Here is a 110,629-nt window from a genome sequence, read left to right as displayed (position 1 = left end):
CCACGCCTATGTTGATCGCAACAGCTACCTGGGCGATCCGGATTTCGTCAAAAACCCGATCGAGCATCTGCTGGACAAGAACTACGCGACCAAACTGCGCGACGCCATCCAGCCGCAAAAGGCCGGCGTGTCGGCTGAACTCAAACCCGGCGTAGCCCCCCATGAAGGCAGCAACACCACTCACTACTCGATCGTCGACAAGTGGGGCAATGCGGTGTCGGTCACTTACACCCTCAATGACTGGTTCGGCGCGGGCGTGATGGCGAGCAAGACCGGGGTGATCCTCAACGATGAAATGGACGACTTCACCTCCAAGGTCGGCGTGCCGAACATGTACGGTCTGGTGCAGGGCGAAGCCAATGCGATTGCTCCGGGCAAGGCACCGCTGTCGTCGATGAGCCCGACCATTGTCACCAAGGATGGCAAAGTGGTGATGGTGGTCGGTACACCGGGCGGCAGCCGTATTATCACGGCGACTTTGCTGACCATGCTCAACGTCATCGACTACGGCATGGGCCTGCAGGAGGCGGTCGATGCGCCACGTTTCCACCAGCAGTGGATGCCGGAGGAAACCAACCTCGAAGACTTCGCCGCCAGCCCCGACACGAAGAAGCTCCTCGAGAGCTGGGGTCACAAGTTCGCCGGACCGCAGGACGCCAACCACATCGCCGCGATTCTGGTGGGTGCACCTTCGCTGGGCGGTAAGCCGGTCGGCAAAAACCGTTTCTACGGCGCCAACGATCCACGCCGCAACACGGGCTTGTCACTGGGTTACTGAGGCGCGTAAAAAGGGGGCGGGCTTACGTCCGCCCCTGTCTCAAGGACTGATCAAGGAAGGCTCATCATGACCACCGCATTACTGATCATCGACGTCCAGCGCGCCCTCTGCTCGGGTGAATATCAGTGCTACGACATTCAGCGTGTGCTCGACACCATCAACGGTCTCAGTGCTCGCGCACGCCAGGCTGGCGTGCGCGTGGTGCTGATCCAGCATGAAGAAGAGGACAGCCCGTTGGCCCATGGTGCCGAAGGCTGGCAACTGGCCGAAGGGCTTGAGACATCGCCTAAGGACCTGCGCGTACGCAAGACCACCCGGGACTCGTTTTACCAGACTGACCTGGGTAAATTTTTGCCAGGTGAAGACTTCGAACGACTGGTTATTTGCGGTCTGCAGACCGATTACTGTGTCAATGCGACCGTACGCCGGGCCCATGAGCTGGGTTATGACGTAGTGCTTGCCGCCGACGCGCATTCCACCGTCGACAACGGCAATATGAGCGCCGAAGACATCATCGCCGAGCACAACAAGGATCTGGCGCATCTGACTGGCTCGGTGGCGCGTATCGACGTCAAACCCGCAGCCGACATTACGTTCTGACTATCCACACAAAACCTGTAGGAGTGAGCCTGCTCGCGATAGCGGTGTGGCATTTGATGCAACATCGTCTGACCGAACGCTATCGCGAGCAGGCTCACTCCTACAGTGATTGCGAAATCCTGATTGCTATGTACATCAGGGATTTCCGCCGGCAGCACTGGCATACTGCGCGCCGTCCGAAGAATGGAATCTCTCGATGTTCGCTATCTCCCGGCGTCATGCCTTGGCGCTGATGTGCCTTGCGTTTGCCTCTATCACCCACGCCAGCAGTTTCGATTGCGCCAGCGCTGCCAGCAAAACTGAAAAAGCCATTTGTGGCGACCCGCAGATCTCGCAACTCGATGAGAAGCTGGGCAAGCTCTGGCACTCGACATCGGCTGATGTCCCCGATGCCAAAGGCCTCAAGGCAGACCAGCGGCAGTGGCTGAAAAACCGCAACGCCTGTGGCGATCAGACAGCCTGTTTGCGTCGGCAGTATTTAATGCGCCTGACCGAACTTGAACACGCCACCCAGCCCTTCAGTTGGGACGCGACCTGGCAGCTCATTCCGCCAGGGACCTCAACCTCGGCGACAGTCATAACCCAGCGCCGCGACCCCACGCACATCAGCATCGACATCACGGCGGCTGAGGGCGCCAACTCCGGTGATCTGGATGGCGTTGCCACACTCAAGGACGGTAAAGCCGTTTACTCGGAAGACCAGTGCACCCTGTTGTTCACCCCCATCAATGGTGTGCTGGATATTTCTCTCGTCGGTGCAGGCGGATATTGCAGTGCCGGGTTGGGCGTCTACTACACCGGTCGTTTTGTCGCTTCGAAGCAACCGCTGACGCTGGATTACGACATGCTCAGCCTGGGCCTGGCGCAAACACCGGGAGAAAACCAGGCACTGCACACGTTGCTCAAGACTGATTATCAGACGCTGGTGGAAAAGTCCGGCTCGTTGATGACCGCTGAACCTTCCGCTGATGTACCGGGTAGTCAGGTCTGGGAGATGTGGATGCGCGGCCTGGGTGGCACCGGCATCGTGATGCGGTCAGCCGATGGCCATTTCTGGGTCTTGTTGGTTACTGATGACAACACCGGTCACTCGCGCCTGCGCTATTACACCGACGTTGCGAAATGGAAAAAACGCCTACCCGGCGCCTTGCACGACTGGAACGAGCGCATGAAAGATCATCTGGAACTCCCCGTAGACTTCATGCCCTGATCTGCGCAGCATTGCGCCATCACGTCGCAAACAACACCCCACGAATCTCGCCCACCCGCGGCGCTACGACCACGCCCTCCAGCACCATGCGCGTGATCGTCTGTGCCGCCGTTTGATAATCCTCATCCTGCGGCACTTCGCGCCCCATGATCCGGCCCATCTGCCAGCCGATATTGGTGTACGTGCGCGTCGCCGACCAGATGAACAGCATCAAATGCTCCGGATCCACCGGCGCGAGCAAACCGCGCTCGATCCAGCTGCGCAGACATTCAACGTTGCGCCGCGCTTCGGCCTGCAACAGATCGCGGCACTCATCCGGCAACTGGCGACCGCCCAATAACAATTCGCCACTGAACACCTTGGCAATCGCCGGATGTTCGCGGGCGATGCGAATGCGTGCGGCCACGTAGGCGCGCAGTCCCGTCAGCGGATCATCACTTTCACGCAGCACCGCCGAGGCTTCCAGCAGCGGCTCGACAAACCCCAGCAGCACTTTGCTGTAGAGGTTTTCCTTGCTCTGGAAGTAGTAATACAAATTGGCTTTGGGCACCCCGGCACGCGCCGCGATATCGCGGGTCTGGGTGGCGTTGAAGCCGTTGGCGGCGAATTCCTCGCTGGCAGCGGCGAGGATCAACTGCTCGTTGCGTACGCGGATGGCACTCATGGCAATACAGGTTGGCTGGACGGCATGGAAAGATTCTGGCGATTTCGGTTTCGCAATATACAAAACTATATAGCGATGAAGCCAGCACACTCGAAGGGCGACGCTATGCTGGTTCGATCATTGACTGGAAACGGAGCAGGCACATGACCCTTCAGACACTGCGGGCCGACGCGACACACCTGGATGCGGTGGCGCAGTTGTTCGACGCTTACCGAGTCTTTTACCAGCAGCTGTCGAACCTTGAGCAATCACGAACCTTCATCGCCGCGCGCATGGCCAGCGATGAATCCGCGATTTTTCTGGTTCAGGATGAAAAGGGCGAGGCGCTGGGGTTCGTGCAGTTGTATCCGACGTTCTCGTCCATCGATGCCCACCGCACCTGGCTGCTCAGCGACCTGTTCACCACGCCCGCCGCCCGTGGGCGTGGGGTTGGCCGATTGTTGATGAACACTGCACGCGACTTTGCCTTGGCGACCGGTGCCAAAGGGCTGGTACTGGAAACCGCAACCGACAACTTCACTGCGCAGGGGCTGTATGAATCATTGGGTTATGTCCGCGATACGGGTTACTACACCTATTTGCTCGACTTGCGTCAGGGCTGAACGGCCGCCATCAGCATTAGCTCGATCTGCGCCAATTCCCAGGTACTGAGCAAACTCACCGGATCGGTGCCGTAACGCTGCCAGCTCTCCAGCGCACCTTCTTGCCCATCGTCGCTGCGGGCAAATTCACAGTGGTGTAACCGCCCACCTTCAACATCCAGCAGCAGGCGCCAGCCCTCGATATCGACCGCAACCAGTCCGGCTGCGGTGGGCACATCGCAGATGTTGAAAGCGAGCACACCCAGCGCCGCTTCACGCAGACGCTGACACACCTCGCGGGCGCTCAGAAATGCAGACATGTCGAACTCAATGACCAGAGGAGCGGGCCAGCATAAAGGTCGGGCCGACAAGTGTCAGCGTTCACTGGCCCGATCCGCGACAATTCCGTAACATCCGCAACCCTCTTTTTCCCGAACACCTGCAGCCGCACTCGGCGGCCGCTCAATCAGGTAAGCCATGAAACCGATACGTCTGCGCGCCGATGTCCTGGCCGGACTCACCACCTCGTTTGCCCTGTTGCCCGAATGCATTGCGTTCGCACTGGTGGCGCACCTCAATCCGCTGATGGGCCTGTATGGCGCGTTCATCATTTGCACGCTGACGGCGTTGTTCGGCGGCCGGCCGGGCATGGTCTCCGGCGCGGCCGGTTCGATGGCCGTGGTCATCGTTGCGCTGGTGGTGCAGCACGGTGTGCAGTATTTGCTGGCGACGGTGTTGCTTGGCGGTTTGATCATGATGGCGTTCGGTTTGCTGCGCCTGGGCAAACTGGTGCGCATGGTGCCGCACCCGGTGATGCTCGGCTTCGTCAACGGCCTGGCGATCATCATTGCGCTGGCGCAACTGGAACATTTCAAGAACGGTGAGGACTGGCTCAGCGGTACGCCGTTGTATCTGATGGCCGGGCTGGTGGCGCTGACCATGGCCATCGTCTATATCCTGCCGCGTCTGACGAAAGCGGTGCCGCCGGCACTGGTGGCGATCCTCGGCGTCGGTCTGCTGGTCTATCTGTTCGGTCTGCCGACCCGCACCCTCGGCGACATGGCGCACATTGCCGGCGGCTTGCCGACGTTCGCTTTGCCGGACATCCCGTGGAATCTTGAAACCCTGCGCATCATCGCGCCTTACGCGATTCTGATGGCGCTGGTCGGTCTGCTGGAAACCCTGCTGACGTTGAACCTGACCGACGAAATCACCGAAACCCGTGGCTACCCGGATCGCGAGTGCGTGGCGCTCGGTGCGGCCAATATGGTCTCGGGCGCATTCGGTGGCATGGGCGGTTGCGCGATGATCGGCCAGACCGTGATCAATCTCAGCTCCGGTGGGCGCGGGCGCTTGTCTGGCGTGGTCGCTGGGGTGTTGATTCTGTTGTTCATTCTGTTTCTGTCGCCGCTGATCGAGCGTATTCCGCTGGCGGCGCTGGTGGGTGTGATGTTTGTGGTGTCGCAGCAGACTTTTGCCTGGGCGTCGTTGCGGGTGGTGAACAAAGTGCCGCTCAATGATGTGCTGGTGATCATTGCTGTGACTACCATCACTGTGTTCACTGATCTGGCCACTGCGGTGCTGTGCGGCATCATCATCGCTGCGCTCAACTTTGCCTGGCAGCAGGCGCGTGAGTTGTATGCCGATGAGCATCTGGAGGCTGACGGCAGCAAGCTTTATCGTTTGCATGGCACGTTGTTTTTTGCTTCGACTACGCCGTTTCTCAATCAGTTTGATCCGGCTAATGATCCGGCCCGGGTGACTTTGGATTGTCGGCATTTGAGTTTTGTCGATTATTCGGCGATTGCGGCTTTGAGGACTCTGCGCGAGCGCTATGCCAAGGCGGGTAAGCATTTGCAGGTGTTTCATTTGTCTGAGCGGTGCAAGAAATTGTTGAAGCGGGCGGGTGAGGTGCATCACTGATTGTCTGGTTGACCGGGTATATATCCGTTGCTGCGGGTGTTGCTGATTTGGGTTCCGCCCTTACGGCGGGTCACTTTTTCCAGACGCCGAAAAAGTAACCAAAAAGGCTTGCTCCTACGTGCGGCCCGCTCGCTGGGGCTCGGGGTTCCTTCGCTCCGGGCTCCATCCGGGCGCATCGCCTACGGTTTGCTTCGCTGCACCTCCTCTCGATGCATTTGGCTGCGCCAAACGGTCGCTGCGCTCCCACGCCCGGATGAATCCCTCCACTCAGCCTTCCGACGTCGCCCGTGGATCAAGATCAAGAGCTGCAGCCGAGCTAACGCTCATCCTGTTGAGTGGGGCGGCTTTGCCGCTGGGGTTTTACGCACGTTAAAACTGTGGGAGTGAGCCTGCTCGCGATGGCGTCGGGTCGGTCAAAGATGCTTTGAATGACACGCCGCTAGCGCTTGCAGATTCGCTCCCACTGGTGTTGTTGTGTGGCCAGACTTCAGATGGCCGGGAAGTCGATATCGGTCAGTGCTGCGTTATTCAGGTAGTTGGTCAGGCTCTGTACGGCCACCAGTGCGATCACTTCGATGATCTTCACGTCGTCGATGCCGGCGGCGCGGGCGGCGGCGATTTGTTCATCAGTCAAATGGCCGCGGCTTTCGGTCAGCTGACGGGCGAGGGTGGCGTAGGCGTTGAGCTCGCCCTGGCGTGCGGCGACGATGTCCTGCGCCGAGAGCCCGGCTTTGCCGGCAAACAAGGTGTGCGCCGCCAGGCAGTAATCGCAACCGTTGACCTGTGAGGTGGCGAGGTACACGGCTTCTTTTTCCTGGGCGTTCAGCGAGGTCTTGCCGAGGATGGCCGAGGCTTGTACGTAGGTTTCGAGGGCCACCGGTGCTTTGGCCAGGGTGGTGAAGACGTTGGGCAGGAAACCGATTTTCTTTTTCACGCCTTCCAGCACAGGGCGGCTGGCGTCGGCGGCGGTTTCGAGGCTGATAGCGTGGATGCGGCTCATGGTGATTCTCCGAAAGTCCGGTGCGAAGTGCGCCGGGGATGGAGGTCATGTTATTGAGCCGGGCTGGTGGATTGGCGGCAAATCGTCGAGGATATGCGGCAGATCGTCCAGATATGCCCTCGGAGTCGTCCATGGATCGCCTTTCAACATTGCTCAGCCATTTCGGCGTGAATGCCGGTACGTTCCACAGCGGCGCGTTTTGCGGCGTCAGCGTTCATGACAACGAGCCGGTGGGGCATGTGCATCTTTTGCAGGCCGGTGAATTGCTGCTCAAACCGGGCAACGAGCGTGAGATTCGCCTGAGCGAACCGTCGCTGATCTTCTTCCCCCGACCCTTTACCCATCGCATGTTTGCCGATGAAGCCATGGACACCCGATTGGTCTGCGCCACGCTGACGTTTGATGGCGGCTCCGGCAATGCCCTGGCGGCGGCGCTGCCGGATTATCTGGTGCTGAAACTGACGGACATCCCGGAACTGGGCAACACCGTGGAATGGCTGTTCAAGGAAGCGTTTGAAGGTCATTGCGGGCGGGTGGCGGTGATGGATCGCCTGTTCGAACTGCTGGTGATTCTGTTGCTGCGGCACTTGATCAGCAGTCGGGAGCAACAACCGGGGATGATCGCCGGTCTGGCCGATCCACGCCTGTCCCGTGCCTTGAACCTGATGCACGAGCAACCGCAAAAACCTTGGAGCGTGGCGGATCTGGCCGCTGTCGCCAACCTGTCCCGCGCCGGGTTTGCCGAGCAGTTTCGCCGGGTTGTCGGGCAAACGCCGGCCGATTACCTGCTGAGCTGGCGCGTCAGTCTGGCGCAGAAACGCCTGCGCGAAGGCAGACCGATTGCGCTGATTGCCGAAGAGGTCGGTTACGAAAGTCCTTCGGCGCTGGCCCGGGCGTTTCGGCGCAAGACCGGGCTCAGCCCACGCGAGTGGAAGGCGGGTGCCTGAGGATCATTTGGCGAATTTCTTCGCCCCGGCGACACACAGGATCACGCCAAACGTCACGGCGAGCATGCCGAGGCTGACCTGTTCATGCAGCAGCGTCGCCGCCAGCGCCAGACCGAAAAATGGCTGCAGTAATTGCAGCTGACCGACCGCGGCAATCCCACCCTGAGCCAGACCGCGATACCAGAACACAAAACCGATCAGCATGCTGAACAGCGACACATAGCCCAGGCATAGCCACGCCGACAGACTGACCGTGCTGAACGATGCGGGCGCCAGCCACACACTCAACACCGCCATGAGTGGCAGCGAAAGCACCAGCGCCCAGCAAATCACCTGCCAGCCGCCGAGAGTGCGCGACAACTTCGCGCCTTCGGCATAACCGAGACCACAGGCCAGAATCGCCGCGAGCATCAGCAGATCGCCAGTGGGCGAGGCAGTCAGACCTTGTGCCAGCGCGAAGCCGACCACCAGCGCGCTGCCGAGCATCGAGAAAATCCAGAACACCGGTCGCGGCCGCTCACCGCCGCGCAGCACAGCAAAAATCGCTGTGGCCAGTGGCAGCAAGCCGACAAACACAATCGAATGCGCCGACGTCACGTGTTGCAACGCCAGTGCGGTCAACAGTGGAAAGCCAAGCACCACGCCCAGCGCGACAATCAACAGCGACACCCACTGATTGCGCGCCGGGCGCCGCTCGCGAAACAGCCACAACAGCGCCACCGCCAACACCCCGGCGATGGCGGCGCGAACCACCGTGAGAAACACCGGATCGAACTCCAGCACCGCCAGACGCGTGGCCGGCAGCGAACCGCTGAAGATCACCACGCCGATAAAACCGTTGATCCAGCCACTGGTTTTTTCCAGTGCCGGGGTCGTCAGATTCGAAGTCCTTTCCATCACCGTTCACGCTCGGAAGTGGGTTGCATTGCGGTCATGCTAGAGCCGAGAATCAGCACAATCAAAGAATTGTCATGGATACATCCGGCATGCCACGTTCGCGCTACAAGACACTGGTTGACGCCTACGCGGCGGACATTCGCTCGGGGATGTTGCCGCCAGGTACACGGTTGCCGACCCATCGGCAACTGGCGGCTCAGGAAGGGTTGGCGCTGGTCACGGCCTCGCGGGTATATGCAGAGCTGGAGGCCATGGGCCTGATCAGCGGCGAGACCGGGCGCGGTACGTTTGTCCGCGAAACGTCGTTGTCGCCGGGGCAGGGCATCGATCAGAAAGACGTGGCGGTCGGCATGATCGACCTCAATTTCAATTATCCGTCGTTGCCCGGTCAGGCGGATTTGTTGCGCACAGCGCTGCGCCAATTGGCGTTGTCAGGCGATCTGGAGGCGTTGCTGCGTTATCAACCGCACGCCGGGCGCGGCCACGAGCGTGCATCGGTCGCGCGGCACCTGCTGACGCGCGGGGTGAGGGTCGAGGCCGAGCAAGTGCTGATCGTCAACGGCGCCCAGCAAGGCCTCGCAGTGACGCTGATGGCGCTGCTCAAACCCGGCGATGTGATCGCCGCCGACGCGCTGACCTATTCCGGGTTCAAGGTGCTGGCCGAAGCGCTGCATCTGGAAGTCGTAGCCATTGCGCTCGGTGATCAAGGGCCGGATCTCGCCGCGCTGGACAAACTCTGTCGCAGCCGCTCGGTGCGCGCCGTGTACAGCATGCCGACGTTGCACAACCCGTTGGGTTGGGTGATGCCGCTGGCGCAGCGCGAGCAGTTGGTGGCGATTGCCCGGCGATATGATCTGACAATAATCGAAGACGCGGCCTACGCCTTTTTGGTTGAAAACCCACCGCGTACGCTGATCGATCTGGCGCCGGAGCGCACGGTGTACGTGTCGGGCCTGTCGAAAAACATCGCCACAGGCCTGCGTGTCGGTTTCATCGCCGCCCCGACCGACGTGGTGCCAGCACTGGAACGCATCATCCGCGCCACGACCTGGAACACCCCAGGCGTCATGACTGCCATCGCCTGTGGCTGGCTCGACGACGGCACGGTAACGGTGCTGGAAGAACAGAAGCGCAACGACGCCAAGGTGCGGCAGGCACTGGCGACCGAAGTGTTGAAAGGCCTGCCGAGCATTGGTCATCCGGCGTCGTATTTCCTGTGGCTACCGCTGCCGGAAGACGTGCGCGCCGATCAGATTGTCGTCGAGCTGATGCACGAGCAGATTTCCGTCACCACGGCCGAACCGTTTTCGGTGGCGGGTCATGTGCCGCATGCGATTCGCCTGGCGTTGGGCTCGGTAGAGATGGACGTGTTGCGTCAGGCGTTGAGCAAAGTCAGAAAGATCATTGGCGCTTACCTGTAAAAACAAAATGCTACCCTTGCGCGGCCCGATGCAGACCGATCCGGAACCCTCGATGAAAAACACCGCTGCACTGTCACTCGCCCTGATGCTCGCCACTGGCCTGTCCAGTACGTTCACCCTCGCCGCAGGCGACCCCGAAGCCGGCGCGAAAATTTTTCCGCGTCTGTGCGGCGGCTGCCATCAGGTCGGCGAATCGGCCCGCCCCGGATTCGGTCCGCAACTCAATGGCATCATCGGTCGGCCCGCCGGTACGTCAGCGAATTACGTGTATTCAGAGGCGATGAAGAACTCGGGAGTGACCTGGGATCGCGAAACGCTGATCGCCTATCTGAAGGATCCGAAAGGCGTGGTGCCGGGTACGCGGATGATTTTCTGGGGCTTGAGCGACGAAGAAAAACTCGACAATTTGCTGGCGTACCTCCAGACCTTCACGCAATAACGGCAGCTCACAGGGCATGCGTGTTTTTGAGGTGCAGCGATGTCGGTTGATACTCTCTGTGGCACCCCCTCCATCACGCTCGATTGATTCCGCCGCCAGGGTCATGACCGTCACCACCACGTCTTCTTCGCGACTCAAGTATTGCGGTGTTCGGGCGATATGCCGGACACCCAAGTCCCTGATTGAAAAATGACATGAAAAAGCTATTCGTCGTTGTTGCTGGCCTCGTTTTGCTGACGGGTTGCGTGACCAAAGATCTCAGCGTTGAAGACCGCCAGCAGATCAAAACCGTGAAAGTGCTGCCGGTGTTTGTTGCCGTCGATAACTTTCAATACACCAGCATGACGCAGGCCTGGGGCGCCGGCCTGGGTGCTGGAGCCGGCGCAGCGGCAGGTATGGCCTCAGGTGCTTCGACTTCTGGCGCCGGTGCGTTAACGGGGGCAGGCTCTGTGGCAGGGAGGAAAGCGGCGGACGTGGCCACCGGCGATATCACTCTGGCGATTCGCAACAACATGAAGGCCAATGGCATCGACCTGAGCCAGTTGATCCGGCAAAGCTTCGAAAAACGCGTACAGCAGGAACATCTGTTTACCGTGGCGGGCGAGGGTGAGCGAGCCGATGCCGAGGTCGAAATTCTGGTCTCGCAATGGGGCCTCTGCCTGAAGAACTTCAGCACCGTGTTGTATCCCGTCATCGGTGCCACGGCGCAAATCAAGCGCAACGGCTCAGCGGTATGGCGTAATTTCGACACGATCTCTGTATCCAACGATGCCAACACCATCGCTTATACACCGGAGCAGTACGCCACGGATCCCGAGGCGTTGCGCAAAGCGTTCAGCCATGTGTCCGATCTGGTGGTCAACAAGCTGGTCGATCACTTGAAACAGTAATCGGCACAAGGCGATCGTGTTCGCGGAACGCTGCAGTCGGTCACGGGTCGATAGGGTACTTGTGCGGTATTTCCCTATCGTCCGGCACACCGTTGCACTCAAGGAGCTCACCATGAAATCTCTGCTACTGGCAGCCCCGCTGTTGCTTGTCAGCGCAATCGCCCATGCCGGCATCCCTATGCTCAACGCGACGTGCCCGGGCAAGATCGAAGTGCACGCCGATGAAGGCGGGCCGATCTACATCAATGGCAAGGAAGGCCAGTTAAAGAAATTCAATGAGAACTACTTCGAAACCAAAGGCGCGGGCGTGACCATTTCCCTGAGCATCAATCCCGACGGTTCGCCTGCGGTGTCGTACACCGGGAAGAACCGGGCCAACGGGATTTGCGAAGTGAAGAAGGGCTGATCACGCCACCTGATTACGACCTGCCGCCTTGGCCTGATACAACTGCTGATCGGCGCGTTTGATCAGTGCGTTGTGGTTGTTATCGGCCGGGTCCGCCAGGCCGATGCCGATGCTGACCGTCACCTGCCCGATCACCGGGAAGTGAGCTTCGGCGACCGCCACGCGGATCTTCTCGGCGACAACTTCCGGGGTGTCGGGTTTGGCGATTTCCGGCAACAGCACAGCGAACTCTTCGCCGCCGTAACGGGCGACGAAGTCCGTGGTGCGCAAACTGCTCTGAATCAACTGCGCCAATTGTTGCAGCACATCATCACCCACTGCGTGGCCGTGGGAATCATTGATGCGCTTGAAGTGATCGGCATCGATCAGCAGCAGGGAGAACGGACGTCCGGTGCGGCGGAACAGCAGTGTGTATTCGGTGAGTTTCTCGTCGAAACGGCGACGGTTGTAAACGCCGGTCAAACTGTCGTGGGTCGCCAGGCTGAGCAATTCGGCATTGGCCTGCGTCAGCGCAGCGGTGCGTTGCGCGACGGTTGCCTCCAGCGAGGCATTGGCCTCTTGCAGCTCGCGCTCTTTGCCGAGCAGCGATTGCGTCATGGCATCAATGGACTGGCCGAGCTGGGCAATTTCCAGCACCGGGTGCTGCAGCGGGAATTGCGCACCGGGCTGTTGGTTTTGCACCTGCCGCGCCGAGCGCGCGAGCTGTTCGATCGGTCGGCTCAGGTACAGCGCCAGGTAGTAAGCCACCAAGCCGAACAGCACCGCCGCGACCACACCCAGAATCAGCAATTTGTACATCAGCAGGCGCGCCGGTTGCAGTGCGGTTTCCAATGGCTGGCGCACGGCAATCGACCATGACAGCACCGTACTCGATGGCGTCGGTACGGTGACCACGCTGGTGAGGAATCCGTTGCCCGCCGTCCAGCCTTGCCTTTTGGTGTCAATTGCCAGTTGCTGACCCATCAGCGCTTCCGGGTAGAGCACTTTGCCATCGTGATCGATGATCAACGCTTCGATATCCGGCGTTGAGTTTTTATGCGAAAGCGCCGCCGACTCAACAATGCGGGTCACCCAGCTCCAGTGTGCGTGGGCGCCAAGAACACCAATCACCTGGCCGTCTGCGTTGCGGATCGGTGCGGCGAAATCGATGAAACGCAGCGGTTCACCGTTCGGCAGGGCCGGCAGCATTTTCGCCAGCAACACCGCCTCATGAGGATCGCCGGTGTACTCGCCGCGCAACCCGGCCTGGAACCAGGGCCGTTGCTGCACCGATTGGCCGACCAGCAAGTCGTTCACCGCCTGATGCACCTTGCCCTCGGCATCGGTGACGCCCATCCACGCATACTCGGTGCGGGCCTGGGTGCGCAGTTGCATCGATTTCAGAATCGCCGGGTTATCCAGATCACCACGCTCCAGATGCGGCGCACGGCTGAGCAGATACACCTCCAACTGGCGTTCGCGCAGTCGTTCACCCAACAACGATGCAGCCGAGCGCGCGGTGTTGAGCAACGCATTGCCGCTGGCCTGCTTCATTTGTTCCGTGGCGATATGGCCGACATAGAAGCCCACGCTCAGCAGCGTCAGCAGGGATAAACCGGCAAACCAAAGGGTGAGGTGGCTACGCAGACTGGCTTTGAGCATGGGCAGTCGAGGTCTGTTTTGGAGTTGTGGCCGCATGGTATGCGCAATGGGCGGTGGGTGGCCAGTCGGGGAATGGATGGCGCCGGACGTGAAAAAGCCCGGCTGATCAGGCCGGGCTTTCATTGTGATTGCGATGAAGCCGCAGAGTTATGCGACGCGGCGTTCGATCAGACGATCAGCGCCACCTTCAGCAACGCGGCGTTCGATCAGGCGATCAGCGCCACCTTCAGCAACACGACGTTCGATCAGGCGATCAGCACCACCTTCAGCAACACGACGTTCGATCAGGCGATCCGAGCCACCTTCAGCAACACGACGTTCGATCAGGCGATCCGAGCCACCTTCAGCAACACGGCGTTCGATCAGACGATCGGAGCCACCTTCGGCAACGCGGCGTTCGAGCAGACGATCGGAGCCACCTTCGGCAACGCGGCGTTCGAGCAGACGATCAGAACCGCCCTCAGCAACACGACTTTCAATCAACTTGTCCGAGCCGCCTTCTGCGACTTGGGTGTGTGCCGGGGTGGCGGCAAAAGCGTTAATGGCGAAAACCGAGAAAGCGATGCTGAGAAGGGTCTGGCGTTTCATGATCGTGTGCTCCGGGGTGTTGTTGGTTGGTATGGAGCTGATGTTACGCCGTGGAATTTTTATGAGAACTTCATTGCCGTGATGGTGAACATCGACCGCAATGATGGTTCACCAATCCGCCTTGTAGGAGCTGCCGCAGGCTGCGATCTTTTGATCTGGCCGTTTCTCAGCGCGAGTTCGCCGCCCGCACACACAACTCACCGGTCGCCCGTGTCAGGGCCAGCTCATGCAGCGCGTCGTGGGTCAGGCCGCTGCGCGCCTTGGCCAGCCACACCGGGCAATTCGCATCATGGCGATACGGCGTGAAATCGGCGTATTGCTGCAGCAGGCGGGTTTGCAGTTCATCCAGACGCGGGCGAATCTGTTTAGCCAGGTCGGGGCGCGGGGTGTCCGGCGCGGCGCCGGACGCTTGCCATTGTGCGAGCAAGCCGTACTGCACCAGTTTATTCGCTTCCATTTGCGCGGCGATCAGTTGCGCCACGTCTTCCGCGTCGAGCTGGCGCTCGGTGGCCAAGTTGCGGGCATTGGCGATAACCTGCGCTTCACGCGGGCTGTCCTGAATCGGCTTGCCGCTGTCCCATTTGGTCAGCGCGACGAGGTCGCCGATGTTCAGGCGTTCGTTGAGTGTTTCCAGCAACGGCTTCAACGTTTCGCCAGGCGCGGCGGCGTGAGCGCTGGTGGTGAGCACGGCGAGGAGGGTGGCGGTCAGCAGATGGGCAAAGCGCGGCATGAACAGAGCCTCAATGAGAGAAGTGAAAGTGGGCATTTGTTTACCACAGCTCTGAACTTGCACCTACAGAAGCGTGTCCGTTACACAGGCGCGGCCACCGGTCATAAACACCGATTTGAAATGTTAATTGCGCCCCGCGTGCAACTCACCGAAGCTATCCTCCATCAGCCCTCCCGCCGTCGAGATGGACCTCTATTCAATGCAAGCCGTCGCCCAACGCCCACTCTGGCACACCTACCTGCTGTTCCTTGCGCCGATGGTGCTGTCGAACTTTCTGCAATCGATGTCGGGCACGGTAAACAGCATCTACATCGGCCAGATGCTCGGCACCCAGGCGTTGGCGGCGGTGTCGGGGATGTTTCCCATCGTGTTCTTCTTTATCGCACTGGTGATCGGCCTCGGCGCGGGCGCCGGTGTGTTGATCGGTCAGGCGTGGGGCGCGCGTGAGCCGCACATGGTCAAGGCGATTGCCGGGGCAACGCTGTTGCTCGGGGTGTTGATCGGTCTGGTGGCGGCGGTATTGGGCAGCGTGTTCGCGCGGCAGGCGCTGACGGGGCTGGGGACGCCGGCGGATGTGCTTGACGATGCCGTCGCGTATGCCCATGTGATGATGTGGATCTTGCCGTCGCTGCTGGTGTTCGTGTTGTTCACGCAACTGTTGCGCGGGGTCAGCGATACGCTGTCGCCATTGCTGGCGCTGATGGTCTCGACCTGTGTCGGGCTGGCCCTGACCCCGGCGCTGATTCGCGGCTGGTTCGGCTTGCCGCAATTGGGTATTCAGAGTGCGGCGTACGCCGGGCTTGCCGGTAACCTCGCGGCGATGGCGTGGCTGGCGTGGCGCCTGATTCGCAAGGGGCACCCGTTGGCGCCGGATCGGGAGTTCTTCGCCGCGCTGCGCCTTGACGGGGCGATTCTCGGCAAGGTCTTGCGCATCGGTCTGCCGACCGGCGTGCAGATGATTGTGCTGTCGCTGTCGGAGCTGGTGATCCTGGCGCTGGTCAACCAGCACGGCTCGCAAGCGACCGCCGCGTATGGCGCGGTGACGCAGATCGTCAACTATGTGCAGTTTCCGGCGTTGTCGATTGCGATCACCGCGTCGATCCTCGGTGCGCAGGCCATCGGCGCCGGGCGGCTGGAGCGCATGGGGCCGATTCTGCGCACCGGACTGTTGATCAACGTGTGCCTGACCGGCGGTTTGATTGTGCTCGGCTACCTGTTGTCGCACTGGTTGCTGGGGCTGTTCCTGACCGAGGACTCGACCCGGGCGATGGCTGAGCATCTGCTGCACATCATGTTGTGGAGCCTGTTGGTGTTCGGCTTCCAGGCAATCATCGGCGGGATCATGCGCGCGAGCGGCACGGTGTTGGTGCCGGTGGCGATTGCGATCATTTGCGTGGTTGGCGTGCAACTGCCAGCGGCGTACTGGCTGGACGGGCAGTACGGTCTGCAGGGTGTGTGGATGGCGTTTCCGGTGGCCTATCTGGGCATGCTGGTGTTGCAGACCTTGTATTACAAACTGGTCTGGCAGCATCAGAAGATCGAGCGTCTGGTGTAGGCGCTGGCGTAACAGTCGGACGTTTGCTTAATTCAATCGAGGCCCTCGACGGCTAGCCCCGCCCGGAGAATCCCATGTCGATCCGATTGCTGCTGGTTGCCGCGTGTTCGCTGTGCGTCATCTGTACCGCGCGGGCTGTCGAATACACGCGGGTCAACACCACCGCAAGCCAGATCAGTTTTACCTACAACCAGATGGGCTCGCCGATGTACGGCACCTTTGGAAAGTTTGAGGCGACGCTGGACTTCGATACCAACAACCTCGCCAACGCCCGTACCACCTTGCACATCGACCTCAACAGCATCGATGCCGGCAGCGAAGACGCCAACACCGAGCTGGTGAAACCGGCGTGGTTCGACACTGAAAAATTCCCTGTCGCGGTTTTCGAATCCAGCCACTTCACCCAAGTGGCCGAGCACCACTACCTGATTGCTGGCCAGCTCACCCTAAAAGGCATTACCCGTGAAGTGCAGGTGCCGGTGGAATTGAAACCGGACAGTGCCATCGGCATTTTCGACGGTGAACTGGTGCTCAAGCGTGACGAGTTCGGCCTCGGCGCGGGCGAGTGGGCGGACACCGTGGTGTCCAAGGACATCGCCATCAAATTCAAAGTGGTGGCGCCACAGCAGTGACGCCCGCCTTTGCAATCAATAGGCCCGCCAGTGCCCCGGCACCCAGCGCCATTGGTTGCCGCCCCAGCGATAGTGCCCCGCAACCCAGTGATAACCCGGCGCCGGCATCACCGGAACGACCTCGACCAGCGGCGGAGGCCGATGCGGACGGGCCGGTTCGACGACGCAACCGGACAACGTGACGGCCACCAGCGTGGCGGCCAGCAGTGCTTTAACGGTCTTCGACATGGTGGTGTTCTCGCAAGAAGTGATGGTCAGGCTGTCGCGCATTCATCGCACCCAATGCCCCTCGACCCAGAACCAGTTTGGTCCGCGTGCCTGCCAGTGCCCGGGTTTCCAGCGCGCGCCGTACCTCACCGGTTGCCAGTGGCCGGGTATCCATACGTAACCGCGTCCTTGCCAGCGCCAATGACCTTGATCCCAGACATAACCGGGACGTGCGCCGGGCATCACTTCCATGCGCATCGGCGGTGGGGCTTGCTGGACGATCACCACCGGTTGCGCAAACACCGGGGCGCTGCTCAGCGCCGCCAGCGTCAACGGCACCAGCAGCAGGGTTTTTCGCCATTTGGACAGGGAACGCAAAACGCTCATGACAACTCCTCAAGGCCTGCGTCGAAAATTGAACGCAGCTGCAGAATTGGATGCCTGATTTGCGAAAGATCCCGTCTGAGGTGGATGAAATTTTTTTCAGGGAGGGCGGTGCGAGAACGTCAGGATGGCGCCGCAGCAAGACGCCCGGCGCGCGTGAAGGTTGTTGCCTGTGAGGCTGGACTCAATAAAACCGGTCTTGTTCTTTCATTACCTGAATCTGCCAGAACGTCCTGCCCGAGATCAGCAGAAACAGCAGTGCGAGCAACACACCGCCGGTCATGATGTAGAAGCTCGTACGGTAACTCTGCAACTGGCTGGCGATACAGCTTTTATCCGGCATCCACGGCGACACCAGCAGGGTGATGGGGCCGTCGACTTCATATTGGGTATGCTCGACGTAGCGTTCGTCGGCGTGTTGCCCTTCATGGGTCTGGCCTTGGGCATCGGTGTATTGATAGTGAATGACCTTGCCGTTGGCGTTCATTGGAATCTTTTCCAGTGCCGTGACGCTGCCGCGGGTTTCCACACCGTTGAAACTCAGCGCCCCATAAAGCATGCCCGACTTGTGCGCCATTGCAGCGAGCAGCAAAACCACGCAGCAAGCAACGGTCAGCATGACGATACGGTTGTAAAGGTGATCCTTGGCAGCTTCGCGCGGGTAGTACATGGCCGATCCCTGGTGGTGACATTTGTAGGAGACCGTTACATCGGCGCTCGGAACAGGAACTTTAGACGTCGAGCGCGTGCGTCACGGTATGATGTCGCGGTTCGTCGACCGCTGCGGCGGTCGGCAACGCTTTTTACCGTCGGAGTTCGTCATGCCACGCATCACCCACTACAAATCCCCATGCCCCGAGGCCGTCAACAGCCAGATCCTGCAGATGGTCGTCGACTACCTGACCGACATCAGTGCGGTCGGCCTCGGCCCGAGCAACCTGCTGTACAACGTCTATCAGTACGCGGTCGGTTATGAGGTGCATCTGTATCTGGAAGCGTTGAATGGCGAGAAGGGTATCGACGTGGAGTTGCTGGTGGCCACCGACGAGGATGATCCGGAGCAAGTGATCGGTTTTCTGTTGTACCTGCCGGTGCAGGGCGACTGGGAAGCCTGCAGCGTGGCCTACATGGCGGTGCGCGAAGGGCATCGGCGCCGGGGCGTGGCGCGGGCGATGATCGGTGAGATGGTCGGGCGTTATCCCCATGCGGAGCTGGCCTGCACGATCGGCAAAGTCCCGTACTTCGAAGCGCTGAGCTTTGAGGTGATTGGCCAGCGTGAAACCCAGGTGTTGATGAGCACCCGGCATTACCGCAGCAATGGCGTGCGCGGATTTATCGACACCACGCCGATTTACCGCTCGCTGGAAGTGCAGCAGATCCACACGTACCTGCTGCAGAAAAATGGCAAACGGGCGATGCTCGATGCCGAGAAACAGCGCGACCGGCACCTCGATCAGACCACTCGCCATGTCGAGGAGTTTGTCCGCCAGCGCCTGACCGTGCACTGACCTCGCTTCGGCGAAAAAGCCCTTGCTGTGAATCGCGCAGCAAGGGCTTTTTTGTGGGCGCCATTCAGCCGGGTTTGACGTTCAAGGTGATCCGCGCCGTGAACACCTATTTGCCCTCGGTATCGTGAACAGGTTGGCGGGGCGCGCGAAGGGCAGCATGGCGTTCGATTCGCGCCGATCAGGCACCGGGCGACTGATTTGCGCAGACAAAAAAAGAGCCTCAAAGCTCTTTGATGGGGAGGAAGTAGAGCCCTCGAGGCTCAAGATGCGCATGAAGCAAGGCACGGGCTTGATTGGGGTTCAGAGCACCCGTGCCTACGCAGCGCCCGAAGAGCGGAGCCCCTGCGTGATTCCATCGTAGGAGTGTGCAAGTGACGGCTCAAGTACCGCCAGTCGCCCGAACTGCGGCGCGGGAGCCTTCCCCAAATATTGATGTAACCCTTTGTGGGAGTGAGCCTGCTCGCGATCGCGGTTTGTCAGTCAAATCTACTTCGACTGACAAACCGCGATCGCGAGCAGGCTCACTCCTACAGGGGAAAAGCGCTGTCAACGGGCGCCAGGCCAGCCTGATTTTTCGAGGGCAGCGAGCAGGGTTTCGGCATCCAGTCCCGGCACCGAGTGACCGTTGCCTTCGGTGCTGTCACTGGCCAGCAAGGCATTGATGATCGCTTCCTCAACCGCCTCGGTCGCGGCCAGGAACAACTCGCTGATATGGTCATTGTTGACCATGCGCAAGCCGTCACAGGTCGGCGCGCCTTTGCCTTCGTAGGCCGCCGGTGGCACATGAGCGTTGCCGGTGGCGAAGGCGATGAAGATGTCGCCGCTGTGATCCTCGTTGCCGCCGCCGGTGCGCGCCAGGCCGAGGCTCGCGCGCTGTGCCAGGCGTGTGCACTGGTGGGGCAACAGCGGCGCATCGGTGGCCAGGCAGACGACGATCGAGCCCATGCCCGGATGCGGCAATGAGGCGCGCAAGAACGGCGAATCTTTCTGTTCCATGTAACGCCCGACCGGGTAGCCATCGACCCGCAGTTCGCTGCGAATGCCGTGGTTGGCCTGCACGATCGCGCCGACGGTCCAGCCGCCCTGGGCACTGCTCAAACGCCGCGACGACGTACCGATGCCACCCTTGAATTCATGGCAGATCATGCCGCTGCCACCGCCGACGGCGCCTTCCACCACTGGGCCGTTGACCGCGTTTTTCAGGGCTTCAGCCACATGCGCGGGCTGCACGTGAAAACCGTTGATATCGTTGAGCAAGCCGTCAAAGGTTTCCAGCACCACTGGCATGTTCCAGTAGAGACGGCCGTCGTCGGCTTGCTGCTGGCGATCCAGGACAACCAAGGCATCGCGCACCACACCGAGGCTGTGGGTGTTGGTGAAGGCAATCGGGCTGGTCAGCAGACCCGCCTCGCGAATCCATTCAAGCCCGGTGGCGTCACCATTGCCGTTGAGCACATGCACGCCGGCGAAACACGGTTGCTGATTGGTCGAACCTGCGCGCGGTTCGATCAGCGTCACGCCGGTGCAGATGTCCCGTCCGGCGCTGCTGCGGCCGCGCACATTGCTGTGGCCGACGCGTACGCCGGGTACATCAGTGATGGCGTTGAGCGGGCCGGGATGCAGTTGGCCGATGCGGATGTTGAGGTCACGGGCACGAGGTTTCATTGATTTCTGTCTCTCTAAAAAATGCAGGGTTGTTCACCGCCCCTGTGGGAGCGAGCCTGCTCGCGAAGGCGTCGGCACTTTCAACGCATCAGTGCCTGACCCACCGCTTTCGCGAGCAGGCTCGCTCCCACAGGGTTTGGTGAAATGTTCAAAAGGGGTTACTGGCCGTTCTTGACCTTGCTCCACACCCGCGTGCGCACGCGTTCGGTGGCTTTGGGCAGGGGTTCAAGGGTGTACAGCGTGGCCATCGCCGTGGCCGATGGATAAACCGCCGGGTTGTCCCGCGTGGCGGCGGCCACCAGCGCTGTCGCGGCGCGATTGCCATTGGGGTACGACAGATGATCACTGACCGGCGCGATCACTTCGGGGCGCAGCAGATAGTCGATAAACGCCAGCCCTTGGGGCCGATTCGGCGCGTCCTTGAGCAGCACCAACGTGTCGAACCACACCGGCGCGCCTTCCTTGGGCAGGCTGTAGGCGATCTTCACGCCGTTGTTGGCCTGCTCGGCATTGGTCTTGGCTTCCAGCATCGCGCCCGACCAACCGACTGCCACGCAGATGTTGCCGTTGGACAGGTCGCTGATGAATTTCGACGAGTTGAAATAGGCGATGTGCGGGCGCAGTTTCAGCAGTAGCGCTTCGGCTTTTTTATAGTCTTCGGGATCGGTGCTGTTGGGTGGCAAGCCGAGATAGTGCAGGGCGACCGGCAGCATCTCCGACGGCGAATCGAGCATCGCCACGCCGCACTGGCCGAGTTTGGCGAGGTTGGCTTCGTTGAACACCAGATCCCACGAATCCACCGGCGCCTTGTCGCCTAGCGCTGCGCGTACTTTGTCGACGTTGTAGCCGATGCCGTTGGTGCCCCACAGATACGGCACGGCGTATTGATTGCCGGGATCGTTGTTGGCCAGTTTTGCCAACAAATCGGCATCAAGATTCTTCCAGCCCGCCAGTTGCTCGCGTGGCAGCGGGGCCAGGGCGCCGGCCTTGATCAGCGTCGGCAGGCTGAAGTTGCTTGCCACCACCACGTCGTAGCCGCTGCGACTGGTCATCAATTTGCCTTCGAGGACTTCGGCACTGTCGAAGGTGTCGTAGACCGGCTGGATACCGCTGTCGCGCTGGAAGTCGTGGAGGGTGTTCGGGCCGATGTAGTCGTACCAGTTGTAGACGTGCACGCTCGGCGCGTCAGCGGCCAGGGCGATCGAGCTGGCGCCAATACCGGCCAGCAGGCCCAGTTGAATGCTGAGGTTGATACAGCCACGGTGACCACGCATGATGCGGCACTCCTGGCCTGTGCAGGCCGGTGATGAACAGGAGTGGTCAGCCTATCGGGCTGGTCACGCCTGACCCATTCCCATCATGGGTTACTCAAAAGGGGTAGTGCGTGGACGCGTTGCTGCAGGAACTGCCAGTGCATCAGAGCCTGGCGCGGGTATTTGCCGGTGTCGGTCAGGACGGTTTCTGGCGTGCGCTGGTGGACACGTTGCGGCTGCTGGTGCCGCTGGACAACGCGCTGGTGGCGTTGATGAAAGCCGGGCAGGCGCCGCAATTGCTGATCGACTTCGACAGCAAGGGCCGCCCCGACGAGCAGGAAGAACTGGCCGGTTACAGCGCCGGAATGTACCTGCTCGATCCGTTTTACCAGAGCGCCTCGACCGGCATTGCTGATGGTTTGCACAGCCTCGCCTCGGTGGCGCCGGACCAGTTTCTGCACAGCGAGTACTACCAGAGTTACTTTCGTTCGGTGGTGGGCGAGGACGAGTTGCAGTTCATGATCAACGTCGAGGGCAGCGTGCTCGGTTTGTCATTGGGCCGTTCGACGCCGTTCGACATGGCCGAGCAGGGCCGGTTGTTGTGCGTGCGCGATTGGGTGTTGGCGGCAATGCGTCGGCATGTGCAGTTGCTGCCGCCGCAGGGCGCGGTGGCGGAAATGGTGGTTGGGGATCTGGCGACGTTGCTCGACCGCTTCGACGCGCGGCTGACGGTGCGCGAGGTCGATACGGCGCGGCTGATTTTGCAGGGTTTCTCCAGCAAGGCAATGGCCCAGCAGATGGGCATCTCGCCGGAGACGGTCAAGGTGCATCGACGCAATCTGTATCACAAGCTCAATGTCACCGGGCATGGAGAGTTGTTTGCGCTGGTGCTGCGCTCTCACTAAAGATCATCGGTCGTACACATAAACCTGTGGGAGCGAGCTTGCTCGCGAATGCGGTAGATCAGTCAACCTCACTGGCGACTGACAAAACGCTTTCGCGAGCAAGCTCGCTCCCACAGGGGATGTGTGTTGTTCAGGGGATCTTCGGGGTGTCAGGTGGTGCGTTGGAAAACCAGGGCTTTGAGGCCGCTTTGCGGATCTATGTCCGGAAACTCCGGCGGATTCTCCAGTCGTTCTACAAAACGCAGACTCGGCGCTTCCTGCGTCACGCCATTAATCAAAAAGTCCGAACCAAACGCCGGGTCGTTCATGCACGCCAGCACTGTGCCTTGCGCCGTGAGCAATTCCGGCAAGCGGCGCAGCACGCGCTGGTAATCCTTGGTCAGCAGGAAACTGCCTTTCTGGAACGACGGCGGGTCGATGATCACCAGATCATACGGGCCGTTGTTGATCACCTTGCCCCACGACTTGAACAGGTCGTGGCCGAGGAAACTGACTTTGCTCAGGTCATGGCCGTTCAAGCGATGATTGTCGCGGCCACGGCTCAGGGCCGCGCGGGACATGTCCAGGTTGACCACATGACTGGCGCCGCCCTCGATGGCCGCCACGGAAAAACCGCAGGTGTAGGCAAACAGATTGAGCACACGTTTACCGTTGGCCTGTTCGCGCACCCAATTGCGCCCGTAACGCATGTCGAGAAACAGCCCGGCGTTCTGCTTGCGGCCCAGATCGACGCGGTACTGCAAGCCGCCCTCGACGATGCTCATTTCGTCGATCTCTTCACCCAGCAGCCATTCGGCGGTGCTCTGCGGCAAATAGCGATGCTGGATCAGCAACGTGTGGGCGCCGGACTGTTTCCATTCGGCGGAACCGGTGAGTTTCATCAGCAACGCCTTGAGATCGTCCAGTTGCTCAGGCGCCGGCTCCTTGAACAGCGACACCAGCACCACGCCTTGCAGCCAGTCCACCGTCAACTGCTCCAGCCCGGCCCAGCAGCGTCCGCGCCCGTGGAACAGGCGACGGCTTTCGCTCGGTGCAGCCGCGAGGGCCGGCAGCAGATGGGCATGGAGGGTAGCGAGGGCTTCAGGGTTCATCGGTCAGGATCGGCAAGCAAAAGGGCCGGCATTTTAACCACAAATACGCCGTCACGAACGATTGCCGGCGACGGGCAAAAACGGCGTTTCGCAAAAGACCTGTATCAAAAATGAATTTCTGCAGAGCCCGCTGCTCATACCAGTTAAGCAGCGGATTCAAGCCGCTAAATCGTTAATGCAATTCAGGGAGTGCAGTTCCATGTGCCCAACACCTACGGCGAGCGCGCACCTTCCTGACGGATTGATTCTGGTGGTTGAGGATGATCCGTTGATTCTGGAGTTTCTCTGCGAAATTCTTCAGGAGGAAGGTTTCAAAGTCGAGCCACGTACCAGCGCGGACGACGCCAAGCTGTATCTGGAAGAGCACGCGCCGGAAGTGGCCTTGCTGCTGACCGACATCACCATGCCCGGCGAAATCAATGGCGCCGGGTTGGCCAATCTGGTCGGCGAACGCTGGCCGGACAAGCCGGTCATGGTCATGTCCGGCTATGAAACCCCGGAGACATCGGGGGTCAAGCACCCGGTGGCGTTCATCAAAAAGCCGTGGGCCATCGGCCAGTTACTCGACTGCGTGGATAGCGCGTTCAAGTCCAAGGCTCCGCGCCTGCACTGAGATGCCGGGACGAATCGCCGGGCAAAAATGCTACATTGCCCGGCCAATCCGCCCAGTCTTGTCAAAGGATGCGATCTTTTGTCTGCTCACGATAACGTCTTCGATCGCGTGTTCGGCGCGTTTCTGTTCGACATGGACGGCACCGTCCTCAACTCCATTGCCGCCGCCGAGCGGATCTGGGCAGCCTGGGCCGTGCGCCATGGCGTCGATGTGGAAACGTTTTTGCCGACCATTCATGGTGTGCGCGCGATCGACACCATCACCCGGCTCAACCTGCCGGGGGTGGATGCCGAGGCGCAAGCGGCGTTCATCACCGAGGCGGAAATCGAAGACGTTGAAGGCATTGTCGAGATACCTGGCGCGGCGAAATTTCTCAATAGCCTGCCCAAAGATCGCTGGGCGATGGTGACGTCGGCACCACGGGATCTGGCGTTGCGGCGGATGGCGGCGGCGGGGATACCAGAACCTGCGGTGATGATCACCGCGGAAGATGTGCAGGCGGGTAAACCTGATCCGGCCGGCTATTTACTGGCGGCCAAGCGACTGGGTCTGGAGCCTCGTGATTGTCTTATCTTCGAAGACGCCACCGTTGGTATTCAGGCTGCCGAAGCGGCTGGCGCGGCGTTGATGATCATCACTACCACGCATCAGCATCCGCTGGAAACGGCGCATGCGACGTTGGCCAGTTACGCTGCGGTCAGCGTCAAGATCGATAGCGACGGTCAACTCCACCTGCAAAAAAACTGACACCCCGAAATCCCTGTGGGAGCGAGCTTGCTCGCGAAAGCGATGGGTCAGCCACCATCAATAGTGACTGTGCCGCCGTCTTCGCGAGCAAGCTCGCTCCCACAGGATCCTGAGTGAGTTCGAAAATCAATAAACCCCCGGCACCAACCGCCAACTCCGCGCACAGTAATCGTCATACTCCGCCCCAAACTGCGCCCGCAGCAGGGCTTCTTCCGAATGAATCCGGGCAATCAACGGGATCAACGTCAGCGCCGCCAGCATCAACCCGACCACCGAACGAAACGCCAATGCCCAGCCCACGGCATTGATCACCAACCCCAGATAACTCGGATTGCGCAGCCGTTGGTAAATGCCATCGGTGACCAATCGGTGCCCCGGTTGAATCGCCACCAGTCCGCTGAAACGCCGTCCCAGCACAAACACCGGCCACAACCGCAGTGTGCCGCCGACGATAAACAACAGAGCACCGAGCCAACGCACGCCTTCACCGCCCAGCGTCCAGAAATTCACCCGGTCGCAATAGGCCGGCAGAAAACCACTGAGCAGCCCGATCACCCCAAACGCCGGAATCACCCAGCGATTGGCGCGGTCTTCGCGCTCGCCGGAACTGAGGTTGACCTCGCTGAACAGCGAAGCGATCACCATGGCCACCGTCGCCAGTGCGACGATCACCAGCGAACCGTGGGAAAAGAACATCGCCACGCCGCCAATGCCCCACACCGCCAGGCCGAGGTAGGCGAGGGTGGCGAGTACCGCGACGACGGTCATTTGTGCGGACATTCTCATGGTCAACTCACGGCTGGATGCTGATCTGATGAGTGTAGATCCACCGCAAAACCTGTGGGAGCGAGCCTGCTCGCGAAAGCGTTGGGTCAGTCAATTTTGATCTTGGATGTGCCGGCCTCTTCGCGAGCAGGCTCGCTCCCACAGGTTATGGGGTAGATTTCAATTCTGTGAACGACACGAATTCCTGTGGGAGCGAGCTTGCTCGCGAAGCGGCCCTGTCAGTCAGCGGCTATCTCACCGTCAGTCAGGACTTTGCGGAAGGTCTCGACCAATGGCCGCAAGTTGATCCGGTGCCACGCCGCCCACAATGGCGTGGTCAAGGTCAGCCACGGCAGCTCCCGCAGCACTACGCCCGGCGGTGCGTTATGGCTCAGGCCTTTCTGGATCATCGCAATCCCCAACCCCGACGCCACCAGACCCAGCGCAGTAAACGGTTCGGTCGCCTGCATGCGCACATCCGGGGTGAATCCCGCGCGGATGCAGGCGCTGACGAACTCATCGTTGGCGTCCTGACGCGGCTGCACGCCGATCCATTCCTGATTGGCCAGATCCTCCGGGTTCAACGCAGCTCGCTGCGCCAGCGGATGCTGTTCCGGTAACGCCAGCAGCATCGGGTCATCGAGCACCTGAAAACCCAGCAGATCCGGATCGTCATCGGTCGGCGGCTCGCTCACCAACGCGATATCGAGACTACGCTGTCGCAAGCCCTCCAATTGCTCGGCGGAGCTGAGGTTGTACAACGCGACATGCACATTCGGCCGGTCCACGCGTAACACGCGCAAGGCATTGGGCAAGACGCCGGCGTGCATGGCATTTTCGATATAGCCGATGCACAAACCGCCTTCTTCGCCACGACCCAAGCGTTTGCCGAGAGATTCCAGGCGATTGGCGTGGGTGAGCAGGGCGCGGGTTTCGGCGAGGAAAGTCTGGCCATCACGGGTCAGGCGAATGCGTTGCTGACTGCGCTCGAACAACGTCAGGCCCAGGCGTTCTTCGAGCTGGGCGATTTGCCGGCTCAGTGGCGACTGGGAAATATGCAGCCGTTCGGCGGCGCGGCCGACGTGTTCTTCCTCGGCGACTACAACGAAGTAGCGCAATTGGCGGATGTCGATCATGTCAGACCTATAGGGACTCAAGTGCTGCGGATTATGTCTTGGACGGTCTCGGTGTCGCAATCTAGGATCTGCTCAACGGTCACACAGACCCACAACCTGTTGAGGAAAAATTCATGAGCTTGAAAGACAAACTGCCCGGGCAACTGGGCTTCGGCACCGCGCCGCTGGGCAACATGTTTCGCGCCATCCCCGAAGAAGAAGCGCAGGCCACCGTGCACGCCGCGTGGGATGCCGGCGTGCGCTACTTCGACACCGCGCCGTTTTACGGTTCGGGTCTGTCGGAAATCCGCCTTGGTGAGGCACTCAAGCAATACAAACGCGACGATTACGTGCTGAGCAGCAAGGTCGGCCGGGTGATTCTCGATGAAATCGAAGACGCCGCCGCCCGCGATCTCGGCGAGAAGAGCGGGGTGTTCGAACACGGTCGGCCGAACAAGATCGTCAACGACTACAGCGCCGACGCGACTATGCGTTCGATCGAAGACAGCCTCAAGCGTCTGCAAACCGATCGCCTCGACATCGTCTGGGTGCACGACATCGCTCAAGACTTCTACGGTGATCAATGGCTGGAGTACTTCAACCAGGCCCGCACCGGCGCGTTCAGAGTCCTCACCCGCTTGCGCGAAGAAGGCGTGATCAAGGCCTGGGGCCTGGGCGTGAACAAAGTCGAGCCATGTGAACTGACCCTCGACCTCAGCGAAGCGCAGCCGGACGGTTTTCTGTTGGCCGGTCGCTACACGCTGCTCGACCACGAACGCCCGTTGCAACGCCTGATGGATGCAGCGCTGGCGCAAAACGTTGAAATCGTCGTCGGTGGCCCTTATAGCTCGGGCATCCTGGCCGGTGGCTCGCACTTCGAATACCAGCAGGCCAGCCCTGAAGTCATCGCCAAGGTCGAGCAGATCAAACGCATCGCCGCTGCTTACAACGTCGATATCAAAGCCGCTGCGCTACAGTTCTCGCTGGCCAATCCCGCTGTTGCGGCGGTGATTCCCGGCGCAAGCAAACCGCAACGCATCGCCGAAGATGTCGCGGCATTGTCGGCCAGTATTCCTGCCGGTTTCTGGCAGGCGATGCGCGACGCCCAACTGGTTTCTGAACGTGCACCATTGCCAATCGATGAGGTGAAAGCATGAAGATTGATCTGAGTGGAAAACTGGCCATTGTCAGCGGCAGCACTGCTGGTATCGGCTTGGGCATCAGCCAGTCGCTGGCCGAAGCTGGCGCCACGGTGGTGGTGATCGGCCGCGACACGGGCAAAGTTGAACAGGCGTTGGCGAGTATTCGCGAGAAAGTCCCGGGTGCGCAGTTGCGTGGTCTGGCTGCCGATCTGGGTACCGCGGAGGGCGCGCAGAAGCTGTTCGCCGCTGAGCCGCGTGCGGACATTCTGGTGAACAATCTCGGCATCTTCGACGCCGTGGATTTCTTCGAAACGCCGGACAGCGAGTGGACGCGTTTCTATGAGGTCAACGTGATTTCCGGCGTGCGCCTGGCGCGGCACTACGTGCCGGCGATGGTCGAGCAGGGCTGGGGCCGGGTGATCTTCCTGTCCTCGGAATCCGGCGTAGCCACGCCAGCGGACATGATCAACTACGGCGTGACCAAAAGCGCCAATCTGGCGGTGTCCCACGGTCTGGCCAAACGTCTGGCTGGCACCGGGGTGACGGTCAATGCGATCCTGCCGGGGCCGACCTTCACCGATGGCCTGCAAGACATGCTCAAGGATGCTGCCGCCGAATCCGGGCGCAACCTGCGCGATGAGGCCGATGCCTTTGTGCTCAAGGCCCGCCCGACCTCGATTATCCAGCGCGTGGCGGATGTCGAAGAAGTCGCGCACCTGGTGACCTACATTGCTTCGCCGCTGTCCTCGGCCACCACCGGCGCCGCGTTGCGCGTCGATGGCGGCGTGGTCGACAGCCTGACGATCTGAATTCTGGAGAGACGTTTATTTATGCCAACAGCATCCGCAACCATCGACATTCCGGCCTCGGCCGATCAGGTCTGGCAATTGATCGGCGGCTTCAACACGCTGCCCGATTGGCTGCCCTTTATTCCCAAGAGTGGGCTGAGCGACGGTGGCCGTGTGCGCACCCTGCAAACCGCTGACGGCGCTGTGGTGGTCGAGCGCCTGCAAGCGTTCGATAACGCCGCGAAGACTTACAGCTATTCGATCGAACAGGCACCGTTCCCGGCGACTGATTACCTGGCGACGATCAAGGTTGAGGCCCAAGGGCAGGGCGCCCGCGTGACGTGGTCGGGGCGTTTCAACGCCAAAGGCGTGAGTGATGAGGAAGTGGTGGCGCTGTTCAGTGGCATCTATCAGGGTGGCCTCGAGGCACTGCGAGCCAATTACCCAACCTGAGTTGATGATCGTTCCCACGCTCTGCGTGGGAATGCAGCCCGGGACGCTCCGCGTCCCTTTCGCAAGCTGGAACGCGGAGCGTCCCTTGAGGCATTCCCACGCAGAGCGTGGGAACGATCATGTCAGTAGTCAGGAGTTTTCGATCAGGCTCTGCCGGCAATCGAGCACCAGTTTCGCCCCGCCCAGATCACTGCTGCCGACTTCAAGACTGAAGCCATGCAAGCTGACAATCGCCGCGACAATCGACAATCCGAGGCCAAAGCCACCCTGCGGCTGCCCACCCTCGGCGCGATAGAAGCGCTGGAACACCGCCTCGCGCTCAGCCTCGGGAATCCCCGGCCCTGAGTCGTGCACCTCAATCCGCGTCTGCCCACCCGCGTTCACCCCACGCAGCATCACCGTGCCGCCCGGTGGTGTGAACTTGATCGAGTTACTCAGCAGATTGGCCAAGGCCTCGAACAGCAATGCCCGATCACCATTGAGCGGCGGCAGCGTCTCCGGCATGTTCAGCTCGAAACGCAACTCGCCTTCCTCGGCCAGCGGCAGGTAAAACTCGTGCAGTTCTTCCAGCAATTGCACTGGATCGAGCTCGACAAAACCTGAACGGCGCTGGCGATCCTCAAGCTCGGAAATCCGCAACAACCCGCGAAACCGCGCCATCAGCGTGTCCGCTTCGGCGAGCACCAGATCCAGTTGCGCCGCTTCCTGCGAACCTTCGCCAGCCTGCTGCTGCATGCGATACAACTGCGCGCGCAGGCGCGTCAGTGGCGTGCGCAGATCATGGGCGATGTTGTCGCAGACGCCTTTGACTTCATTCATCAAGCGCTCGATGCGCTCCAGCATCGCGTTGACGATGGCGGCGAGCATGTCCAGTTCATCGCGGCGATTGGACAGCGGCAGGCGCCGGGTCAGGTCGCCGGCAACAATCGCCTGAGCGCTGGCCTGAATCGCCCGGATGCGCCGCAACGGCCGACGCCGCAGTAAATGCCAACCGGCAATGCCCGGCAGAATCGTCAGCGACACGCCCCAGAACAACGCATGCAAAATGATCCGCGTGACGGCGAACAGCGAGCCGTTATCGCGCAGCAATACCAGCCAGCGCCCATCGCGGGTTTGCGTGGCCACCGCGTCGCAGCTGTCATTGGGCAGGGTCGGGTCATCGGAATCGGCGCAGTCGGCGAGCATGTGGATCTTGCCGTCCAGCGGCAGACCTTCGGGGATCTGCTGCAACGCGCCACTGAGGTAAACGCCGTTGGCGTCGAACAGGCCATAGGCGTCGATGCCGCGAATGTCGAAGGTCATGCTGGCGGTGAGGGCGTCTTCGAGTTGTTCGCCGCGAAAGTGCGAAAACAGGTGCTGACGTTGCATCAACGAGTGTTTGGCGAGGTTGTCGAGGTAGCCGGAGACCTCGTAATACATGACCCCCATGAGGATCGCGCTCCAGGCCACGAACAGCGAACTGTACAGCGCCAGCAAGCGGCTGCTGGAGGAGCGCCAGCCGTCAGACGGGTTCGGCAATGACATAACCCGAGCCCCGTACCGTGCGGATCAGCGGCACATGGCCGGCGGCGTCGATCTTCTTGCGCAGACGGCCAATGTGCACGTCGATCAGGTTGGTGCCGGGGTCGAAGTGATAGCCCCAGACCTCTTCGAAAATCATCATCCGCGAAAGGATCTGGCCACTGTTGCGCATGAGGAATTCGAGCAGCTTGTATTCGGTCGGCAGCAGCGTCAGCACTTGTTCGGCGCGGCGCGCTTCATGGCTGATCAAATCGAGTTCGAGGTCGGCCACCTGCAACGTCGTTGCCTGAGTGGCGCCGCTGTTCTGCCGACGCAGCAACACCTCCACCCGCGCGGCCATTTCATCGGTGGCGAACGGTTTGGTCAGGTAATCATCGCCGCCGGCGCGCAAGCCGCGTACGCGTTCGTCGACATCGGAGAGGGCGCTGATCATCAGGATCGGCGTGGCCACGCCCATGGTGCGCAGCGTGGTGACGATGGCCAGGCCATCGAGTTCGGGCAGCATGCGGTCGAGGGTGATCAGGTCGTAGTTGCCGCTCACGGCGCGGTCGAGGCCTTCACGGCCATTGTCGACCCAGTCGACTTCCAGCCCGTGGCTGCTCAGTTCGGCGACGATTTCCCGAGCGGTCACGGCGTCGTCTTCGATGGTCAAGATACGAGTCATAGGCAGGCCTGCTGATCGGTTCAAACGGAATGGCAGCATTTTGCCAAGAAATTGCGCTGGCGCTTTAAATTAACTTTCATGTTGACCTGTCACAAACGCAGATTTGGAGCGCTATTGATACTTGAGGCCAATGCATAAAACCCGCTGTTATCCGGCAATTATTGCAATTTGCAAGGTTTGCGTAAGTTCACTCTTTCTAACTGATTGAAATTAATAGATTTATCTAATTTCCGCGACTGGCACGGTCACTGCAATTCCTCTGCTGACGAGTTGTAACACCATTTTTCATGCCTGGAGCAGAACAACAATGAATAGATCCTCTGATGGGTTTTATCCTGCCGTTGAAGAGTCGAGCAGCGTTTCGGGCGTGTCCTGGGGCGCGATCTTCGCCGGTGCCGCGGCTGCCGCTGCACTGTCGATGATTTTGGTGTTGCTCGGTTTCGGTTTGGGTTTCTCTGCCGTTTCACCGTGGGCCGGAGAGGGCGTCAGCGCCAAGGGCCTGGGCATTTCCACGATAGTCTGGCTGGCGGCGACGCAAATCATCGCTTCCGGCATGGGTGGCTACATCGCCGGTCGCCTGCGGGTGAAGTGGGCGAACATGCACGGTGACGAAGTGTATTTCCGCGACACCGCGCACGGCTTCCTGGCCTGGTGCGTGGCTACATTGGTCACTGCAGTGCTGGTGGTCGGTTCGGTCAGCAGCGTGATCAGTGGTGGTGTGCAGGCCGGTGCCAGTGTGGCTGGCGGTGCTGCCAGCGCCATGACTCAAGCAGCCGGTTCTGCGGCGGCCAACACCGACAGCAACCAGTACGGCTACTACATCGACAGCCTGTTCCGCGATGACCGTCCGGCCTCTGTCAGCGATGACGCCGCTCATGGCGCTGTGGCCCGCATCTTTGCGCAAAGCCTGGCCAACGGTCAGCTGAGTGCTGAAGACCGTACTTACCTCGCACAACTGGTCGCACAACGGACCAACCTGACTCAGGCCGATGCCGAACGTCGCGTTGACGAGATTTATGCGCGCACTCAGAAAGCCCTCGCCGACGCCAAAGTCAAAGCTCAACAAGCCGCCGACACCGCTGCGAAAGTCGCTGCCTGGACCTCGCTGTGGATGTTCATTTCGCTGTTGGCCGGTGCGTTCTTCGCCAGCCTCGCGGCTACTTACGGCGGTCGTCGTCGTGATGCCGTCGAGTACATAGAAGTTGACACCTACACCACTCCAGTCCGTTAAACAAGGAGCATCACCATGCGCTCATTACTGCTGTTTTTCCTCGGCGTGCCAATCCCGATCATCATCCTGATCGCCCTGTTCGTGCACTGATTGCTTGATTGAGGCGTATGCCTCGGCCGCTTCCACCTTCGGGTGGAAGCGGCTTTTTGCTTTCTGACGGGGAACAAGGGGAGAATCCGCATCGGCAACGGGGCGGCCGTTGCGCGCACGTTTAAGGATGAATACGTTGAACAAGCAAGCAATCAAACGAAAAGTCGTCGAAATGCTCGATAGCGGGCATTCCAGGGCCGCAACCTTCAAGGCGCTTTCGGGTGGCAAGGTCAAGGATCGAGTGCTGGCGGGCTGGATCGGGGCGCATCCGGATCCCGCCCTGAGAAAACGACACGCCGTTAAAGTCAACATTCTGGTCGCACTGATGGGTATCTGGGGACTTCTCGGGGCGATAGCCGGGCTGCTTCAAATCAATGACGGTGGCACCGCTATGGCATTGACCATGGTCTTGATTATTGGCGTGATTCCGCTCTTGTTTGCGTGGGGCTTTTACAAGGGCATCGCGGTGGTTTACACAATCTATGTCACCTTCACGATCAGCCAGATTCCTCGTGAATTCTACGGCTTCAGTGAAGAACCCGTGTCGACTCTGCTCGGCGTGGCGTTCATTCTGGCCATGGTGTTCTACGCCGCCTGGGTCAAATCGCTGCTGTTTCCGGACCTCGCTTTGGTCGGTACAAGGAAGATCAAAGGGCAGTACGTCTTCTCCAACTGATCGTTGGACAATCCAGCCGCTTTCACTGGCCTGGATCAATATTTCGCCGGGCGATATCGCCTAACGTAAATGATCCAGGCCTTTGCTGAGGCATGAACTACAGTGCTTCACGCGCACCTTGTTGCGCTGACGAAGTAGCTGCGTCGACGCCCCTCACAGCCACAATAAACGCGTCGACCCGGTGTAGTGCAGCAAGGAGCTGACACCACCTCAACCGAACTCTCACGGATGAACATAGCAATGCACTGCCAAGAAAGAACCTTCGATATTCAGCCGTTGGCGCAGGCGGATATGACCGTCCACATCAACGGTCAAGCGGTCACCGCCGCCATCGGCGAAACCGTCCTCAGCGTTATTCAATCACTCGGCGTTCGCCAGATCGCGCGCAACGATCACGACCAGATCACCGGCGCCTATTGCGGCATGGGCGTGTGCCAGTGCTGCCTGGTGAAAATCAATGGCCGGCACAAACGCCGTGCCTGTCAGACCGTGGTGCGCGACGGCATGGAGATTGAAACCCAGGTCAACCGCATCACCACGCAAGAGGTGATCGTATGAGCCAGCAACCGGTCATCGTCGGCGGCGGCCCGGCGGGGATGGCGGCGGCCATCGAACTGGCGCGCCACGGCGTGCGCTGCACCTTGCTCGAAGAAGCTTCGCGCCTCGGCGGTGTGGTCTATCGCGGGCCGTTGCGTGATGGCGTGCAACTGGATTATCTCGGCCCGCGTTACTCCGAAGCACTGGGCAAACTGCACGGTGATTTTCAGGAGCAGGCCGGGCTGATCGACGTGCGCCTCAACCATCGCGTGGTCGGCGCCGAAGGCACCCGCGCGCTGGTGGTGCTCGATGGCGACGAGCAGTTACACGAGATCGAGTATCCGCAATTGCTCCTGGCTGCCGGTTGTCATGAACGCAGCGTGCCGTTTCCCGGCTGGACCTTGCCGGGGGTGATCATGCTCGGCGGTCTGCAACTGCAAATCAAAAGCGGCGTGGTCAAGCCGCAAGGGCCGGTGATCATCGCCGGCACCGGGCCGTTGCTGCCGCTGGTGGCGACGCAGTTGCATGCGTCGGGCGTCAGCGTCGCGGGCGTGTATGAGGCGTGTGCGTTCGGCAAGATTGCCCGCGAAAGTCTGGCGCTGCTGAACAAGCCGCAATTGTTCCTCGACGGTTTGAGCATGCTCGCCTACCTGAAACTGCACGGTATCTCGATGAACTACGGTTGGGGCGTGGTCGAGGCGCATGGCGAGGGCGAGCTGAAAAGCGTCAGCGTCGCGCCTTACTCGGCCACGTGGGAACCGGACATGAGCCGCGTCGAGCGCTTCGAAGCCAAGACCCTCGCGGTCGGTTACGGTTTCATTCCGCGCACCCAACTGAGCCAGCAGATGGGCCTGGATCACGGCTTCAGCGACGACGGTTACCTGCGCGCCAACGCCAACGTCTGGCAGCAAAGCAACGAACCGCACGTGCACCTGGCCGGTGACATGGGCGGGATTCGCGGTGGAGAAGCGGCGATGCTCGCTGGCAAGATCGCGGCGACCTCGATTCTGCTGCAACGCGGCGTGCTCGAAGAGGAATTGGCGCGTGTGCGCCGCGACCGTTACTTGAGCAAACTCAAAGCCATCGTGCGCTTTCGCGCTGCCGTCGATCGTTACACCGAACGCGGCGTCGGCCAGACCGCATTGCCCGCCGCTGACACGGTGATCTGTCGCTGTGAACACGCGACCCGCGCCGACATCGACCTGGCGCTGGAGCAAGGCGTGCAAGACATCGCCAGCCTGAAAATGCGCACCCGCGTGAGCATGGGCGATTGTCAGGGCCGGATGTGCGTCGGCTACTGCAGCGATCGCTTGCGTCAGGCGACCGGGCGCAAGGACGTCGGTTGGCTGCGCCCGCGATTCCCGATCGATCCGATTCCTTTTTCCGCGTTCCAGTCTGTCGGCACGGAGGCCGCTGCCCATGAGTAAGTTCTACGACGTGATCATTGCCGGCGGCGGCGTGATCGGGGCGTCCTGCGCCTATCAATTGTCCAAGCGCAAAAACCTCAAAGTGGCGCTGATCGATGCCAAGCGCCCTGGCAACGCTACCCGTGCTTCGGCCGGCGGTTTGTGGGCGATCGGTGAGTCGGTCGGCCTCGGCTGCGGGGTGATTTTCTTCCGCATGATGTCGGCCAACCGCAAGCGCGAAACCCAAGGCGCGGCGGTGGCGGTGGACGCGAGCACGCCGCACATTCTGCCGGAGTCTTTCTTCGATTTTGCCCTGCAGTCCAACGCGCTGTACCCGGCATTGCACCGAGAGCTGAAAGACAACCACGGGATGGATTTCAAGTTCGAAAAGACCGGGTTGAAATTCGTCATTTACGACGATGAAGACCGGCTCTACGCCGAGCACATCGTCGGCTGCATTCCGCACCTGGCCGATCAGGTGCGCTGGCTCGACCAAGCGGCGCTACGCGAGTCTGAACCGAGCGTCAGCCACGAAGCACGCGGGGCGCTGGAGTTTCTCTGCGACCATCAGGTCAGCCCGTTCCGCCTCGCCGATGCCTACATGGAAGGTGCACGGCAGAACGGCGTCGACATCTTCGTCAACACCAACGTCACCGGTGTGTTGCATCACGGCAGTCGCGTCACCGGTGTGCAGACGGCCGAGGAGGGCGTGTTCCACTGCAAGACGCTGATCAACGCTGGCGGTGCCTGGGCGGCAGATCTGAGTGAATGGGCGACGGGTATTCGCATCCCGGTGAAACCGGTGAAGGGCCAGATTCTGCTCACCGAGCGCATGCCGAAGATTCTCAACGGCTGCCTGACCACCAGCGACTGCTACGTGGCGCAGAAGGACAACGGCGAGATCCTGATTGGCAGCACCACCGAAGACAAAGGCTTCGACGTCACCACCACCTACCCGGAAATCGCCGGGCTGGTGCAGGGGGCGGTGCGCTGCCTGCCGGAACTCAAGGACGTCAATCTGAAACGCACCTGGGCGGGTTTGCGTCCGGGTTCGCCGGATGAGTTGCCGATTCTCGGGCCGATGCGCGGGGTGGAAGGGTATTTGAATGCCTGCGGCCACTTCCGTACCGGGATTCTGACCTCGGCGATTACCGGTGTGCTGCTGGACAAACTGGTCAACGATGAACCGCTGCCGTTGGATATCACGCCGTTTCTGGCGGACCGGTTTGAGGTGGCGCCGGTCAAGCAAGTGCTGGAACTGGAACTGGTCTGACCTTGGCAAGATGATCGTTCCCACGCTCCGCGTGGGAATGCCTCAAGGGACGCTCCGCGTTCCAGCTCGCGAATTGGAACGCAGAGCGTCCCGGGCTGTATTCCCACGCGGAGCGTGGGAACAATCGGGTGTGGCTCAGGTGTTGCGGGATTCTTCTTCCAGCTGGTCCGATTCGAACAACCGCGCCAGTTCCGCCCGGGCTTCCTGGGCGGTTTGCAGGACTTTGGCGGCGTCGTCGTAGACCGCGTGTTGCGCCTCCAGCACCTGTTCGTCGTGATGCTTGAAGCGCTTGATCCGCGCATCGGCCTGGGCCTGGGTCAAACCAAGTCCCACCAAGGTACGCCGGCTCATTTCCAGGCTCGAATAATAAGTCTCACGAATCGCCTCCGCGCCAACATCGACCAAGCGGTGCACGTGCTGACGGTTACGTGCCCGAGCGATGATCTTCATGTGCGGATACAGCTTGCGCACCACCTCGGCGGTCTTGATGTTGGTCTCCGGATCGTCCGTGGCAATCACGAAATATTCCGCCTCGCCGACCTTGGCTGCATTGAGGATTTCCGGGCGCATCGGGTCGCCGTAGAACACCGGCACACCGCCAAAACTGCGCGACAGTTCAATGGTTTCCACCGACGTATCCAGCGCAACGAACTTGATGTTCTGCGCACGCAGAATCCGCGCCACGATCTGGCCCATCCGGCCCATGCCGGCGATCACCACACGCGGAGTGTCAGTGTCGATCTCACGGTATTTTTCCGGCACTTCCACCGGTTGCACTTTCGGGCTGACCAGCCGCGCGCAGATCAACAGCAACAATGGCGTCACCGCCATCGACAGGGTGATGGTCAGCACCAGCAGGTCGTACAGACGCGGCTCAAACAGGCCCTGATCGCGACCGATCTTGAACACCACAAAAGCGAACTCACCACCGGCCGCCAGCACGATGCCAAGGCGAATCGCACTGACCTTGTTCAAGCCCCCGGCCAGGCGTCCGACGACGAACAGCAGCGGCAATTTCAGCCCGATCAACAGCAGCGTCAGCCCCAACACGGTGATTGGCGCGCTGAGCAGCAAGCTGAGGTTGGCGCCCATGCCGACGCTGATGAAAAACAGCCCGAGCAGCAGACCTTTGAACGGCTCGATCTGCGCTTCCAGTTCATGGCGATATTCCGAATCCGCCAACAGCAAACCGGCAAGAAACGCGCCCAGCGCCATCGACACACCGACCAGATCCATCAACCACGCCGTGCCGATCACCACCAGCAACGCCGTAGCCGTCGACACTTCCGGCAAACCGGTTTTCGCCACTACGCGGAACACCGGACGCAACAGATAACGCCCACCGACCACGACCACCGCGATGCCGCCGAGCACTTGCAACGCGTGATTCAGACTCTCGGCGTTGCTGGTGTCGTGAGCACCACCCGCCAGCATCGGCACCAGCGCAATCAACGGGATCGCGGCGATGTCCTCGGAACAACAGAATCGCGAACGCCAGTCGCCCATGGGGGCTGGTCAGCTCCTTGCGCTCGGCCAGACTTTGCAGACCGAATGCCGTCGAGGACAGCGCCAGACCAAGGCCGAGGACGATCGCACTGTTCAGCGGTTGGCCAAACACCGACAGCGCCAGCACGCCGATCACCGAAGCGGTCAGCAACACCTGCGCCAGACCAACACCGAACACCGATTTGCGCATCACCCACAAACGTCGCGGCGACAGCTCAAGGCCGATGATGAACAACAGCAACACCACGCCCAGTTCGGAAATGTGCGCGACGCTTTGCGGGTTGCCGATCAGACCTAAAACCGACGGGCCGATGATCACCCCGGCAAACAGATAACCGAGCACGGCGCCCAGTTGCAGGCGTTTGGCCAAAGGCACGGTGAGCACGGCCGCGAACAGAAAGACGACAGCGGCTTGCAACAGATTGCCTTCATGGGGCATGGGGGGTTACTCCTGACAACGGTACGGCGGGGGTGACAAGGATAAGGGCTACCAAGACCTATAGGCCACTGGAGATCCAATGTGGGAGCGAGCTTGCTCGCGAAAGCGAAGTGTCAGTCAACAGGTTTGTCACTGGTAGATCGCATTCGCGAGCAAGCTCGCTCCCACAGGGGATTTTCATCGTTTCTATAATAATTGGCATCAATTGGTTACATTCATAACCTCTACGAATCAATCCCCCGAGTCCCGCCATGGCCATCAACTTCGACCTCAACGATCTGCAAGCCTTTCGCGCCGTGGTCGAGCAGGGCAGTTTTCGCAAGGCCGCCGACACCGTGCGCCTGTCGCAACCGGCGCTAAGCCGGCGCATCGAAAAGCTCGAAGACGCCCTCGGCGTGAAACTCTTCGAACGCACCACACGCAAGGTCAGCCTGACCCAGTGCTGGACGCGGCTTCATGCCCAGCGTCGAGCGTTTGCTCGATGATCTCGACGTCGCGTTATTGGGCATCAGCGAAGTCGCATCGACCCGTTTGGGCCATGTCACCGTCGCCTGCGTGCCTTCGGCGGCGTACTACTTCATGCCCCGCGTGGTTGCGCGCTATCACCAGCAATTCCCACGGATCAAAGTCAAAGTGCTCGACTCCAGTGCGCACGATGTCTTGAGTGCGGTGGTCAACGGCGAGGCGGATTTCGGCTTGAGTTTCCTTGGCACGCAGGATGCCAAAGTCGAGTTAGAACCGCTTGTGCAGGAGTGCTACGTCGTCGCTTGTCGCCGCGATCACCCGCTGGCCGGGCGCAGCAGCGTGACCTGGGACGAGTTCTATCAGCAGGATTACATCTCGCTCGACAAGACCTCCGGCAACCGCTTTCTGCTCGATCAGGCGTTGAGCAGCGTAGTGCCGCAGCGTTCGAGCATCTGCGAAACCCGTCATGTGACAACGATGATCGGTCTGGTGGAGGCGGGGTTGGGGGTGGCGGCGGTGCCGCTCATGGCGATGCCGGGACCGGATCATCCGATCCTGACGCGGGTGCCGTTGACCGACCCGCAAGTGATGCGCAGTGTCGGCATCATCAAGCGCCGGGGTCGTACGTTGACCCCGGCGGCACTGGAACTGGAGCGGCTGGTGGTGGAAATGAAAGTCCAGCCGCCAATTGTCAGCGCTTGACCGAATCCAGTCCGGTGGCTTGCACGTCAGCTTGTGCGGCCGGCGCGGCGAGGTAGGCGAGCAGGGCTTTGGCTTCTTCAGGATGCTGTGCGCCGACCGGAATCCCGGCGGCAAAACGCGTCACCGACTGTACCGATTCCGGAATCTTCGCAACGAAACTCACCCCCGGCACCGGCAGCAATTCGCTGACCTGCTGGAAGCCCAGTTGATAGTCGCCAGTGGCAACCACCGAGCCGACCGGGATTTTCGCAATCATCTTGGCCTTCGGTTTCAGTTGATCTTCGATCCCCAGTTTCTTGAACAACTGCTGCTCGATGTACACGCCGCTGGCGCTGTCGGAGTAGGCCACTGACTGCGCGTCGAGCAGGGTTTTCTTCAGGCCGGCGACACTGCTGATGTCCGGTTTCGGCGCGCCTTCGCGCACCACCAGGCCGATCCGCGAATCGGCCAGCTCAACGCGCGAGGCCGGGTCGACTTTGCCTTGCTTGATCAGGTCATCGAGGGCATAGCCGACCATGATCACCACGTCGGCGTGTTCACCGCGCGCGAGGCGATTGGGGATCGCTTCGGGGGCTTTGCCCATCGACGGGCCGAGGCTGGTGGTCAGGGTGTTGCCGCTGGCGGCAGCGAATTTCGGCCCGAGAATCTTGTAGGCGGCGGTGAAGCCGCCGGAGGTCATCACGCTCAATTCTTCGGCCTGCGCCGCGAGGTTGAACGCGAGACCGGCGAGCAGGGCGGTGACAGTAAAGAGTTTTTTCATGGCGAGTTTTCCTCAGGCCGCGACAGGTTGCAGACGACCACCGGCACGGCGGTACAGATAAAGAGTGGCGCACAAGGCACATAGCGCACCGATGCTCATCCAGTAACCCGGCGCGGCTTTGTCGCCGGTGTACTGAATCAGGAAGGTCGACATCGCCGGGGTGAAACCGCCGAAAATGGCGGTGGCCAGGCTGTAGGCGAGAGAGAAACCGGCAACGCGCACCTCAACTGGCATGATCTCGGTCAGCGCCGGAATCATTGCGCCGTTGTACAAGCCGTAGATAAACGACAGCCACAACAGCGACAGCAACATGTGGCTGAAGCTCGGCGCCTGCACCAGGTACGACAGCGCCGGATAGGTCGTGGCCAGGGCCAGCAGCGACATGGCGATCAGCACCGGACGACGGCCGATACGGTCGGACAACAGGCCGCCAATCGGCAACCAGAAGAAGTTCGACACACCGACCAGCAGCGTCACCAACAGTGCATCGGAGGTGCTCAGGTGCAGCACGGTTTTGCCGAAGGTCGGCGCGTACACGGTGATCAGGTAAAACGCGGTGGTGGTCAGCGCGACCATCAACATGCCGCCGAGTACCACACCCCAGTTCTGACCGAGGGTGCGGAACACTTCGCCCATGCTCGGGCGGTGTTTGCGTGCGGCGAACTCTTCGGTTTCCGCCAGGTTACGGCGCAGGAAAAAGATAAACGGCACGATCATGCAACCGACGAAAAACGGAATCCGCCAGCCCCAATCGGCAATCACATCCGGCGCCATCCACGCGTTCAGCGCATAGCCCAAAGCGGCGGCGACGATGATCGCCACTTGCTGACTGGCCGACTGCCAAGCGGTGAAGAAACCTTTGCGGCCCGGCGTGGCGATTTCGGCGAGATACACCGACACACCGCCCAATTCCGCCCCAGCCGAGAAGCCCTGCAGCAAGCGCCCGATCAACACCAGTGCCGGCGCAAATAGGCCGATGCTTTCGTAACCGGGCACCAGCACAATCAGGATCGTGCCGCTGGCCATGATCGACAGCGTGACGATCAAACCTTTACGCCGACCGACATCATCGATGTACGCACCGAGCACGACGGCGCCCAGTGGACGCATCAAAAAGCCTGCGCCGAACACCGCAAAGGTCATCATCAGAGAGGCGAACTCACTGCTCGCCGGGAAGAACACCGCCGCGATCTGCGTGGCATAGAAACCGAACAGAAAGAAATCGAACTGTTCGAGGAAGTTGCCCGAGGTCACCCGGAAAATGGCGCCGGCCCGCGAGCCGTTGTGAGGGATTGAGGCTGTCATAGAAAAGTACTCCACCGCTTTTATGACGTGCGCGACGGGAGGGCGGCGCACGGTTTTTATTGAGGTGGATGGTGGCGCAGGTGTAACAGGATGTTAATTGCATTATTGGCATGGATTGATGTTCAGGACGGATCAATGGTTTTTTGGGTACAAATCCATTGCAGCGGTAACGGCTGCTTATGGCCGTCGCCTGACGGCGACTCACTTTTTTACAAACGCCTAAAAATAGTAAGCAAAAAATTGCGTGCTCCTACGTACGGCCCTAACAGGCTCGACGTCGCCGGTGAGAAAAGATCAAGAGCACTCGAGCTGGCGCTCATTGAGTGGTTAAAAGCGGGCGCATGGCTTTGGTTTGGTGGTGTGGCTACCCCTCACCCCAGCCCTCTCCCGAGGGAGAGGGAGCCGATTTCGGTTAGTTTTGAAACTTGCATTCGACTCGGTATCGCACGTCGGCACACTTCTGCCAAACACCTCGGTCAGTTCCCTCTCCCGAGGGAGAGGGAGCCGATTTCGGTTGGTTTTGAAACGTGCATTCGACTCGGTATCGCACATCGGCGCACTTCTGCCAAACACCTCGGTCAGTCCCCTCTCCCGAGGGAGAGGGAGCCGATTTCGGTTGGTTTTGAAACGTGCATTCGACTCGGTATCGCATATCGGCGCAGTTCTGCCAAACACCTCGGTCAGTCCCCTCTCCCTCCGGGAGAGGGCTAGGGTGAGGGGCTCTTGATTTTGCTTTTGTTTACAGGACACCCAAATTCCAATGACCTCTAGCGCCCATCCCGGCAAAAAAAGGAATGATTCCCGAACCCGGCAGTCCGAGTTCAGGTAGCACACATCTCTGGAGGTTCACCGATGAACAGCAAAACCCTAATCGCCAGCCTGGCCCTCGTCGCCGGCATTGCCGGGATCAGCCCACTTGTTCAAGCGGCGCAAACCTCAAATGAACAAGCCGTGCAATCGCCGACCAGCGACCGCGAATTGAAGGTCAACGACCGCGCTCCGGATATTTATCAGCGCAGTGAAAAAGCCATCGACTGGAAAACCAAGGGCCTGAAAAAACCTGTTGAGCAGGCGCAGTGGGTACAGATCAATGACCAGTACGTCATGGTGATGATCACCAACGGGACGATTGTCGAGATGAAACCGGTCCCGCGTTAAACCTCCGGCAACAATCAGCCATGGACGGTTGATTGCAATCGAGCGCCGTTCGGGTAAAACCCTTGGGGCGTTTCGAGTGAAGGGAAGTCAGGAGCAACAGGTTGGAAAAGAAACCGCTGTATCGCAAAGAAAACACCACCGCCCACAATGTCTGGCGCAACAACCCCGGCGGGCACTACCGTGATCAACGAAACACCAAAGCGCAAAGCCGCAGCGAGGCCACGCGCGTCTCGATGCATGGCATCAAACACCACGGCTACGACTACACGCCGTTGTTTCGTTTTCTGTTATCCCGCGTCGGCGGTCATTGGGATGAGATTTTCAGCGAAGCGGTATCTCGCCTTGATCGGCCAGAACCGGTGTTCTGGATGGTTGCCATCCACGAAGACGATCGCAAGGACATTGTGCGACTGGGCGAGTCGGCCTACTTCAACGGCCTGTTCGTCGATGAGCAAAAGCAGCTGCAAATCGTCAATCCGCAACTGAGTGTCGAAGAGATGAAGCCTCATTGCCGTTGCTGCACGCATACCTTCAATGGCGTTCCGTTTGGCCTGCCTGCGGACTGATCGAGCTACTCGACCCGAACGTGATTCATCACCTGCCCACCCCCCAACCGATACTGATTATTGCCACTGCGCTTGGCTTCATACATCGCCAGATCGGCAATGTGCAGCAAGCGATCCATGGCCGTCGCATGATCCGGAAACACCGCCACGCCAAGGCTGGTGCCGATGTGGCGCTGGTCATTGCCGATGCTGATCGGGGGCGACAGTTCGATGAAGATTTTCTGGCAGATGCTGCGGGCTTCGTCCTGCAAACTCAGGTTCGGCGCCAGGCCTTGCAGGATCACCACAAACTCATCACCGCCAATGCGCGCGACGGTGTCGGTGGCGCGCAAGATGCGTTTCAACCGCGTTGCCGTGGTGATCAGCACGCGGTCGCCGGCGGCATGGCCGTAGCGATCGTTGATGGTTTTGAAACCGTTGAGGTCGATGAATACCAGTGCGACGCGGGTCTCGGTCTGCCGCGCGTGATCCAGCGCTTCCGACAAGCGTTGCTCCAGCACCAGGCGATTGGGCAGGCCGGTCAGCGGATCGAAGTGGGCGAGGTGCTGCAGGTAGCTGGCCGAGGCTTTTTCTTCGGTGATGTCGCGCACCACGCCCATCATTTTCACCACCGCATCGTGGTCGTTGTGCACCACGTTGCCGGTTTCCCGCAGCCAGCGAATCGTGCCGTCAGGCCACACCACGCGGTATTCCTCATCGTGATTTTCGCCGGTCTCCAGGCAACGCAGTTCGCCCTCGCGCACCTTGGTGCGGTCGTCCGGATGGACGCAGGAGCAGAACAGCGCATAGGACGGCGTAATCTCGCCGATCTTGAACCCGAACATGCCGTAAATCGCGTCCGACCAGTACAGCCGATCCGTGTCGACTTCCCAATCCCAAGTGCCGATGCGCGCAAAGTACTGGCTGCGTTTGAAACGCTCGACGTCGCCGTCCTGCTGAATGTTCTGGCCATCAGCAGCACGCATCAGCAAATCCCGGTACTGCGCAAGCTGCCTGCGCAAACCGCGTTCGCGCCACAGCAGTAGGGCGATGATGGCCAGCATGATCACGCCGACGGCAAGGCTGATCCAGAACAGAGTCATTCGGGCGCTGCCAGCATGGCGGGTCGATCCGTGGAGTAATGGCGGTTGGCTATGTTAATGCTTCAATACTCGGTTCGGATACCATGTTGATCTGCGCTGGCAGGTTGCCAATCCCCGGCATTTCTGGGAAAACGGCGGCCGGCTGAACAATAGAGTGAATGTTATGAATGATGAACTGCAGGTAATCGATCTTCAGATCGGCGAAGGCAAAACCGCCGTCAAAGGTGCGCTGATCACCACCCAATACACCGGATGGCTGGAAGACGGCAGCGAGTTCGATTCTTCCTACAGCCGTGGCAAACCTTTTCAGTGCGTGATTGGCACCGGGCGCGTGATCAAGGGGTGGGATCAGGGTTTGATGGGGATGCAGGTGGGGGGCAAGCGCAAATTGCTGGTGCCGGCGCATTTGGGGTACGGCGAACGGACGATGGGCAAGATCCCGCCGGGTTCGAATCTGGTGTTTGAGATTGAGTTGTTGGAAGTGCTGACGCGGGAGGATTGAGGTGGGGGGCGTCGATTTGGATGAAGTCCGTTACTTCATCCAAATGCCGTCAGGGTGGATCAGGTGAATACGTCTATATCGTCAAGCGTGTCTTCGATGATTCCTTGCAGTGAAGGGTGCGTTTGCTTGGCTGATTCGAGTGCCGCAAAAACTGTTTCAGTATCCAGTTCGCCATGTCGGCGAGCGATGTGCCCGAGTGCAGTAGCCGCAGCGGCCACAATTGCTTCGGTTTTGCTGGCGAGCTGTTTCAGGCAGATGTCCTGAGCCCAGTTTCTATCGGTTTCATTCAGGCCAATGGATACGAGTGCGGTGATTACGTTTGCATCCGTGTCGCTGGAAAGTAGGCGAATGGCCTCGTCATGGCTAATAGATGGATCTTGATAGATGAGGCTCACTTTGCATCTCCCAGGATTCTGCCTTTGTTGTCTACTTTTTTAGCCTTGATCAGCGCATTTTTCATATCTTGGTGAAGTTTATCCCATGGCCTTACGTGGCCGTGATAGACATCTCCACCCGTGCGATCGAAGACGACTAGCTCATTTGTTTCTGGATCAATTCCGATTCTACGTGGTGATGTAGGTTTGACCTGAACCGAGTTTTCTAGCGCTTCCTGACCATTGGTTGGTCCTTTACTTTTTATGGGTGTATCTGTTTTTCCGTGGTAACTGGCTGCATCGAACTCAAGCGCCAAAACAATATAAAGGGGTTTAATTCCCGAGTTTGGAGGAAAAACAAGGATGAAATCTCGGTACTCAGGCGGGTAAACCGGATTAACGATGAGCTTGTCCGCTTGCTCAGTCGGCGGATAAATCCAGATCTGGGGAATTTGCGGTGCGCCTTCCAGCGGTGGAATTTCCGATGTACTGCTTGTGTCTACGGCGGGAGTCCAAATCAGTGTTGCCCCATTACCGAAATCTGCGACTTGCTGGGTGCCTTGCTTCACGAACCGTACGACAGGAATCATCTCCCAATCGCTGCGCGTCTGGGTGTTGTACCCATATCCTTTCAAGGTGCCGTCGGCTTGTTGTTTTAAACGCAATCGGACACGAGTGCGACCTTTCTCAAGCGATTTAAGTTGTTCTTCTGTGTATAGCGAGCTGTCGCCCAAACTCGAAGGCCAAAGCAGAGCAACCATGCCGAGCAATGCACCAGCGACAACACCTCCCGTCACTGCACTTGCACCACTCACTGCACTTGCGCCTGGGCTTGCAGTGGTAGTCGTAGCTAATAAAAGCGTTCCTGCCGCAGCGGGAAAATTACGGCCTCCTACTTTTTTCAGCGGGATGTTGCCAGCAGTGTCTCGTTCGCGGCCGCCCAACAAAGACAACTCTCCAAAATCAGCCAACTTCTCGACCGGAATAAATCCGGTACTACTGACATGGTTGATTACACCATCCGGAAGTTGGCAGCTTTTAGCGAACACGCAACCTTTTGCATCGGGCATGGGCTGTTGTGGCTGTTTGATTAGGCTATTTTCGTAGGCTTGCTGTCTGGCAAGCATGTCGTCATAGGCGGTTTGTCTAGCTTCCCGCTCTGCCAACTCGCTGTCGGTCATGTAGCGGCTAGTGATGTGGTGTCCGTCACCGGCCGGTGGATTTTGAACCCGAGGTCTGTCTGTCTTTCGCGCCATGAGCGTCCTTGTTCTTTCGTCAGAAAACGATGCGGACGCTAAATGAATGGGCGTTTGATGGATGTAGGACGGGTCTGAAATTGCGACAGTTGTTACAAGTGTAAAAAATCAGGATGGGTACATCGGCAGGTACCCCAACTCGCTCGGGCCTTCCTATGGTCTGGTTTTCAGATATTTGTTAGCAGAAAGAAAGCCATCGCGAGCAGGCTCACTCCTACAATTGATCGCGGATGCTCATGGGATTTGAGTGCACCGCAGATCTAGTGTAGGAGCGAGCCTGCTCGCGAAGAACGATCACGCGGTCAATCAGGCTGCATGCGCCATTTCGGCCAGTGTGTCGGCCACGGTTTTTTGCAGTGAGGGGAACCGGCGGGTTACGCGGCGCAGTGCGGGTAGCACGGCGTCGATTTCCAGTTCATCGAGTTGGGGAAGGACGGTGACGGCGGAGGCGACGATGGTTTCGCGTTCGCTTTCGAACAGCACCAGGCAGGCGTTCTGCGCCCAGCGTCCGTCCCGCTCGTTGAAACCCATCGCCACCAGTGCCGCGACGACTTGTGCATCGGTTTTGTTGGACATGTTTATTGCCTCAGGGCGGGTTCGATTTTGTCGAGGGCGCGGTTGACCGCGAGTTCGCCGAGCATGACCACTTGCTGGATGCCGAGCACGGTGTTGCGGTAGGGCGAGTCGAGCAGGGCGGCGAAGTCGCTGAGCATGATGCTGGCCGAGGCCATGGATTCGCAGGCGTGGGCCATGAGGTCTTCGGCGCCGGTGTTGGGGTCGACGAGGAACATGGTGCTGGGTCTGCGCGGTGGCGAAGGCGGCGTGGGTTTCAGGTAATGATCGAGGGCGCGTTCGGCGGCTTCGTGGAGTTTTCTGGAGCCCGGCGTGGAATAGGGGGACGTTGGATTTTGATCGATTTCCGCGTCTGTTTCGGGCGGATTCGGCGTTATTTTGAACATTTCTTAGAACCTTTTAATGAGGCCGACACGTTCATTGCGACTAAACAAATGGGTGGCAGCTATGCGCAGGTTAGTCGACCGGTGGTTCTAAGCAGTCCCGGCGCACCCGAAGGCGCCCTGCGCACAGCTACCATTAAGCTCAGGCGCGAGAATGCCTGACTGAACGGACTGTATGCTGCCAAAAAACCACCGAGCGACTAAACCCGATCACTGAACATTCAGTGACGCGAACCAAGTTACCGGCAGCCTCCAAGCCGCACAAGCCGGCGGATTCTGGCGTAGTTGTAGGCAAAGGCGCAAGGCGCTGTAGCCTTGTGGCTGATGTCTAAATGATGCTGCGTTTGACTGGGCGCCTTCGCGAGCAGGCTCGCTCCCACCTTTGAAATACGTACCCCCTGTGGGAGCGAGCCTGCTCGCGAAGGCGCCGTCAAAATCACCTCAGGATTCAACCCTCACGCCCCGCCCAAACCGCTCCCGATAAACCGACGGCGGCACCCCCACCACCCCACGAAACGCCACACGAAAACTCTCCACCGACCGATAACCGCAACGCTCGGCAATCTGCTCGGTGTTATGCGGCGTACTCTCCAACAACTCCCGCGCCCGCGCCAAGCGTTCATGTTGCAACCACGCCTTCGGCGACTGCCCACTGGCCTCGGTAAAACGCCGCAGAAACGTGCGCTCACTCATCGCCGCTTCACTGGCCAGATCACGCACCTCCAGCGGTTCATGCAAGCGCTCGCGCGCCCATTGCATCACCCGCGACAGATCATTGCGCGGTGTAGGGCTGACCGGGGTCGGAATGAACTGCGCCTGGCCGCCAGTACGCTGTGGCGACATCACCAGTCGCCGCGCCACCGAGTTGGCGACTTGCGTGCCGAAGTCCCGCGCCACCAGATGCAGGCAGGCATCGATCCCGGCCGCGCTGCCCGCCGAGGTGATCAACTGCCCGGAGTCGACGTAAAGCACATTGGCATCGACAGCAATCGCCGGGAAGCGCTGCGCCAGTTCCGCCGTGTAACGCCAATGGGTGGTGGCGCCGTGGCCGTCGAGCAAACCGGTGGCCGCCAGCACAAATACACCGGAGCAGATCGATAGCAACCGCGCGCCCCGGGCATGGGCCTGACGCAACGCGTCGATCAATGCTGGAGGCACCGCCGCGTTACGGTCGCGCCAGCCGGGAATGATGATGGTGCGCGCCTCGGCCAACAATTCCAGACCGCCATCGGCTAGCACCTGAATGCCGCCCAAGGCGCGCATCGGGCCTTGATCGACCGCCGCAATGGCGTGGGTGTACCACGGGAAATCGAACTCCGGCCGGGTCAGGCCGAAGACCTCCACGGCGATGCCGAACTCGAATGTGCAGAGGCCGTCGTAGGCCAGAATCGCAACCAGACCTGGTGATGTCGGCATTTGGCGGAAAATTCCCGGTGAGTGTCTTGTGCGCCACTGTAGCCGCAAGCGACCGCTCGATAAAGTCTGTTCACACCCGTCCAGATAAAGGAGCAACACCCATGGTCAGCCTGGTTCGCGACATTCCTGCGGCGCCGTCGGCGATCGCCCTGATGCACTTCAGCAATCGTCTGACTTTCGAAACCGATTGTTCCGACGTCTTCAGTAGCCAGGAGGCTGGCGAGATCGATTTTGTCCTGGTCGATGTCCGTAGTCCGCTGGCCTTTGAGCGCGGGCATGTGCCGGGCGCGATCAATATCCCGAACCGGTTACTGACGGCGGCGGAGCTGGCGATCTACCCGAAAACCACTCTGTTTGTGGTCTATTGCGCCGGCCCGCACTGCAATGGCGCGAACAAGGCAGCGGTGAAACTGGCAGCGCTGGGGTATCCGGTCAAGGAGATGATCGGCGGGGTTAGCGGATGGCTGGATGAAGGCTTTCAACTCAGCGTTGAGCAAGTCGGCAAAACCGCCATCGGCTGCGAATGCTGACGTTCTTTTAAGAGAAATCCTGAGCAAAAAAAGCGCTTGTCCTACAGCCTTTGCACCACGACGGCGCACCCGTTGACCCCGGTCAATCGGTGCGCCGATCTTTCATAAGTATTTGTCGCTTAAACACAATTTACCCTGTGCGCGCCGCCATAGACTGCCGGCCACTTCGGTTTTTGTAGCCAATTGGCCATGACCGAACGCTGAATCGAAAGCTGCCAATAAAAGCCTCCGCACACAGGAGTTATAAATGAAGAAGCTAGTGATGTTCGGTGCCCTGGCACTGTCGATGTTGTCCCTGACCGCCGTGGCCGAAGACGCCAAGCCGATCCGCATCGGTATCGAAGCCGGTTACCCGCCATTCTCGATGAAAACCCCTGACGGCAAACTCGCCGGTTTCGACGTCGATATCGGCGATGCGTTGTGCGCGCAGATGAAAGTCAAATGCACCTGGGTCGAGCAGGAATTCGATGGCCTGATCCCGGCGCTGAAAGTGAAGAAGATCGACGCGATTCTGTCGTCGATGACCATCACCGATGACCGCAAGAAAAACGTCGATTTCACCATCAAGTACTACCACACCCCGGCGCGCTTCGTGATGAAGGAAGGCTCCGGTGTCAAAGACCCGCTGACCGAGCTCAAGGGCAAGAAAGTCGGCGTGCTGCGTGCCAGTACCCACGACCGTTACGCCACCGAAGTGCTGGTGCCGGCCGGGATCGACCTGGTGCGTTACGGCTCGCAGCAGGAAGCCAACCTCGACATGGTTTCCGGGCGTATCGACGCGATGCTGGCTGACTCGGTCAACCTGAGCGACGGTTTCCTGAAAACCGACGCCGGCAAAGGTTTTGAATTCGTTGGCCCGACCTACGAAGACGCCAAGTACTTCGGCGGCGGTGCCGGCATTGCAGTGCGCAAGGGCGATACCGCGCTGGCCGAGCAATTCAACAAAGCCATCACCGAAATCCGCGCCAATGGCGAGTACAAGAAAGTCCAGGACAAGTACTTCGACTTTGACGTGTACGGCCATTAATAAGCCGTAGAAAAAAGTGGCCCCGTTTGCGCGGTGGCCACTTTTTTTATGCTTTCTTTCTACAGATGGAGATCCCTGTGGGAGCGAGCTTGCTCGCGAATACGGTTTAACATTCAACATCTTTATTGACTGTCAAATTGCATTCGCGAGCAAGCTCGCTCCCACAGGGATCTCATTGATCCAGATCTACCAGACTGCAGGAGTCTTCCCATGCAACGCATCGACCATGTTCTGCCCTGGAGCCACTTGGGCAGCGAGCGCTCGCTCAGTGTGTTCCGCTATGGCGCCGGCCCACGCAAGGTCTACATCCAGGCCAGCCTGCACGCCGATGAACTGCCGGGCATGCGCACCGCGTGGGAACTCAAGCAACGCCTCAACCAACTCGAGCAGCAAGGCCGTTTGCAGGGCGTGATCGAATTGGTGCCAGTGGCCAACCCGATCGGCCTCGATCAACATGTGCAAGGCGCGCACATGGGCCGCTTCGAACTGGGCAGCGGCAAGAATTTCAACCGCGCCTTCGTCGAACTCAGCGCGCCGGTCGGGGCGTTGATCGGTGAGCGTCTGGGCGCGGATGCCGAGGCCAACGTTGCACTGATCCGCCAAACCATGGGCCAGGTATTCGATGAACTGCCGGCGCCGGCCTCGCAACTGGAAGCCTTGCATCGCCTGTTGCTGCGCCATGCCTGCGATGCCGACATCACCCTCGATTTGCATTGTGATTTCGACGCGGCGATTCACTTGTACGCGCTGCCGCAGCACTGGCCACAGTGGCAATCGCTGGCGGCGCGCTTGAAGGCCGGCGTGGCGCTGCTGTGTGAAGATTCCGGCGGCAGCTCGTTCGATGAATCCTGCTCGACGCCATGGTTGCGTCTGGCGCGGGCATTTCCCAATGCTGCAATTCCGGCGGCGAACCTGGCGACCACGCTGGAACTGGGCAGCATGGGCGACACCCGGGTCGATCAGGCGCAGGCCAATTGTGAGGCGATCCTCGGATTCCTCGCGGAGCAGGGTTTCATCAGCGGCGAGTGGCCGGCGGCACCGAGCGAGTGCTGCGAAGGCCTGCCGTTCGAGGGCACCGAATACCTGTTTGCGCCGCACCATGGCGTGGTGAGTTTCCTGCGCAATGCCGGCGAGTGGGTGGAGCAGGGCGATGCGCTATTCGAGGTGGTCGATCCGTTGCAGGATCGCGTGACCACCGTGCGCGCCGGCACCAGCGGGGTGCTGTTTGCGCTGGATCGTGGGCGTTATACCGAGCCGGGGATCTGGCAGGCGAAAGTGGCGGGGCGGGTGGCGTTTCGTACCGGGAAACTGACTAACGACTGAAGGATCTTCGTTGGGGCTAATGGCCTCATCGCGAGCAGGCTCACTCCTACAGGGGAATGTATTTCCAATGTGGGAGCGAGCTTGCTCGCGAAGGGGCCATCAGCAGCACCCAACATGTTGATCCTCGCCGCAGGATGTTAGGCTCCCCCCGAACCCGACACTCTGTGAAAGGAAGGCTCTATGTTGAAGGTCTTTGCTCTCTTGACCCTGCTGGCGTCCAGCGCCGTGCAGGCGCAGACCACGCTGCAATCCGATCTGCCGCTCAAGTACATCGAGCAGGTGCACGCCGACGCCGAGGCGCGTCCGTTGGTGATTTTCCTGCACGGCTACGGCAGTAACGAAGCCGATCTGATTGGCATGAAATTCCAGCTCCCGGCGCAATACAACTACCTGTCGGTGCAGGCGCCGTTGTCGTTGGGCGAAGGACGTTTCCAGTGGTTTCGCAAGAAAGGCGAAGGTGCCTACAACGGAGAGACCGATGATCTGAAGGTCAGTGGGCAGAAGCTGCGCGACTTTGTCGCGCAAGCGGCGCAGAAATATCACACCACCCCGAGCAAGGTGTACCTGATCGGCTTCAGCCAGGGCGCGATGATGACCTACGAGGTGGGGCTGCGGCCGCCAGTCGCTGTCGGCGGGATCGCTGCGTTGAGCGGGCGTTTATTGCCAGTGTTGAAAGCTGAACTCAAAGGCGAGCAGCAGCCGTTGCCGCTGAGTATCTTTATCGGCCACGGCACCGCCGATGATCGGGTGCCCTACCACGACGGCACCGAGGCCAATGCGCAGCTACAGAAGCTGGGCTACAAACCGCAGTTTCATGCCTATCCCGGCGTCGGCCACAGTATCAGTGCGGCCGAGCTGCGCGACTTGAATGGCTGGCTGCAGCAGCTCAATCCTTGAGGATGGTTTTCACCAAAGCATCGTGACCTTTCTTGTCGCTGGCGCGGGAGATCACCTGCACCAGCGCCATTTTCGTCCCGGAGCCGGCCATCAGCGTGGTGTTGAGGGTTTGGCCACCGCCCTGGGTCGCGGTGCTGTCGACCTGACGCAGGCCAAGGCCGGTGCCTTTCTGGGTCAGGCTTTTTTCGCTGAGTTTGTTGAAGTCCGGCAGGGCCTTGCGCTGGTCGTCGATGAAACTCGAGACGGTGCTGTCGAGGAACTGCCCGTCGTTATCCTTGATGTGCTGGCCTTCGGGAATCTGGTTTTCAGCGGTAATGACCACGGTCTTCGTCGCTTCATTGGTGTACATCGTGCCTTTGGTTCCGCTCGGGCTGGTCGGCAGCGGGTCGGCGACGAAACCTTTAGGCAACACAAAGGTGAACTTGCCCTCGAGCATCGAGACTTTCTCGGTGCCGGCATTTTTCTTGGCCGCTTGCGCGTGGAGGGCGCCGAAACCGGCGAGGGCCGCCACCAGCAGGACGACGGCTTTTTTGCTCAACAATGACATGTGAATCTCCGGTGGATGATCGCGCGAGGCGGGCGATCATCCCACGGAGGGGGGCGGGCGTTCCAGCGCGAATCGTCTGACCGGTTACTGCGCCTGCGCTTTCGCCAGCGGACGGGCCAACAGGCGTTTGGTCACGCCGAGCATCGCCACCGACACCGCGACACCGACGGCGAATCCACTCAGTCCCATGCTCGGCAAGGTCAGTGCCGAGACCAGACAAAACGCCGAAAACGAATACATGCCGGTGGCCGTCGCCCTTAACAATGCGGCGGTAAATGCCGGGCCGCGCGTCTGTTGCGAGAACACCGCCATTACACTGCCGAGCACCGGGAACACCGCGAGCAAACCGCTCCAGCGCTCGCCGACGGTGCTGGCCAGCATCGTCACCACCAGGGTCAACGCGGCACCGGCGATCATTCGCCAGATCAGTTTGTCCGACTTCGGCGCCGGACCGTTGAGCACCGGTTGCACCGTAGGAAACAGATACGGCGATGCCAACAATGCAACCGCCGCCACTGCCACGGAAAACGGCAGCGACGCCGGGATCAGTGACAACCCCCCCCGCGATGACGGCCCACACCGATAGCGACGCCGTCAGTGCCACTGGCCAGTTCGCCCGTTGCGCGACCTGCGCATAGGTGATGCAGAACGCAATCATCGCGAACATCGCCGATAACGCCGCCACCGCTGACTGTGCGGCAAACGCCGGACCCTGCTCGATGGCGAGGAAAAACAGAATCGGCCCGACCACCACCGGCAATCCCGACAGCCACCCGGCCACGCTCGGCCCCCAGCGTTTGCCCGCCAGGGATATCAGCAGCAGAAAACCGGGAATCAGCAGCAGTTTGAGGATCAGCACGCAGGTGTCTCCGTCCGTTGAGGGTAGGCCACGGTAGCATTGTCGATCGGCGATTGCTGCCTATGTGCGCAGTTTTTGTATACAAAGTAACGGGGGCGATACCCGGCTATGCTGTGTGTATCAGGGTTTACCGGAGTCGATGCCGCGATGAGAAGAACACCGAAGCTGGTGCGAGGATGCTGCGGCATCGGCTTGTGGGCGTTGTTGCTGACGCCGACCTGGGCCAACTGGCAGGACGCCGTGCCCGGCGCGCAGATCATTGGCACCGGCGATTACAGCGTGTTCGGTTTCGATGTCTACAACGCGCGATTGTGGAGTGCCGCGCGGCCCTTGGTCGACGGTCAGCCATTTGCGCTGGAGTTGATCTACCGCCGCAACATCTCCCGCGATGATCTGGTCAAGGCCAGCGTCGACGAAATCAAACGGCTGGCCGGTGCCCGCGTCAGCCCGGCGCAATTGGCCGGGTGGCAGGTACAGATGCAGCAATCGTTTGTCGATGTGCAGGCCGGCACGCGGATTACCGGGGTGTATCTGCCGGGGCAGGGCGCGCGGTTTTTTGTCGGTCAGCAGTTGCAGCATGAGATCGATGATCCGCTGTTTGCCCGCGCATTTTTTGATATCTGGCTGGATCCGCGCACGCGCAGTCCGGAGCTGCGCGAACAGTTGTTGGGGGTGAGTCGATAGATTTTTTTGCGCTTCAAGGCTCAGGCGGAAACCTCTAAGCTGCGTCTTTCCGACTTGTTTCTGGATGTGTGCGTGAAATTCAGTTTGCCCAAAATCGCCACCGCGCCGTTTTGCCCGCCGGAAGTGGCCGGCAGTGTTGCGGTTGATCCCAGCGCCTCGTTCTTTAAACGCGTGCTGCGTTTCGCCGGCCCCGGCTTGCTGGTGTCGATTGGCTACATGGACCCGGGCAACTGGGCCACGGCGATCGAGGCCGGTTCACGCTTTGGCTACAGTCTGTTGTTTGTGGTGTTGCTGGCGAGTCTGGCCGGCATGGTCGTGCAGTGCCTGTGCTCGCGGTTGGGCATCGCCACCGGGCGCGATCTGGCGCAATTGTCCCGCGAGCGCTACAGCACACCGACCGCACGGCTGCAGTGGGTGTTGGCGGAAATCTCGATCATCGCCACCGATCTGGCTGAAGTGCTGGGTTGTGCGCTGGCGTTTCATTTGTTGCTCGGCTGTTCGCTGACCTTCGGCATCGCCCTGACCGCGTTCGACACCTTGCTGGTGCTGGCCCTGCAAAATCGCGGTTTCCGCCGTCTGGAAGCAATCATGCTGGTATTGGTCGCGACCATCGGCGTGTGTTTCTTCGTTGAACTGCTGCTGATCAAACCCTACTGGCCGGACGTCGCCCAAGGTTTCAAACCGTCGCTGGCGGCGATTGGCGAAGCGGCGCCGCTGTACCTGGCCATCGGTATTCTCGGTGCGACAGTGATGCCGCATAACCTCTACCTGCACACCTCGATCGTGCAGACGCGGATGATCGGCAAGGACCTCGCCAGCAAGCAGGACGCGGTGAAACTGGCGCGCATCGACACCATCGGTTCGCTGGCCCTGGCGTTGCTGGTCAACGCGGCGATTCTGATTCTCGCGGCGGCGGCTTTTCACCAGTCCGGGCACACCGACGTGGTGGACATTCAGGACGCTTACCACTTGCTCGATCCGCTGGTCGGTGGGGCGCTGGCCAGCGTGTTGTTCGGCGTCGCGTTGCTGGCGTCGGGGCAGAGTTCGACCTTCACCGGCACCATCGCCGGCCAGGTGATCATGGAGGGTTATCTGAACCTGCGGATCCCGTGCTGGCAGCGGCGCTTGATTACTCGCGGACTGGCGTTGATTCCAGCATTCGTCGGCGTGTGGCTGATGGGCGATAACGCGATCGGCAAATTGCTGGTGTTGAGTCAGGTGGTGTTGAGTCTGCAGTTGCCGTTTGCCTTGTATCCACTCATTCGAATGACTAACGACAAACAACTGATGGGGCCGTTTGTGAACCGCTGGCCAACTCGGGTATTGGCCTGGGGTTGTTTGTGGTGATCAGCGGCGCTAACAGCTGGCTGATTTTGCAGTGGGCGGCTTGAGCCAGCATTTTCAGTGACTGGGCTGGCCTCTTCGCGAGCAAGCTCGCTCCCACAGGGTTATCGGGTGTGCACACTATTGCGATCACCCGATAACTCATGTGGGAGCGAGCTTGCTCGCGAAGACGGACTGTCAGGCGCCCACATCGCTGAACACTGGAATGCGCCCGTTGAGCGAAGGCTTGTAGTGCCAGTTCAGACGATTCAGGTCGATGTCATGCCTGATTATTTCCCTCACCGTCGCCCCGGCAATACTCATCGCCAGCGCTTGCCCCGGACACTCGTGCCGACCACTGCCAAAACTGAAACTGCGGCGGTTGGCGCGCTGTGGCAGAAACTGCTCCGGCTGTTCGTTGAGCGCCGGATCTCGATTGGCCGAGGCCAGCAGCACCAGAATCACATCGCCCGCTTCGACACGTACTCCAGCAATCTCACAGGACGCGGCGACAAAGCGCCGGGTGTTCTGCACGGGCGGGTCGAAGCGCTGGACTTCGTTGAGCAGTGCTTCGATGGATTCGCCGCGCAACGCTGGCTGCCGACGTAGCGCCAGCAGCGTATTGCCGATCAGGCCGGCGCAGGCTTCGAACGTCTGTGAACAGAGGCCGATCAGGTTGGCGATCAAGGTTTCCTCATCGCCAGTGAAGCGCTGTTGGATTGCACTGAGCAACGGGCTGGCCGGCTCGGCGAGCAATTCGATGAAGTCACCGCGCAGTTGTTCAGCCGCCGCCTCTGCTGCGGCCAGTTGCAGGTCATTGCTCAACGGCGACAGGCAGGCAACGAAATCCGCCGTCAATTCACTGATCGCCCGCGCTTGCGCCGGGGTGAACCCCAGCAGCGCCGCGACCACGCACACCGGGCCACGAAGCATTGCCTTGTACACCCCGTCGGCGTCCGCTGTGATCAGCCGCGCGGCGACCAATCTGTCGACGGCCTCAAGGTCGAGCGAGGCCAACTCAGGCTCAATGGCAGCGCGCGGGCAGCGCTGGCGTTCACCGTCATTCATCCGCATCAGTTGGCCGAAGATTTTGCCGGCCATGCCTTTTGTAATCGCTTTGGGCACTGGCTCCTGCGCCGGACGCACCCGGCAATCCGCGTGGGCCAACACCGCACACACCGCCCGGGCACTGCTGGCGACCCACAGTTTCAGCTCTGGATGAAACGTCAGTCCACCTGCTGCGCGCAGTTCGGCGTAGTAGGGATAAGGATCGGCGTGCGTTGCGGCGCTGATCGGGTTCATGGTTTGCATCCTTGTCGGCGGGGAAAGTGTTGCTACTATCTCCACTGCGCAACGACGATGATTCGTCCGGGAGCGAACTATGCACGCAGAACATCAAGACATCGGCGTTTCCCAAGTGGCCGCCGCCATCGCCGAGCCGGCGCGAACGAAAATCCTCTGTTCGCTGATGGACGGCCACGCCCGCACCAGCACTGAATTGGCGACGATCGCCGAAGTCAGCGCCTCGACCGCCAGCGTGCACTTGGCGAAACTCAAGGACCTGGCACTGCTGCGCCTGCATGTGCAGGGCCGTCATCGCTATTACAGCCTCGCCGATCAGCGCGTGGCGCAGGCGCTGGAAGCGTTGATGGTGATTGGCCAGAACGCCGTGCCGACGTTCAAGGCGCACACCCCGGATCGCCTGCAATTTGCGCGCACCTGCTATGACCACATGGCCGGGACGCTGGCGGTGATGCTGCATGACCGTTTGCTCGAGGGCGGTTGGTTGGTGGCAACCGACGAGCAGGCGTATCGCTTGAGTGAAAGCGGGGAGGCGCTGTTTCTCGGGCTGGGTATCGATGTGCATGATTTGACCACCCTGCGCCGCAAGTTTGCCTGTCCGTGCCTGGACTGGAGCATGCGCCGGCCGCATCTCGGTGGTTCGCTGGGGGCGGCGCTGTTGCAGACCGCGTTGAAGCGCAAGTGGGTGACCCAGGATCTGGACAGTCGGGCACTGGCGTTGACGGCGCTGGGGCGTAAGGAGATCGGTAAGCGGTTTGGCGTTGAGTGGCCGGTAGACGGGCAGATCAAAGATCGCAGCCTGCGGCAACTCCTACAGGAATCGCGTACACCCGATAAATCTCGACCGTACCCAATCCCTGTAGGAGCTGCCGAAGGCTGCGATCTTTGATCTTGACCTTCTGACCGACGAGGGGCGCATCTGCCACCTTGTATCACCGCTGTCGACCCTATACTGTATATGCAAACAGTATAGAGCCCGCGCCATGCAAATCATCGACAAGCTGAGCATCCTCGCCGACGCCGCCAAGTACGACGCCTCCTGCGCGAGCAGCGGCGCGCCCAAGCGCAGCTCCGAGGGCAAGAGCGGGCTGGGCTCGACCGATGGCATGGGCATCTGCCACAGCTACACGCCGGACGGGCGCTGCGTGTCGTTGTTGAAGATTCTGCTGACCAATTTCTGCCTTTACGATTGCCAATATTGTGTCAACCGCCGCTCCAGCGATGTTCCGCGCGCTCGTTTCACCCCCGAGGAAGTCGTGGCGCTGACCATGGATTTCTACCGGCGTAACTGCGTCAGCGGGCTGTTTCTCAGTTCCGGCATCATTCGTTCGGCGGACTACACCATGGAGCAACTGGTGCGGGTGGCGAAGCTGCTGCGCGAAGAGCATGAGTTTCGCGGGTACATCCACCTCAAGACCATTCCCGAAGCCGATCCGGCATTGATTGAAGAGGCTGGCCGCTACGCCGATCGCCTGAGCGTCAACATCGAACTGCCGACCGATGCCAGCCTGCAAGTGCTGGCGCCGGAGAAGGACATCGCTTCGATCAAACAGGCAATGAACACCATCTACACCGGCGTGCAGACCGTGTTGAACGAACCGCGCTCGGCGAAGTTCGCGCCGGCCGGGCAGAGCACACAGTTGATTGTCGGCGCCGACGACACCGATGACAGCACCATCCTCCACAGCGCCCAGGCCTTGTACGGCAATTTCCGTTTGCGCCGGGTCTACTATTCGGCTTTCAGCCCGATTCCCGACAGCCCGAAAAGCGTGCCACTGGCCGCGCCGCCGCTGATGCGCGAACACCGTTTATATCAGGCCGATTTTCTCCTGCGCAGCTACGGCTACAGTGCTGATGAATTGCTCAAGGGACCGGGTAATCTGGCGCTGGACATCGACCCGAAACTGGCTTGGGCGTTGCAGAACCGCGAAGTGTTCCCGCTCGATCTGAACCGTGCCGAAGCGTCCCTGATTGCGCGTATTCCCGGTATCGGCTTGCGCACCACCGAACGACTGGTCGAGCTGCGCCGCCAGCGGCGCATCCGTTACGAAGACGTCGCGCGCATGCGCTGCGTGCTGGCCAAGGCCAAGCCGTTCATCATCACCAGCGACTATCACCCGCAGCAGGCCGAGGTCACCAGCCATTTGCTCTATCAGCAATTGCGTGACCGGCCGATGCCGCAGCAGATGGGGTTGTGGGGATGATCAATCTCGATTGCGACGACCTGTTCGACACCTGGCGCCAGCAGGCGCGCTGGCTGCTAAGCCATGAAGTCGATCCGAGTCTGGTGAGCTGGGCCTCGCAAGGTGTGGGTGATCTGTTTGCCAGTGATGAGCCGGTGCCTGAAGGGCAGGGGCCGTTTGTGGCAAAGATCCCGCGCGCGTTGCTCGACACCCTGGAACAGGCCTCGCGCTATCGCGGTGATCAACGCTGGAGCCTGTTGTATGAAGTGTTGTGGCGCGTCAGCCATGGCGACCGCACGGCGATGATGGCCGGGGACAAACTCGGCAGCGAACTGCAGCGACGGATCAAACAAGTCAATCGAGAAGCCCATCACCTGCATGCATTTGTGCGTTTCATCGAGCGCCCGTTATCCAGCGCGGGTCCGCAGTATGTGGCTTGGCATGAGCCGGCCCACGACATTCTGCGCAGCGCCAGTGAGCATTTTATTGGACGGATGGGTCGCCATCGCTGGTTGATCGCCACGCCGCGTGACGGGGTTTACTACGATGGCGAGCAACTGATTCATCAGCGTCAATGCCCGCTGGAATGGCAGCAGTTGGCGCAGAACGTCGACGATCCTCATGGTGATCTTTGGCTGACCTATTACAGCCATATCTTTAATCCTGCGCGGTTGAACGAGAAGGTTATGCAGGGGCATTTGCCGGCGCGGTTCTGGAAGAATCTGCCGGAGGGGGAGTTGATTCCCGGGTTGATTACGCAGGCGCGGATGGGGAAGCAGCAGAATGGGCAGGCGAGTGGGATTGCTGATCGGCTTGGTAAACGGATAACGCTGAAAAGCCCCTCACCCTAACCCTCTCCCAAAGGGAGAGGGGACTGACAGAGGTGTTTGGACTTGATCCATCGACCTGAAAGTCCGCGTCGAACTCAGATTTTGAATACCACATAGATCGGCCCCCTTTCCCCCTCGCCCCCTTGGGGGAGAGGGCTGGGGTGAGGGGGAAAAGATCTCCAGCACGCCACAAATACTGCGCCAAACGCCATAAAAAAGCCCCCCACCAATCACTCGGTGGAGGGCTTTTCTACATCAACACCCGTCAAATCAAACCTTGACGATCCAGCCCGCTGGCGCTTCGATGTCGCCGGTCTGCACGCCAGTCAGCTCTTTGTAGAGCTTCTGGGTCACAGGACCCACTTCGGTCTCGCTATGGAACACATGCAGATGGTCGTTGTAGCTGATGCCACCGATCGGGGTGATCACCGCAGCCGTACCGCAAGCGCCAGCTTCCTTGAAGTCCGACAGCTTGTCGATCAGCACATCACCTTCAACCACTTCCAGGCCCAGACGGGTCTTGGCCAATTCGATCAACGACAGGCGGGTGATGCCTGGCAGAACCGACGGCGAGTTCGGGGTGATGAACTTGTTGTCGTGGGTGATCCCGAAGAAGTTGGCCGAACCGACTTCTTCGATCTTGGTGTGGGTCATCGGATCCAGATAGATCGCGTCGGCGAAGTTGGCTTTCTTCGCTTTCGAACCCGGCATCAGGCTGGCCGCGTAGTTGCCGCCGACCTTGGCTGCGCCGGTGCCTTGGGGGGCGGCGCGGTCGTAGCTGGAGATCTGGAAGTTGTGCGGGGTCAGGCCGCCCTTGAAGTAGGCGCCGACCGGGATGCAGAAGATCGAAAAGATGAACTCGGGCGCAGTGCGCACGCCGATGTTGTCACCGACGCCGATCACGAACGGACGCAGGTACAGCGCGCCGCCGGTGCCGTAGGGCGGAATGAAGCGCTCGTTGGCGCGAACCACGGCTTTGCAGGCTTCGATGAACTGCTCGGTGTCGACCGTCGGCATCAGCAGACGCGCGCAGCTGCGTTGCATGCGCAGGGCGTTCTGGTCCGGGCGGAACAGGTTGATCGAGCCGTCCTTGCAACGATAGGCCTTCATGCCTTCGAAGCACTGCTGGCCATAGTGAAGGGCCGTCGAGCCTTCGCTGATGTGCAGCACGTTATCTTCGGTCAGGGTGCCTTTGTCCCACTCGCCATCGCGAAAGTACGACAGATAGCGTTTGTCGGTCTTGATGTAGTCAAAACCCAGCTTGTCCCAATTGATGCTTTCGTTACCCATGACACCCTCTATCACTGAACAACCGCCGAAACGGTTCAAGGCTTCTGACGTTTTTTGGATGGGCACAACAATACTTCATTCTTGAGCGGTTTCGCAGCCCGGACTATCGGATGGCACACAGATAAATCGTGTTGCCCTCAGGAATTCGCGAGCAAGCTCGCTCCCACAGGGGAATGCATTCCAAATGTGGGAGCGAGCTTGCTCGCGAAGGGGCCTACAGGTGCAACGCATGCCCCAAAGCACGCAACGCCGCTTCCTGCACCGCTTCACCCAGGGTCGGATGCGCATGAATGGTGCCGCCGATGTCTTCCAGCCGCGCGCCCATTTCCAGGCTTTGCGCAAACGCTGTCGACAACTCCGACACGCCAACGCCCACCGCTTGCCAACCGACAATCACATGGTTGTCCCGACGAGCGACCACGCGCACGAAGCCGCTTTTTGACTCCAGCGTCATCGCCCGGCCGTTGGCGGCGAACGGGAAACTGGAAACAATGCAGTCCACACCTGCAGCCTTGGCTTCGTCCGGGGTCTTGCCGACCACTACCAGTTCCGGGTCGGTGAAGCACACGGCCGCAATCGCAGTCGGGTTGAATTCACGGGTTTTGCCGCTGATCAACTCGGCAACCATCTCGCCCTGAGCCATGGCGCGGTGGGCCAGCATCGGCTCGCCGCTCAAGTCGCCGATGGCGTAAACGTTGCGCATGCTGGTCTGGCAGCGGCTGTCGATCTTGATCGCCGAGCCGTTCATATCCAGATTCAGCGCTTCGAGGTTCCAGCCCTGGGTATTCGGTTTGCGGCCGACAGCGACCAACACCTGATCGGTTTCCAGGTTCAGGGTTTCGCCTTCTGGATCGCGCACCTGCAACGTGCCATCGAAACCCAGCACGCTGTGTTTCAGATACAGCTTAACGCCCAGTTGCTTCAACGCTTCATGCACCGGTTGCGTCAGCTCCGCATCGTAGGCCGGCAAGATACGATCCTGCGCCTCGACCACGCTGACCTCGGCGCCGAGCTTGCGATAAGCAATGCCCAGTTCCAGACCAATGTAACCACCGCCCACCACCACCAGACGTTTCGGCACGGATTTCGGCGCCAGCGCTTCGGTGGAGGAGATGATCGGCCCGCCAATCGGCAGGATCGGCAGATTGACGCTGGTCGAACCGGTGGCCAGCACCAAATGTTCGCACTGGATGCGCGTGTCGCCGACTTCAACGGTCTTGCCGTCGATGACTTTGGCCCAGCCGTTGATGACCTGAACCTTGTTCTTCTTCAACAGTGCAGCGACGCCAGTGGTCAGGCGATCGACGATGCCGTCCTTCCACTCGACGCTTTTCGTGATGTCGAGGCTCGGTGCGGCAACGCTGATGCCCAGCGCCGAATGCTGGCTGTGATGCTGGGTCTGGTGAAACTGCTCAGCCACATGAATCAGCGCTTTCGACGGGATGCAGCCGATGTTCAGGCAGGTGCCGCCCAGCGATTGGCCTTCGACCAGAACGGTCGGGATGCCCAGTTGCCCGGCGCGGATTGCCGTTACATAACCGCCGGGGCCGCCGCCGATAATCAGCAGCGTAGTGTTCAGAGATTGCATGCGCGCCTTACTCCACAAACAAAGTGGCAGGTTGTTCGATCAAGCCGCGAATGGCCTGGATGAAGAGTGCCGCGTCCATGCCATCGACCACGCGGTGATCGAAGGAGCTGGAGAGGTTCATCATCTTGCGGATCACCACCTGGCCTTTGACGACCATAGGCCGTTCGACGATTTTGTTGACGCCGACGATCGCTACTTCCGGCAGATTCAGCACCGGCGTGCTGACGATGCCGCCCAGTGCACCGAGGCTGGTCAGGGTGATGGTCGAGCCGGACAGTTCATCGCGGCTGGCCTTGCCATTACGCGCGGCGTTGGCCAAACGCGAGATTTCTTTAGCACTGTCCCACAGGCTGCGCGCCTCGGCGTGACGCACCACCGGCACCATCAGGCCGACATCGCTTTGCGTGGCGACGCCGACATGCACCGCACCGAGGCGGGTGATGACCTGGGCTTCGTCGTCGTAACGGGCATTCATCTGCGGGAAGTCGCGCAGGGCCACAACCAGAGCGCGGACGAGGAACGGCAGCAAGGTCAACTTGCCACGGCTGGCGCCGTGTTTTTCATTGAGATGCGCGCGCAGTTCTTCAATCGCGGTGACGTCGATTTCTTCGACGTAGCTGAAATGCGCGGCACGCTGAGTGGCGTCCTGCATGCGTTGGGCGATCTTGCGGCGCATGCCGATGACTTGAATCTGTTCTTCGTCGTTACGCTGTGCGTAAGCAGCGGCAACTGGCGCCGAAGCATTTGACTGACCTTGCGCCAGATAGGCCTCGAGGTCTTCGTGCAACACACGACCGGCGGGGCCGGAACCGCGTACCAGACGCAATTGAATGCCCAGGTCCAGTGCATGTTTGCGCACGGCCGGCGAGGCCAGTGGGCGCTCATCCGCTTCGCGGGCAACCATCGGGCCTTGGCAAACTGCAGCTGGACGTGGTGCGGCAGCAGGTTTGCTTTCCACCACGGTTTCAGCTTTCGGTGCAGCAGGAGCTTCTTTGACGGGAGCAGGCGCGGCCGATTCTTTCAGATTGCCGGCCCCTTCCACCTCAATGCTGATCAACACACTGCCAACCGCCATCACTTCACCCGGCTGACCACCGAGCGCAATCACTTTCCCGTGTACCGGCGATGGAATATCGACCATCGCCTTGTCGGTCATCACGTCCGCCAGCACCTGATCCTCAACGACCAGATCGCCAACCTTGACGTGCCACTGCGACAGTTCGACTTCTGCGATGCCTTCGCCGATGTCCGGCATCTTGATAACGTGCGTGCCCATTCAGACCTCCATAACCCGTTTCAACGCCGCGCCCACTCGGGACGGCCCAGGGAAATACGCCCACTCTTGCGCGTGCGGGTAGGGGGTGTCCCAACCGGTGACGCGTTCGATCGGCGCTTCCAGGTGATGGAAGCAATGCTCTTGCACCAGCGACACCAGTTCGGCGCCGAAACCGCAGGTGCGGGTGGCTTCGTGAACCACCACGCAACGGCCGGTCTTCTTCACCGACTTGACGATGGTTTCCGAGGTCCAGCGGCCACAGGCTGCGCAGGTCGATGACTTCGGCATCGACGCCGGATTCTTCGGCCGCGACTTGTGAGACGTAGACGGTGGTGCCGTAGGTCAGCACGGTCACGTCCTTGCCCGGACGGGTGATCGCCGCGACGTCCAGCGGCACGGTGTAGTAACCGTCCGGCACCTGGGCTTGCGGGTGTTTCGACCACGGTGTTACCGGGCGATCGTGGTGACCATCGAACGGGCCGTTGTACAGGCGTTTCGGCTCAAGAAAGATCACCGGGTCATCGTTTTCGATGGAGGCGATCAGCAAGCCTTTGGCGTCATATGGGTTGGACGGCATCACCGTGCGCAAGCCGCACACCTGGGTGAACATCGCCTCGATGCTCTGACTGTGGGTCTGGCCGCCGTAGATGCCGCCGCCGCAAGGCATGCGCAGGGTCATCGGCGCGGTGAACTCGCCGGCCGAGCGATAACGCAGGCGCGCCGCTTCGGAAATGATCTGGTCGGAGGCAGGGTAGACGTAGTCGGCGAACTGAATTTCGGCGACCGGGCGCAAACCATAAGCACCCATGCCCACGGCAACACCGACGATGCCGCTTTCCGAGATCGGGGCGTCGAATACGCGCGAGGTGCCGTACTTGGTCTGCAGGCCTTCGGTGCAACGGAACACGCCGCCGAAGTAGCCGACGTCTTGACCGAACACCACCACATTGTCGTCACGCTCAAGCATCACATCCATGGCCGAGCGCAGGGCCTGGATCATGGTCATGGTGGTCGTGGTCATGGCGGTTTCCAACTGAATATTGTTGTTGTGATCGTTCATGTCAGATCCCCAACTGCTGACGCTGGCGCTTCAAGTGCTCCGGCATCTCTTTGTAGACGTCTTCGAACATGGTCGCGGCGCTTGGAATCTGACCGCCGGCGAGGGTGCCGTACTGTTCGGCCTGTTTCTGCGCGGCAATCACTTCGGCTTCGAGTTCGGCGCTGACGGCGGCGTGCTCTTCTTCTGACCAGTGACCGACCTTGATCAGATGCTGTTTGAGACGGGCGATCGGGTCGCCGAGCGGGAAGTGGCTCCAGTCATCGGCCGGACGGTATTTCGACGGATCGTCGGAGGTCGAGTGCGGACCGGCGCGGTAGGTGACCCATTCGATCATGGTCGGGCCGAGGTTGCGGCGGGCGCGTTCGGCAGCCCGGGCAGATGCCGCATACACCGCGTAGAAGTCGTTGCCATCCACGCGCAGCGAAGCGATGCCGCAACCGACGCCACGTCCGGCGAAGGTGGTGGCTTCACCACCGGCGATGGCCTGGAAGGTCGAGATCGCCCACTGGTTATTTACCACGTTGAGGATCACTGGCGCGCGATAAACGTGGGCGAAGGTGAGGGCGGTGTGGAAGTCCGATTCGGCAGTGGCGCCGTCGCCGATCCATGCCGAGGCAATTTTGGTGTCGCCTTTGATCGCTGAGGCCATGCCCCAGCCGACGGCTTGAATGAACTGGGTGGCGAGGTTGCCGGAGATAGTGAAGAAGCCCGCTTCCTTGACCGAGTACATGATCGGCAACTGACGGCCCTTGAGCGGATCGCGCTCGTTGGACAGCAACTGGCAGATCAGGTCGACCAGCGGCACTTCGCGGGCCATCAGGATGCTTTGCTGGCGATAAGTCGGGAAGCACATGTCGTCGATGTTCAAGGCCAATGCCTGAGCACTGCCGATGGCTTCTTCGCCAAGGCTTTGCATGTAGAACGACATCTTTTTCTGACGCTGGGCGACCACCATGCGGTTGTCGTAGATCCGCGTCTTGAGCATGGCGCGCATGCCCTTGCGAAGGATCTCGACCGGGACGTTTTCGGCCCGGGGGCCGAGGGCGTTGCCCTGATCGTCGAGCACACGGATCAGGCCACGCGCCAGGTCGGCGGTGTCGGCAGGTTCGACATCAATGGAAGGTTTGCGCACCGTACCGGCATCGGTCAGATGCAGGTAGGAAAAATCGGTTTTGCAGCCTGGACGGCCCGAGGGTTCAGGGACGTGCAGACGCAGCGGTTCATACGCTTGGGTCATGGCTTCTACGCTCGATCTTGTGAATTTCTTGTAGTGAGCTGGCAGTCATTCTTCGGTAGAAGAAATCTTGTCCTACAACAATCATAGGCCCGGGCAAGAAGAATATTTATCTCTGTTTCGTTGCGCTGGAGATGATTTGCAGATAGAAATTCTGCATAAACATAAAAAACAGGTGGTTTTGTCTCATGCGCAAACTGGACCGTACCGACATCGGCATTCTCAACAGCCTTCAGGAGAATGCGCGCATCACCAACGCCGACCTCGCACGCTCGGTCAATCTGTCGCCGACACCGTGCTTCAACCGGGTCAAGGCGATGGAAGAATTAGGGCTGATTCGCGAGCAGGTCACGTTGCTGGATGCCGACCTGCTGGGGCTGCATGTGAACGTGTTCATCCATGTCAGCCTGGAGAAACAGGTGGAGGAGGCGTTGCAGCATTTCGAAGAGGCGATTTCTGATCGCCCCGAGGTGATGGAGTGCTACCTGATGGCCGGAGACCCGGATTACCTTATCCGGGTCCTGGTGCCGACCATTCAGTCGCTCGAACGCTTCATGATGGACTTCCTGACCAAAGTGCCGGGTGTGGCAAATATCCGGTCAAGCTTTGCGCTCAAGCAGGTGCGCTACAAAACCGCGTTGCCGTTGCCGGCGAATGGGTTGACGTTAGGCGCCTGACCCGAAGCGGAACGCGGAGCGTCCCCGGCAGCATTCCCACGCAGAGCGTGGGGAACGATCGATGTAGGAGCTGCCGCAGGCTGCGATCTTGTGCTGTTAAAGCTTATTGATCGGGATCTTCAGATAAACCACGCCGTTGTCTTCCGCCGCCGGCAGATTCCCCGCCCGCACATTGACCTGAATCGCCGGCAGCAACAGCGTCGGCATGCCCAGCCCGGCATCACGCTGGGTGCGCATTTCAACAAACGCCGCCTCATCAATCCCGTCATGCACATGAATATTGCTTTTGCGCTGCTCACCGACCGTGGTCTGGCACTGAGCGGCGCGGCCCTCGGGCGGGTAATCGTGACAGACGTAGAGTTTCACGCTGGCCGGGAAAGCCAGCAGTTTGTGAATCGAGTTGAACAACTGATGGGCGTTGCCGCCGGGAAAGTCGCAGCGCGCGGTGCCGACGTCGGGCATGAACAGCGTGTCGCCCACCAGAATCTGTTCGCCGTCGATCAAGTAGGCCATGTCCGCCGGGGTATGCCCAGGCACATGCAGGGCAGTGGCTTTGAGATTGCCGATCCTGAATGACTCGTTTGGCGCAAACAGGTGATCGAACTGCGAGCCATCGACGCAGAACTCCGGCTCCAGATTGAACAGCGCCTTGAACACGTTTTGCACTTTGCTGATCGATTCACCAATGGCGATTTTCCCGCCCAGCTCCCGGCGCAGATACGGTGCGGCGGACAGGTGATCGGCGTGGGCATGGGTTTCCAGCAGCCACTGCACTTGCAGATTGTGCGCGCGGACGAAGGCGATGATTTTATCGGCCTGGGCGGTGCATGTGCGCCCGGCGGCGCCGTCGTAATCGAGCACCGGGTCGACGATCGCACATTGCCCGCCGTCGGTTTCATAGACCACGTAGCTGTAGGTCGAAGAGGCGGGGTCGAGGAAAGCTTCAATCTGCGCGGGCATGGACACCAACCTGAACAAGGAAAATGGGTTGCAACACTTTATCTAAAAACATAATGTTCGCAGCTTAAGTGACCTTGAAGGCATCGTGCAAATGCAATCCAGTCTGACCGAATGTGAAGTCGCCCAACTGCGCGCCTCGGCCTCCAAGGCCTGCGCGTTGCTCAAGGCCATGGCCAATGAGGATCGCCTGTTGATCCTCTGCCAACTGACCCAGGGCGAGCGCAACGTTGGCGAACTGGAAAAGATGACCGGCGTGCGCCAGCCGACGCTGTCCCAGCAACTGGGCATCCTGCGGGATGAAGGCCTGGTCGCGACTCGGCGTGAAGGCAAGTACATTTTCTACGGCCTCGCCAGTCCGGAAGTCATTCAGGTCATGAAGACCCTCTCCGGGTTGTATTGCGGGGCCGTGCTGAAAAGCCTGGGCCATCAATAAATGCCAGCCATGACACTGGTTCAATGTGGGAGCGAGCCTGCTCGCGAAAGCGTTAGGTCAGGCAATACTTGCATCGACTGACACGCCGCCTTCGCGAGCAGGCTCGCTCCCACATTCGGATTTGTGTTGGCTAGAAAACTCCTTGCGTGCAGCAAAAGGAACAAGCAATGAACGATCAACACTGGGGCCCATCCATCAGTGCAGACATCGTGGTCATCGGCGGCGGTACGGCCGGTATCGGTTTTGTCGCCAGCCTGCTCAAGCGTGACCCTGCGCTGAAAATTACCATGATCGAACCGAGCGCCCAGCATTACTACCAACCGGCGTGGACGCTGGTCGGCGGTGGCGCCTACGACGTCAAAGACACCGTCCGGCCGATGAACAAGGTCATGCCCAAGCAAGCGAACTGGCTGCAAGCGGCGGTCACCGCAATCGACCCGGACCAACGCCAACTCACTCTCAACGATCAACGCACGGTCAGCTATCAGAACCTGATTGTCTGCCCCGGCCTGCGCCTGGCCTGGGAGAAGATCGAAGGCTTGCAAGAGAGCCTCGGCCAGCACGGCGTCACCTCCAATTACAGCTATCAGCACGCGCAGTACACCTGGGATCAGGTGCAGAAACTGCGCGGCGGCAAAGCCCTGTTCACGCAGCCGGCGATGCCGATCAAATGCGCCGGCGCGCCGCAAAAAGCGCTGTACCTGTCCTGCGATCACTGGCGCAAAACCGCCGTGTTGAACAACATCCATGTCGAATTCAACCTTGCGGGTGCCGCGCTGTTCGGCGTGGCGACGTTTGTGCCGCCGTTGATGAAGTACATCGAGAAATACAACGCGAAGCTGGCGTTCAACTCGAACCTGGTCAAGGTCGACGGCCCGGCGAAAACCGCCTGGTTCGAGATCAAGGACGCCGACGGCAACGTCAGCCGCGTAGCGAAATCCTTCGATCTGTTGCACGTGGTACCGCCGCAGGTGTCGCCGGATTTCATCGCGCAAAGTCCTTTGGCCGACGCGGCCGGCTGGTGTGAAGTCAACCCGCACAGCCTGCAACATCCGCGTTATCCCGAAGTGTTCGCGCTGGGTGATATCTGCGGCACCAGCAACGCGAAAACCGCCGCAGCAGTGCGTAAACAAGTGGTGGTGGTCGCGGAAAACCTGCTCGCCCAGCGCAAGCAACAACCGCTGCCGCTGAAGTACGACGGTTACGGTTCCTGCCCGCTGACGGTGGAGAAGGGCAAGGTGATTCTTGCCGAGTTCGGTTATGCCGGTAAGTTGCTGCCGACCTTCCCGATGGACCCGACCGTGGCGCGGCGCTCGGCGTGGTTGCTCAAGGCGACGCTGCTGCCGTGGTTCTACTGGAACGGCATGCTCAAAGGGCGCGAGTGGCTGACCGGCCTGTCCAAAGTCGACTGAGAACATCCTATGTTGCTGGCAAGCCTGTTTGGTGTGGTGATGGGGTTGGTGCTCGGTTTGACCGGGGCCGGCGGCGGGATTCTCGCGGTGCCGGCGCTGGTCCTCGGCCTCGGTTGGACGATGACCCAGGCAGCGCCGGTGGCGTTGTTTGCGGTGGGCAGTGCGGCGGCGGTCGGGGCTATCGACGGTTTGCGTCATGGCCTGGTGCGCTATCGTGCGGCGTTGTTGATTGCCGCGCTCGGCGCGGTGTTTTCGCCATTGGGCATTTACTTCGCGCACCAGTTGCCGGAGAAAATCCTGATGATCCTGTTCAGTCTGCTTATGGTCATGGTGGCCTGGCGCATGCTGCGCCGCGAGCGTCAGCAGGAAGGGCCGAGTGATCATGGCCATGCCAGTTGGGGTCAGAAGAATTGCATGCTCAATGAAGAAACCGGGCGCTTCGACTGGACCGCCAAATGCACCGCAACGCTGGCGGCGTTGGGCGCGATTACCGGGGTGGTGTCCGGTTTGCTCGGTGTCGGTGGAGGCTTTTTGATTGTGCCGGCATTCAAGCAACTGACCGATGTGCAGATGCGCGGGATTGTCGCGACGTCGTTGATGGTGATCAGTCTGATTTCGGCAATCGGGGTGATCGGCTCGTTTCACGCCGGTGTGCGGATTGATGCGCAGGGTGCGGCGTTTATCGTTGCCAGCATCGTCGGCATGATCATCGGGCGCAAGCTCTGTGCGCGGGTGCCGGCGCGGGCGTTGCAGGTGGGATTTGCCAGTGTCTGTCTGGTGGTGGCGGGGTATATGTTGTTGCGGGCTTAAAGCAAAAATCGCAGCCCGTGAGGGCTGCGATCCATTAACCGCTTACAACACCAGATGCGGCAACCACAGCGAAATCGCCGGCACGTAGGTCACCAGAAGCAACACCAGAAACAGCACCGCATAAAACGGCAGCAGCGCTTTCACGGTGCTCTCGATACTGACCTTGCCCACCGCCGAACCGACAAACAACACCGCGCCCACCGGTGGTGTTATCAGCCCGATCCCGAGGTTGACCAGCATGATCATGCCGAACTGCACCGGATCCACACCGATACCGAGAATCACCGGCATCAGGATCGGCGTCAGGATCAGGATCAGCGGCGCCATGTCCATCACCGTGCCGAGCAACAGCAGCATGACGTTGATGCACATCAGGATCACGTAGCGGTTGTCCGACAGGGTCAGGAACAGCGTGGTGATCTTCGCCGGGATCTGCATCAGGGTCATGATGTAGCCGAAGCTCGCAGCGAAACCGATCAGGATCATCACGATCGAAATCGTTCGCACGGTGCGGTGCATCAGTTTCGGCAGTTCACTCCATTTGTAGTCGCGGTAGATGAACATGGTGACGAAGAATGACCACAGCACGGCAATCGCCGCCGATTCGGTCGCGGTGAAGATCCCCGAGAGGATGCCGCCGAGGATGATCACCATCGCCATCATGCCCCAGAGGGCCTCGCCGACGATTTTCAACGCCTGGCGCATCGGGATGACTTCACCTTTGGGGTAGTTGCGCTTTTTCGCGAAGATCAGGCACAGCACCATCAGGCAGGCGCTCATCATCAAGCCCGGCACGATGCCGGCCATGAACAGCGAGGCAATCGAAACAGTACCGCCGGCGGCCAGGGAGTAGAGCACCGAGTTATGGCTTGGCGGAGTCAGCAGGGCTTGCACCGAGCCGCTGACGGTCACGGCAGTGGAGAACTCCCGTGGATAGCCCTTGCGTTCCATTTCCGGAATCAGCACCGAACCCACCGACGCGGTGTCGGCCACTGACGACCCGGAGATCGCGCCGAAAAAGGTCGAGGCGACAATGTTGACCAGTGACAGGCCACCGCGGACAAAACCCACCAGTACCCCGGCACACGCCACCAACCGACGCGACATGCCGCCCTCGGCCATGATCGCACCGGCCAGCACGAAGAAAGGAATGGCCAGTAGCGAGAATTTGTTCACTCCTGACGCGACCTGGATCATCACCGCCTGGAACGGGATGTCGATCCACCATGCACCGATCAGCGCGGCGGCGCCCAGCGCGTAGGCGACGGGCATGCCGATCAGGATCAATACGATAAAACTGCCCAGCAGTATCAAAGCGTCCATTAAGCGGCACCTTCACTTTCTTCCACCAGGTCGAACTGCACGACCCGCCGTTTGCTCTGATCACCGAGCAAGAGTTTTTCCAGCACGAAAACCAGCGTCAGCAAGCCGCCCACGGGAATCGGCAGATAGGTCACGCCAACGCGCAGATCGGGCAGGGCTGCCATGAACTGGTTCCAGGTGGACATGCACAGCTTCGCGCCCCAGATCGTCATGAAAATGCAGATCGACGCCATGAGCAGTTGGGAAAAAATCGACGCCGCGTTTTTCAACTGCGGCGGCATGCGGTCGGTGAGCATGGCCACGGCCATGTGCGCACCGGCGCGGTAACTGGCGGCAGCGCCGATGAAGGTAAAAACCATCATCAACAGAATCGCCGTAGGCTCGGGCCAGCTCGAGCCGGTGCCCAGCACGTAGCGGGCGAACACGCCCCAGGGAATCATCAGGGAAATCGCCAGAACGGAAAGGCCGGCGACCCAGATGCACGTCATGTAGATCTTGTCGTTGATACGCAGCAGTAGATTCTTCATCGGGTTCCACCGTAACCCGGCGTGCCTGAGCCATCAGGCATGCCGGGCCTTTTTCAAAATTACGGAGCGGGAGGCGTTACTGAACGGCTTCGATTTTCTTGATCAGGTCGGCGTACTTCGCGCCGTACTTTTCCCGCACCGGTGCGGTGGCGTCGTAGAAGGGTTTCTTGTCGACCTCGATGAACTCGACGCCGGCGGCCTTGAGTTTTTCTTCACTGGCAGCGGACTTCTTGTCCCACAGCACGCGCTCTTCGGCCTGGGCAGCCTTGGCGGCGGTCTTGACCAGCGTCTGCTGATCCGGGGTCAGTTTTTCCCAAGTGATTTTCGACATCACGATCGGCTCTGGCAGGATCAGGTGTCCGGTGAGGCTGTAGTACTTCGCGTTCTGGAAGTGGTTATGTTCGAGCAGGGTTGGCGGGTTGTTTTCCGCGCCGTCGATGACGCCGGTCTGCAAGGCGCTGAAGATCTCGCCAGTGTCCATGGCGATGCCGTTACCGCCCATGGCGTTCATCATGTCGATGAACATCGGGTTGCCTTGCACGCGGATTTTCATGCCCTTGAGGTCTTCGAGCTTGCGCACCGGTTTCTTGGTGTAGATGTTGCGCGTGCCGCCGTCCATCCAGGCCAGGGCCACCAAGCCGAATTCGGAGTTGGTGATTTTGTCGAGGATTTCGTCGCCCACCGGGCCGTCGATGACGTTACGCATGTGTTGATGGTCGCGGAAGATGAACGGCATGTTGAACACGTTCACGTCCGGTACCACCGGGCCGACGATACCCAGGCTGACGCGAGACAGCTGTACTGCGCCGACCTGCATCTGCTCGATGACTTCCTTTTCGGAACCCAGCACACCGCCCGGGAAGTACTGAAAGGTCAGTTCGCCGTTGGTTTCCTTGGTCAGGGTCTTGCCCATGTTTTCTTCGGCCACCACGGTTGGATAACCGGCGGGATGAATGTCAGCGAATTTGAGTTGCAGGGCCTGAGCGGCGCCAGTGAAGGTAAACATCAGCGGGAGTGCAGCGGCCAGCAAGGTGCGTTTGAAGTTCATGGGGGTGAGTCTCCAGTCTTGTTATTGTTGTGTTCAAGGCGCAGCGGTGCAGCAGAGGGGTTTAAAGCAAATCGTTGAACAAGGGTTCCGCAAGGCCTTTGACGTTGGGGTTCAGGGCGAATACGCCACCGGCCAGAGAGTGCGGATCGTGGTCGTCGCCGGGACGAATCGAGGTGACGAACAAAGTGTCCATGCGGCTGCCGCCGAAGGCACACATGGTCGGTTTTTTCACCGGCACGGCCAACGAGAAGTCGAGTCGACCGTCCGGGGCGAAGCGGTGAATCAGGCCGGCGTCGTTGGCGCAGATCCAGTAGAAACCTTCAGCATCCACGGCAGCGCCATCGGGCCGCCCGGGAAAGTGGTTCATGTCGACGAACACACGACGGTTCGACGGCGTGCCAGTCTCGGTGTCGTAATCGAACGCCCAGATCAGTTGCACGTCGGGGTGCGAATCGGACAGGTACATCGTCGTGCCGTCAGGGCTGAAACCGAGGCCGTTGGGCACGATGAAACCGTCGAGCTGCGCTGCGATCACGCCAGACTGCCCGGCGCTGTAGCGATAGAGCCGGCCTTCAGGCGCACTCAGGCTCATGTCCAGCACCATGCTGCCGGCCCAGAAACGGCCCTGTCGGTCGCAGCGACCATCGTTGAGGCGCATGTCTGCGCGGCGGTGCTCGACGCTGGCCAGCCGTTCGCTGTCGAGGCTGCCGTCGCTGTGCGGGTGCAGATGAAAAAAGCCGCTCTCCATGCCGGCAACCCAGCCGCCACCGCTATGGCGGGCGATGCAGGCGAGCATTTCCGGGGTTTTCCAGGCATGCACGTGGCCGGTATCGGCGCTCCAGCGCTGCAGCCCGCCGTTGGCAATATCTACCCAATACAGCGCGTTTTCCTGCGGCACCCAGACCGGGCTTTCGCCCACGGCGTTGCGGGCATCGACGATCAATTCGGCTTGCATACTCATTCCTTCGCGTCGTTGTCAGGGTGATCAGTCGCCGAACGGACCTGCGGCAACAAACGCGCCGCCCTGATAGATCCGTGCCGGGTCATCGGCAGCCGGCATGGGCTGCGCCTCGACTTTTTCGCGGAACACTTCGGAGCTGTCCCTTGCTTCAAAACCGAGGTGACTGGCGAATTTGTTGTCCCACCAGACGTCCTTGTTGGCGGACATGCCGTAGACCACGGTGTGGCCAACGTTCGGCGTGTACAGCGCGCGCTCGAGCAATTGCGTGAGGTCGTCGAAACTCAGCCAGGTGTGCATCATTCGGCGGTTCTGCGGCTCGGGGAACGAGGAGCCGATGCGGATGCTGACGGTCTCGATGCCGTAGCGATCGAAGTAGAAACTGGCCATGTCTTCGCCGTAGGACTTGGACAGTCCGTAGTAGCCATCGGGACGGCGCGCGGAGCTGGCGTCGAGCGGCTCGTCCTGTTTGTAGAAGCCGATGACGTGGTTGGAGCTGGCGAAGATCACCCGCTTCACGCCATGCCGGCGCGCTGCTTCGTAGATGTGAAACACGCCGCAGATGTTGGCGCCGAGGATTTCTTCGAAGGGCCGCTCGACGGAGACGCCGCCGAAATGCAGGATCGCATCGACGCCTTCGACCAGTTGATGCACGGCGTGTTTGTCGGCCAGATCGCAAGGGACGATTTCTTCGCGATCATCGACGGCCGGGGCAATGGCGGCAATGTCCGACAGGCGCAGGACATTGGCATAAGGGCGCATACGTTCGCGCAGAACTTTGCCCAGGCCCCCGGCAGCGCCGGTCAGCAGCAAACGGTTGAACGGGGCGTGGGGAGTAGAGGTAGACGTCATGGCAAGCCCTTACACGTTGTTATTAGGTTTGTTGTAGGTTGTCGTATGACTGCGCTGAAGTATCGGTAGGGTTTCCGGAACTTGTCAACGCGACTTTTGGTGTAAATGACGGAAGGCCCGGTTCCTTTCCCTTCAGCACAATTCCCTCCTTGCAATGCAATCCCCTGTAGGCCTTCGCCTGCTCGCGATAGCGGTGTGTCGGTTGAGGAAGAGGCGGCTGACACACCGCTATCGCGAGCAGGCTCACTCTACAGGGGGATTGCGGCGCCCGCTGGTTACAACAACGAAATCGGATAACTGATAAAGATCCGGTTCTCGTCAAATTCGTTGGTGCTGAAGTCCCGGCGTATCGTTGCGTTGCGCCATTTCACGTTGAGGTTTTTCAGCGGCCCGCTCTGCACCGTGTAGGCCAGTTCCGACTCGCGCCCCCATTCCTTGCCGTCATTGGTGGTGGCGGTGTGCACGTTGTCGCCGCTGATGTAGCGGTTCATCAGGGTCAGGCCGGGGATGCCGAGGGCGACGAAGTTGTAGTCGTGGCGCAACTGCCAGGAACGTTCCTTGGCGTTGTCATAACTGGCGTTGTAACTGTCGTTGGCGAGGGTGCCGCCGCTGGTGCCGTTGACCCGCATCCACGCGTCGTCGCCGCTGAGTTTTTGCAGGCCGACGTAGAAGGTGTTGCCACCGTATTTGGCCGAAAGCAGGGCGAACGCAGTCTTGTTGTCGAGGTCGCCGGCCTGGGCGCTGCCGTCCTCCTTACCGGTGAAGAAACCGAGGTTGGCGCCCAGGGTCCAGTCGCCCAACGGCTGGCTGTGGCTGAGGTTGAAATACTGCTGCTGGTAGATGTCGCTGAGTTCGGCGTACCACACGCCGACCAGGGTGCGCTTGTCGTTGAAGGTATATTCGCCGCCGCCGAAGTTGAAGCGGTCGGAAGTGAACGCGCCACGGCCGTTCATTGACATGTCTTCCATGCTCGCATCGTTGCGTGGGCTGTTGCCACGGAACTGGCCACCGTAAACGGTCAGGCCGTTGATCTCGGTGGACGTGATCTGCCCGCCGCGAAAGGTTTGCGGCAGCGAGCGGCCATCGTCAGAGCGCAGGATCGGCAGCACCGGCATCCATTCGCCGACCTTCAATTCAGTCTTCGAGACTTTGGCCTTCAACGCCACGCCGAGCCGTCCGAAATTGTCGGCCGGACGCCCGTCATCGTGGATCGGCAACAGTTGCGTACCGCCCGTACCTTTGCCGCCATCGAGCTTCTGCGAATACATCCCCAGCACATCGAGGCCGAAGCCGACGGTGCCCTGAGTGAAGCCGGATTTGGCATCGAGAATGAAGTTCTGCGTCCATTCCTCAGCCTTGCCTTGTGGGTAGGCGGGGTTGACGAAGTTGCGGTTGAAGTAGGCGTTGCGCAGATTCAGCGTGGCTTTGCTGTCTTCAAGAAAGCCTTCGGCATTGGCGCTCATCGGCAAGGCCAAGGCCAGGCTGCTGCAACCGATCAGGCCAAGGGTGGTGTGCGGGCGCAGCGTGGCAAAGCGGGAAGGGCGGACGAAATTACGGGCGAGTGTGCTCACTGTGACGCTCCCTGTTGCGTTTGTTGTTTTTATTATTTGTCATACGTCGTCGTACAACATGGTTGCGGATATTTCCTAGGTTTTAGGGGAATGTCAACAGCAAGTTATACGATGACTCCGAGTCATCACACCGAACCCTTGTGGGAGCGAGCTTGCTCGCGAATGCGGACTTTCATCCGCCGATGTTGTCGACTGACACACCGCTTTCGCGAGCAAGCTCGCTCCCACAGGGGGAAAAGTGTTTTAGCAATGAATTTGCGGCAAACTTCACCCACCTTCCGCACAAGGCTTCTCCATGGATCACTACGCCCCGCGCAACTGGCAGCCCCACGAAAAGCCCAGTCTGCCCGGTTCCCCCTCGACGCCGTTGCACTCCAACCCCAAGCGCCTGGCCTATGCGCTGGTCGGCGTACTGGTGGCGGTGACCGGTGGCTTGGGTAACTCGCTGGTGGTGGCTAACCTGCCTTATCTGCAAGGCGCACTCGGCGCGACCACCGCCGAAATGGCCTGGCTGCCGGCGGCGTATGTGATGACCAACGTGTCGATGAACCTGTTGCTGGTGAAGTTTCGTCAGCAGTTCGGTTTGCGTGCATTCACCGAAGTGTTTCTGGTGCTGTATGCGCTGGTGACTTTCGGCCATCTGTTTGTCAACGATCTGAATTCGGCGGTGGCGGTGCGCGCGGCCCACGGCATGGTGGGCGCGGCGCTGAGTTCGCTGGGCCTGTATTACATGGTCCAGGCGTTCCCGGCGAAGTGGCGGTTGAAGGCACTGGTGCTCGGCCTCGGCACCTCGCAACTGGCCTTGCCATTGGCGCGTTTATTTTCCGAAGACTTGCTGCAGATCGCCGAATGGCGCGGCTTGTATTTGTTCGAACTGGGCATGGCACTGCTGTCGCTGGGCTGCGTATTGATGCTCAAGTTGCCACCGGGCGACCGCTTCAAAACCTTCGAAAAACTCGACTTTCTCACCTTCGCCATTCTCGCCACTGGTGTGGCGCTACTGTGTGCGGTGTTGTCGCTGGGGCGGATTGACTGGTGGCTGGAGGCCAACTGGATCGGCTACGCGCTGGCTGCCTCGATTGCTTTGATCCTCGCCGGTCTGGCCATCGAACATAACCGTAGCAACCCGCTGCTGATGACCCGCTGGCTTGGCAGCGGGACGATGATCCGCCTGGCGCTGGCGGTGACCCTGATTCGCATGGTCACCTCGGAGCAGTCCACCGGTGCGGTCGGTTTCATGCAGAACCTGAACATGGGCTACGAGCAGTTGCACAGCCTCTACGTGGTGATGCTGATCGGCAGTGTCGCGGGGCTGTTGACCAGCGCGTTGACCATCGACCCCAAACACCTGCTGATGCCGCTGATTATCTCGCTGGCACTGATGGCCACCGGGTCGGTGATGGACAGTTTTTCCAACAACCTGACCCGTCCGGAAAACCTCTACTTCAGCCAGTTTCTGCTGGCGTTCGGCAGTACGTTTTTCCTCGGCCCGACCATGGTTTTCGGTACGCGCAACGTGCTGACCAATCCGCGCAATCTGGTGAGTTTTTCCGTGTTGTTCGGGATCTGCAACAACCTCGGCGGCCTGCTCGGTGCGGCGCTGCTGGGCACTTTTCAGATCGTCCGGGAAAAATTTCATTCCAGTCACATCGTTGAACACCTGACGCTGTCTGACCCCTTGGTGGCCGCGCGCGTGCAGAGCGGCGGTTCGGCGTATGGCTCGTTGCTGGCCGACCCGAGTCTGCGCAACCTGGCGGGGATTCGCAGCCTGGCCAACGCCGCCACCCGTGAGGCCAATGTGCTGGCCTACAACGATGTGTTCATGTTGATCGCCGTGATTGCGGTGCTGACCATGATCTGGCTGTCCATTCGTGCGCTGTGGCTGATGAGCACCACCAAAGCCGTCGCCCCAGCGCCATCCACACCTTCGAGCGGTGCCACTTCTTCATGACCGAACCGACCACCACAACCACCAACGCCATTGCCGCCACGCCTGAGGGTGTGGCGCCGCCGTCATCGCCGAACACCGAGCCGCGCTCGCTGCGGGTGCGGATCATTTCTTCGCTGGGCTTTGCCGCGATTGCCATCGTCGGCGTGTTGATCGTTTTGTATGCCTGGCAATTGCCGCCGTTCAGCAGTGCGGTCGAAACCACCGAAAACGCCCTGATTCGTGGGCAGGTGACGATCATCGGCCCGCAACTCGCCGGTTATGTTTACGAGGTGCCGGTGCAGGATTTCCAGTACGTGAAAGCCGGGGATTTGCTGGTGCGTCTGGACGACCGCATCTATCAGCAGCGACTCGACCAGTCACTGGCGCAACTGGCGGTGCAGAAAGCCGCGTTGGCCAATGTGGTGCAGCAACGCAACAGCGCCGAAGCGACGATCAAATTGCGTCAGGCGGCGCAGGCCGACAGCGAAGCGCAGTTGCGCAAGAGTGAAGCGGATCTGCGCCGCAATCAGGAATTGGTGCGCGACGGTTCGGTGTCGAAGCGCGAGATGGACGTCGCACTGGCGGCGAATGCGCAAAGCATTGCGGCGGTCGCGCAAGCCAAGGCCAATCTGGAAATCGCCCGTCAGGATCTGCAAACAGTGATCGTCAATCGTGGCTCGCTGGAGGCGGCCGTGGCCAGCGCCGAAGCGGCGGTGCAACTGGCACGGATCGATCTGTCGAATACGCGCATCGTCGCCCCGCGTGATGGCCAGCTCGGGCAGATCGGCGTGCGCCTCGGTGCTTACGTCAACTCCGGAGCGCAGTTGATGGCGTTGGTGCCAAACCAGAAATGGGTGATCGCCAACATGAAAGAAACCCAGATGGATAACGTGCGCGTCGGGCAACCGGTGCGCTTCACCGTCGATGCGCTGAATCACCGCCGATTCACCGGGCATGTGCAGCATATTTCGCCGGGGACGGGCTCGGAATTTGCCCTGTTGCAGGCGGATAACGCCACCGGCAACTTCGTCAAAATTGCTCAGCGGGTGCCGGTGCGGATCACCATCGATCCGGATCAGCAGGAAGAGGAGCGGTTGCGGCCGGGGATGTCGGTGGTGGTCAGCATCGACACCGCAGCGGGCGACACCCAGCCCCACTGACACAATGCATAACCCTGTGGGAGCGAGCTTGCTCGCGAAAGCGATGTATCAGTCACATTTTTTTATCTGACACACCGCTTTCGCGAGCAAGCTCGCTCCCACAGTTGAACGGTGTTTATCCTGTGATCATCGGGGGTAGGGTGCCGAGCAGCGAGACCGCCGCAACCGCGCCAATGCCGAGCAACCACTCCAGCAGCACACTGCGCTTGAGCGTGCCCATCCGCTGCTCGCAATCATCAATCCGCAAACGATTGAACAGCGCCAAGCCAAGCATGCCCAGCACGATCAGCGCCTTGATCAACAGAATCAACGCAAACCCGCTGAACAACGGCGTCGGCCACCACTGGCCGGTCAGCACGCGCACATTGATCAATCCCGTCAGCAGCAGCCCCGCGACCAGCGCATAACCGACACCGCTGAAACGCCGCAACACTTCACGCATCGGTTCCGTCGGCTGACGCAGAATCATCACCAGCAACAACAAACCACCCAGCCACGCCGCCACGCAGGTCAGATGCACGATCTGGTTGAGAATCAGCAATTGCCCACTCAACCCGTCGAGCATGGCGCCGTGTCCGACCGGAGCGAGAGTCGCCAGCAGCAAGGCGCTCAAGCCCAGTCGCAACGGCATGCTTGAATGCCAAGGCGTGAACAACAGCGCCAACAGCGCGGCATTGATCAGCAAATGCCAGCGCCATACCTGACCAAAAAACGTATTGCCCAGCACCAGCGCAACCGTGTCCGGGTCAAACGCCGCCGCTGCCGAACCGGCCATGCTCGCGGTGATCAACAGCGCCCAGGCAATCCCGCTGAGCAGTGCCACAGTCGCCAGCCAACGCGCCAGTCGCGCCAGGTGCCGATCCACTTGCGGCGCTTCATCCTTGAGCAGCAACGGCCTGAACAACCAAGCCCCAAACAGCATCAACACCACGATGAAATGCACAAAGCGGCACAGCACCAGCGCTTCACCCATGAATTACTGACTCACCTTGAACTGGTAGGCGCCTTCGCTTTTGTGCGTGTCGACCGACACTGCGTGCCATTCGACTTTGTACTCGCCGGCGGTCAACGATGCGGCGGGGGTAACGATCAGGGTTTTCTTGTCGCCCTCGGTGGTCAGCGGTTTGACCGCGACCGGTGCGCCATCGCGAGTCAAGGTGACTTTGGTGAAACTGGCCTCGACACCTTCGGAAAAGGTCAGGCGCAAATCGGCGGGAGCAGCGACGGTGCTGTCGGCCGCCGGGGTCTGGCTTTTCAAGTGGGCGTGGGCAAATACGGCAGATGCCGCGAACAGCGAAGCGAGCAGGGCAGTGGTGGTCAGGACGTTCTTGAACAGCATCGCGGATACCTCTGAGGCAGGATCGAAGAAGCGTCAGTTTAGCCATCCGCTCACACCAGTACGAAGTTTTGTTTGCAGCGGTCGCCCGCAGACCAGAGCGGATGCTAGTCTTGGGCAACGCTGTTGTCAGGGAGCCCTTATGGGCAATCACAAGATCGAGATTCGTCGCAACAACGTCGAGAAAATTCTCCTCGCGGCGGAAAAAGTCTTCGCCGAAAAAGGCTTCGGCGGCACGGCCATGGCCGACATCGCGGCTGAGGTGCAGCTGCCGCGTTCCAATCTGCATTATTACTTCAGCACCAAGAGCGAGCTGTACAGCGCGGTGCTGTTCGATCTGCTGGAAGTATGGAAACAGGATGCGCTGTGCTTTGAGATGTTCGACGATCCGCGCGTGGTGCTGAGCAGCTACATCCGCGCCAAGATGAACCACTCGCGCAGCCGACCGTACGGCTCGAAAGTCTGGGCCAACGAAATCATCCACGGCGCGCCAACGTTGGGCGAGGCGCTGGATGTCAGCCTGTATGACTGGGCGAAGATGAAGGAAGCGAAGATTCGTCAGTGGGTCGAGGACAAGCGGATTCTGCCGGTGGAGCCGTCGAGTTTGCTGTACATGATCTGGGCGTCGACGCAGCACTATGCTGACTTTGATCATCAGGTGAATATTCTGAATGAGCATCAGCCGTTGTCGGACATGCAGTTTGAACGGGCGGTGCAGACGGTGACGAGTGTGATATTGCGTGGGATCGGGTTGGAACCCTAAAAGCAAAAGCCAACCCTCACCCCAGCCCTCTCCCGGAGGGAGAGGGGGCTGACCGAGGTGTCTCTCGAAGTACATCGACCTGAAAAACCGCGTCGATTGTGGATTCAAAGCCGTCCGAGCCTGTGGCTGTTTCGACTATGGATTCAAAGCAAATCGTTCAGGTCGGTGGATTTCTGAAGCATCCCCCAATCAGTCCCCTCTCCCTTTGGGAGAGGGTTAGGGTGAGGGGGCTGTTGGATCAGTCGGCGATCTAGACCGCAACGTGATACGGATTGCGCGGATCATGATTCCAGTCCAGAAACGGCTTGCCAGTCTCCATCGGCACCATCTCGATACAGTCCGCCACCGGACACGTGATCTGACACAGATTGCAGCCCACACACTCCTCATCAATCACTTCATATTTATGCGTACCGTCCGCCTGCTTCAGACTGCTGATCGCCTGGTGTGAAGTGTCCTCGCACGCAATGTGACAACGTCCGCAGCCAATGCACGCATCCTGATCAATCTTCGCGATCACCTGATAGTTGATGTCGAGGTATTTCCAGTCCGTGGTATTGCCCACCGCGCGCCCGGAAAACTCACTGATGCTGGCGTAACCCTGACTGTCCATCCATCGCGACAAACCGTCCTTCATCTCCTCGACAATGCGGAACCCATGCAACATCGCCGCCGTGCACACCTGCACCGCGCCGCTGCCCAGCGCCATGAATTCCGCTGCATCACGCCAACTGCCAATGCCGCCAATGCCGCAGATCGGCAAGCCTTGGGTCTGCGGGTCGCGGGCGATTTCGGCGACCATATTCAGCGCAATCGGCTTCACCGCCGAGCCGCAATAGCCGCCGTGGGTGCTTTTGCTGCCGACGGTGGGCAGGGCGACCATGTGTTCCAGGTCGACGCTGGTGATCGAGTTGATCGTATTGATCAGCGACACCGCATCGGCGCCACCACGGTGGGCCGCGCGGGCAGCGACGCGGATGTCGGTGATGTTCGGCGTCAGTTTGACAATCACCGGAAGCGAGCAATAGGTCTTGCACCAGCGCGTGACCTGCTCGACGTACTCCGGCACCTGACCGACCGCCGCACCCATGCCACGTTCAGGCATGCCGTGCGGGCAGCCGAAATTCAGCTCGATACCGTCAGCGCCGGTGGCTTCCACCAGCGGCAGGATGTGTTTCCACGACTCTTCGACGCACGGCACCATCAGCGAAACGATCAGCGCGCGGTCCGGCCAGTCCTTCTTCACCTGAGTGATTTCGCGCAGGTTGATTTCCAGCGAACGGTCGGTGATCAGCTCGATATTGTTGATGCCCAGCACTTCACGGTTATTGCCGTAGTGCGCCGAGTAACGCGACGACACGTTGACCGCCGCCGGATCCTCTCCGAGGGTTTTCCAGACCACGCCACCCCAGCCCGCTTCGAAGGCGCGGACCACGTTGTAGGCTTTGTCGGTCGGTGGCGCAGAGGCCAGCCAGAACGGATTCGGCGCTTTGATGCCAGCGAAGACAATCGACAGATCGGCCATTTACGCAGCCTCCACGTTAAGCATCAGTTGAGCATTGATCGCCTCGGCGGCGCGTTTGCCGTGCTGCACGGCTTGCACGGTGAGGTCCTGATCGAGGCTGGTGCAGTCGCCGCCGGCATACACGCCGGGGATGCTGGTGCGCAGGTTTTCATCAACGTAGATGCGTTCGCCCTGACGCTTGAGTTCACGGGCCAACGGGTCGGCGAGGGCGCTGCCATCGAACGCCTGACCGATGGCTTTGAAGATCGCGTCGGCGGCCAGCTCGAAGGTCTCGCCGGTGGTTTGCAGACGACCGTCGACCAGATCGGTGCGGGCGAAACGCATGCCGCGCACCTCGCCCTGAGCGTCGAGCAGCACCTCTTCCGGTTGTGCCTAGGTCAGCAGGCGCACCTGATTGGCTTTGGCGATGTCTTGCTCATGGCCGGTGGCGCCCATGTCGGCAGCGCCACGGCGATACACCAGATTGACGTCGCGAGCCCCGAGGCGAGCCATTTGCACGGCCATGTCGATCGCGGTGTTACCGGCGCCAAGGACGATGCAGCGTTCGGCCAATGGCAATTGCGTGAGGTCATCGGCCTGGCGCAATTCGCGAATGTAGTCGGTGGCAGCGAGCAGGCCCGGGGCATCTTCGTGGGGCAGGCCGAGTTGCTTGCTGGCGCTGAGGCCGAGGCCGAGGAACACCGCATCGAACTGCTGATGCAGTTCGCTGAGGGTCAGATTCTCGCCGAGTTTCTGCCCGTGACGAATCTCGATGCCGCCGATCTGCAGAAGGAAATCCAGTTCCTTCTGAGCGTAGTCGTCGACCAGTTTGTACTTGGCGATTCCGTATTCATTGAGGCCGCCAGCCTTCTCCCGCGCTTCGAAAATCACCACGTCATGACCGTGCATGGCGCTGCGATGCGCACAGGACAAACCGGCCGGCCCGGCACCGACCACGGCGATGCGTTTGCCGGTCGCTGCGGCGCGCTGGAACGGATGTTCGCTGAAGTGCGCGTTGTCCACGGCGTAGCGTTGCAGCAGGCCGATCAGTACCGGCGCGCATTCCTGAGCGTTGTTGCGCACACAGGCTTGTTGGCAAAGGATCTCGGTTGGACAGACCCGCGCGCAACTGCCGCCAAGGATGTTCGCCGAGAGGATTTTCTGCGCCGCACCGGGGACGTTGTCCTGATGAATGTTGCGGATGAACGACGGGATGTCGATCTCGCTGGGGCACGCATTGACGCACGGCGCGTCGTAGCAATACAGACAGCGCGAGGCTTCCAGATGCGCCTGCCGGTCATTGAGCGGCGGCGCCAGATCGGTGAAATGCCCGGCGAGGGCGGCCGCGCTTTCGTGCGGGTGGGGGAGATGGTTCAGGGTCTCGATCACGGTTTTGTGCCTCACGGTTATTTGAGGTTCTCTGCCTCTGTCGGGCAGTGGTTTTTGTGGCGTTCGGGATGGCCTCTTCGCGAGCAAGCTCGCTCCCACATTTGGAATGCATTCCCCTGTGGGAGCGAGCTTGCTCGCGAAGGCCGAAGGCCTGGATTTCAGCGTTTCACAGCAGTGGGCCGGTGCAGCTCAGCCCGCTTGCTCAGCAAATCAAACACCGCCGGATACGCCGGCCGTTCGATATACCGCCCGGCCCCGCGCTCGGCGCGCAGGTCTCCGTCGGCCCAGACCACCCGGCCCTGGCTGACGGTATGGCTCGGCACGCCGCGCACGGTCTTGCCTTCGAAGATGTTGAAGTCCACCTGCTGATGGTGGGTCTTGGCGGAAATGGTCCGGGTGCCTTGCGGATCCCACAGCACCAGATCGGCATCGGCGCCGACGCGAATCGCACCTTTGCGCGGATAAAGATTGAAGATCTTTGCGGTGTTGGTGGAGGTGAGAGCGACGAAATCCTGCATCGACAAACGACCACTGTTGACGCCTTCGTCCCACAGCACCGCCATGCGATCTTCGATACCCGCCGTACCGTTGGGGATCTTGCTGAAGTCATCACGGCCAGCGGCTTTTTGCTCGGCGCAGAAGCAGCAGTGGTCAGTCGCGGTGGTGTGCAGATTGCCGTTTTGTAGTCCGTGCCACAGCGCCTCTTGATGGCCGCGCGGACGGAACGGCGGGCTCATCACGTAACCGGCAGCGGTCTGCCAGTCCGGGTGTTGATAGACGCTGTCGTCGAGCAACAAATGCCCGGCCAGCACTTCGCCGTACACCGGTTGGCCCTTGCTGCGCGCATAAGTGATTTCGTCGAGGGCTTCCTTGGTCGAAACGTGCACCAGATACAACGGCGTGCCGATGGTTTCAGCAATACGAATCGCCCGGCTCGCCGCTTCACCTTCAACCTGCGACGGCCGCGACAGCGGATGCGCCTCCGGCCCGGTGATGCCCTGCGCCATCAACTTGCGTTGCAAGTGATAAACCAGCTCGCCGTTTTCCGCGTGCACGGTCGGCACCGCGCCGAGTTCCAGTGCAGCGCTCGAAACTCGCCACCAGCGTGTCGTCGGCGGCCATGATTGCGTTCTTGTAAGCCATGAAGTGCTTGAAACTGTTGATCCCGTGATGGCTGACCAGCTCGGCCATTTCCTCACGCACCTGCTCGCTCCACCAGGTGATTGCGACGTGGAAGCCATAGTCGGAAGCCGACTTTTTCCGCCCAGCCGCGCCACTGATGAAAGGCCTCCATCAGCGACTGCTGCGGATTGGGAATTACAAAGTCGATGATCGACGTGGTGCCGCCGGCCAGACCGGCCGCCGTGCCGCTATAGAAATCTTCGCTGGCCACGGTGCCCATGAACGGTAGTTGCATGTGCGTGTGCGGATCGATGCCGCCAGGCATCAGGTATTGACCACTGCCGTCGAGCACTTCGGCGCCGGCGGGAATATCAAGGTTTTCACCGATGGCTTTGATCACGCCGTCGGCGCAATAGACGTCGGCGCGATAACTTTCATCATGGGTGACAACGGTGGCGCCACGGATCAACAGAGACATTCCGAGTTCCTCGCAGGCATTGACCGACTTGTGCCGGTTCTAGATGTTTTATTGATGTACGGCGATGCAGGGCGTATTCCTGTCAGCGCTGTCAGGAATAGAAACTAGTCGCAGATTTGCAATAGAGCAAGATTATTTTTTATAAGCTTATGACTGTTTTAAGTGTATGAAAAATAACGATAAAAAACGTAAATCACCAAAATGGTGAGGCTGTTCACCATTTTGACGCACTTGACAGGATGGAAATATGAGCAAGATTTCCTATGTGAAATCAGCCGCTTGAAGTTGAGCTGCGGCTGCTCGCTCACGATGAAAATAAATGCAGTGCACCAGTTTGAGTCCTGTCTGTTCGGACAACTTGCCAAGTGTTTAGCCTGAGCGCCCAGACAAGTTTCCGTGAACTCACCCGGTGAATAATTAAAACTGATGAATATCAGAAAGTTGCAAAGCGTTTGACCCTCGGCCCGATGCGTAAGCGGGGCACCCGGCACGTTTATTGATGCCGCCGCTGACACCTTGGCCGGTGCACGAAAGTTGTCAGTTCCTCCGGCCATCGTCCGGCTCGCACCCGCGTGTGCCAGCCGCCTGATGAGCAAAAAATAATCAGAAGAACAGTGGAGCGGCCATGCAACAGATCAGATCGCAAGTGACCGAGCGCGACGGCTTGTTTGAGCTCGAAGCCGGCAGCGACGTCCTCGACAGTCCCCGTTACAACCACGATATGGCACCGACCAAGGTGCATGAACGAACCTGGAACAAATGGCACATCACCGCGCTGTGGGTCGGCATGTCGATCTGCGTGCCGACTTATACCCTCGGTGGCGTGCTCACGGCGTACTTCGGCTTGAGCGTCGGTGAAGCGCTGCTGGCGATTCTGTTCGCCAACATCATCGTGCTGATTCCGCTGACACTTAACGCTTTCCCCGGCACCAAATACGGCATTCCGTTTCCGGTGTTGCTGCGCTCGTCGTTCGGCATTCTCGGTTCCAACGTGCCGTGTCTGATTCGTGCGTTGGTGGCGTGTGGCTGGTTCGGTATTCAAACGATGTTTGGCGGGTTGGCGATTCACCTGTTTCTCGGCTCGGTGTTCGAGGGCTGGAAATCCCTCGGCGGCACGGGGGAGGTGATTGGCTTCATGGTGTTCTGGGCGCTGAACCTGTGGGTGGTGATTCGCGGCGCTGAGTCGATCAAGTGGCTGGAAACCTTGTCGGCGCCGTTGCTGGTGGCGGTCGGCATCGGTCTGCTGGTGTGGGCGATGCCCAATGTGTCGATGACAGAGTTGATGGCGATCCCGGCCAAACGCCCCGAAGGTGCCAGCGTCTACGGCTACTTCGCCGCCGGACTGACGGCGATGGTCGGCTTCTGGGCGACATTATCGCTGAACATTCCGGACTTCAGCCGTTACGCCAAGAGCCAAAAAGATCAGATTCTCGGGCAGATCATCGGCCTGCCGCTGACCATGTTTCTGTTCGCTGCGCTGGGTGTGGTGATGACTGCCGCGTCGGTGAAACTGGTCGGTGTGACTGTCTCTGATCCGGTCACGCTGATCGGCCATATCCAAAGTCCGGTATGGGTCGCGGTGGCGATGGCACTGATCATCATCGCCACGCTATCGACCAACACTGCCGCGAACATCGTTTCGCCAACCAACGACTTTCAGAACATCGCGCCCAAGGTGATCAACCGCACCAAAGCGGTGTTGCTGACCGGGTTGGTCGGGCTGTTGCTGATGGGGCATGAACTGCTGAAAAAACTCGGCTGGATCGTTTCCGAGGTCAGTCTGGAAAGTGTCTATTCCAATTGGCTGCTCGGTTATTCGAGCCTGCTCGGACCGATCGCCGGGATCATGGTGGTGGACTATTTCCTGATCAAGAAACAGCAATTGGACCTCGCCGGGTTGTACCGCGACGACGTCTATCCAGCGTGGAACTGGGCCGGTTTTGTTGCCTTTGGCGTACCGGTGGTGTTGACCGTGATGTCGCTGGGCAGCGATGCGTTCAGCTGGTTTTACAGCTATGGCTGGTTCACCGGTTCGGCGCTGGGCGGGATTATTTATTACGGGTTGTGCGTGATGCGTGCTAGTCCGTCAGTAGTGAAATCTGCGGTGTGAATGCAGCCCTCTTCGCGAGCAAGCTCGCTCCCACATGTGAACGCATTCCAAATGTGGGAGCGAGCTTGCTCGCGAAGGCGGCCTGACTTACGGCAGAGATTTATCTGAAGAAACTCATAAGAAAAGCAGCCTGAGGAGATCCCCATGAACGCAGCCGTAGACGTTCTGCAATCGAGCCATCAGCACATCAACCGCGACCGCCTGTGGGCCTCGCTCATGGAACTGGCCAAACTCGGCGCGACGGTCAAGGGCGGGGTCTGTCGCCTGGCCCTGACCGATCTCGACCGCCGGGCCCGCGACCTGTTTGTGCAATGGTGCAAGGACGCCGGATGCAGCGTCACGGTCGATGCCGTCGGCAACATTTTCGCCCGTCGCCCAGGACGCAATCCCGACCTGCCGCCAGTGATGACCGGCAGCCACATCGACACCCAACCGACTGGCGGCAAGTTCGACGGCTGCTTCGGCGTACTCGCCGGCGTCGAAGTCCTGCGCACGCTCAACGACCTCGGCGTCGAAACCGAAGCGCCGCTGGAAGTGGTGGTCTGGACCAACGAAGAAGGCTCGCGCTTCGCCCCGTGCATGATGGGCTCCGGGGTGTTCGCCGAGAAATTCACCCTCGAAGAAACCCTCGCCAAAGTCGATGCCGATGGCGTCACCGTCGGTGAAGCGCTGAACGCCATTGGCTATGCCGGTGCGCGTAAAGTCAGCGGGCATAAGGTCGGCGCCTATTTCGAGGCGCACATCGAACAAGGCCCGATCCTCGAAGACGAACAGAAAACCATCGGCGTCGTGCTGGGCGCGTTGGGGCAGAAGTGGTTCGACCTCAAGCTGCGCGGCGTCGAAGCCCATGCTGGTCCAACGCCGATGCACTTGCGTAAAGACGCGCTGGTCGGCGCCTCGGTGATCGTCGGTGCGGTCAACCGCGCCGCCCTCGGCCATCAACCCCATGCCTGTGGCACCGTCGGTTGCCTGCAAGCCTATCCCGGCTCGCGCAACGTCATTCCCGGCGAAGTGCGCATGACTCTCGATTTCCGTCACCCGGAACCGGCGCGCCTCGACTCGATGATTGCCGAAGTGAAGCACGTCATCGACGCCACTTGCGAAGAACATGGCCTGACTTACGAACTGACCCCGACTGCCGATTTCCCGCCGCTGTACTTCGAAAAGGGCTGCGTGGAAGCGGTGCGCGGCGCAGCGAAAGGGCTGGGTTTGTCGAATATGGACATCGTCAGTGGCGCCGGACATGACGCGATTTTCCTCGCCGAACTCGGCCCGGCCGGAATGATCTTCGTGCCGTGCGAAGGCGGCATCAGCCACAACGAAATCGAGAACGCCGCGCCGGATGATCTGGCGGCGGGGTGTGCGGTGTTATTGCGGGCGATGCTGGCGGCTTCGGCGATGGTCGCGGGAGGGCAGCGGGCGGCTTGAAGATGAAAAGATCGCAGCCTTGCAGCAGCTGTCGAGTGTAACGAGGCTGCGATCTTTTCCTGTCACCCAAACGTCACAAACCTGTGCGATGTTGCCGGCCCATGAAAATCATCACCTCCGGCGCGTCCTATCTGGACATTGACGCCTACGCCTGCTGCATTGCCTATGCCGAATTGCTCAACCTGCAAGGCATTCCCGCCCGCGCCGTCAGCAGCGCGCCTGCCAACGCCAGCGTTTCGCCAAGCGTGCTCGGCTGGGGCGCGGCGTTTCAAGACTACCAGCCGACATCGGACGATGAGTTTGTCTTGGTCGATGTCTCGGACTATCACCATTTCGACCCGTTGGTGGTGCTTGAACGGGTGGTGGAGGTCATCGACCATCATCCAGGCTACGAAAACTATTGGCAGCAGAAGCTTGGATCTGCTGCCGATATCCGCCCGATCGGCGCCGCAGCGACTCAGGTTTTTCAGCGCTGGCAGGCGGCCGGTGTGCTGCCGCAGATCAGCGTGCAAAGTGCCGCTTTGCTGGCCACCGCGATTCTCGACAACACGCAGAATTTCACCGGGCAGATGACCACGCCAGCGGACATCGAGGCTTACGCCGACCTCGTTTCACGGGCAAAACTGCCGGCAGACTGGCCTCGGCAATATTTTCTCGAGTGTCAGGCCAGCATCGAATCGAACCTTGCCGCTGCATTGGCAGCCGACTCGAAACGGATGAAACCCGAGAGCAACCTGCCATGCTTTTTCGCGCAAATGACTGTTTGGGATGCCGATGCCTTGCTGCAAAAACACCTGCCGCTGATCAGGCGCTGGATGGCAGAGCAGGGCGATGACTGGCTGCTGAATGTGATCAGTATCCGCGACCGCGAAAGCTGCTTTCTGGCGCCAGCCGAGGTCAGCCAGCAAAAGCTCAATCGCTTGTTGCCACTCGACTGGCAGGGCGGATTGGCCGTGCGCGCACCGTCAATGCTGCGCAAGGAACTGTTGAAATTGGCACTGGACGCTGCCAATCACTGCGCGCCAAACACCATCGTCCAGTAAACCCCTTCATCACTGCGCGCTTCACTGGCAAACCCGGCACCGACCTGGGTAAACATCGGGTTCATCAGGTTGGCGCAGTGCCCGGGGCTGGCCAGCCATCCGGCCATGGCTTTGCCCGGTGAACTCTGTCCGGCGGCGATGTTTTCACCGATTTGCCGACCGCGATAGCCGGCTGCACGGGCGCGATCGGCAGGCAGGTCGCCGTCCGGATCGCGGTGGGCGAAGTAGTTGCCGTAAGCCATGGCTTTGCTGTGCCCCTGCGCGGCGGCGCCCAGTGCTGCGTTCCAACTCAACGGCCGGGCGGCGGCGAAGCGCTGGCGTCCGCACATCCGTGGCCGGGCGCGCGCGGCGTTTACCTCAGCGAGCAAGGCCTTGCCGACGCTGCGGTTATCGCCAACGCGGCTGTCGAGCACCGGTTGCGCCAACACCACTTGCCATTCATTGCGTGAGCGACTGATGCCGATGTCGGCGTAGCTCGCATCCAGCAGCGCGGCGCAGTGTTCGTCTTGCAGCAAGTCGAAGGCCTCTTCGGCGTCCTCGGCCCCGATCACGCGAATACTGCGTACCGCAACGGCGGAGTAGCCAGACGACTTCAGCGCTTCACGCATGCCGCCGGCGTAGCGATAACCGATCGGCAAGGCCAGGTTCGACTTCAGCGCCAACGGCGCCAGGCGTTGTGCCGGGCGTCGATCGCAGCGCTGCGGATGGGCACGATAGTCGTTGATGGCGGCCACCAGTTGTCGCTCCGCGCCGGCATGGGCGGTTGCAGCGAACAGCGGCGAAAGGATCAGCAGGCACAGCGAAACGAAGCGAGACGAACGAACGGCGTGGCGCATGAGACGGGCAGCTCTGAAGAGGGACAGCGCAAAAGTTGAGTGAGCCGCAGAAAGCGGCGCGAGTAGGACTGGAGAATCGGGACTTGGTTCACCGATTCAACACATCCCCCATCCACTGCAAATACTGCGCACGATCGGAAATTGAGTTATGCCCCGAATCCGGCACCACCCGGAGCACCGCCACGCCTTGCGGGAAATTCTCCAGCAAACGCTGGGTGCTGGCGCGCGGAATCACCTCGTCATCACTGGCCGCGAGCAACAACGTCGGCACGCGGATATGCGCGGCGTACTTGCCGGATTCAAATCGGTCCTTGAGCAACCACTGCACCGGCACCCACGGATACTGGCGCGCCGCGATTTCTTCGAGGCTGTTGTAAGGCGTCACCAGAATCAGCTGTTGCACCGGTCGCTGACTGGCCAGACGCACGGCCACGCCGGAACCGAGACTGCGCCCGACCACGGCCACCTGCGGATGACTGGCGTAGACCTGATCGAACAGCGCCAGCGCATCCTCGGCAATCGCCGCCTCCGACGGTGAACCGCCGCTGCCACCGAAACCGCGATAGTTCAGCAGATACACCGCGTATTCGGGAAACGCCTCGGTAAACTCCGGCAGATTGCGCGACACGTCCTCGGCATTGCCGCCGAAATAGATCAGCGCCCGTGGCCCGACGCGCTCGCGGGTGATCACTGAAACCCGCGCGTCCGGCATCGACAGGATCAGTTGTGAGTCGCTGCCGCTGACGGCATTGGGCTGCGGAAAATAGATCAGCGAGCGCTGAAAAAAGAACAGCGCCGCGCACAGCACCAGGTACACGGCAACGATCAATGCGACGAGTGGCATCAGGGTTCGGGACATTCGGCTACTTTTAACGGTGTGTGAAGGATCGCTGTCGCAGTGTAGTTCAGCCCTGCCACCGGGCCGCTCGCACACACAACAGGCAACAGATCCACGCAGCAGGGGAACCAGCATGAGCCACACTGAGGGTTACTCCCGTCGCCGATTGCTCACGCTGGCTGCCGGGGTTTCGGCGGTCTTCACCTTTGATCGGGCGCTGGCCACAACCACCACGTCCACGACCACCGGAGGCCAAACCATGCAGACCCGTGCCATCCCGTCCAGTGCCGAGTCGCTGCCCATCGTGGGCCTGGGCACCTATCGCGGCTTTGACGTCGCGCCCGGTGACCCGGCCTATCGGCAATTGCCGGCGGTGCTCGATGAGCTGTTCAAAAAGGGCGGCACGCTGATCGACAGTTCACCGATGTATGGCCGCGCCGAACAGACCACCGGCGAACTGCTATCGATCCACGAACCGCGTTCGCCGGCGTTTCTGGCGACTAAGGTGTGGACGCGCGGGCGCAAGGAAGGCATCGCGCAGATGGAACAGTCGTTCAGCCTGCTACGCACCGAGCGCATCGACCTGATGCAGATCCACAACCTGCTCGACTGGCAAACCCACCTGCCGACCCTGCGTGAATGGAAAGCGCAGGGACGGATCCGTTACATCGGCATCACCCATTACACGCCCTCGGCCTATGAGGAAGTCGAATCGGTGTTGAAGGCCGAACAACTGGACTTTCTGCAAATCAATTACGCCCTCGATGACCGAGGCGTGGAGAAACGTATTTTGCCTTTGTGCCGCGAGCGCGGCGTCGCGGTGATCTGTAATCGACCGTTCGGTGGCGGCGGTCTGCTCGCGCGGCTCAAAGGCAAACCGTTGCCGGGCTGGGTGTCGGATGTGCAGGTCAACAGCTGGGCACAATTGGCGTTGAAGTTTCTGCTCTCGCATTCGGCGGTGACTTGCGTGATCCCGGGCACGGGCAATCCGCGCTATATGGCCGATAACGCCAAGGCCGGGTTCGGGCCGATGCTCACCGATGCGCAACGGCATCAGTTGATTGCGTTAGCAGCGGGATAATCGATCTCGTAGACGGCGCTTAACCGCGATAGCGCAACGCCTCCAGCAACAATGCAAACGCCGGCGCCGCCTGGCGTCGGCTCGGGTAGTAGAGGTGGTAACCGGCAAACGTCGGGCACCAATCTTCCAGCACTTGCAGTAAACGGCCGTCGGCCAGATACGGTGCGACGATGTTCTCCGGGATGTAACTCAGGCCGAAACCGTCCAGCGCAGCGTCGAGCAACGGGTAGACGCCGTTCAGGGTGATCTGCCCGGAGACCCGCACTTTCAGGCTTTCGCCATCCTTCTCGAATTCCCAACTGTACAGCCCGCCATTGGTCGGCAGGCGCAGGTTGTTGCAGGCGTGGTCGGTCAGGTCGCGGGGTGTTTGCGGCGGGGGCCGTTTGGCGAAATAGGCGGGTGAACCGACCACCGCCATGCGCATGTCGGGGCCGATGCGGGTGGCGATCATGCCTTGCGCGACGTCTTCACCCAGGCGCACGCCAGCGTCGAAACCCTGGCCGGCGATGTCGACGAAACCATAATCGCAGCAGACCTCGATGGATATGTCCGGGTACTGCGGCAGAAAATCCTTGAGCACCGGGCGCAGCAACCAGTTCAGCGAGTGATCGGTGGCGCTGATGCGGATCTTCCCCGCCGGGGTGTCGCGCAGGTTGCTCAGCGCCGCCAGTTCCAGTTCGATTTCTTCGAAGCGCGGGCCGATGGTTTGCAGGAGGTGTTCGCCGGCTTCGGTGGGCGAGACGCTGCGAGTCGTGCGGGTCAGCAAGCGCAGGCCTAAACGCGCTTCAAGCGCGCGAATCGTGTGACTGAGCGCCGATTGCGAAACGCCGAGTTTGGCCGCCGCTTTGGTGAAACTGCGCTCGCGGGCGACGGCGAGGAAGGCGAGCAGGTCGGTGGCATTTTCACGCAGCATTGATGAGTGTCCTGCATAAGTTTTTTCGAATTCTAGTCGATTATCTGAAGAGTTGGTGCCGTTAGAGTAGTGGCACTGTTTATTTGGAGACATTGCCATGAACCCGATCGCCGCTTCTGCGTTGACCCTTTCCCTGTTGGCGGGTGAGGTGCAAGCCAATGAAATCCCACGAGTGACTGTCACACCGAATGGTTCGCAACCTTCGGCCAAGGGCCCGGCAGATTGGTTCACTGGCACTGTGCGGGTGGATGCGCCGTTCAAAGGCTCCGACGCGGCGCGGATCAGTGGCGCGACAGTGACGTTTGAGCCGGGCGCGCGTACCGCTTGGCATACGCATCCGTTGGGGCAGACCTTGATCGTCACGGCCGGTTCCGGTTTTGTGCAGGAGTGGGGGCAGCCGGTTCGTCAGATTCGTCCAGGGGATACGGTGTGGATTGCACCGGGGGCCAAGCATTGGCACGGGGCGGCGCCTGGCACGGCGATGACTCATATTGCTATTGCTGAGGTGCTGGACGGCAAGGTGGTTGAGTGGATGGAACAGGTGAGTGATGAGCAGTATCCGTCAACCGAGTGAGGCTTTTCCCTCACCCCAGCCCTCTCCCGGAGGGAGAGGGGGCCGACCGAGGTGTCTTGTGTCATACATCGACCTGAGAGACCGAGTCGATTATGGATTTACAGGAAAACGCTATCCATCGATCTGAAAGTGCTGTGTCAATTATGGATTCACAACAGGACGTTCAGGTCGGTGCAGCTCCCGAATATCCCCGGATCGGTCCCCTCTCCCTTTGGGAGAGGGCTAGGGTGAGGGGCTCTTTTCAGGCGTTTAGATCATCTCCGGCAGTGAAGAAAGGATTTTATCGAGGGTAATCGGATACTCCCGCACCCGCGCTCCGGTGGCGTTGTAGATCGCATTCGCCACCGCCGCACTGACCCCGCAAATCCCCAACTCACCGACACCCTTGGCCTTCATCGGCGAAGACACTGGATCAGTCTCATCAAGAAAAATCACCTCCTGGTGCGGAATGTCGGCATGCACCGGCACCTCGTACCCGGCCAGATCATGGTTGACGAAAAAGCCCAGCTTCTTGTCCACCGCCAACTCTTCCATCAACGCGGCACCGACGCCCATGGTCATTGCGCCGATCACCTGACTGCGCGCCGATGTCGGATTGAGAATCCGCCCTGCTGCACACACCGCCAACATGCGCCGCACGCGCACTTCACCGGTGGCAGCGTCGACGGCGACTTCGACGAAATGCGCACCGAAGGTCGACTGCTGATACTTCTCGGCCAGATCACCGAACTCGATGCTGTCCTCGCCGACCAGCGCGCCGCCTTCAGCCGCGTTGCGCAATGGCACGCTCTTGCTGCCGACGCGCACCTGACCGTCGATGAATTCGGCCTGGTCCGCCGCCAGCCCCAGTTTGCCCGCCACCGCTTCACGCAGTTTTACGCACGCGGCATAGACGCCGGAGGTCGAGCAGTTACCGCCGAACTGGCCGCCGGAGCCGGCCGACACGGGGAAGTTCGAGTCACCCAGCCGCACCACCACCGCGTCGAGGCTTACGCCCATCATCTCGGCGGCAGTCTGCGCGATGATCGTATAGCTGCCGGTGCCGATATCGGTCATGTCGGTTTCCACAACAATCTTGCCGTCACGCTCCAAATGCACGCGGGCGCCGGACTTGACCAGCAGGTTGTTGCGAAACGCCGCCGCCACGCCCATGCCGATCAGCCAGCGACCTTCACGACGGCTGCCCGGTTGAGCCTTGCGCTGGTTCCAGCCGAATTTCTCGGCGCCCGTCTGCAGGCACTTGATCAATTGCCGCTGGGAAAACGGCCGTTCGGTCTTCACCGGATCGACCTGCGTATCGTTGAGAATGCGAAATTGCACCGGGTCCATCTTCAGTTGCTCGGCCATCTCGTCCATGGCGATTTCCAGCACCATCAACCCCGGTGCTTCACCCGGCGCACGCATGGCGTTGCCTTCGGGCAAATCGAGCGGCGCGAGGCGCATGCTCACGCGACGGTTTTCGGCGGCGTACAGCAACTGGCTCGGTTGTGCGGCGAGCTCGACCTTGCCGTCGGCGAGGTTGCCCGACCAGCCTTCGTGAGCGATGGCGGTGAGCTTGCCGTCCGCCGTGGCGCCCATGCGGATGCGCTGAATTGTCGCCGGACGGTGCGTGGTGTTGTTGGCCATCTGCGGGCGGGCGAGGGCCACTTTCACCGGTCGGCCAGCCATGCGCGCACCGAGGGCGGCAAGAATCGCGTCGGCGCGGATGAACAGCTTGCCGCCGAAACCGCCACCGATATACGGCGAGACCAAACGAACTTTTTCCTTCGGTAAACCGAGGGTTTTCGCAATGTCGCCGACACTCCACGCGACCATCTGATTGGAGGTCCACAAGGTCAGTTGATCGCCTTTCCACGCTGCCAATGTCGCGTGCGGTTCCATCATCGCGTGGGACTGATCCGGTGTGGTGTAAGTCTGATCAAACTGCACCGGCGCGGCGGCAAAGGCCTTGTCGAAATCACCATGATTGACGTCGGGCAACTCGTCTTTCGGCTCGACGCCCAAGTCTTTCACGCTGGCCAGATCGAACTTGCCTTCGACGGCTTCGTAATCGACCTTGACCCGTTGCGCGGCGGCGCGGGCCTGCTCGAATGTCTCAGCGACGACCAGCGCGACGGCCTGCTGATAATGCTGCACTTCGGGACCGGCGAGCAGGTGGGCGGCGTTGTATTGACCTTTGTCGAGCTTGCCGGCATTCGCGGCGGCGACAATCGCCAGCACGCCCGGCGCGGCTTTCGCCGCGTCCAGATGAATGGCTTTGATCCGCCCTTTGGCGATGGCCGCATCGACCATGACACCGTAGGCCTGATTGGCGGCCGCTTCATGTTGCTCGTAGGCATACGTGGCCTGCCCGCAGGTTTTCAACGGGCCTTCGATGCGCTCGGTGGGTTGGCCGATGACTTTCAACTGGTCGATCGGATTGGTAGTGGCGGGCGTGTCGAATTTCATGCTTGATCCCTCGCTTGCGCCAACACCGAACCGAGCGTGCGCTCGACCAGGGTCAGTTTGAACTGGTTGTCGTGGGTCGGCGTGGCGCCGTCGAGCAGGCGTTCGCTGACGGCTTTGGCGCCTTTTGGCAGCAGCGCTTCGGCCTCTTCAATTCGCCACGGTTTCGGCGCGATACCGCCGACCGCAACGCGGCCACTGCCGTCCTTTTGCAGGATCAGACCAACCGAGACCAGCGCGAATGCGTAGGACGAACGATCACGCACCTTGTGATAAATGTGGGTGCCGCCGACGGGCGCGGGCAGTGTCACCGAGGTGATGAACTCGCCGGGCGTCAGGCTGGTTTCGATGTTCGGCGTGGTACCGGGCAACTGGTGAAAGTCGGCCATGGCGATGCTGCGGGTGCTGCCGTCGGGTTTCACCGTGTCAATCTGCGCATCGAGAGCACGCATGGCAATCGCCATGTCACTCGGGTGCGTGGCGATGCAGGCGTCGCTGACGCCGATGATGCCCAGTTGCCGACTGACCCCGCCAATCGCCGCGCAACCGCTGCCGGGATTGCGTTTGTTGCAGGCCTGATGGGTGTCGTAGAAGTACGGGCAGCGCGTGCGTTGCAGCAGGTTGCCGGCGGTGCTCGCCATGTTGCGCAACTGTCCAGAAGCCCCGGCGAGCAAGGCGCGCGAGAGCAGGGCGTAGTCTTGCCGCACGCGCATATCGGCCGCCAGATCGGTGTTGCGCACCAGCGCGCCGATGCGCAAGCCGCCCTCGGGCGTGGCTTCGATCTGATCCAGGCCGAGGTGGTTGACGTCGATCAGGTGCAGCGGGGTTTCGATGTCGAGTTTCATCAAGTCCAGCAGGTTGGTGCCGCCAGCGATGAAGCGTGCGCCCTCGACCTGTGCGGCTTGCGCAGCGGCAGCGGCGGGGGAGTCGGCGCGGCTGTAATTGAACGGTCTCATGCCGGTACCTCCGCGACTTCGGTGATGGCTTCGATGATGTTCGAGTACGCACCGCAGCGGCAGATATTGCCGCTCATGCGTTCCTGAAACTCTCTGGCGATCAACTGCGGCGCCTCGGTGAGGCTCTCACTGACGTGGCTGGGGATGCCGTCGCGGATTTCCTTGATCACTGACACCGCCGAGCAGATCTGCCCCGGTGTGCAATAGCCGCACTGATAGCCGTCGTGCTTGATGAATGCGGCCTGCATCGGGTGCAGATTGTCGGGCATGCCGAGGCCTTCGATGGTGGTGATCTCGCTGCCTTCGTGCATCACCGCCGGGGTCAGGCAAGAGTTGATGCGTCGACCATCGGCGATCACCGTGCATGCCCCGCACTGGCCGTGGTCGCAGCCTTTTTTGGTGCCGCTCAGGTGCAAGTGCTCGCGCAAGGCATCGAGCAGGGTGGTACGGGTGTCGACGTCAAGCGCACGCGGCTTGCCGTTGACGTTGATCGTCACTTTGCTCATAGCCGGTTGCTCCAGATTGGCCGCGTAGGCCTTGAGGCTGATAAATGGCGGCATCGCGAACGCGGTGGCGGTCACGGCGCCGAGGATCAGAAATCCGCGTCGGGAAATCGTCATGGTTCGATTCCTTTTCTCTCTTCATCAGGGCAGCAGGGTCGTGGATGGCCCAAGCGGGCAGCCAGCGTCATCGCCGGTCTCGTAAAGGAGTGACTGCCGAAGAGAGGAAAAGGTTTTTGCGGATTTGCGCTATAGAGTTATGCGTGTGGTTCATCAATCGCCTGACTTGGCACAAGTCCCTGTGGGAGCGAGCTTGCTCGCGAAGAGGCCGGCACATTCAACCTCTTCATCGACTGAACGGACGCCTTCGCGAGCAAGCTCGCTCCCACAGGGGAATGGGGTCTACCTGGCTAATGCGAGCCAACCACCATATGCGTAAACGGCGCCACATACGCCTGCAACGTCACCAGTCCGCCGACAAGAATTGCCAACACAATCGAGTGGAAGAACACATAGCGCAGAATCTCGCCTTCATGCCCGTACCAGCGGGTCGCGGTGGAGGCGACCACGATCGATTGCGCATCGACCATTTTGCCCATCACCCCGCCGGAGCTGTTCGCCGCCGCCATCAGGATCGGACTGATCCCGAGCTGTTCCGACGTCACCCGCTGCAAGCCGCCAAACAGTACGTTCGATGCGGTATCGGAACCGGTCAGCGCGACGCCCAGCCAACCGAGCAACGTGCCGAACATCGGATAGAAAATCCCCGTCGCGGCAAACGCCAGGCCCATGGTCGCGTCGAGTCCCGAGTAGCGCGTGAGAAACCCGAGCGCCAGCATCGCCGCAATGGTGATCAACGAAAACCGCACCACCCACAACGTGCGCAGGTATTGCTTGATCAGTTGCGGGATCGAATAGCCCATCAGCAAACCACCGACAATCGCCGCCAGCAGAATCCCGCTGCCGGTGGCGGTGAACCAGGTGAATTTGTACACCGCTTCTTCCGCTTTCGGTGCCGCGACCACCGGCGGCACTTTTTCGATTTGCAGGTGCAAAGTGGTAAAAGTCACGGCTGGGGCGAAGACCGGGTTGGCCTCGCGCAGCGGCTTGCCCTGCGGGTCGAGCTTGGCCGAGTGGGTTACCGGATCAATGGCGGGGCGGGTGTCGAACATATTCTTGAAGCCCTGAGTGCCCCAGGCAAACACGAACACGGTGAGGATGATCCACGGCATCCACGCGCGCATCACCGCCGGGCGCGCCTGATCGCTGAACGCGGCGCTGGCAGTGACTTTTTCTTCCTCGACTTTGGAGTTGTCGACGCGCCCTGACAGCGCTGCCGAGGTGTGAATGGTCGCCGGTTTCCACACCTTCAAAAACAGCGTCAGACAGGCCATGGAAATCAGCGCGGCGATCACGTCCACCAACATTGGGCCGTGGTAGTTCGACACCAGAAATTGCGGGATCGCGAAGCTGACGCCGGCCACCAGAATCGCCGGCCAGATCTCCAGCATCTTGCGCCACCCGGCGAAGGCCCAGATCAACCAGAACGGCACCAGCACCGAGAAAAACGGCAACTGCCGACCGACCATCATCGACAGCTCCATTTCATCCAGGCCGGTGACTTTGGCCAGCGTGATGATTGGCGTACCGAGTGCGCCGAATGCCACCGGCGCGGTGTTGGCGATCAGCGCCAGACCCGACGCGGCCAACGGCGAAAACCCCAGCCCGATCAGAATCGCCCCGGTCACCGCTACCGGCGTGCCGAAACCCGCCGCACCTTCAAAAAACGCACCGAAACAGAACGCGATCAGCAGCAACTGCAAACGGCGGTCATCGGTGATCCGCGCGAGGGAATCCTGCAGCACTTTGAACGAGCCGTTCTCGGTGGTCAGGCGATGCAGAAAGATGATGTTGAGGACGATCCAGCCGATTGGCAGCAAGCCATTCGCCGCACCGAACAACGCCGCAGAACCGGCCATGCTCGCCGGCATGCCGAAGGCAAAAATCGAAATCAGCAGGGCGGACGCCAGCGCCAGCAGCGCCGCGAGATGCGCCTTGACGTGGAAGAACGCCAGCGCCGCAAGCATCACCACCACCGGTACGGCGGCCATGAGCGTGGAGATCACCGGGTTGCCGAACGGGTCGTAAATTTGCTGCCAGACCATGGTCCACCTCTGCTTGTTGTTATTGAGGGCGCAGATCCATTGCGTGGGGCTTGGTTGCAAGGAGTATAGGTGGCATTTCGCCGCTGCTCGGGCAGCGCGGGCGGGGCGACAAACGGTCGATAGTGGCCAGTGAATCAACGGCGTTTTGCCCGGTCGTATCTGCGGCTGCGCGCACCGCGTCCTGAAGGCGCGGGCAGCGTCGCCGATTCCGTCGTCAAGACCTTGGTTTTAGGGAAGTGTTGAATGAAGCGCGCAACAACGATGCTGCTGACCGTGACCGCCGCCGTATTGCTCGGCGGCTGTGTCGCGGATTTTGATGATGACCACCGCCATGGCCGGCATTACGACCGCGATCATGGCCGCAATTACGACCACGACCGGCGCTGGGATGATCGCGATGATCGCCGCGATGGGCGTCGTTACTACCGTGATCGGGATGATGATTGATTGAACAAAAAGAGGGCGTTCCCCAAAAAGGAACGCCCTCTGTCATTAGCCCTCAATTAAAAGTGAGCGCTCGCCCGGACGCTGGATCGCGCAGGCACGGAGGCCTCGATGTCCAGCAAATGGGTGGCGAGAATGTCGCTCAGAAAACGGAACTGATCGTTGATGCCGACCACTTCATTGTTGAAATGATTGGTGGCGGCGGGCATCAGCAGATCTTCGAAATCTTCGTTGAACACCAGTGCCTGCGCCTTGTGCGACACGGCGTGCTGGTCGTAATAGTTGCTGCCGAACACCGGGAAACTCACGGAGAGTGTGACGTGGGTGTGAATCATGTTGTGAACTCCTCGTTGTGTTTCGGATGGCTTAATCGTGCCTTTGACGGGCGGCGGGCGGAAGGCAATCGTGGCGATGGTGAATATCGATGGCAGTGATGGTTGTCGCAGACCACTGTGGGAGCGAGCTTGCTCGCGAAGGCGTCGAGCCAGTCGATTCATATGTGTCTGATACACCGCATTCGCGAGCAAGCTCGCTCCCACAGGGGATCTGCGGAGTTTTCGCGACAGCGGACAAATGGTCCGACACACACACCTATACTCAAATCTGCTTCCGCCCATTTAAAGGAAATCTCAACCGTGAACCCGCGTGCGCTGCTCGTCGCCGCACTGTTGTTGCTGGCCGGCTGCGCCACTTCGGCGCGGGCGCCGGTGTCAGCGCCGCAAGCCGTGTTTGTCTCGCCGGCCACCTGGCAGCAGATCGACCGGGAAATTGTCAGCGCTTCGCAGCAGTCCACCGAGCAAGTCAAAGTCTTTGCCCGTGGCTCGATGGAACATTGGCGCACTCGGGTCTATCAGCAAACTGAAGAAAATTTCATTCCGTGGTTCAGCAGCTACTGGACCCAGGAATGGCTGTCGATGAAGGTCAGTTGGTACACGATCAATGCCGGCGGTGAGCAGGACGCCTCGGCCAAGCGGCTGGCGGCCTATCTGCTTGAGCAATATCAGGAAAGAGTGCTGGCGCCGGTGGCGGTGGAGATCGATCCGGATGCAATTCTGGGGCAGGCGACGGCGTTCTATGCGCAGTTGATGGCGCAGCAGATGCCGCTCATCGCCCAGCGTCATGGTGTGCCTGTCGCTCAGCTCAACGGGCGTTTGCAGAAAATCCCCGCCATTGCACTGGGCCCGCCGCCAGCGCGCGATGCTTCGTTGTTTCAAGTGATCAGCACGGAACCATTGAACACCTTGCCGGCCTATGCCGCGTTGATCGACAAGATCCACACTGACGGCGGCGCCAAGGGCATTGCCTCGACCGATGCCGGCATGGCCCCGGTGGCCAAGCGCGCCAGTCAGCGGATGGAAGCGGAAATGGCCCCGCGCGGGGCCGCCAGTGCTGTAGCGGCCGCGGCGGGGAAACTGGCTGGAGGGCTGATCTCGGTCGGTGTCGCCGGCATTCGCGCCATCCTCCAGGCCAATGACCGGCCCGACAGCGAAGCGCTGATTCGCAGCAGTCTGGGCAGCACCTTTGACAAGGCCTGGCTGAAACTGGTGCAGAACCCGACGACTGGGGTTATGGCCGGCACGTTGCACGTGGCCGGGCAGGTCGAGCGCAATCTCGGTAGGGGTGATGAACCGTCGGTCGGCTTGGGCGTGAATCCTGTCGAATGGCAGCCGCCGCAATCGACTAACCAGCAGATCGAACCCAACGTGCAAGGAGAGTGATCATGGCTTACATCGATATTTTTGTAGCGCCTGTGCCGACTGCCAATCGTGAGCAGTACAAAAAACACTGTGAAATCGCCGCTAAGCTGTTCAAGGAATACGGTGCACAGGATGTGATGCAGTGCTGGGGCGATGACGTGCCGGAGGGCAAGGTCACGTCATTTCCGATGGCGGTCAAACTCAAGGAAGGCGAGACGGTTTCATCCGGCTGGCTGATCTGGCCCGACAAGGCCACTCGCGACGCTGGCATGGGCAAAATGATGGAAGATCCGCGCATGCAGCCGGACGTCAACCCGATGGGGTTTGATGGTCAGCGGATGATCTTTGGTGGCTTTAAAAATATCCTCGAACCCTGAAACCAGCGTAAATCTTTTGTAGGAGTGAGCCTGCTCGCGATCGCGGTGGGTCTGTCAATGAAGCATTGAATGTGCGAACGCCATCGCGAGCAGGCTCACTCCTACAGGTATTGTGTTCACTCCGAGGGGGTGATTCTGCAGCTTTTACGGTTGCGGATCTGCTCGTCCGTCGGGCGTTCGCGGACGAATTCGAAGCGCGGCTCACCTTCGCTGTAATGCACCAGCCAGCCCCATTCCAGTTCACTTTCATCCTGCCCGGGATTGGGCGGGCGGGCCCACCACGGTTCTTTGCTGAGGATCGCGCGCATGGCGGCCTCCGGTTGATGGCAATCCTTGAACTATAGCTTCCTGTCACGAGTCGTCAGATCAGGCTGTGTAGAATCCGGCGGATCACTTTGAACAGGGGAGCAGGGCCATGACCGAAGAAGCGAAGCGACTGTTTTTTGCCCTCGATTGCCCGGCGGTGCAACGCAAGGCAATTGCCCATTGGCGCGGGGAGTTGGGTTTACGCACCGGTAAGCCGGTGCCTGCGGACAATTTTCACCTGACGCTGCTGTTTCTCGGCGCCGTGCCCTTGGCGCAGATCAACGAAGTCTGCGAGGCCGCCGGACAAGTGCGTACGCCGGGAGAGGCCTTGAGAATTCCGCTTGATCGACTGCAGGTCTGGCATCGCCCCGGGGTGTTGTCGCTCGCGCCCGAGCAGGCACCGCCGGCGTTGCTGCGCCTGGTCTACGCGCTGGAACAGGCGATGTTGCCGTTCGGTTTTGAAGAGACGCCCCGCGAGTTTCGTCCGCATCTGACCCTGGCCCGAGACTACCGTGCGCCAGAGCCGGAATCTGCTACGCCGCCAGAGTTTTTCCTGCGCGCTGAACGTTTTGCCTTGTTCGAATCGCACAAAGGGCGCTACCGGATCCTGCAGGACTGGTCGCTGATCTGAGGCACAAAAAAAGGCGCCCGAAGGCGCCTGAAATTCACCTTGACCGAGGAAGCCAGGTGAGGCCGTTCATTGCAGGGTGCAGCGGTGGTAAGGCGCCGCGTGAACGGGAAATCATAAATTTCTTCGAGTCAGCCACTTACCCTGTGGGAGCGAGCTTGCTCGCGAAGGCGTCGGCACATCCAACATCTTTACCGGTTGTTCACCCGCTTTCGCGAGCAGGCTCGCTCCCACATTTTGATTTTCGCTGGCTTATTTACCGAGCTTCACCCGGGTCCAGCCACGGGTCATGATTCGCTGTGTGGCAATCGGCTGATCCGGCACCGCATACAACGTCGCCATCACCGCTTGCGACGGGTACGAACCCGGGTCGTTGCGGATCGCTTCATCCACCAATGGCGTCGCCGCCGCATTGGCGTTGCTGTAGCCGTTGCTGTTGGTGATCTCGGCAATGATGTCCGGACGCATCAGAAAGTCCATGAACAGGTAGGCGTTCTCGACGTTCGCCGCATCGCGCGGGATCGCGACCATGTCGTAGAAGCTGCCGGCGCCTTCCTTGGGAATGCTGTAGTCGATCACCACGTTGTTGCCCGATTCCACTGCGCGGGCCTTGGCCTGCAGCACGTCGCCGGAGTAACCGACCGCGACGCAGATGTTGCCGTTGGCCAGATCCGAGATGTATTTCGAGGAGTGGAAGTACGCCACGTTCGGGCGGATTTTCATGAACAGCGCCTCGGCTTCCTTGATGTGCGCGGTGTCCTTGTCGTTCACCGGGTAGCCCAGGTAGTGCAGGGCGGCCGGGATCATTTCGGTCGGCGAATCGAGGAAACTGATGCCGCAGGCTTTGAGTTTTTCAGCGTTTTCCGGTTTGAACAGCAGGTCCCAGGAATTGGTCGGGGCGTTGGCGCCGAGCACTTCCTTGACCTTGGCCGGGTTGAAGCCGATGCCGATCGAGCCCCACATGTACGGGAACGCGTGGGCGTTGTCCGGATCACTGGCAGCGGCGTTTTTCAGCAGCACCGGGTTGAGATTCTTCCAGTTCGGCAGCTTGGATTTGTCCAGCGTCTGATAGACGCCGGCCTTGATCTGCTTGGCCAGGAAACTGTTCGACGGCACGACCAGGTCGTAGCCGGATTTGCCCGCCAGCAAACGCGCCTCAAGGGTTTCGTTGCTGTCGAAGACGTCGTAGGTCACGCGGATGCCGGTCTCGTCTTCGAACTTCTTGACGGTGTCCGGCGCGATGTAATCGGACCAGTTGTAAACACGCAGCACCTTGTCGTTGGCCTGGGCGCCCATGACCATCGCGCCCATTAAGGACAGTGTCAGCAGAGTCCTGCCAAACATTTTCATCGGTACAACTCCATTCTTTTTATTCACGTTACGCAAAGCCCCCTCACCCTAACCCTCTCCCAGGGGGAGAGGGGACTGACCGAGGGGCTGACTACAGGTTAAGCGGTTGCTGCGGATTGCTGAGGCTGCCACGACTCGTTTGCGGTCTGATCCATCGCTTCCTGAATCGCTCGCTTGCGATTGGCTTCTGCCTTGCGGCCGAAGTACCAGACCAGGAAGGTCACCAGCGACACCGCCAGCAGAATCAGGCTGGCCACGGCGTTGATCTCAGGCTTGACGCCCAGACGTACCGCCGAGAACACTTCCATCGGCAGGGTCGTCGAACCCGGCCCGGAAACGAAGCTCGCCAACACCAAGTCATCCAGCGACAAGGCGAACGACATCATGCCGCCCGCCGCCAGCGACGGCGCGATCATTGGAATGGTGATCAGGAAAAACACCTTGAACGGTTTCGCGCCGAGATCCATCGCCGCTTCTTCGATCGACAGATCTAGTTCCCGTAAGCGCGCGGAGACTACCACCGCGACATAAGCGGCACAAAACGTGGTGTGGGCGATCCAGATCGTGACAATGCCACGCTCCTGCGGCCAGCCGATCAACTGCGCCATGGCCACGAACAGCAGCAACAGCGACAGACCGGTGATCACTTCAGGCATCACCAACGGCGCGGTGACCAGACCACCGAACAGCGTGCGACCCTTGAAACGCGTGACGCGAGTCAGCACGAAAGCGGCGAGGGTGCCCAGCGCCACGGCAGCAATCGCCGTGTAGCAGGCGATTTCCAGCGAGCGCACCACCGAGCCCATCAGTTGCGTGTTGTCGAGCAAACCGACGTACCACTTCACCGACCAGCCGCCCCAGACTGTCACCAGTTTGGATGCGTTGAACGAGTAGATCACCAGAATCAGCATCGGCAGATAAATGAACATCAGGCCGAAGATCAACATGAACTTGGAAAAACCGAAGCGTTTCATCCCCGTGCCTCCATCTCTTTGGCCTGGCTGCGGTTGAACAGCAGAATCGGCACAATCAGGATCAACAGCATCACCACCGCCAAGGCAGACGCCACCGGCCAGTCGCGGTTATTGAAGAACTCTTGCCACAGCACGCGACCGATCATCAGGGTCTCCGGGCCACCCAACAGTTCCGGAATCACGAACTCACCGACCACCGGAATGAACACCAGCATGCAGCCGGCAATAATCCCGTTCTTGGCCAGCGGCACGGTGATTTTCCAGAAGTTGTTGAAGTTGCTCGAACCCAGGTCCTGCGCGGCTTCCAGCAGGCTGCCATCGTGCTTGACGAGGTTGGCGTACAGCGGCAACACCATGAACGGCAGGTAGGCGTAGACCACGCCGATATACACAGCCGTGTTGGTGTTGAGGATCTCGATCGGGTGATCGGTCAACCCCGTCCACATCAAAAACGCGTTGAGCAGACCGTTGTTGCTGAGGATGCCCATCCACGCATAAACGCGGATCAGAATCGCGGTCCAGGTCGGCATCATGATCAACAGCAGCAGGACGTTTTGCGTTTCCTTGCCGGTCTTGGTGATCGCGTAGGCCATCGGGAAACCGATCAGCAGGCACATCATCGTGCTCAGTGCCGCCACCTTCAGCGAACCGAGGTAGGCCGACAGGTACAGTTCGTCTTCGCCGAGCATGGTGTAGTTGCCGATGTTGAGCATCAGCTGGAATTTCTGTTCGGCGTAGGTGTAGATCTCCGAGTACGGCGGGATCGACAGCGCGGCTTCCGAGAAACTGATCTTCATCACCAGAAAGAACGGCAGCATGAAGAACAGGAACAGCCAGATGAACGGAATGCCGATCACCAGTTTTCGCCCGCTGGGCACCAGGCGCAGGAATTGCTGATTGAAGGTTCTCATGAGCGCAGCACCACGCCGCTGTCGTCTTCCCACCAGACGTAAACCTTGTCGTCCCAGGTCGGACGCGCGCCACGGCGTTCGGCGTTGGCCATGAACGACTGGACGATTTTGCCGCCGGGCAATTCGACGTAGAACACCGAGTGACCGCCGAGGTAGGCGATGTCATGCACCTTGCCTTCGGACCAGTTGTAGCGGAACTCCGGCTTGGTCGTGCTGACAAGCATTTTTTCCGGACGGATCGCGTAGGTGACCGATTTGTCCTGCACCGAAGTGCTGACGCCGTGACCGACGTAGATCTTCTGCTGCAAGTCCGGGCTGTGGATGATCGCGTGACCTTCAAGGTCTTCCACCACGGTGCCATCGAAGGCGTTCACGTTACCGATGAACTCGCAGACCATGCGGCTGACCGGCGCTTCATAAATGTCGACCGGGCTGCCGATCTGGGCGATCCAGCCGAGGTGCATGATCGCGATGCGCTCGGCCATGGTCATGGCCTCTTCCTGGTCGTGAGTCACCATCACGCAGGTTACGCCGACGCGTTCGATGATCTGCACCAGTTCCAGTTGCATCTGCGAACGCAGCTTTTTATCCAGCGCGCCCATCGGCTCGTCGAGCAGCAACAGCTTCGGACGCTTGGCCAGCGAGCGGGCGAGGGCGACGCGCTGACGCTGACCGCCGGACAACTGGTGCGGACGGCGTTTGGCGTATTGGGTCATGTGCACCAGACGCAGCATTTCATCGACACGGGCGTCGATTTCACTGGCCGGCAAACGGTCCTGCTTGAGGCCGAAGGCGATGTTCTGCGCGACGGTCATGTGTGGGAACAGCGCGTAGGACTGGAACATCATGTTGATCGGCCGCTCGTACGGCGGCATGTCGGTGATGTCCACGCCGTCGAGCAGAATCCGCCCTTCGGTCGGCCGCTCGAAACCGGCGAGCATGCGCAGCAGGGTCGATTTTCCCGAACCGGAGCCGCCGAGCAGGGCGAAGATTTCGCCCTGATGGATCTCCAGGGACACATCGTCCACTGCCACGGTTTCGTCGAACTTCTTGGTGACACGATCGACTTTCACCAGCACCTTTTTCGGTTGCTGATGACCTTCAAGTGCCTTCCTGTAAGTGCTGGAGGCGTTTGCCATGTGAAACTCCCAACAGGTTTCGTTCGCCTGGCCAATGTGGCCGGGCTTAAGTGGATTGCAAGCCTGCAGGTGCATTCCCGGTCGGATCACATCCTCCTGTGGGAGCGAGCTTGCTCGCGAAAACGTCGTGTCAGTCGACGTCGTTGTTGCCTGACACACCGCTTTCGCGAGCAAGCTCGCTCCCACAGGGTATTGCATTGATCTGAAGGTCTTGCTCCCGCCGTCCGGCTTGGTCGGCGCCGCCGTCCTGGCTGCCTGGGTCGTACTTGTTGTTATTACGGGTGT

At 60.3% G+C, this 110,629-nt stretch carries 106 protein-coding genes and 7 pseudogenes (1 of these 113 cut by a window edge); 53 read left to right on the top strand and 60 right to left on the bottom strand.

All coding sequences use genetic code 11. From position 1 onward, the window contains the following. From ggt to AB4O11_RS26220, 3 genes are all read left to right on the top strand, one after another. Positions 1–778, top strand: partial view of a gamma-glutamyltransferase gene (ggt, locus tag AB4O11_RS26230; protein ID WP_093441230.1) — the 3' end only. It extends 950 nt beyond the left edge of the window; the window shows 778 of its 1,728 coding nt (coding positions 951–1,728); its start codon lies beyond the left edge, outside the window; it ends in the stop codon at positions 776–778. 66 nt (positions 779–844) lie between these two features. Next, a complete protein-coding gene (locus AB4O11_RS26225) occupies positions 845–1,378 on the top strand; it encodes a cysteine hydrolase family protein (protein WP_460129264.1) in 534 nt (177 codons plus the stop codon). Between the two features lie 196 nt (positions 1,379–1,574). Further along, positions 1,575–2,588 carry a lysozyme inhibitor LprI family protein gene (locus tag AB4O11_RS26220; RefSeq protein WP_460129262.1) on the top strand — a complete coding sequence of 338 codons (1,014 nt, stop codon included), beginning with the start codon at positions 1,575–1,577 and terminating at the stop codon, positions 2,586–2,588. Between the two features lie 19 nt (positions 2,589–2,607). Here AB4O11_RS26220 and AB4O11_RS26215 read toward each other — a convergent pair whose 3' ends face one another. After that, positions 2,608–3,252, bottom strand: coding sequence for a TetR/AcrR family transcriptional regulator (locus tag AB4O11_RS26215; protein WP_093441219.1), 645 nt, complete (start codon positions 3,250–3,252; stop codon positions 2,608–2,610). Positions 3,253–3,395: 143 nt separating this feature from the next. Here AB4O11_RS26215 and AB4O11_RS26210 point away from each other — a divergent pair, with 143 nt between their 5' ends. Continuing rightward, a complete protein-coding gene (locus tag AB4O11_RS26210) occupies positions 3,396–3,854 on the top strand; it encodes a GNAT family N-acetyltransferase (protein ID WP_460129260.1) in 459 nt (152 codons plus the stop codon). Here AB4O11_RS26210 and AB4O11_RS26205 read toward each other — a convergent pair. Continuing rightward, positions 3,845–4,153, bottom strand: a complete 309-nt coding sequence (locus tag AB4O11_RS26205; protein ID WP_093441210.1) for a DUF7693 family protein — start codon at positions 4,151–4,153, stop codon at positions 3,845–3,847. The two genes, AB4O11_RS26210 and AB4O11_RS26205, sit on opposite strands and share 10 nt — an antisense overlap. Before the next feature lie 157 nt (positions 4,154–4,310). Here AB4O11_RS26205 and AB4O11_RS26200 point away from each other — a divergent pair, with 157 nt between their 5' ends. After that, on the top strand, positions 4,311–5,756 hold the full coding sequence (locus AB4O11_RS26200; protein ID WP_093441205.1) for a SulP family inorganic anion transporter: 1,446 nt from the start codon (positions 4,311–4,313) through the stop codon (positions 5,754–5,756). A 487-nt stretch (positions 5,757–6,243) separates the two neighbouring features. Here the strand turns inward: AB4O11_RS26200 and AB4O11_RS26195 are convergent, their stop codons facing one another. Further along, positions 6,244–6,756, bottom strand: coding sequence for a carboxymuconolactone decarboxylase family protein (locus tag AB4O11_RS26195; RefSeq protein WP_186625250.1), 513 nt, complete (start codon positions 6,754–6,756; stop codon positions 6,244–6,246). Positions 6,757–6,887: 131 nt separating this feature from the next. On the opposite strand from AB4O11_RS26195, the gene AB4O11_RS26190 reads away from it, so the two are divergent. Further along, on the top strand, positions 6,888–7,703 hold the full coding sequence (locus AB4O11_RS26190; RefSeq protein ID WP_095048045.1) for an AraC family transcriptional regulator: 816 nt from the start codon (positions 6,888–6,890) through the stop codon (positions 7,701–7,703). Between the two features lie 3 nt (positions 7,704–7,706). On the opposite strand, the gene AB4O11_RS26185 is transcribed toward AB4O11_RS26190, so the two are convergent. Next, a complete protein-coding gene (locus AB4O11_RS26185; protein ID WP_460129258.1) occupies positions 7,707–8,600 on the bottom strand; it encodes a DMT family transporter in 894 nt (297 codons plus the stop codon). Between the two features lie 89 nt (positions 8,601–8,689). Between AB4O11_RS26185 and AB4O11_RS26180 the strand changes: the two genes are divergently transcribed. From AB4O11_RS26180 to AB4O11_RS26165, 4 genes are all read left to right on the top strand, one after another. After that, the gene (locus tag AB4O11_RS26180) at positions 8,690–10,021 is read left to right on the top strand and encodes an aminotransferase-like domain-containing protein (protein WP_460131161.1); all 1,332 of its coding nucleotides are present in this window, start codon (positions 8,690–8,692) and stop codon (positions 10,019–10,021) included. A gap of 52 nt (positions 10,022–10,073) precedes the next feature. After that, positions 10,074–10,460: a c-type cytochrome gene (locus AB4O11_RS26175; RefSeq protein ID WP_093441176.1), complete on the top strand. Its 387-nt coding sequence runs from the start codon at positions 10,074–10,076 to the stop codon at positions 10,458–10,460. A gap of 194 nt (positions 10,461–10,654) precedes the next feature. After that, positions 10,655–11,350 (top strand): hypothetical protein, encoded by a 696-nt coding sequence (locus tag AB4O11_RS26170; protein WP_460129256.1) that lies wholly within the window; start codon positions 10,655–10,657, stop codon positions 11,348–11,350. Between the two features lie 112 nt (positions 11,351–11,462). Continuing rightward, positions 11,463–11,756 carry a hypothetical protein gene (locus AB4O11_RS26165; protein WP_175553880.1) on the top strand — a complete coding sequence of 98 codons (294 nt, stop codon included), beginning with the start codon at positions 11,463–11,465 and terminating at the stop codon, positions 11,754–11,756. Here AB4O11_RS26165 and AB4O11_RS26160 read toward each other — a convergent pair whose 3' ends face one another. From AB4O11_RS26160 to AB4O11_RS26150, 3 genes are all read right to left on the bottom strand, one after another. Continuing rightward, entirely contained in the window at positions 11,757–13,397 is a 1,641-nt protein-coding gene (locus AB4O11_RS26160; RefSeq protein ID WP_093441156.1) for a sensor domain-containing diguanylate cyclase, read from the bottom strand. Between the two features lie 147 nt (positions 13,398–13,544). Then, positions 13,545–13,985, bottom strand: coding sequence for a phage infection protein (locus tag AB4O11_RS26155; protein ID WP_460129254.1), 441 nt, complete (start codon positions 13,983–13,985; stop codon positions 13,545–13,547). 166 nt (positions 13,986–14,151) lie between these two features. Then, the gene (locus tag AB4O11_RS26150) at positions 14,152–14,715 is read right to left on the bottom strand and encodes a chorismate mutase (protein WP_460129252.1); all 564 of its coding nucleotides are present in this window, start codon (positions 14,713–14,715) and stop codon (positions 14,152–14,154) included. 199 nt (positions 14,716–14,914) lie between these two features. Here AB4O11_RS26150 and AB4O11_RS26145 point away from each other — a divergent pair, with 199 nt between their 5' ends. Beyond that, positions 14,915–16,270: an MATE family efflux transporter gene (locus tag AB4O11_RS26145; protein WP_460091383.1), complete on the top strand. Its 1,356-nt coding sequence runs from the start codon at positions 14,915–14,917 to the stop codon at positions 16,268–16,270. Positions 16,271–16,344: 74 nt separating this feature from the next. After that, positions 16,345–16,902, top strand: coding sequence for a YceI family protein (locus AB4O11_RS26140; RefSeq protein WP_460129250.1), 558 nt, complete (start codon positions 16,345–16,347; stop codon positions 16,900–16,902). A 15-nt stretch (positions 16,903–16,917) separates the two neighbouring features. Here AB4O11_RS26140 and AB4O11_RS26135 read toward each other — a convergent pair whose 3' ends face one another. The 3 genes from AB4O11_RS26135 to AB4O11_RS26125 all read right to left on the bottom strand — a co-directional run bounded on the left by AB4O11_RS26135 (position 16,918) and on the right by AB4O11_RS26125 (position 18,163). Continuing rightward, positions 16,918–17,130 (bottom strand): YXWGXW repeat-containing protein, encoded by a 213-nt coding sequence (locus AB4O11_RS26135; RefSeq protein ID WP_007908149.1) that lies wholly within the window; start codon positions 17,128–17,130, stop codon positions 16,918–16,920. A gap of 42 nt (positions 17,131–17,172) precedes the next feature. Further along, entirely contained in the window at positions 17,173–17,496 is a 324-nt protein-coding gene (locus AB4O11_RS26130) for a YXWGXW repeat-containing protein (protein ID WP_007908150.1), read from the bottom strand. Between the two features lie 181 nt (positions 17,497–17,677). After that, a complete protein-coding gene (locus AB4O11_RS26125; protein ID WP_099756612.1) occupies positions 17,678–18,163 on the bottom strand; it encodes a DUF3592 domain-containing protein in 486 nt (161 codons plus the stop codon). A 151-nt stretch (positions 18,164–18,314) separates the two neighbouring features. Between AB4O11_RS26125 and AB4O11_RS26120 the strand changes: the two genes are divergently transcribed. Further along, on the top strand, positions 18,315–19,001 hold the full coding sequence (locus tag AB4O11_RS26120) for a GNAT family N-acetyltransferase (RefSeq protein ID WP_460129247.1): 687 nt from the start codon (positions 18,315–18,317) through the stop codon (positions 18,999–19,001). A gap of 546 nt (positions 19,002–19,547) precedes the next feature. Here the strand turns inward: AB4O11_RS26120 and AB4O11_RS26115 are convergent. Both AB4O11_RS26115 and AB4O11_RS26110 read right to left on the bottom strand, forming a co-directional pair. Then, the gene (locus AB4O11_RS26115; protein WP_460129245.1) at positions 19,548–20,666 is read right to left on the bottom strand and encodes a DmpA family aminopeptidase; all 1,119 of its coding nucleotides are present in this window, start codon (positions 20,664–20,666) and stop codon (positions 19,548–19,550) included. Between the two features lie 158 nt (positions 20,667–20,824). Beyond that, positions 20,825–21,940 (bottom strand): extracellular solute-binding protein, encoded by a 1,116-nt coding sequence (locus tag AB4O11_RS26110; protein ID WP_460091375.1) that lies wholly within the window; start codon positions 21,938–21,940, stop codon positions 20,825–20,827. A 110-nt stretch (positions 21,941–22,050) separates the two neighbouring features. On the opposite strand from AB4O11_RS26110, the gene AB4O11_RS26105 reads away from it, so the two are divergent. Then, positions 22,051–22,824 carry a helix-turn-helix transcriptional regulator gene (locus AB4O11_RS26105; protein WP_460129243.1) on the top strand — a complete coding sequence of 258 codons (774 nt, stop codon included), beginning with the start codon at positions 22,051–22,053 and terminating at the stop codon, positions 22,822–22,824. Positions 22,825–22,973: 149 nt separating this feature from the next. On the opposite strand, the gene AB4O11_RS26100 is transcribed toward AB4O11_RS26105, so the two are convergent. Continuing rightward, positions 22,974–23,915 (bottom strand): class I SAM-dependent methyltransferase, encoded by a 942-nt coding sequence (locus tag AB4O11_RS26100; protein ID WP_460129242.1) that lies wholly within the window; start codon positions 23,913–23,915, stop codon positions 22,974–22,976. Positions 23,916–24,114: 199 nt separating this feature from the next. On the opposite strand from AB4O11_RS26100, the gene AB4O11_RS26095 reads away from it, so the two are divergent. Next, positions 24,115–24,528: a response regulator gene (locus AB4O11_RS26095; protein ID WP_093441112.1), complete on the top strand. Its 414-nt coding sequence runs from the start codon at positions 24,115–24,117 to the stop codon at positions 24,526–24,528. A gap of 78 nt (positions 24,529–24,606) precedes the next feature. Beyond that, on the top strand, positions 24,607–25,275 hold the full coding sequence (locus tag AB4O11_RS26090) for an HAD-IA family hydrolase (RefSeq protein ID WP_460129240.1): 669 nt from the start codon (positions 24,607–24,609) through the stop codon (positions 25,273–25,275). A gap of 126 nt (positions 25,276–25,401) precedes the next feature. On the opposite strand, the gene AB4O11_RS26085 is transcribed toward AB4O11_RS26090, so the two are convergent. Then, positions 25,402–26,061 (bottom strand): methyltransferase family protein, encoded by a 660-nt coding sequence (locus AB4O11_RS26085; RefSeq protein WP_414926411.1) that lies wholly within the window; start codon positions 26,059–26,061, stop codon positions 25,402–25,404. 218 nt (positions 26,062–26,279) lie between these two features. Then, positions 26,280–27,176 carry a LysR substrate-binding domain-containing protein gene (locus AB4O11_RS26080; protein WP_186625289.1) on the bottom strand — a complete coding sequence of 299 codons (897 nt, stop codon included), beginning with the start codon at positions 27,174–27,176 and terminating at the stop codon, positions 26,280–26,282. 113 nt (positions 27,177–27,289) lie between these two features. Here AB4O11_RS26080 and AB4O11_RS26075 point away from each other — a divergent pair, with 113 nt between their 5' ends. From AB4O11_RS26075 to AB4O11_RS26065, 3 genes are read left to right on the top strand one after another with little or no spacing between them, the layout of a single operon-like run. After that, positions 27,290–28,312 (top strand): aldo/keto reductase, encoded by a 1,023-nt coding sequence (locus AB4O11_RS26075; protein WP_460129238.1) that lies wholly within the window; start codon positions 27,290–27,292, stop codon positions 28,310–28,312. Beyond that, positions 28,309–29,106 (top strand): SDR family NAD(P)-dependent oxidoreductase, encoded by a 798-nt coding sequence (locus tag AB4O11_RS26070; RefSeq protein WP_186625293.1) that lies wholly within the window; start codon positions 28,309–28,311, stop codon positions 29,104–29,106. Before AB4O11_RS26075 ends, AB4O11_RS26070 begins: the two co-directional genes overlap by 4 nt. Before the next feature lie 21 nt (positions 29,107–29,127). Further along, positions 29,128–29,538 (top strand): SRPBCC family protein, encoded by a 411-nt coding sequence (locus AB4O11_RS26065; protein WP_116254985.1) that lies wholly within the window; start codon positions 29,128–29,130, stop codon positions 29,536–29,538. A 129-nt stretch (positions 29,539–29,667) separates the two neighbouring features. On the opposite strand, the gene AB4O11_RS26060 is transcribed toward AB4O11_RS26065, so the two are convergent. Together AB4O11_RS26060 and AB4O11_RS26055 are read right to left on the bottom strand one after the other, a co-directional pair. After that, entirely contained in the window at positions 29,668–31,062 is a 1,395-nt protein-coding gene (locus AB4O11_RS26060) for a sensor histidine kinase (RefSeq protein WP_460129235.1), read from the bottom strand. Then, positions 31,040–31,723, bottom strand: coding sequence for a response regulator transcription factor (locus AB4O11_RS26055; protein ID WP_007914996.1), 684 nt, complete (start codon positions 31,721–31,723; stop codon positions 31,040–31,042). Before AB4O11_RS26055 ends, AB4O11_RS26060 begins: the two co-directional genes overlap by 23 nt. Before the next feature lie 307 nt (positions 31,724–32,030). On the opposite strand from AB4O11_RS26055, the gene AB4O11_RS26050 reads away from it, so the two are divergent. Further along, on the top strand, positions 32,031–32,954 hold the full coding sequence (locus AB4O11_RS26050) for a hypothetical protein (protein ID WP_460129233.1): 924 nt from the start codon (positions 32,031–32,033) through the stop codon (positions 32,952–32,954). 24 nt (positions 32,955–32,978) lie between these two features. Here the strand turns inward: AB4O11_RS26050 and AB4O11_RS26045 are convergent, their stop codons facing one another. Continuing rightward, positions 32,979–33,188 (bottom strand): hypothetical protein, encoded by a 210-nt coding sequence (locus tag AB4O11_RS26045; RefSeq protein WP_147307379.1) that lies wholly within the window; start codon positions 33,186–33,188, stop codon positions 32,979–32,981. On the opposite strand from AB4O11_RS26045, the gene AB4O11_RS26040 reads away from it, so the two are divergent. The 4 genes from AB4O11_RS26040 to hcnC all read left to right on the top strand — a co-directional run bounded on the left by AB4O11_RS26040 (position 33,181) and on the right by hcnC (position 36,936). Further along, positions 33,181–33,720, top strand: a complete 540-nt coding sequence (locus AB4O11_RS26040) for a hypothetical protein (protein ID WP_116254982.1) — start codon at positions 33,181–33,183, stop codon at positions 33,718–33,720. The two genes, AB4O11_RS26045 and AB4O11_RS26040, sit on opposite strands and share 8 nt — an antisense overlap. 240 nt (positions 33,721–33,960) lie before the next feature. Then, entirely contained in the window at positions 33,961–34,278 is a 318-nt protein-coding gene (hcnA, locus tag AB4O11_RS26035) for a cyanide-forming glycine dehydrogenase subunit HcnA (protein WP_257355479.1), read from the top strand. Beyond that, complete coding sequence (gene hcnB, locus AB4O11_RS26030; protein WP_186625299.1) at positions 34,275–35,684, top strand: cyanide-forming glycine dehydrogenase subunit HcnB; 1,410 nt, start codon at positions 34,275–34,277, stop codon at positions 35,682–35,684. The genes hcnA and hcnB overlap by 4 nt, the downstream gene beginning before the upstream one ends. Continuing rightward, entirely contained in the window at positions 35,677–36,936 is a 1,260-nt protein-coding gene (hcnC, locus tag AB4O11_RS26025; protein ID WP_093441061.1) for a cyanide-forming glycine dehydrogenase subunit HcnC, read from the top strand. Before hcnB ends, hcnC begins: the two co-directional genes overlap by 8 nt. A gap of 135 nt (positions 36,937–37,071) precedes the next feature. Here hcnC and AB4O11_RS26020 read toward each other — a convergent pair. Next, positions 37,072–38,881, bottom strand: a pseudogene (locus AB4O11_RS26020) (monovalent cation:proton antiporter-2 (CPA2) family protein). 251 nt (positions 38,882–39,132) lie between these two features. Here AB4O11_RS26020 and AB4O11_RS26015 point away from each other — a divergent pair. Then, positions 39,133–40,048 (top strand): annotated as a pseudogene (locus tag AB4O11_RS26015) (LysR family transcriptional regulator). Here the strand turns inward: AB4O11_RS26015 and AB4O11_RS26010 are convergent. Continuing rightward, positions 40,038–40,808 (bottom strand): substrate-binding domain-containing protein, encoded by a 771-nt coding sequence (locus AB4O11_RS26010; protein ID WP_460129230.1) that lies wholly within the window; start codon positions 40,806–40,808, stop codon positions 40,038–40,040. The pseudogene AB4O11_RS26015 and the gene AB4O11_RS26010 overlap by 11 nt on opposite strands. A 12-nt stretch (positions 40,809–40,820) precedes the next feature. Then, the gene (tcuC, locus tag AB4O11_RS26005; protein ID WP_460129228.1) at positions 40,821–42,113 is read right to left on the bottom strand and encodes a tricarballylate/proton symporter TcuC; all 1,293 of its coding nucleotides are present in this window, start codon (positions 42,111–42,113) and stop codon (positions 40,821–40,823) included. 852 nt (positions 42,114–42,965) lie between these two features. Here tcuC and AB4O11_RS26000 point away from each other — a divergent pair. Both AB4O11_RS26000 and AB4O11_RS25995 read left to right on the top strand, forming a co-directional pair. Continuing rightward, positions 42,966–43,271: an RcnB family protein gene (locus AB4O11_RS26000; RefSeq protein WP_093441038.1), complete on the top strand. Its 306-nt coding sequence runs from the start codon at positions 42,966–42,968 to the stop codon at positions 43,269–43,271. Between the two features lie 101 nt (positions 43,272–43,372). Then, positions 43,373–43,837 (top strand): hypothetical protein, encoded by a 465-nt coding sequence (locus AB4O11_RS25995; protein ID WP_460100528.1) that lies wholly within the window; start codon positions 43,373–43,375, stop codon positions 43,835–43,837. Positions 43,838–43,842: 5 nt separating this feature from the next. Here AB4O11_RS25995 and AB4O11_RS25990 read toward each other — a convergent pair whose 3' ends face one another. Then, complete coding sequence (locus AB4O11_RS25990) at positions 43,843–44,919, bottom strand: diguanylate cyclase domain-containing protein (protein ID WP_460129226.1); 1,077 nt, start codon at positions 44,917–44,919, stop codon at positions 43,843–43,845. A 163-nt stretch (positions 44,920–45,082) separates the two neighbouring features. On the opposite strand from AB4O11_RS25990, the gene AB4O11_RS25985 reads away from it, so the two are divergent. Beyond that, entirely contained in the window at positions 45,083–45,421 is a 339-nt protein-coding gene (locus AB4O11_RS25985) for an FKBP-type peptidyl-prolyl cis-trans isomerase (protein WP_322843958.1), read from the top strand. Between the two features lie 59 nt (positions 45,422–45,480). Here the strand turns inward: AB4O11_RS25985 and AB4O11_RS25980 are convergent, their stop codons facing one another. The 5 genes from AB4O11_RS25980 to ftrA all read right to left on the bottom strand — a co-directional run bounded on the left by AB4O11_RS25980 (position 45,481) and on the right by ftrA (position 49,423). Further along, positions 45,481–45,816: a hypothetical protein gene (locus tag AB4O11_RS25980; RefSeq protein ID WP_099756593.1), complete on the bottom strand. Its 336-nt coding sequence runs from the start codon at positions 45,814–45,816 to the stop codon at positions 45,481–45,483. Then, the gene (locus AB4O11_RS25975) at positions 45,813–47,051 is read right to left on the bottom strand and encodes an S-type pyocin domain-containing protein (protein ID WP_099756592.1); all 1,239 of its coding nucleotides are present in this window, start codon (positions 47,049–47,051) and stop codon (positions 45,813–45,815) included. The genes AB4O11_RS25980 and AB4O11_RS25975 overlap by 4 nt, the downstream gene beginning before the upstream one ends. Before the next feature lie 306 nt (positions 47,052–47,357). Further along, entirely contained in the window at positions 47,358–47,627 is a 270-nt protein-coding gene (locus tag AB4O11_RS25970; RefSeq protein WP_007915053.1) for a hypothetical protein, read from the bottom strand. Between the two features lie 2 nt (positions 47,628–47,629). After that, positions 47,630–48,010, bottom strand: a complete 381-nt coding sequence (locus tag AB4O11_RS25965; RefSeq protein ID WP_116254971.1) for a DUF6124 family protein — start codon at positions 48,008–48,010, stop codon at positions 47,630–47,632. Positions 48,011–48,448: 438 nt separating this feature from the next. After that, positions 48,449–49,423 (bottom strand): transcriptional regulator FtrA, encoded by a 975-nt coding sequence (ftrA, locus tag AB4O11_RS25960; protein WP_460129222.1) that lies wholly within the window; start codon positions 49,421–49,423, stop codon positions 48,449–48,451. Between the two features lie 101 nt (positions 49,424–49,524). Here ftrA and AB4O11_RS25955 point away from each other — a divergent pair, with 101 nt between their 5' ends. The 4 genes from AB4O11_RS25955 (at position 49,525) to AB4O11_RS25940 (ending at position 53,200) form a co-directional block, all read left to right on the top strand. Further along, positions 49,525–49,953, top strand: a complete 429-nt coding sequence (locus tag AB4O11_RS25955) for a rhodanese-like domain-containing protein (protein ID WP_460129220.1) — start codon at positions 49,525–49,527, stop codon at positions 49,951–49,953. Positions 49,954–50,200: 247 nt separating this feature from the next. After that, on the top strand, positions 50,201–50,980 hold the full coding sequence (locus tag AB4O11_RS25950) for an ABC transporter substrate-binding protein (RefSeq protein ID WP_016984244.1): 780 nt from the start codon (positions 50,201–50,203) through the stop codon (positions 50,978–50,980). 210 nt (positions 50,981–51,190) lie between these two features. After that, positions 51,191–52,303 (top strand): M14 family metallopeptidase, encoded by a 1,113-nt coding sequence (locus tag AB4O11_RS25945; RefSeq protein WP_460091352.1) that lies wholly within the window; start codon positions 51,191–51,193, stop codon positions 52,301–52,303. A gap of 180 nt (positions 52,304–52,483) precedes the next feature. After that, positions 52,484–53,200: an alpha/beta hydrolase gene (locus AB4O11_RS25940; RefSeq protein ID WP_460129218.1), complete on the top strand. Its 717-nt coding sequence runs from the start codon at positions 52,484–52,486 to the stop codon at positions 53,198–53,200. Here the strand turns inward: AB4O11_RS25940 and AB4O11_RS25935 are convergent. Beyond that, positions 53,190–53,747 carry a DcrB/PsbP domain-containing protein gene (locus tag AB4O11_RS25935; protein ID WP_257355467.1) on the bottom strand — a complete coding sequence of 186 codons (558 nt, stop codon included), beginning with the start codon at positions 53,745–53,747 and terminating at the stop codon, positions 53,190–53,192. The two genes, AB4O11_RS25940 and AB4O11_RS25935, sit on opposite strands and share 11 nt — an antisense overlap. 84 nt (positions 53,748–53,831) lie before the next feature. Then, a pseudogene (locus AB4O11_RS25930) lies at positions 53,832–54,606 on the bottom strand (hypothetical protein). Between the two features lie 147 nt (positions 54,607–54,753). On the opposite strand from AB4O11_RS25930, the gene AB4O11_RS25925 reads away from it, so the two are divergent. Together AB4O11_RS25925 and AB4O11_RS25920 are read left to right on the top strand one after the other, a co-directional pair. Next, a complete protein-coding gene (locus AB4O11_RS25925; protein ID WP_099756586.1) occupies positions 54,754–55,290 on the top strand; it encodes a chalcone isomerase family protein in 537 nt (178 codons plus the stop codon). A gap of 72 nt (positions 55,291–55,362) precedes the next feature. Next, a pseudogene (locus AB4O11_RS25920) lies at positions 55,363–56,681 on the top strand (Nramp family divalent metal transporter). A gap of 130 nt (positions 56,682–56,811) precedes the next feature. On the opposite strand, the gene AB4O11_RS25915 reads toward AB4O11_RS25920, so the two are convergent. After that, complete coding sequence (locus AB4O11_RS25915) at positions 56,812–57,915, bottom strand: cytochrome P450 (protein WP_460129215.1); 1,104 nt, start codon at positions 57,913–57,915, stop codon at positions 56,812–56,814. Positions 57,916–57,994: 79 nt separating this feature from the next. On the opposite strand from AB4O11_RS25915, the gene AB4O11_RS25910 reads away from it, so the two are divergent. From AB4O11_RS25910 to AB4O11_RS25900, 3 genes are all read left to right on the top strand, one after another. After that, complete coding sequence (locus tag AB4O11_RS25910; protein WP_460129213.1) at positions 57,995–58,804, top strand: ArsR/SmtB family transcription factor; 810 nt, start codon at positions 57,995–57,997, stop codon at positions 58,802–58,804. Positions 58,805–58,898: 94 nt separating this feature from the next. Further along, positions 58,899–60,119 carry a putative DNA modification/repair radical SAM protein gene (locus AB4O11_RS25905; protein ID WP_077573477.1) on the top strand — a complete coding sequence of 407 codons (1,221 nt, stop codon included), beginning with the start codon at positions 58,899–58,901 and terminating at the stop codon, positions 60,117–60,119. After that, a complete protein-coding gene (locus AB4O11_RS25900; RefSeq protein WP_460129211.1) occupies positions 60,116–60,949 on the top strand; it encodes a TIGR03915 family putative DNA repair protein in 834 nt (277 codons plus the stop codon). The genes AB4O11_RS25905 and AB4O11_RS25900 overlap by 4 nt, the downstream gene beginning before the upstream one ends. 249 nt (positions 60,950–61,198) lie before the next feature. Here the strand turns inward: AB4O11_RS25900 and AB4O11_RS25895 are convergent, their stop codons facing one another. The 5 genes and pseudogenes from AB4O11_RS25895 to AB4O11_RS25875 all read right to left on the bottom strand — a co-directional run bounded on the left by AB4O11_RS25895 (position 61,199) and on the right by AB4O11_RS25875 (position 67,379). Then, on the bottom strand, positions 61,199–62,218 hold the full coding sequence (locus AB4O11_RS25895) for a branched-chain amino acid aminotransferase (protein WP_007915073.1): 1,020 nt from the start codon (positions 62,216–62,218) through the stop codon (positions 61,199–61,201). Between the two features lie 214 nt (positions 62,219–62,432). Beyond that, positions 62,433–63,806 carry a dihydrolipoyl dehydrogenase gene (lpdA, locus tag AB4O11_RS25890; RefSeq protein WP_460129209.1) on the bottom strand — a complete coding sequence of 458 codons (1,374 nt, stop codon included), beginning with the start codon at positions 63,804–63,806 and terminating at the stop codon, positions 62,433–62,435. 7 nt (positions 63,807–63,813) lie between these two features. Next, entirely contained in the window at positions 63,814–65,082 is a 1,269-nt protein-coding gene (locus AB4O11_RS25885; RefSeq protein WP_460129207.1) for a dihydrolipoamide acetyltransferase family protein, read from the bottom strand. Beyond that, a pseudogene (locus tag AB4O11_RS25880) lies at positions 65,083–66,142 on the bottom strand (alpha-ketoacid dehydrogenase subunit beta). 1 nt (position 66,143) lies between these two features. After that, complete coding sequence (locus AB4O11_RS25875; RefSeq protein ID WP_460129205.1) at positions 66,144–67,379, bottom strand: thiamine pyrophosphate-dependent enzyme; 1,236 nt, start codon at positions 67,377–67,379, stop codon at positions 66,144–66,146. 185 nt (positions 67,380–67,564) lie between these two features. Here AB4O11_RS25875 and bkdR point away from each other — a divergent pair, with 185 nt between their 5' ends. Further along, the gene (gene bkdR, locus AB4O11_RS25870) at positions 67,565–68,053 is read left to right on the top strand and encodes a Bkd operon transcriptional regulator BkdR (protein WP_025111414.1); all 489 of its coding nucleotides are present in this window, start codon (positions 67,565–67,567) and stop codon (positions 68,051–68,053) included. Between the two features lie 96 nt (positions 68,054–68,149). On the opposite strand, the gene AB4O11_RS25865 is transcribed toward bkdR, so the two are convergent. After that, complete coding sequence (locus AB4O11_RS25865; protein WP_186624574.1) at positions 68,150–69,013, bottom strand: MBL fold metallo-hydrolase; 864 nt, start codon at positions 69,011–69,013, stop codon at positions 68,150–68,152. Between the two features lie 91 nt (positions 69,014–69,104). Between AB4O11_RS25865 and AB4O11_RS25860 the strand changes: the two genes are divergently transcribed. The 3 genes from AB4O11_RS25860 (at position 69,105) to AB4O11_RS25850 (ending at position 71,668) form a co-directional block, all read left to right on the top strand. Continuing rightward, a complete protein-coding gene (locus tag AB4O11_RS25860) occupies positions 69,105–69,446 on the top strand; it encodes an ArsR/SmtB family transcription factor (protein ID WP_007915092.1) in 342 nt (113 codons plus the stop codon). 167 nt (positions 69,447–69,613) lie between these two features. Continuing rightward, positions 69,614–70,858, top strand: coding sequence for an NAD(P)/FAD-dependent oxidoreductase (locus tag AB4O11_RS25855; protein WP_460129203.1), 1,245 nt, complete (start codon positions 69,614–69,616; stop codon positions 70,856–70,858). Positions 70,859–70,867: 9 nt separating this feature from the next. After that, positions 70,868–71,668 carry a sulfite exporter TauE/SafE family protein gene (locus tag AB4O11_RS25850; protein ID WP_095047991.1) on the top strand — a complete coding sequence of 267 codons (801 nt, stop codon included), beginning with the start codon at positions 70,868–70,870 and terminating at the stop codon, positions 71,666–71,668. A gap of 42 nt (positions 71,669–71,710) precedes the next feature. Here AB4O11_RS25850 and AB4O11_RS25845 read toward each other — a convergent pair whose 3' ends face one another. From AB4O11_RS25845 to AB4O11_RS25820, 6 genes are all read right to left on the bottom strand, one after another. Then, positions 71,711–72,991 (bottom strand): TRAP transporter large permease, encoded by a 1,281-nt coding sequence (locus AB4O11_RS25845; protein WP_460129200.1) that lies wholly within the window; start codon positions 72,989–72,991, stop codon positions 71,711–71,713. Beyond that, positions 72,991–73,518, bottom strand: a complete 528-nt coding sequence (locus AB4O11_RS25840) for a TRAP transporter small permease (protein WP_460129198.1) — start codon at positions 73,516–73,518, stop codon at positions 72,991–72,993. The genes AB4O11_RS25845 and AB4O11_RS25840 overlap by 1 nt, the downstream gene beginning before the upstream one ends. A gap of 76 nt (positions 73,519–73,594) precedes the next feature. After that, positions 73,595–74,566, bottom strand: a complete 972-nt coding sequence (locus tag AB4O11_RS25835; protein WP_460129196.1) for a TRAP transporter substrate-binding protein — start codon at positions 74,564–74,566, stop codon at positions 73,595–73,597. A gap of 61 nt (positions 74,567–74,627) precedes the next feature. After that, positions 74,628–75,521, bottom strand: a complete 894-nt coding sequence (locus tag AB4O11_RS25830) for an SMP-30/gluconolactonase/LRE family protein (RefSeq protein WP_460129194.1) — start codon at positions 75,519–75,521, stop codon at positions 74,628–74,630. A gap of 30 nt (positions 75,522–75,551) precedes the next feature. Then, complete coding sequence (locus AB4O11_RS25825) at positions 75,552–76,376, bottom strand: NAD-dependent epimerase/dehydratase family protein (protein ID WP_460129192.1); 825 nt, start codon at positions 76,374–76,376, stop codon at positions 75,552–75,554. Positions 76,377–76,651: 275 nt separating this feature from the next. Then, positions 76,652–77,947: an OprD family porin gene (locus AB4O11_RS25820; protein ID WP_460129190.1), complete on the bottom strand. Its 1,296-nt coding sequence runs from the start codon at positions 77,945–77,947 to the stop codon at positions 76,652–76,654. A gap of 295 nt (positions 77,948–78,242) precedes the next feature. On the opposite strand from AB4O11_RS25820, the gene AB4O11_RS25815 reads away from it, so the two are divergent. Both AB4O11_RS25815 and AB4O11_RS25810 read left to right on the top strand, forming a co-directional pair. Further along, a complete protein-coding gene (locus tag AB4O11_RS25815; RefSeq protein ID WP_093440914.1) occupies positions 78,243–79,898 on the top strand; it encodes an MFS transporter in 1,656 nt (551 codons plus the stop codon). Then, positions 79,895–81,037 carry an HlyD family secretion protein gene (locus tag AB4O11_RS25810; RefSeq protein WP_093440910.1) on the top strand — a complete coding sequence of 381 codons (1,143 nt, stop codon included), beginning with the start codon at positions 79,895–79,897 and terminating at the stop codon, positions 81,035–81,037. The genes AB4O11_RS25815 and AB4O11_RS25810 overlap by 4 nt, the downstream gene beginning before the upstream one ends. A gap of 115 nt (positions 81,038–81,152) precedes the next feature. On the opposite strand, the gene copD is transcribed toward AB4O11_RS25810, so the two are convergent. Together copD and copC are read right to left on the bottom strand one after the other, a co-directional pair. Beyond that, positions 81,153–82,010 (bottom strand): copper homeostasis membrane protein CopD, encoded by an 858-nt coding sequence (gene copD / locus AB4O11_RS25805; RefSeq protein WP_460091328.1) that lies wholly within the window; start codon positions 82,008–82,010, stop codon positions 81,153–81,155. 3 nt (positions 82,011–82,013) lie between these two features. Beyond that, positions 82,014–82,376 (bottom strand): copper homeostasis periplasmic binding protein CopC, encoded by a 363-nt coding sequence (gene copC / locus AB4O11_RS25800; RefSeq protein ID WP_460129188.1) that lies wholly within the window; start codon positions 82,374–82,376, stop codon positions 82,014–82,016. A 139-nt stretch (positions 82,377–82,515) separates the two neighbouring features. Between copC and AB4O11_RS25795 the strand changes: the two genes are divergently transcribed. Then, complete coding sequence (locus AB4O11_RS25795; protein ID WP_007919317.1) at positions 82,516–83,136, top strand: TetR/AcrR family transcriptional regulator; 621 nt, start codon at positions 82,516–82,518, stop codon at positions 83,134–83,136. A gap of 250 nt (positions 83,137–83,386) precedes the next feature. Here AB4O11_RS25795 and preA read toward each other — a convergent pair whose 3' ends face one another. From preA to hydA, 3 genes and pseudogenes are all read right to left on the bottom strand, one after another. After that, positions 83,387–84,661: an NAD-dependent dihydropyrimidine dehydrogenase subunit PreA gene (gene preA / locus AB4O11_RS25790; protein ID WP_099756571.1), complete on the bottom strand. Its 1,275-nt coding sequence runs from the start codon at positions 84,659–84,661 to the stop codon at positions 83,387–83,389. Next, positions 84,662–86,029, bottom strand: a pseudogene (locus AB4O11_RS25785) (NAD(P)-dependent oxidoreductase). Positions 86,030–86,187: 158 nt separating this feature from the next. After that, positions 86,188–87,629: pseudogene (hydA, locus tag AB4O11_RS25780) on the bottom strand (dihydropyrimidinase). Between the two features lie 625 nt (positions 87,630–88,254). On the opposite strand from hydA, the gene AB4O11_RS25775 reads away from it, so the two are divergent. From AB4O11_RS25775 to AB4O11_RS25765, 3 genes are all read left to right on the top strand, one after another. Next, entirely contained in the window at positions 88,255–89,739 is a 1,485-nt protein-coding gene (locus tag AB4O11_RS25775) for an NCS1 family nucleobase:cation symporter-1 (protein WP_175553932.1), read from the top strand. A gap of 144 nt (positions 89,740–89,883) precedes the next feature. Further along, positions 89,884–91,167, top strand: a complete 1,284-nt coding sequence (locus AB4O11_RS25770; protein ID WP_460129185.1) for a Zn-dependent hydrolase — start codon at positions 89,884–89,886, stop codon at positions 91,165–91,167. Between the two features lie 101 nt (positions 91,168–91,268). Continuing rightward, the gene (locus tag AB4O11_RS25765; protein WP_460129183.1) at positions 91,269–92,210 is read left to right on the top strand and encodes a DHH family phosphoesterase; all 942 of its coding nucleotides are present in this window, start codon (positions 91,269–91,271) and stop codon (positions 92,208–92,210) included. Here AB4O11_RS25765 and AB4O11_RS25760 read toward each other — a convergent pair. Beyond that, positions 92,180–93,046 carry a CAP domain-containing protein gene (locus AB4O11_RS25760; RefSeq protein WP_093440870.1) on the bottom strand — a complete coding sequence of 289 codons (867 nt, stop codon included), beginning with the start codon at positions 93,044–93,046 and terminating at the stop codon, positions 92,180–92,182. The two genes, AB4O11_RS25765 and AB4O11_RS25760, sit on opposite strands and share 31 nt — an antisense overlap. Positions 93,047–93,134: 88 nt before the next feature. Further along, positions 93,135–93,905 carry an alpha/beta hydrolase gene (locus AB4O11_RS25755; RefSeq protein WP_460129181.1) on the bottom strand — a complete coding sequence of 257 codons (771 nt, stop codon included), beginning with the start codon at positions 93,903–93,905 and terminating at the stop codon, positions 93,135–93,137. A 112-nt stretch (positions 93,906–94,017) separates the two neighbouring features. On the opposite strand from AB4O11_RS25755, the gene AB4O11_RS25750 reads away from it, so the two are divergent. Beyond that, positions 94,018–94,965 carry an aldo/keto reductase gene (locus tag AB4O11_RS25750; protein ID WP_257355446.1) on the top strand — a complete coding sequence of 316 codons (948 nt, stop codon included), beginning with the start codon at positions 94,018–94,020 and terminating at the stop codon, positions 94,963–94,965. Positions 94,966–94,984: 19 nt separating this feature from the next. Here AB4O11_RS25750 and AB4O11_RS25745 read toward each other — a convergent pair whose 3' ends face one another. After that, entirely contained in the window at positions 94,985–95,878 is an 894-nt protein-coding gene (locus AB4O11_RS25745; RefSeq protein ID WP_427120661.1) for a LysR family transcriptional regulator, read from the bottom strand. A 97-nt stretch (positions 95,879–95,975) separates the two neighbouring features. On the opposite strand from AB4O11_RS25745, the gene AB4O11_RS25740 reads away from it, so the two are divergent. After that, positions 95,976–96,452 (top strand): (R)-mandelonitrile lyase, encoded by a 477-nt coding sequence (locus AB4O11_RS25740; protein ID WP_460129179.1) that lies wholly within the window; start codon positions 95,976–95,978, stop codon positions 96,450–96,452. Between the two features lie 249 nt (positions 96,453–96,701). On the opposite strand, the gene paoC is transcribed toward AB4O11_RS25740, so the two are convergent. The 4 genes from paoC to AB4O11_RS25720 all read right to left on the bottom strand — a co-directional run bounded on the left by paoC (position 96,702) and on the right by AB4O11_RS25720 (position 102,518). After that, positions 96,702–98,900: an aldehyde oxidoreductase molybdenum-binding subunit PaoC gene (gene paoC / locus AB4O11_RS25735; protein WP_460129177.1), complete on the bottom strand. Its 2,199-nt coding sequence runs from the start codon at positions 98,898–98,900 to the stop codon at positions 96,702–96,704. Next, positions 98,897–99,853: an FAD binding domain-containing protein gene (locus AB4O11_RS25730; RefSeq protein WP_460129175.1), complete on the bottom strand. Its 957-nt coding sequence runs from the start codon at positions 99,851–99,853 to the stop codon at positions 98,897–98,899. Before AB4O11_RS25730 ends, paoC begins: the two co-directional genes overlap by 4 nt. After that, positions 99,850–100,473 (bottom strand): aldehyde dehydrogenase iron-sulfur subunit PaoA, encoded by a 624-nt coding sequence (gene paoA / locus AB4O11_RS25725; RefSeq protein ID WP_460129173.1) that lies wholly within the window; start codon positions 100,471–100,473, stop codon positions 99,850–99,852. Before paoA ends, AB4O11_RS25730 begins: the two co-directional genes overlap by 4 nt. Positions 100,474–100,763: 290 nt before the next feature. Beyond that, a complete protein-coding gene (locus AB4O11_RS25720; RefSeq protein ID WP_257355441.1) occupies positions 100,764–102,518 on the bottom strand; it encodes an L-lactate permease in 1,755 nt (584 codons plus the stop codon). A gap of 243 nt (positions 102,519–102,761) precedes the next feature. On the opposite strand from AB4O11_RS25720, the gene AB4O11_RS25715 reads away from it, so the two are divergent. Beyond that, positions 102,762–102,965, top strand: coding sequence for a hypothetical protein (locus AB4O11_RS25715; RefSeq protein ID WP_007918829.1), 204 nt, complete (start codon positions 102,762–102,764; stop codon positions 102,963–102,965). Between the two features lie 56 nt (positions 102,966–103,021). Here AB4O11_RS25715 and AB4O11_RS25710 read toward each other — a convergent pair whose 3' ends face one another. After that, positions 103,022–103,297: a hypothetical protein gene (locus AB4O11_RS25710; RefSeq protein WP_095047967.1), complete on the bottom strand. Its 276-nt coding sequence runs from the start codon at positions 103,295–103,297 to the stop codon at positions 103,022–103,024. Positions 103,298–103,597: 300 nt separating this feature from the next. Here AB4O11_RS25710 and AB4O11_RS25705 point away from each other — a divergent pair, with 300 nt between their 5' ends. Then, positions 103,598–104,680, top strand: a complete 1,083-nt coding sequence (locus AB4O11_RS25705; RefSeq protein ID WP_460129171.1) for a hypothetical protein — start codon at positions 103,598–103,600, stop codon at positions 104,678–104,680. A gap of 2 nt (positions 104,681–104,682) precedes the next feature. Continuing rightward, on the top strand, positions 104,683–105,036 hold the full coding sequence (locus tag AB4O11_RS25700) for a DUF1428 domain-containing protein (protein WP_093440829.1): 354 nt from the start codon (positions 104,683–104,685) through the stop codon (positions 105,034–105,036). Positions 105,037–105,152: 116 nt separating this feature from the next. Here AB4O11_RS25700 and AB4O11_RS25695 read toward each other — a convergent pair whose 3' ends face one another. After that, a complete protein-coding gene (locus tag AB4O11_RS25695; protein WP_093440824.1) occupies positions 105,153–105,344 on the bottom strand; it encodes a hypothetical protein in 192 nt (63 codons plus the stop codon). Between the two features lie 107 nt (positions 105,345–105,451). Here AB4O11_RS25695 and thpR point away from each other — a divergent pair, with 107 nt between their 5' ends. Beyond that, positions 105,452–105,973: an RNA 2',3'-cyclic phosphodiesterase gene (thpR, locus tag AB4O11_RS25690; protein WP_460129169.1), complete on the top strand. Its 522-nt coding sequence runs from the start codon at positions 105,452–105,454 to the stop codon at positions 105,971–105,973. A 249-nt stretch (positions 105,974–106,222) separates the two neighbouring features. On the opposite strand, the gene AB4O11_RS25685 is transcribed toward thpR, so the two are convergent. The 4 genes from AB4O11_RS25685 to AB4O11_RS25670 form a co-directional block, all read right to left on the bottom strand. Next, positions 106,223–107,320 (bottom strand): polyamine ABC transporter substrate-binding protein, encoded by a 1,098-nt coding sequence (locus AB4O11_RS25685; protein ID WP_034155530.1) that lies wholly within the window; start codon positions 107,318–107,320, stop codon positions 106,223–106,225. Positions 107,321–107,418: 98 nt separating this feature from the next. Then, positions 107,419–108,294, bottom strand: a complete 876-nt coding sequence (locus AB4O11_RS25680; protein ID WP_038365610.1) for an ABC transporter permease subunit — start codon at positions 108,292–108,294, stop codon at positions 107,419–107,421. Continuing rightward, on the bottom strand, positions 108,291–109,205 hold the full coding sequence (locus tag AB4O11_RS25675) for an ABC transporter permease subunit (RefSeq protein WP_034155532.1): 915 nt from the start codon (positions 109,203–109,205) through the stop codon (positions 108,291–108,293). The genes AB4O11_RS25680 and AB4O11_RS25675 overlap by 4 nt, the downstream gene beginning before the upstream one ends. Next, positions 109,202–110,344: an ABC transporter ATP-binding protein gene (locus tag AB4O11_RS25670; RefSeq protein ID WP_077572275.1), complete on the bottom strand. Its 1,143-nt coding sequence runs from the start codon at positions 110,342–110,344 to the stop codon at positions 109,202–109,204. The genes AB4O11_RS25675 and AB4O11_RS25670 overlap by 4 nt, the downstream gene beginning before the upstream one ends. Positions 110,345–110,629: the final 285 nt, after the last annotated feature.

This window comes from Pseudomonas sp. H1_D05 (assembly GCF_054682705.1).
This window is presented reverse-complemented; position numbering and strand designations above follow the sequence as displayed.

What these genes read in the sequence shown, in the direction of transcription:
- AB4O11_RS26200 (WP_093441205.1), top strand. Translation starts at nt 4,311, where the DNA reads ATGAAACCGATACGTCTGCGCGCCGATGTCCTGGCCGGACTCACCACC.
- AB4O11_RS26070 (WP_186625293.1), top strand. Translation starts at nt 28,309, where the DNA reads ATGAAGATTGATCTGAGTGGAAAACTGGCCATTGTCAGCGGCAGCACT.
- AB4O11_RS26190 (WP_095048045.1), top strand. Translation starts at nt 6,888, where the DNA reads ATGGATCGCCTTTCAACATTGCTCAGCCATTTCGGCGTGAATGCCGGT.
- AB4O11_RS25855 (WP_460129203.1), top strand. Translation starts at nt 69,614, where the DNA reads ATGAACGATCAACACTGGGGCCCATCCATCAGTGCAGACATCGTGGTC.
- AB4O11_RS26080 (WP_186625289.1), bottom strand. Translation starts at nt 27,176, where the DNA reads ATGATCGACATCCGCCAATTGCGCTACTTCGTTGTAGTCGCCGAGGAA.
- AB4O11_RS26155 (WP_460129254.1), bottom strand. Translation starts at nt 13,985, where the DNA reads ATGAAACGCCAGACCCTTCTCAGCATCGCTTTCTCGGTTTTCGCCATT.
- AB4O11_RS25945 (WP_460091352.1), top strand. Translation starts at nt 51,191, where the DNA reads ATGCAACGCATCGACCATGTTCTGCCCTGGAGCCACTTGGGCAGCGAG.
- hcnA (WP_257355479.1), top strand. Translation starts at nt 33,961, where the DNA reads ATGCACTGCCAAGAAAGAACCTTCGATATTCAGCCGTTGGCGCAGGCG.
- AB4O11_RS26175 (WP_093441176.1), top strand. Translation starts at nt 10,074, where the DNA reads ATGAAAAACACCGCTGCACTGTCACTCGCCCTGATGCTCGCCACTGGC.
- AB4O11_RS25860 (WP_007915092.1), top strand. Translation starts at nt 69,105, where the DNA reads ATGCAATCCAGTCTGACCGAATGTGAAGTCGCCCAACTGCGCGCCTCG.
- AB4O11_RS25730 (WP_460129175.1), bottom strand. Translation starts at nt 99,853, where the DNA reads ATGAGACCGTTCAATTACAGCCGCGCCGACTCCCCCGCCGCTGCCGCT.
- AB4O11_RS25765 (WP_460129183.1), top strand. Translation starts at nt 91,269, where the DNA reads ATGAAAATCATCACCTCCGGCGCGTCCTATCTGGACATTGACGCCTAC.
- AB4O11_RS25955 (WP_460129220.1), top strand. Translation starts at nt 49,525, where the DNA reads ATGGTCAGCCTGGTTCGCGACATTCCTGCGGCGCCGTCGGCGATCGCC.
- AB4O11_RS26010 (WP_460129230.1), bottom strand. Translation starts at nt 40,808, where the DNA reads ATGAAAAAACTCTTTACTGTCACCGCCCTGCTCGCCGGTCTCGCGTTC.
- preA (WP_099756571.1), bottom strand. Translation starts at nt 84,661, where the DNA reads ATGGCCGATCTGTCGATTGTCTTCGCTGGCATCAAAGCGCCGAATCCG.
- AB4O11_RS26185 (WP_460129258.1), bottom strand. Translation starts at nt 8,600, where the DNA reads ATGGAAAGGACTTCGAATCTGACGACCCCGGCACTGGAAAAAACCAGT.
- AB4O11_RS25745 (WP_427120661.1), bottom strand. Translation starts at nt 95,878, where the DNA reads ATGCTGCGTGAAAATGCCACCGACCTGCTCGCCTTCCTCGCCGTCGCC.
- AB4O11_RS26125 (WP_099756612.1), bottom strand. Translation starts at nt 18,163, where the DNA reads ATGTACTACCCGCGCGAAGCTGCCAAGGATCACCTTTACAACCGTATC.
- AB4O11_RS25940 (WP_460129218.1), top strand. Translation starts at nt 52,484, where the DNA reads ATGTTGAAGGTCTTTGCTCTCTTGACCCTGCTGGCGTCCAGCGCCGTG.
- AB4O11_RS26075 (WP_460129238.1), top strand. Translation starts at nt 27,290, where the DNA reads ATGAGCTTGAAAGACAAACTGCCCGGGCAACTGGGCTTCGGCACCGCG.
- AB4O11_RS25950 (WP_016984244.1), top strand. Translation starts at nt 50,201, where the DNA reads ATGAAGAAGCTAGTGATGTTCGGTGCCCTGGCACTGTCGATGTTGTCC.
- AB4O11_RS25680 (WP_038365610.1), bottom strand. Translation starts at nt 108,294, where the DNA reads ATGAAACGCTTCGGTTTTTCCAAGTTCATGTTGATCTTCGGCCTGATG.
- AB4O11_RS25825 (WP_460129192.1), bottom strand. Translation starts at nt 76,376, where the DNA reads ATGACGTCTACCTCTACTCCCCACGCCCCGTTCAACCGTTTGCTGCTG.
- lpdA (WP_460129209.1), bottom strand. Translation starts at nt 63,806, where the DNA reads ATGCAATCTCTGAACACTACGCTGCTGATTATCGGCGGCGGCCCCGGC.
- AB4O11_RS26095 (WP_093441112.1), top strand. Translation starts at nt 24,115, where the DNA reads ATGTGCCCAACACCTACGGCGAGCGCGCACCTTCCTGACGGATTGATT.
- AB4O11_RS25835 (WP_460129196.1), bottom strand. Translation starts at nt 74,566, where the DNA reads ATGAACTTCAAACGCACCTTGCTGGCCGCTGCACTCCCGCTGATGTTT.
- AB4O11_RS25850 (WP_095047991.1), top strand. Translation starts at nt 70,868, where the DNA reads ATGTTGCTGGCAAGCCTGTTTGGTGTGGTGATGGGGTTGGTGCTCGGT.
- AB4O11_RS26065 (WP_116254985.1), top strand. Translation starts at nt 29,128, where the DNA reads ATGCCAACAGCATCCGCAACCATCGACATTCCGGCCTCGGCCGATCAG.
- AB4O11_RS26140 (WP_460129250.1), top strand. Translation starts at nt 16,345, where the DNA reads ATGTCGATCCGATTGCTGCTGGTTGCCGCGTGTTCGCTGTGCGTCATC.
- AB4O11_RS25740 (WP_460129179.1), top strand. Translation starts at nt 95,976, where the DNA reads ATGAACCCGATCGCCGCTTCTGCGTTGACCCTTTCCCTGTTGGCGGGT.
- AB4O11_RS26150 (WP_460129252.1), bottom strand. Translation starts at nt 14,715, where the DNA reads ATGCCGCGCTTTGCCCATCTGCTGACCGCCACCCTCCTCGCCGTGCTC.
- AB4O11_RS25990 (WP_460129226.1), bottom strand. Translation starts at nt 44,919, where the DNA reads ATGACTCTGTTCTGGATCAGCCTTGCCGTCGGCGTGATCATGCTGGCC.
- AB4O11_RS26120 (WP_460129247.1), top strand. Translation starts at nt 18,315, where the DNA reads ATGCCACGCATCACCCACTACAAATCCCCATGCCCCGAGGCCGTCAAC.
- AB4O11_RS26210 (WP_460129260.1), top strand. Translation starts at nt 3,396, where the DNA reads ATGACCCTTCAGACACTGCGGGCCGACGCGACACACCTGGATGCGGTG.
- AB4O11_RS26085 (WP_414926411.1), bottom strand. Translation starts at nt 26,061, where the DNA reads ATGAGAATGTCCGCACAAATGACCGTCGTCGCGGTACTCGCCACCCTC.
- AB4O11_RS25840 (WP_460129198.1), bottom strand. Translation starts at nt 73,518, where the DNA reads ATGAAGAATCTACTGCTGCGTATCAACGACAAGATCTACATGACGTGC.
- AB4O11_RS25875 (WP_460129205.1), bottom strand. Translation starts at nt 67,379, where the DNA reads ATGACCCAAGCGTATGAACCGCTGCGTCTGCACGTCCCTGAACCCTCG.
- AB4O11_RS25670 (WP_077572275.1), bottom strand. Translation starts at nt 110,344, where the DNA reads ATGGCAAACGCCTCCAGCACTTACAGGAAGGCACTTGAAGGTCATCAG.
- AB4O11_RS25775 (WP_175553932.1), top strand. Translation starts at nt 88,255, where the DNA reads ATGCAACAGATCAGATCGCAAGTGACCGAGCGCGACGGCTTGTTTGAG.
- AB4O11_RS25910 (WP_460129213.1), top strand. Translation starts at nt 57,995, where the DNA reads ATGCACGCAGAACATCAAGACATCGGCGTTTCCCAAGTGGCCGCCGCC.
- AB4O11_RS26215 (WP_093441219.1), bottom strand. Translation starts at nt 3,252, where the DNA reads ATGAGTGCCATCCGCGTACGCAACGAGCAGTTGATCCTCGCCGCTGCC.
- AB4O11_RS25925 (WP_099756586.1), top strand. Translation starts at nt 54,754, where the DNA reads ATGAGAAGAACACCGAAGCTGGTGCGAGGATGCTGCGGCATCGGCTTG.
- AB4O11_RS25750 (WP_257355446.1), top strand. Translation starts at nt 94,018, where the DNA reads ATGAGCCACACTGAGGGTTACTCCCGTCGCCGATTGCTCACGCTGGCT.
- ftrA (WP_460129222.1), bottom strand. Translation starts at nt 49,423, where the DNA reads ATGCCGACATCACCAGGTCTGGTTGCGATTCTGGCCTACGACGGCCTC.
- hcnC (WP_093441061.1), top strand. Translation starts at nt 35,677, where the DNA reads ATGAGTAAGTTCTACGACGTGATCATTGCCGGCGGCGGCGTGATCGGG.
- AB4O11_RS26225 (WP_460129264.1), top strand. Translation starts at nt 845, where the DNA reads ATGACCACCGCATTACTGATCATCGACGTCCAGCGCGCCCTCTGCTCG.
- AB4O11_RS26170 (WP_460129256.1), top strand. Translation starts at nt 10,655, where the DNA reads ATGAAAAAGCTATTCGTCGTTGTTGCTGGCCTCGTTTTGCTGACGGGT.
- AB4O11_RS25965 (WP_116254971.1), bottom strand. Translation starts at nt 48,010, where the DNA reads ATGTTCAAAATAACGCCGAATCCGCCCGAAACAGACGCGGAAATCGAT.
- AB4O11_RS26160 (WP_093441156.1), bottom strand. Translation starts at nt 13,397, where the DNA reads ATGCTCAAAGCCAGTCTGCGTAGCCACCTCACCCTTTGGTTTGCCGGT.
- thpR (WP_460129169.1), top strand. Translation starts at nt 105,452, where the DNA reads ATGACCGAAGAAGCGAAGCGACTGTTTTTTGCCCTCGATTGCCCGGCG.
- AB4O11_RS26050 (WP_460129233.1), top strand. Translation starts at nt 32,031, where the DNA reads ATGAATAGATCCTCTGATGGGTTTTATCCTGCCGTTGAAGAGTCGAGC.
- AB4O11_RS25770 (WP_460129185.1), top strand. Translation starts at nt 89,884, where the DNA reads ATGAACGCAGCCGTAGACGTTCTGCAATCGAGCCATCAGCACATCAAC.
- AB4O11_RS25845 (WP_460129200.1), bottom strand. Translation starts at nt 72,991, where the DNA reads ATGGACGCTTTGATACTGCTGGGCAGTTTTATCGTATTGATCCTGATC.
- AB4O11_RS25810 (WP_093440910.1), top strand. Translation starts at nt 79,895, where the DNA reads ATGACCGAACCGACCACCACAACCACCAACGCCATTGCCGCCACGCCT.
- AB4O11_RS25885 (WP_460129207.1), bottom strand. Translation starts at nt 65,082, where the DNA reads ATGGGCACGCACGTTATCAAGATGCCGGACATCGGCGAAGGCATCGCA.
- hcnB (WP_186625299.1), top strand. Translation starts at nt 34,275, where the DNA reads ATGAGCCAGCAACCGGTCATCGTCGGCGGCGGCCCGGCGGGGATGGCG.
- AB4O11_RS26145 (WP_460091383.1), top strand. Translation starts at nt 14,915, where the DNA reads ATGCAAGCCGTCGCCCAACGCCCACTCTGGCACACCTACCTGCTGTTC.
- paoA (WP_460129173.1), bottom strand. Translation starts at nt 100,473, where the DNA reads ATGACGATTTCCCGACGCGGATTTCTGATCCTCGGCGCCGTGACCGCC.
- AB4O11_RS25720 (WP_257355441.1), bottom strand. Translation starts at nt 102,518, where the DNA reads ATGGTCTGGCAGCAAATTTACGACCCGTTCGGCAACCCGGTGATCTCC.
- AB4O11_RS25695 (WP_093440824.1), bottom strand. Translation starts at nt 105,344, where the DNA reads ATGCGCGCGATCCTCAGCAAAGAACCGTGGTGGGCCCGCCCGCCCAAT.
- AB4O11_RS26000 (WP_093441038.1), top strand. Translation starts at nt 42,966, where the DNA reads ATGAACAGCAAAACCCTAATCGCCAGCCTGGCCCTCGTCGCCGGCATT.
- AB4O11_RS25795 (WP_007919317.1), top strand. Translation starts at nt 82,516, where the DNA reads ATGGGCAATCACAAGATCGAGATTCGTCGCAACAACGTCGAGAAAATT.
- AB4O11_RS26110 (WP_460091375.1), bottom strand. Translation starts at nt 21,940, where the DNA reads ATGCGTGGTCACCGTGGCTGTATCAACCTCAGCATTCAACTGGGCCTG.
- AB4O11_RS25685 (WP_034155530.1), bottom strand. Translation starts at nt 107,320, where the DNA reads ATGAAAATGTTTGGCAGGACTCTGCTGACACTGTCCTTAATGGGCGCG.
- AB4O11_RS26100 (WP_460129242.1), bottom strand. Translation starts at nt 23,915, where the DNA reads ATGAACCCTGAAGCCCTCGCTACCCTCCATGCCCATCTGCTGCCGGCC.
- AB4O11_RS25700 (WP_093440829.1), top strand. Translation starts at nt 104,683, where the DNA reads ATGGCTTACATCGATATTTTTGTAGCGCCTGTGCCGACTGCCAATCGT.
- AB4O11_RS25935 (WP_257355467.1), bottom strand. Translation starts at nt 53,747, where the DNA reads ATGTCATTGTTGAGCAAAAAAGCCGTCGTCCTGCTGGTGGCGGCCCTC.
- AB4O11_RS25970 (WP_007915053.1), bottom strand. Translation starts at nt 47,627, where the DNA reads ATGTCCAACAAAACCGATGCACAAGTCGTCGCGGCACTGGTGGCGATG.
- AB4O11_RS25710 (WP_095047967.1), bottom strand. Translation starts at nt 103,297, where the DNA reads ATGATTCACACCCACGTCACACTCTCCGTGAGTTTCCCGGTGTTCGGC.
- AB4O11_RS25675 (WP_034155532.1), bottom strand. Translation starts at nt 109,205, where the DNA reads ATGAGAACCTTCAATCAGCAATTCCTGCGCCTGGTGCCCAGCGGGCGA.
- AB4O11_RS25865 (WP_186624574.1), bottom strand. Translation starts at nt 69,013, where the DNA reads ATGCCCGCGCAGATTGAAGCTTTCCTCGACCCCGCCTCTTCGACCTAC.
- AB4O11_RS25760 (WP_093440870.1), bottom strand. Translation starts at nt 93,046, where the DNA reads ATGCGCCACGCCGTTCGTTCGTCTCGCTTCGTTTCGCTGTGCCTGCTG.
- AB4O11_RS25900 (WP_460129211.1), top strand. Translation starts at nt 60,116, where the DNA reads ATGATCAATCTCGATTGCGACGACCTGTTCGACACCTGGCGCCAGCAG.
- AB4O11_RS25815 (WP_093440914.1), top strand. Translation starts at nt 78,243, where the DNA reads ATGGATCACTACGCCCCGCGCAACTGGCAGCCCCACGAAAAGCCCAGT.
- paoC (WP_460129177.1), bottom strand. Translation starts at nt 98,900, where the DNA reads ATGAAATTCGACACGCCCGCCACTACCAATCCGATCGACCAGTTGAAA.
- AB4O11_RS25985 (WP_322843958.1), top strand. Translation starts at nt 45,083, where the DNA reads ATGAATGATGAACTGCAGGTAATCGATCTTCAGATCGGCGAAGGCAAA.
- AB4O11_RS25895 (WP_007915073.1), bottom strand. Translation starts at nt 62,218, where the DNA reads ATGGGTAACGAAAGCATCAATTGGGACAAGCTGGGTTTTGACTACATC.
- AB4O11_RS26165 (WP_175553880.1), top strand. Translation starts at nt 11,463, where the DNA reads ATGAAATCTCTGCTACTGGCAGCCCCGCTGTTGCTTGTCAGCGCAATC.
- AB4O11_RS25915 (WP_460129215.1), bottom strand. Translation starts at nt 57,915, where the DNA reads ATGAACCCGATCAGCGCCGCAACGCACGCCGATCCTTATCCCTACTAC.
- copD (WP_460091328.1), bottom strand. Translation starts at nt 82,010, where the DNA reads ATGGGTGAAGCGCTGGTGCTGTGCCGCTTTGTGCATTTCATCGTGGTG.
- AB4O11_RS26220 (WP_460129262.1), top strand. Translation starts at nt 1,575, where the DNA reads ATGTTCGCTATCTCCCGGCGTCATGCCTTGGCGCTGATGTGCCTTGCG.
- AB4O11_RS25830 (WP_460129194.1), bottom strand. Translation starts at nt 75,521, where the DNA reads ATGCAAGCCGAATTGATCGTCGATGCCCGCAACGCCGTGGGCGAAAGC.
- AB4O11_RS26060 (WP_460129235.1), bottom strand. Translation starts at nt 31,062, where the DNA reads ATGTCATTGCCGAACCCGTCTGACGGCTGGCGCTCCTCCAGCAGCCGC.
- bkdR (WP_025111414.1), top strand. Translation starts at nt 67,565, where the DNA reads ATGCGCAAACTGGACCGTACCGACATCGGCATTCTCAACAGCCTTCAG.
- AB4O11_RS26195 (WP_186625250.1), bottom strand. Translation starts at nt 6,756, where the DNA reads ATGAGCCGCATCCACGCTATCAGCCTCGAAACCGCCGCCGACGCCAGC.
- AB4O11_RS26205 (WP_093441210.1), bottom strand. Translation starts at nt 4,153, where the DNA reads ATGTCTGCATTTCTGAGCGCCCGCGAGGTGTGTCAGCGTCTGCGTGAA.
- AB4O11_RS26130 (WP_007908150.1), bottom strand. Translation starts at nt 17,496, where the DNA reads ATGAGCGTTTTGCGTTCCCTGTCCAAATGGCGAAAAACCCTGCTGCTG.
- AB4O11_RS25975 (WP_099756592.1), bottom strand. Translation starts at nt 47,051, where the DNA reads ATGGCGCGAAAGACAGACAGACCTCGGGTTCAAAATCCACCGGCCGGT.
- copC (WP_460129188.1), bottom strand. Translation starts at nt 82,376, where the DNA reads ATGCTGTTCAAGAACGTCCTGACCACCACTGCCCTGCTCGCTTCGCTG.
- AB4O11_RS25715 (WP_007918829.1), top strand. Translation starts at nt 102,762, where the DNA reads ATGAAGCGCGCAACAACGATGCTGCTGACCGTGACCGCCGCCGTATTG.
- AB4O11_RS26135 (WP_007908149.1), bottom strand. Translation starts at nt 17,130, where the DNA reads ATGTCGAAGACCGTTAAAGCACTGCTGGCCGCCACGCTGGTGGCCGTC.
- AB4O11_RS25905 (WP_077573477.1), top strand. Translation starts at nt 58,899, where the DNA reads ATGCAAATCATCGACAAGCTGAGCATCCTCGCCGACGCCGCCAAGTAC.
- AB4O11_RS26055 (WP_007914996.1), bottom strand. Translation starts at nt 31,723, where the DNA reads ATGACTCGTATCTTGACCATCGAAGACGACGCCGTGACCGCTCGGGAA.
- tcuC (WP_460129228.1), bottom strand. Translation starts at nt 42,113, where the DNA reads ATGACAGCCTCAATCCCTCACAACGGCTCGCGGGCCGGCGCCATTTTC.
- AB4O11_RS26180 (WP_460131161.1), top strand. Translation starts at nt 8,690, where the DNA reads ATGCCACGTTCGCGCTACAAGACACTGGTTGACGCCTACGCGGCGGAC.
- AB4O11_RS25755 (WP_460129181.1), bottom strand. Translation starts at nt 93,905, where the DNA reads ATGTCCCGAACCCTGATGCCACTCGTCGCATTGATCGTTGCCGTGTAC.
- AB4O11_RS26115 (WP_460129245.1), bottom strand. Translation starts at nt 20,666, where the DNA reads ATGAAACCTCGTGCCCGTGACCTCAACATCCGCATCGGCCAACTGCAT.